Source organism: Nibrella saemangeumensis, from assembly GCF_039541915.1.
In the GTDB taxonomy this organism is placed as follows: Bacteria; Bacteroidota; Bacteroidia; order Cytophagales; family Spirosomataceae; genus Nibrella; species Nibrella saemangeumensis.
Genome location: NZ_BAABHD010000030.1, coordinates 172,417 through 287,759, shown reverse-complemented (window position 1 = coordinate 287,759; position 115,343 = coordinate 172,417). Strand labels below are relative to the sequence as shown.

Genomic DNA, 115,343 nt, shown 5'->3' with positions numbered 1-115,343 from the left:
AATCTTCAATCGTATCCCATTCTGCTTTTGTCTGATAAACTTCTGTAAATCTGTATCCTCTTGACTTTACACCTGCCTGCCAGCCTTTTGTTCTTTCAATTACGTTGGCCTGTTCCAGATAGGGCATATACAAATGATAATCGGAGACAATCCCCTGAAGCTTCTCAGAATGAAGGGGAATAAAGAAATTACCGTCCTGATCGTTGAAATTCCGCTGGTCATAGGTGATTCGATCATAAATTACATCAACCAGCAGCTTCATCTTATCCAGTTTGAAATTTTTGATCTGCGGAGGGTAATCTGTTATCAGTTTTTGGTAATCCAAATTACTTGGTCTTTGCACAGACATCATCATCTTTTCTTTGTGCTTTTTCTTTGCCATAGCGCGTTTATATATTTAGTTGATATAGATTGTATGCTTGAGAATTATCGTTGATGCGCGTACACGTTAGGCCCATGCGCACGTGTCCTTTTTTTGTGGGGTATCATTCGTAGATACTCAGACCAAAACGATCTGGTCAAATAGGGTACTATTCCAATTGCTTTCTGTAGTTCTTCTTTCATTACCTGCTCCACATACGCTTCATTGCCGGAAGTGGTCACAATGGAAGGCCCAACGATAAAAAGGGGTAATGCTGGCTGTTCAGCCGTAATGCGTTGCGCAATACGATTGAAGATGATTTCCGCTTGGATAGCTTTCAGCAAACGGATCAGAAAGGAAAGGTACTTCGCTTCAAAAGTTTCGATTACCTGATACAGCTGTGGGAAGGACTGCTTTAGGATGGCTTTTCCCTCCGCGCATGATGCGCAATGAACATCACCGCTCATAACTGCGTTGACCATTTCCTTAAGTGCAGCCTGATCGTTGGCACTGCTTAACCCTGCTACCTGCGCAACGGAATGCATGTACTGATAAAGCGTTCCACCGCTTACCTGCTGTTGGAAGGTTTGCCACTCTGCAATCATGCTTGGGCTTGCTTTCTTCGCTCCACCATGTGCGCACGTAATTTCCTTTATTAATGCAGATGGCTTTTTGCCAGCGTAGGATTTGAGAACCTGCTGAACAAAGTCACTTTTTGACAGCTGTTCCCATGCTGAGGAAGTACCGGCACTGTCAAGACCCAACGAAAAGCGGAGCAGGCAGGAAGCAAAAAAAGCTGGTGCGCAACTCAGATTGATGCTTTTCAGTTCCTGACCATTCCATGATACAAACTTTCTGAGTTCAGGGGATAAACTGGTTAATACAGTATGGAGGGTAAAGTCGTATTCATCCCATTCAAAAAAGAAGGATTTATGACTTATATGCCGTATCAGGCGTTTTTGGCTGTTGTTCCATATATATATAGCTGACGCTTCCTTTACTGGCTGAACATGACGGAGCTGTTTATTTACAAGGGCAGAAACCCTGTGGAGGGCAGGTTCCCTGTCAATCTCGATTTCATCAAACCATTTAACCAGATTATGGTACTTCTGATAGTCAGCGCTTAAAAACTGATGATAACCCTTGTGCGCAGCCAGTATTTCATCATCGTTGATGACATCAAAGCGAGTCTTGGTTTGATACGTTTTTGTAAAGCGGTAGTGATACGCCTTTTTTCCATCCTTTCCTGTTGGTTTTTCCACCCGCTCCAAAATCTTTTCTTCAATCAGATACTTCAGATAATATTGGTATCTGCCCACTAACTTTTTCATATGTGTGGCTGGAAGTGGTATAAAAGGAAATTGCGTATCGCTGGGTAGCTGGGAAATAGCCAATCTTTGGTAAAGGAAGTCAACCAATATTTGAAATTTGGCGACTGAGTATTTGAAGCTAGGTTGTTTATACCGGCACAACTGTTTGTAATTCAGATTTTTGGGGTATTGTATATACAGGCCTTCTTTCATGTTTTATATGATTAAGTTATAGCTTTTATTTTCTTCTGGTTGGAATGGGGGCTTCCTCAACTTCATGCTTCTTGTAGACCACCTTGTTGCCCATTCTATAAGCTCTTAGTAAGCCAACTTTCGTGTAGGACCATACCGTAGTGATAAAGACTTTCAGCAGGACAGCGACTTCCTGTCTGGTAATGAAGATTGTTTGCTGTTCAGACGCAGGCAGCTCTGATTCAATTGAATCCAACCGTTTATGGATTCCGGCGAAAGCGTCGATAAGTGACTGTACATCCACTGCTGAGGTGCTGGATATTATTAGATTCTGCATAATATAAATAGGGTTTATAATTTAGGTAATTTTACTTATAACTATTTTCTTTAAAAAAATTGGAGGCTAACCCCAACTTCACATGACTATATTGCTCTGAACCAGTTATTGCCGATTCTGCAAACATTTACAAAAATATTTCCGTAAAGATTCCTTTGTACAGGAAGAAAAATGGACAGATTTTTTAGCAAAAATTACTTAATTTTTTTACTTCATAAAATTATACAACTCAAAAAGTAAGTAGTTTATTAGTATTCTAATTATCAGGGGCTTAACAAAAACATGGATTGGGAAAGTCCAACAGGAAAAAATGCAAGGATGTGGAAAAATTTTCAGCATTTTGTTCATCAACCACAGCTTTGCCGTATAAGGAAAGAAAAGTCAGATGCAGGTGAAGTTGTGACCGGGGGCATATAAAGGAATGGTTCACCAGATGAAGATTAGGGTCCCATCTTTGGTTTATTCCTTTTAAATTTTGAAGCTTTTTTCTGGACCGCATAACATCAGCAGACCCACTGTGACTTTTCGGTATGCAGCAGAAATCTCTGGTCAGCAATCCGAAAGAGGGTCGTCGCTAAACTCAACAGGGTATTGGCAATCTGACAGCTAAGATTGTCGAGGTCCTGGCCCTAGCTAACCAAGGCAAAACCGTCGATGAGATCTGCCGGAAGTACGGCATCTCCTCAGCCACCTTCTACAACTGGCAACAGAAATACGGCAACATGGATACCGAGGAGTTGAAAAAGCTCAAAGCCCTGGAAGCTGAGAATACCCGGCTCAAAAAGATGTATCGCACCGGCGAACCGGCTGAACTAAGTCTGGATCAACAAATCCTCAAAGAAGGCTACGAATTGCTAAAAAAGATGTAAGCCCCACTATCCATCGCCAGTTGGTCGAGATGGTGCCACTCACCAGCAGGCTTCTACGTGTCGGGTCTGCCGAGTACTGGGGCAAAGACGCGCTAGTATGTACTATAAGTCCAAGCGTATTAATGAAGATGAGTTAATTGCCGGCGAGTTAAAAGCCTTGGCTAACCAGCACCCTAATTGGGGCTTTCGGCTGATGTTAGGCTACTTGCGACTGAATGGATGTATCTGGAATCACAAGCGAGTGGACCGCATCTACAAAGCCCGAAAGCTAAATTTGCGTGTACCTGTTAAGCGCAAGAGGCTTAATTGCCCTAACTTGAACACCTTAGCCGCTAGCGCCGTCAACGAAGTCTGGTCGCTGGACTTTCTAAGCCATGAACTGGTTGCCGAGAAGAAAACCCGCATTCTTAATGTCATGGATGAACACAGCCGGAAGTGTTTACTGGTGGTCGCGCACGCCAGCTTTTTAGCTAAAAAGCTGGTGCAGTATCTGGAGCAGATGGTGGCGGCTTAGGGCAAGCCCCAATACATTCGCAGTGAAAACGGTCCGGAGTTGATCGGTCAATACTTGACGCGGTTTGCCCAAAAGTATGGCATTGAACTGCGGTATATTCAACCAAGCAAGCCCATGCAAAACGGATTGGTGGAGCGGTTGAATCTAAACGTGTTCCCAACTATAGCTCAGGTCCAGGCGGCCTTGGATGAGTGCGGTGCGGCCCGTGCCGTGGCGGGTATATAACTTCGAACGTCCCCACTCAGCCTTAGACTATCAAACACCGGGGAGTATGTACCGGCAAAGTACTTGCTTCCACCAGGAAGTGATTACAACTTAGGGGAGCAGGACAGTGGAGCTGTTAAGAGCAATCTCTTATTGTAAGGCAAGAGGAGTGTACTTGGATACAGGCCTTATGGTATTAGCTCTTACTCGACAAGAGGCAACTCCGGGCTATTGAGTGTCACCTGAAGTAATCCATTTCGCTCAACTAAGCAGGGTTGGCCTAAGTCGGGATACCATTGATGTACTAAGGCGATATACTGTAACAAGAGTGTCTCAAACTCCTCACAGCCGCCGCTAATCACGGGTTGGGAAGGCTTTTTCATACGTAAGGTAAATACAAGTTACAAAAGTCAGCAAATGTAAATACATCGATTACGAACGCGCAACCACTACGTAGATTTTAATGCATTATTAATTGAATTATCATATTAAAATTAATTAATGTTATTTAAGAGGTATCGTGTAGATCATCAGCGGAAAGTGAACAAACAGCCGCTTAGATTCAGACTGACCAAACGGCTGACTTGGAGGATCTGTCCAGCAGCTTTATCAGAGTAGCCAAGGCAGATACAGCAGTTCCTGAATCGCCGATGAACAGAAGGCAAGTGCATGAATGCCTCCCGCGCTCGCGTACCACATTAATGACTAAAGAAGAGGTCGTCAGTGAAAGGGATTAACTTAGGTCCAGACAACTCGCTCAAATGAGGCTATGTCCCCTTAAACAAGTACTGCGCTGCAGAAGAATTGGAGCACCGAAGCGATAGGTATCAGAGCTCACTTATTTCTGAACTGGTGAGAGGAGTAGCGGACGCTGCCGCGGTATAGCTGAAGCCTGAAAATACTTCAGTATACCATACCGTTGCAATATCAGAGCGAAGTAAATTTATTCTTCTTGATGTTCAGAGACCTCAAATATAGTTCTTAAAGCAGTAGTAGTATCCTTGAGCATTTCAAGTTGACTATATTGATCTAGTCGCGGATCGTTCTGCGTCAACATATCTATTCCGTTTAAAACTGTATCGACTAATGGTACGGATAACATGATACGATCGTTGCTTTCCTCAAGGCGAATATTGGTGAACCTTAATTCAAAATGTGCCTGCACCAATTTTGCTAACGCTTTCAGTGCGATACGCTTCTCTTCGGGTAATGTACGAGGCTGATTGTCGATCACACATAATGCTCCTAATGGTAGCCCTTCAGCATCTACTAACGGCATTCCCGCATAAAAGATTACCTTAGACTCCCCTACAGTAAGTGGATTATCATGAAAGCGCTCGTCGTTTCTAGCATCAGAAACAACAAATAATTCTTCCGGCTGAAGAATGGCATGAGCACAGAATGATAATTCTCTTTCAAATTCTTTCAGCTTACTCCCATGTGTAGATTTATTCCACTGCCGGTTCTCATCAATTAAACTTATCAAAGAAACAGGAGTGCCACATAGCTCAGAAGCAATTTTTGTAACATCATCATATATCTGCTCCGAAATAGTATCCAGTAGCTGGTATTTTTGTAAGGACTTTAATCTTGCCGATTCGTTGCTTGGTTTAGGGGCAGAACGCATATCTAATCGAGGGTAGCGAAAAAAAATGAATTATTTTAAATGCTTAAAATTACGTAAAAGCCTGAAATTGTAAATATTTTCAGGAAATCAATGACCTTAAATAATGTTATCATTAACATATTTAGTTATACAGTTCATACAGAGACATCCTCTTTAATCATTGATAACTCTCCTCATAATCAATTTTACTAGGAGTAGGTAACCTTAAAGTTTTTCTTACAAAATAATTGACAGAGGCAGTTAGTACTCCGAACAAGACAAAAAGTATACAAATATTTTCTTCATTTAGCAATATGCATAGTAGAACAAAAAGTATACAAAAATTTTCAGGAGTAAGCATACAATAGAATTATGTGTTACAAACCAGCTATAAAAGTAGTAAAATATTTGCTAGAGGTTAATGATAAAATTTATTTTGCCACAACTTCGCATTCGGTTTAACACTAGTGCACAGTTAGTCTAAAGCAGCAAGGCTTGCGAACTTTTTACGCACAGGCGGACCGGGTATGCTCATAACCTGTGGTGATCTGTTGCTTATCTGTTGCTTAAGCCATTACACCAGCAGGGTGTCCCACCATTTCCTTTTAACCACAATAACACCCTGCTCTGATATGAACCTGGATTTACTTCTTAAAAGCATGCGCTCTCTGAGGGGAGAAAAGAATGATCATGAGAAATATACAATAAAATGATTTAAAGAAATAATAGAATACGAAAAGGCATATGCTACACTAAATGATTGTCCATATTGTAAAGTTTTCTTATGAGTAGAATTTCCATTCTTATTGTTATTTACATTTATACTTAGATTCGACAAGTTTATAACTATCTGCCATATAGTTTAGCAGCAGTATACATTATCGTATGATCAAGCTCGCAATAATTGGAACAAGAGGAATACCTAATAACTATGGTGGCTTTGAACAAGCTGCGGAATACCTTGCTCTTGGACTTATCCAAAAGGGCTATGAGGTTACAGTCTACAATTCTCACACGCATCCTTATCAGGAGAAGGAATGGAACGGCGTGAAAATTGTGCATGCCCGGGATCCTGAAGGCAAAATGGGTACAGTGGGGCAATTCTTTTATGATTTTAACTGTATCATGGACATCCGAAAAAGGGACTATGATATAATCTTACAACTTGGATATACAAGTAGCTCGGTATGGGGGAACCTGGTTCCTGAAAAATTTATACTAACTACTAATATGGACGGCTTAGAATGGAAACGTACTAAATTCTCTAGGCCGGTTCAGCAGTTCTTGAAGCAAGCAGAGAGGTTGGCGGTAAAGTACAGCAACTATCTTATAGCAGACTCTTTGGGCATTCAGGATTATCTAAAAGACAAGTACAAATCAGATTCCGTTTATATTCCCTATGGCGCTAATCTATTTGAAGATCCGGACCTTAGCGAATTACAACCTTATGGCCTCAAACCTTACGAGTATAATATGCTGATAGCCAGGCTGGAGCCGGAGAATAGCATTGATACCATACTCAAAGGTGTGGTGGCCTCAGCAGTAACTAATCCCTTTCTTGTAGTAGGGAAACACGAAACAAAGTATGGTGCTTACCTAAAAGAGAAGTTTGCAGATTATCCGTATATCAGATTTGTGGGGGGAATTTATAGTTTACGAACGCTCAACAACCTGAGGCACTTCTCTAACCTGTATTTTCATGGCCATACTGTTGGCGGAACTAATCCATCCCTGTTAGAAGCAATGGCCTCCAGCAGCCTTATATGCGCCAATGATAATCCCTTTAATAGGTATATACTTGGCGATGAAGCCCTTTATTTCACCATAGATACTCAAATAGCTCAGCATCTACAACATGTTAATAAGTCAACAGAGCAGTATCATGGTTTTATAGCTAAAAACAGACAAAAGATTGAAGAACTCTATAGATGGGACAGAATTGTTGATCAATATGCTGCCCATTTCGAGGATATATATGCCTCAAAAGTAACGGCTAATTAGCGTCTTCCAGCGTGTAAAGAGCTAGTGATACCGTTTTTAGCGGCCATTGGTTTTCTCTATTCTGTAGTGCCCTATATCAGGAATGCTGCTTTTGATAGAGGTGTGCATTGAATGCTACCTTTCCAAACCTGACTTACATGCATCAATAAGCCAGAGACCTCATCGGTTTTGAAGTAAAGCCGGTAATTTCTACCTTTATTAGGTTTTTCGCTGGTTTTTGATGTCTACTGAAATAAAGTCAGAAAGCTGGGATTGGGAAGTTGACCACCGTACAAAATGGTGGAATTTAGATCTCGCTGAACTCTGGGCCTATCGTAACCTACTATTCCGTCTGGTACGCCGTGATTTCCTGGTGAGTTACCAACAGACCATATTAGGCCCTCTCTGGGTACTCTTACAGCCAATAGTTACACTGCTAGTCTATTTGCTTGTTTTTAGTAAACTCGTTGGGGTTTCTACCGGGTCAATTCCGCCAATCTTGTTTTACTTTTCGGGTATTATCCTGTGGAATTTCTTTAGCGATAGCTTTATCTGGGTTTCCTCCACATTTATTCACAATTCTCAGGTATTCAGTAAAGTTTACTTCCCCCGCCTGGTAGTACCGCTCTCTTTAGTGGCCGGCCAGTTTATCCGGATGCTGATCCAATTAGGCTTATTAGGACTAATGGTTCTTTACTTTAAGCTTTTTCGGCAAGTCCCCGTGCAGATTAATGCAGGACTGGTGTTACTGTCTCTATTTGGTATTACAGGGCTGAGTCTGGCAACAGGTCTGCTGTTTGCGGTATTGACCGCTAAGTACCGGGATCTGGCTAATATTGTCAGCCTGGGTGTACGGATGCTGATGTTTGTTACGCCGGTTCTTTACCCCATTTCGGTTATACCCGAACAGGACCGCTGGATGATCTATACTAATCCGTTAACACCAATGTTCGAAGCCTTTCGCTATGGTTTGTTTGGGGAGGGAGATTTCACCGCTATGCAGCTGGCAGGTAGTATCGGTGGATCAGGTATCTTACTATTGGCGGGTATGCTTCTTTTTAACAACCAGAAGGAGAAGCTAATGGATGTAGTTTAGCGCGTGTGTTATGTCTAACATAGTCATTCAGGTTGAAGAGGTCTCCAAGCTATACCGATTGGGTACTATAGGTACCGGGTCGTTACGCCAGGATGTTCAGGGGTGGTGGAACACAAAAGTCAGAAAGAAAGACTCTCCATTCTTTAAGAGCGGTGGTATGCCGGCTGATGCACCGGATCAATCGTCCATTTGGGCTTTAAAGCAGGTAAGCTTTGATGTGCGTCAGGGCGACGTCTGGGGTATCATTGGGCATAACGGCTCGGGCAAATCAACACTGTTAAAGATTATTTCCCGCATCATCAGGCCTACGCAGGGGGTGGTACGCGGTAAGGGCAAGGTGAGCAGCCTCCTGGAAGTGGGAGCCGGTTTTCACCAGGAACTTACCGGCCGGGAGAATATGTACCTGAGTGGGTACATCCTGGGGATGAGCCGCCGTGAAATCAACCAGCGTTTCGATGAGATCGTGACCTTTTCGGGTATTGAGCCGTTTATCGATACCCCTGTTAAGCGTTATTCATCCGGTATGTACGTCCGGCTGGCCTTTGCCATTGCGGTTCATCTGGATGCAGACATTATGATTGCCGACGAAGTACTGGCCGTTGGCGATGCCGAGTTTCAGAAAAAATGCATGGTTAAGATGCAGGAATTTTCCCATCAGGAAGGCCGAACCATCTTATTTGTCAGCCACGACATACAGGCTGTTAGCCGCTTATGCCATCATGCGTTATGGCTGGATCATGGCGCGGTAAAGGCGATTGGTCCCATTCAGGATGTCGTTAGCCAGTACATAGGCTCCCCGCAGCTGAATTATCATCATCAGGCCTGGACCCGGCCCGATGAGGCTCCCGGTAATGAATCTGTCAGGCTTAAATCCTGCTACCTGATTCCCGACGTGGTTGATCCGGCTGTGCCGATTGATATACGTACGCCTTTAACCTTTACGTTTCAGCTTTGGGCTCTGCAAGGTAGCCTCCGGTTGGTAGTTGGGCTACGCTTGTTTAATTATAATGAAGAGTGTGTCTTAGAGGTGATGTCTCCGCATGGAGATTACCAGCAGGGCATTCTGCAGGGTGAGTTCCATATACCGGGTCATTTTCTGAATAACGCTTCTTATTATATTTCCCTGACGATTTACCAGGAGAATTGGGCACCCCTGTTCTCTCAGCGGGCCTGTGTTTGTTTTACCGTAGAAGATTACCGGGATCAGGCCAAAGTCTTTCCTGAAAAATGGCTGGGAACCGTTCGACCTGACTTTCCTGTAAAATTGGTGCAACTGGCTAAAAACAAGCTAATGATCTAACAATATATTACCAGAATACTTCTCATGTGTCAATTATTTTCCATAAATGTGCATATTTTAATGTAGCGTAAGTCTCTAAAGTGTATTAATTGTATATAAGCAGGATTTTACATAATTGTAACGGAATTCGTCGAAATTTATACTTTTTAATTTTACTGTAGTCTACTCATTCTATATCTTTATACTCCTCCTATAAGAGAATCAATATACTTAACGTCATCAAAGTATTCCAATAAGCTCTTTACCGTATCTACGTAACTTTTTATGGATGTTTCTACTCCCCTCGTCCGGCCGGATTTTACAGTCGAAAGCCGCAGGCTGAAAGTTATCTCCTTAAATATCGCTATTACTTCTTATACTAGTTTCCAGCAAACCGTTATTGGTGCGGCTCACCGGGGCGACTCGGGCGTTGTCTGTTTTGCCAATGCCCATATGACCGTTGAAGCGGCCCGGAATGCTGACTATGCCCGAGCTGTTAATGGCGCTGATTGGGTAGTTGCCGACGGAATGCCTCTGGTCTGGGCGTTGAAAGCATTATATAAACAGCAGCAGGACCGGATTTGTGGCATGAGCTTTTTACCGAATCTCCTCCGGCAGGCAGCTCAGGAAGATGTTCCGGTGTTTTTCTACGGATCTACATCAGATGTACTCGAACGAACTGCCGCTGCCTGCCAACAGCTGTTTCCTGGTTTACGCATCGTCGGCACGTTGTCTCCCCCCTTTCGTGACCTCTCTGCCCAGGAAGAAGATGAAGTTGTAGAACAGATTGTGGGGTCAGGGGCCAGACTCGTACTGGTTGCGCTGGGCTGTCCCAAGCAGGAGAAATGGATGATGCAGGTACGTAATCGCATTCCCGCTATTATGTTAGGCATTGGTGGCGCGTTGCCGGTGTTGGCGGGCGAAGTAAGCCGTGCCCCCGGGTGGATGCAGCGGGCTGGTTTCGAATGGCTTTACCGGCTCGGTCAGGAGCCCAGGCGTTTGTTTAAACGCTATGCTATTGGTAACACGCTCTATATATTATTTTTTCTGCGCCAGGCGGTGACCCGCCGGTAAATTTATCATTTGCGTATAGTTACTATTTACTTGTACTTAATAAAATGAAAAAAGCCCTCATCACCGGCATTACCGGTCAGGATGGTGCCTATCTGGCCGAACTGCTGCTGGAAAAAGGCTATGAGGTTCACGGTATCAAGCGCCGAACTTCTTTATTCAACACCCAACGCATCGATCATCTCTACGAAGATCCCCACGAAGCAAAAGTACGCTTTAAACTGCATTACGGCGATCTGGCCGACTCTACCAACATCATCCGGATTATCCAGGAAGTACAGCCTGATGAAATATACAACCTGGGTGCTATGTCCCATGTACGCGTCAGCTTCGATGAACCGGAATACACGGCCCAGGTCGATGGCATCGGTACACTTCGCATTCTGGAAGCGGTGCGGCTGCTGGGCTTAACCCACAAGACACGCATCTACCAGGCCTCTACCTCTGAGTTGTATGGAGGGGTGCAGGGGCATGCGCAGTCGGAAACGACGCCTTTTTACCCCCGCTCGCCCTATGCAGTGGCCAAACTGTACGGCTATTGGATAACGGTCAACTACCGGGAGGCTTACAATATGTACGCCTGCAACGGTATCCTCTTCAACCATGAGTCTCCGCTGCGGGGCGAAACCTTCGTGACCCGCAAAATCACCCGTGCCGTAGCCCGGATTGGTCTGGGTCTGCAGGATAAAGTTTACTTGGGAAACCTGGACTCGCTGCGCGACTGGGGTCATGCCAAAGACTATGTAGAAGCCATGTGGCTGATACTGCAACAGGAGCAGGCCGAGGATTTTGTAATAGCGACCGGAATAACCACCAGTGTCCGTGACTTTGTTCGGATGGCATTTGCAGAAATTGGTGTTGAGTTGGCGTTTGAGGGCGAAGGTGTAGCGGAGCGCGCTTTTGTAGTAAACGCAATTAATCCTGACTTCCCAATTGAATTTGGCAAAGAGGTGTTATGCATTGATCCTCGTTACTTCCGTCCAACGGAAGTAGATCTCTTGCTGGGCGACCCGACCAAAGCTATGACTAGATTAGGCTGGAAACCGAAGTACGATCTACCGGCTTTGGTCAAAGATATGATGTTAGCCGATATCGATCTGTTTCGCCGAGACCAGTTACTAGCTGAAAGTGGCCATCAGATTCTTAACTATTTTGAATAGCCCAAGCTACCTGTAACGTTTCATGAAAATGAGTGCCAAGATTTCTACTTTAGCACCGATTGTTCTTTTTGCTTACAACAGAGCTAATGAGCTTAAGCAAACTATTGAAGCGCTCCAAGCTAATTATCTTGCAAACGAAAGTGAAATTCATGTGTTCTCAGATGGCCCCCGTAAACTGGACGACATACCAAAAGTTGAAAAGGTCCGAAGGATTATTAATAATATGTCTGGCTTTAAGCAAGTTCATCGGTATTATGCTGAATGTAATCATGGGCTAGCTGAGTCCGTGATTACTGGAGTATCACAAGTATTGTTAAAATATTCAAATGTAATCGTATTAGAAGATGATTTACAAACAAGTCCTAACTTTCTCGACTACATGAACCATAGTTTAAATCAATATGAAAGTAACACTATGGTTTTCTCAATTGCAGGGTACACTTTTCCAATAAAGCGTCCTCATGATTATCCTTTTGATGTATATTTGTTTCCGAGAACAGGGTCGTGGGGCTGGGCTACATGGGCCGATCGTTGGAAGAAAGCTGATTGGGACGTGGTAGATTACAAAATGTTCATGAGCACACCAGAGCATCGCAAAGCTTTTAACCAAGGTGGTGCGGACTTAGCAAGTATGTTGCAAAGACAACAAAATGGTGAAATTAATTCGTGGGCAATTCGCTGGTGCTACAGTCAATATAAATTTGGAGGTTTAACATTGTATCCTACAATATCAAAAGTACAAAATATTGGTTTTTCTGATGAAGCTACTCACACAAAAGTCTTTAATAGATACCAGACAATACTAGATAAAGGACTTGAACGGGAATTTAACTTACCATTAGATCCAATCCTTAAAAATTATTATTTAAAGCAAGTACAGAAGCAGTTTAGTTTTAAAATAAGGTTAATTAACCGCTTAAAAACCTATATAGGTGTACGTTCAAAGAGTAACTATTTTCTAAATACAACGAGATGAGAGTGCTTTTTATCCATAACTACTATCAAAATTCTGGAGGAGAAGATGTGGTTTTTGAGCAAGAAGTAGCTATGTTGCGGGAGTATGGAATTACAGTCGAATGCTTATTATTCAATAATAACGGGTTTGATAAAGGAACTATTATAAATAAATTAAAAATTGGATACACAACAATTTATAATGTACAATCTATAAAAATACTAAAAGATGTATTAGAAAATTTTAAACCTAATATTGTTCATATTCACAATTTATTCTACACAGCATCACCCGCAATCATAAAGACTATAAAGGATTGTGGCATACCGGTAGTAATGACACTTCACAATTACCGGCTAGTATGCTCAAGTGGAATGCTAATGCGTTCAGGTGAAATACCATGTGAGAAATGCACAAACAAAATATTACCATTTGACGGGATCCGAAACAAATGTTTTCGAGAGTCAAGACTTCAGACTGCTCAGTTAACCGCAACAGTAGCTATTCATAAATTAATAGGAACTTGGAAAAGAATAGATAAGTTTATTGTATTAACAAACTTTGCAAGGGAGAAAATTTTAAATTCATCATTACGCTTATTGCCAAGCCAAATAGTTGTAAAGCCAAATGCGGTACCAGATTATGGGTATAATGAACAAAATAGCCGAGAAAATTTTTTTCTGTACGTAGGGAGGTTATCCCAAGAAAAAGGTATAAGAACTTTGATACAAGCAGCAAAAGAATATAATTTTACAATAAAAATAATTGGTGATGGACCTTTAAGGCTAGATGTAGAAAATGCCGTTCTAAATAATAACAATATTAAATATTTAGGTCAACAGCCAAAAGAAGTTGTTGTAAACGAACTTAAAAAGAGTAGTGCAGTGATCGTTCCATCAATATGTTATGAAGGGTTACCAACAATAATATTGGAAGCTTTTTCAACAGGCACTGTAGTTATTCATTCGGATTCTCCAAATTTAAACTTAATTGTAAATGAAAGTGGTTATAAATTTAAGACAAATGACTCTCAATCATTAATTGAAAAAGTTAAAGAAGTTCAAGAAACAGAAAAGAACTTAAATAAATTTAATCTATCAAGGGCTTTGTATATAGAAAACTATACAGAAGAAGCAGTATTGCAAACTCAATTGAAAGTTTACAAGGAGGTAATCAGAAGGAAGTAAATTGAGAATGGCAAGAAAACTTAACTATTAAAAATTAACAGTTGCTTTATTTCCTATTGGCTAGCATTATCAAGAAGTTAAAAAGAAAAGACCATGAAAACACTTGAACAAACCCAAAAGGTTTATAATGAAGATTATTTTAGGTACCAGCGGAAGATAGGAGAATTTGGAGGGTGGGCTAACAAAGATAAATTTCAAAAGTATATAACTTCAACTGATAAAGTTATAGACTTTGGATGTGGAGGAGGATATTTATTAAAGCAACTTAATTGCGGTGCAAAGATAGGAATTGAAGTAAATGAATCGGCACGTCAAGTGGCTAAACTAAACGGAATAAAAATAATTGGGTCTTACGAAGACGTACCAGATGAATGGGCAGATATTATAATTTCAAATCATGTACTTGAGCATACATCACGCCCATTAGATGAATTAATAGCTTTAAGGCAAAAGTTAAAGCCAGGTGGTAAAATAATATTTGTCGTACCCTCAGAAGGAGTATATCATAAATATAAAGCTAAAGACCTAAATCACCATTTGTATACTTGGAGTCCAATGTGTTTAGGTAATTTGTTTGAATCTGCGGGATATAATGTGCTGGAGTCAAAATCTTTATTTCATAGGTGGCCACCAAAGTATAGGTTAATAGCAAAGTTTGGGAAACCGGTTTTTAATACTTTTTGTAAGATTTATGGATATTTAACCGCTTCAAGTCTAGCTCAAAGTAGAGTTGTGGCTATCAAGACATAGTGTCTTGTCCTGCTCCCCTAAGCAGTGACCACTTCCTGATGGAATCTTATACTTTGTGACCTGCCCCCTTAAGCCGTAACCACTTCTTGGTGGAAGCAAGTACTTTGCTAATACATCTGAGTATTTCGGAGTAAACTGGTTCTGATTCACTCTCGGTGAAAAGGTGATATTTTCCCAAGTTCGAGGCATGGACTTGTCTCTGCTTCTGCCTGATCACTTTCAATTCACCGACCAGCACATCGGTGAAAGTACTATCCAGATTGGCCTGATAGCCACTCAGAACGTAGGCTGCTGTCCGGCATGCCAGACTCCCGCTAACCAGGTACACAGCTTCTACCAGCGAACCCTAACTGACTTGCCTATCTGCGGTAAAGCCGTTTCCCTGCGAGTTCATCTGCGAAAGTTCTTCTGTCGCAATAGCAACTGCACCCGTAAGATTTTCGCCCAGACCGCACCGGCCTACTTCTGTCCTTATGATCGTCGGCTAAACCGAGCCGAGCAGCCATTGCAGGCCATTGCCTTGCAAACCGGTGCTCGGCCGGCTGCCCGACTCTGTGCCCTAACGAGTCAGCCAGTTAACTACTCTACCTTATTGAGGATCAGCCATAAAACGGTTGTCCAAACTCAGCACATGCCGAAGCGCGTGGGGGTGGATACTTTTGCCTTTAGAAAAGGGCGACGCTACGGCGCCATTCTAATCGATTTGGATCGGCATCAACCGATCGATGTCTTACCAAACCGGGAAGGCAAGACTCTGGAAGATTGGCTTGGCCTTCATCCGGGCATTGAGTTAATCACACGAGATCGTTCGAGTGTATATGCCAATGCTATTACCACTGCTTGCCCCCAAGCTGTTCAGGTAGCCGACCGCTGGCATTTGTTGGCTAACCTTTCCGAAGTGATGGAACGCTTTCTGGACACCCAGGAGAGAACATCAACCAGTCAATCCTGGCAACTCTGCCAACACTTGATACGCCTAGGCCAGACCTGCCACTGACTGAAAAGCAGCTACCGCCCTCACTGACCTGGCACCATGACTTGTCAAAACTCATGACGACATGCCGAGTAGATCCAGCCTCCAAGCCTTATGGAAGGTATCATAAAGTCAAACAGCTTCAGGCAGAAGGCCATGGCATACGGGCGATTGCCCGGCATCTGGGCATCTCCCGCAATACGGTCAAACGCTATTGGCAGCAGGATAGCTTTATGCCCCGTCCAACGACAAAACGCTCGAACCTGTTCCTCTATGAGGGCTATCTGCACAGTCGATGGCTGGAGGGCCCAACCAATGTGAAAGAACAGTTAACGGAGATCAAAGCCTTTGGCTATAATGGTAGCTATACGATCTTGGCTAATTTTCTATCGACCTGGACTTGCAACAGTATAGTGGAGATTTTTTAGGCAGCCATTGAGGAAGTGTAAAAATAAGACTCCTGTTGACTGGGCGTCCGGTAATTCAGCACCGAATGTTTCCGTCGGCGGTTGTACCAACCCTCGATATACTCAAAGGTGGCCAACCGAGCTGCTGCCCGCGTCGCAAAATAAGTATAGTTTACCATCTCACACTTGAGTGTCTTGAAAAAGCTCTCGGCTACTGCGTTATCCCAGCAGTTTCCTTTGCGGCTCATACTTTGCTCAACCGGTAAGTTTTTTAGTTCATCCTTAAATTCCGTACAGGCGTATTGAATACCTCGGTCTGACCGGGCTGCCGGCGCAGTGAAATATAAGCCGACCGTCTATCGCTCTGTTTGTGAGAGCCATACGCCAAGCTGCCACACTTGTGTCTACCGCTTTGAGACTATCACTTAGGGCCCAACCAACCACTTTTCGGTCGGCCAGATCTAAAATCGCAGTCAGGTAAAGCCAACCCTGACCCGTAGCAATATAAGTAATGTCTGACACCCACTTTTGTCCTGGCTTATCGGCCGTGAACTCTCTGTTCAGTAGGTTTTTAGCTATTGGGTAGTCATGATTTGACTCAGTGGTCTGCACCCGGTACTTTTTATACATGATGCTGCGAATACCTACCTTCCGCATGAGTCTGGCTATGCGGTTACGGGAGGCTTTCACCCCCTGCTCGCGGAGCTCATCCGCAATCCGGGGGCTGCCGTAGCGAGATTTGCTTTTGGTATGCACTCGTCGGATGTGGTTCACCAATTGATTCTGACTCTGCTGTCTGGCCCCTACGGGATTCTTGCGCCAATAGTAATAACCACTGCTGCTTACATTCAGTACCTTACACATCTTCTCAACGGGAAATAGCTTAGCGTTTTCCTTTATAAATCGGAATATTTCCCGTCGCCCCTGGAGAAGATCCTGACTGCCTTTTTTAGTATATCGCGCTCCAGTTGTGCTTCTCGAAGCTCCCGTTGCAACCTTCTGATCTGTTGCTGCTCGTCCGTAAATGAGGTAGTGGCCGGCAGAGTCGGATCATTTTTTTTGTGCCGCTGCCTCCACTTTCTGATTCGCCCCGGATCAATGCCCAATTCGCGAGCGGCCTCTTGAATGGAGTCTTTGGCATACGATAACTCGACAGCCATTTCCTTGAAGGCTTCGTCATATGCACGTCGTTTAACCATGGTCAAATTGAAGTTTGCCCCCAAATCTGCTCAAAAAAAGTCTCCAGTCAAATGTAGCAAGTTCAACCAATCCTCGGTTAGAGCCAGAACCTGTATCGCCACCCGCCCGCAAAGCCAGCAGTTACAGCAGTCGTCGAATCAGTCGATTACTGAACCAAGTACCGGAAAACTGGTCAGCTGACGAACACGCTTTTCTGACTCACTTATTAGAGCAGCACGAATCGATTAGCCAGGTGCATGAATTAAGTGAGCAATTTCGGCAATTGATAAAGCTAAAGTCGGCGGATGGGTTAGCTAGGTGGTATGATGCGGCTGAACAAGTGTCGGCTTAGGCATGGTTTGTGCGGGGTCTTCGGCAGGATTATGCGGCTGTTGAGCAGGCGTTTATACGACCAGGAATAACGGGCAAACAGAAGGTCAGGTGAACCGCTTGTAACCGTGAAATGGCAGATGTACGGACGAGCAGGTTTCGACCTGTTACGCCGACGGGTACTATGCCGAAATTGCACTACTCACCGAAAGTGAATCAGAACCAGCATCTCCGAAATACACAATTTATAATCAGGTAAGGTTTTTTAGGGTTCTCCAAAGATTTGGAGAAAACATACGCAAATGAATTGTAAAAAAATGCTTAAGAGCTATGAAAAGACCAAAATGTTTTAATTCAAATCTAAAAAAGAAAAAGGGATGGCTATAGCCAAGAGGAGAATAAAGAATCTTTAACCTTTCATATAGATTTAGTTTAGGAGAACACCATTTCGGCGATGATGTATTACGCTCACAAAATCCAATGTATTTACGAGTAGTAATAATTTTCACTCCAAGTTTAAGAGCTCTTAGTCCATAATCAATGTCTCCAATAGCGTGTGGGTAAAAGGGATCTAAATTGCCAACTAAATGGAATACTCTTTTACTTATAAGAACACAGTTACCGTTAATAAAAGAACAATTTTGAAAAGAACCATTAGGAACAATATTATCACCAACAGAAGATCTTCCACCATATGAAAATGTTCCATCTACAGCTGAACAAAGCGCACCGCAGACGATCACAAATTGAGATTTAAAGTTCTCGCATTCAAGAAGCTCTTGCATTGCGAATGGCTCTAAAAATGAATCATCATTCAACCATAAAAAAAAATCATAATCTTTTAAGTTACTTGCATAAGACCAAGCTAAATGCATACCTCTATTCCAAAAAAGATTACCATTTCCTTTTATAACTATAACATTTGGAAAAATTAAGTTTACTGCTTCAGTTGTTCCATCGCTGCTAGCATCATCAACTAAATAAACGTCGAAAGAGAACTCTTTGATCAAAATGATTTGCTTAAAGAGCTGTTGAAGACATAAAAGTGTTTTTTCCTTTCTATTATGACAAGTTATTAGAACGGCAATTGCAAAAGGCATAAAATAAAGTATTATAATCGTGATTAATATAAAGGTGCATTGTTACGTACGGATTTGTCGTAATCTATTTTAGGGATAAAGTGATAACGTTTATCAAAAACACCTCTTATCCAAATAGTAATATCATTATCTGACATTGCCCTAAAGCGTACTGAATAGCACATGCCTATCATAATCCAAAGAAAAATATTAGAAAGGTCGAATAAACTGAAATCTTCGACCCACGCATAAGCCCAGCGAAATGTAACACAAAGCCCAATAATTTTAATGATGAAATTATTAGATTTATTAATTGCTAGATAAGAAGAGTGATAAAAAATAAAAAAGTAGAGTACCACGCCAATTACTCCAGTCCAAGTAAAAATATTTAAAATAGAAACTTCATTAGAGAATCGCTCCATCTTGCCAGTTTTTAACTCTTCCAATGCAATAGAACCAAAAGAAGCTGATTCATTCCCACGGGCAGGGGTTCTACCAAACCAATAGTAATCGTTTTTTAGAGCGGAACTTAAAACTTCGATATAAAGAAAAGTACGAGTATCAACTTTAAGGTTTTGTTCTACTTTTTCGCCAACTTCAATAGATGTAGTAGTAAACTCCTCACCTATATACTCGTCTATTTTGAAAACATTAAAGATTCCTGTTATTCCTGTATAAAAAAGGCATATCGGTAAAAGACATAAAAGTAACCGAATAAGTTCAAAAAATTTAACCGATAAAAATAGCCGAAAGTAATACAAAACTGAAAAAATAAATGGAACAATAAATTTGATTATATTACTTCTAGCTGCCAAATCACTTAACAAAACAAACAAACTAAAAGATATAATAAGAATTTTCCATTTGTTTTGAATAACAGGAAAAAATAAAAGCAAAAAGCTAATTGGCACTAAATAACGGCCTATAGCGTCTCCATAAATAAAAAAAGGTAAAAACAAGAAAAAACTTGGTAAAGCGAATTTTACCCAAGTTGCTAAGATAGTTTGAATAATTCTTTCATTACTAGACATATTGACTGCTAAAGGCAGCAAAAGAACCATTCCCATTCCAATAAGGTTTTTCCACTCCCAATAATTTTCAGCAACGAAAAGACCTCTAATAAGGCATATAGAAATCCAAAAAAGGTATAACTTTATTGTGAAGACATTTTTTCTTTTTTTATTTCCAAATATAGGATTCTTTATTTTAATAAAAATAAATAAAATTATTGCGTCCAATATCCACCAAAATGAAGTATTCCCTATAGGATATTTTGACCATTGGTTAATTGAATAAATCGAAATTAGCAATATAAAAAATGATAAAATTCTTAATAAACTCATAGCCTAGAAATTATTAAGGTGTTAAACTTTTAATCCTTTTTGCTGGATTTCCTGCCCAAACCTCATTATCTGGTATATCCTTAGTTACAACTGAGCAAGCACCTACAATAGAATTTTCCCCAATTGTAACACCTTTAAGAATCGTTGAGAACGCACCAATGAAGACATTGTCTTTAATGAAGACAGCGCGATTAGATTTATAATGATGATCAAGCTTTGAATCTTTTCGAATCGTTGGAGAGATTGCATGGAAATCAGTATCGAATATACGAACGCCACCACCAACTTTAACGAAGTTACCTAAAGTTATGTGATGATGGCATATAATAGAAGTTTGGCTAATACCTACATTATTACCAATCTTTAATTTTGCTCCTTTATCAACAAACAAAATGCAACGATTTGAACTACCAATAGGATTATTAATCAAACCATTATTCATTTTGAATCCACTGCCAATTTCACAATGGCCACCTAAAGCGATAGATACGAATGGAAGCCCTTTAGTTTTAAAATCTTGAAATTTAATATTTTGGCCATAGAAAACAATATAACAAAGAAGGTAGTCAATTACGTTTGTAATTCTACGAAAATAATTACGACAAAATTTGAAAAAGTAGACAAATATTATTCTTCGCATTAGATTATGTCGTTTATAAAAGGAGCCTTGCCTTTGCAAATTGCTAGTAAAATTTCTTTTTCTTTTTCTACATCTTCAGCCTTTTTTGTCCACCACTCTGTTTCCAAAAGAGCATTGCGTACTTCTTCTGGAAATCTATATTTAATAACCTTAGCAGGCACTCCACCTACGATTGAATAAGCAGGAACATCTTTGGTAACAACTGCTCCAGCAGCTATAACGGCTCCATGGTTAATCTTTACACCATCCATAACTATAGCCCGTGCACCAATCCACACGTCACTTCCTATAAAGATGTCTTTATATTCATGAAAGTTTATATTTTTTTCAATTACTTCTACCTTTAAAGTGTTCTTTACTTTATAGAAAACAGGAGAAGTAGAAAACAAACTTAAAGGATGTGCACCAAGGCCAATTATCACGTCATTAGAGATGGAGCAATAGTTTCCAATAGTTGTATTTTGGATTAAGGTATTTCTGCTAATATACGAGTAACAACCAACCTTACTATTGTTGATACAAGCTCCTGATAGAATATGAGAATGAATTCCAACTGTTGTTTCTGATGAAAAGCAACAATTAGGATCTATGATGGCAAATGGAAAACGGCGCCTATTTTCATAATCGCGGGCCATATCATTTGCTTTAAATAATATAGCTTTAATGAGTCCTAAAGGTGCATATGTGATCCTTGTTAATAGCTTTTTCATTGTTCTCTTTTATATCTACCAGTAACATGCGCCTTCAACAATATTGGCGTTTTGAGGTTTTTCATTCTCACCAGGGCGAACCCAATGCTCGTTAAACAAATTGACATATGGCCAAACAATAAATTTTTCCCAACGCTTTCCTTTTATTCCAAAAAGAAGTTGAGTTGCACCTGCAAGATGTACCGCTTTTTTTCCCATACGCTTTACGTGAGCCGCTAAAGGAAAGCCATATGCTCCGCATCCAATTATACAGATGTCATAATTTATATTATCAATTTGAAACTTCATCCACTTCAACGCATCAAACCAATCCTCAAATTCTGTACTTTCACCCGCAATACTTTGAACAGCTTTAACAGTGCTTAAGTTAAATTCTGGTAATAATTGATTAGAAAATAGGAACTCTCTCTTTTCGTATTGTAGCTTTATAGTTTCTGAAAAGGGGTGGACTACTAAAACGTTTTTACCTTCTAAAGCCTTTGTCCAAGGGTTAGGTGCAAAAAAAGGCTCAAGATCCTCTAAGACTACCTTCTTTGCATTTATAAGTCTATCTTCTAAATAAACTTCTTGATTTAACCAAGAGCCTAAAATATCAACTTCTTGAAGGTCATCTAGCATTAACTTACAAAATTCCTCAATTTTATTTTTTTGAGCGGGAAAAAAGCCACTCCACTTCTCCATTTGCTTAAGTGTTGAATCCTCCCACCACCATGGCAGTGAATTAGTCTTAACAAAGTCTATCCATTTTTTATTATTTTGCATTACTCCCAAATAATTTACTAGACATAGCATTTCTGTAGCTCCAATCCTACCAATCATACATGGTTCTTTGCTCATCAATCTTTGGAAAATAAGCTCATTTGAATAAAATTTATTTGAGAACATATGCCAATTTCTTCCACTTTTAACGGAATTATGGCTGAATTTAGAATATATCCCCCTTAAGGACTTTAATACTTTTATTGATATTTGGTCCATAAAATTCTATTGCTTGTTAATGCAAAGGCTAAAACTTCCATCCTCTTCTGCCAAAACCCAATCTTTAGTATTCGGATAACCATGCCAAAAGGTTATAGGACAAATTTTAATACTTCTATTCAGCAAAGCAGGTTTATACGAGAAGGAACTCCGGCTCGTTATCAATAGATCTGCATAAATCATATGTAGAAAGGACTGTTGATCATTCATGTTTAAGCAGAGATGGACGTTGCCAAATTCTTTAAAAGAACTAAACTCATCTTCTTTACCTTGTGAAAATAAGTAAACACTTACTAGTTTATCTTTGGGTATTATTTTTAATGCATTGAGTAGTACATTGTGATAATACTTATTGTCCAACCATCTCATGGTAAGATTATCATTTAGGTTTTCTTGACCAATAGCAATATCTCCCCTTCGTATATGAATTGCAATATTAAAGTTATCTTTAGAGTATATTAATTTATCTTGTTTTCTGGCTTCTGAGTTGTAGAACTTCTTTTGTAAATCGAAAATAACTCCATATTGATTATGATAAAATTGATCTTGTTCTGCAATAAACACAACTTTCTGGTCACTATAAGAACTTATAATTTTCTTTATTAATTCAATTTGGCTAAATCTATTCTCATCAAATAATGGGATACGTACCCTCCTATATCCTTGTTGTTTAACTAAGAAATCAACAGAAATTTCATTCTCATAAAAACCAAGAAAAGACTCCCACTTTTGGTTTGGAAAAGGAGTATGGGCAAAATTTAAATTAAAATAACGAGCAAACCAGTAACCTGCAATCCAGTTGGCGAGTTGATGGCCAATTCCTGCGTATTTATTCGGTATACAGGTGAAGTAATTACTTTCAGTACTTAACTTTTGAATTGGATTTGTCTTATAGTGCCAGAAAGATCTATAAAGCAAATGGTCGTAACCTTTTCTTCTAGATATAGTAACTATTCTTTGCCAAGATTTTATCTTTACCTTTTCTAAAGTTTTCTTTGCATTCATACAATGAAGCTCTTTACATGCATATTTCTTACTAAAAAACTTTTTGACTTTTATTTATCATTAAAAGCTCACTTTCTTATCCCATATCTGGTAAAAGAAGTTGAGTTTCACTAAACTTCTCCAACTCTCGGATACAAACGAATTCGCCACCTTAATTTTGTTAAAAGTATGCAAATAATTCCTATGTACCTTGCTCCTTTACTTTTATAAATATTTATTTCATGAGGTGAAAACATTCCTAATAATCCAGGATGTAGATTGTTTAAAAAATAGTATAATGATTCATAATTGTTTTTTCTCAATTCATTTATAAAGTAATGCCGTATCTCATATTTCATAAATATTTTACATGAGATATTCATTGGGCTACTTTTTAACCAATTCTTATATACATAATTAAAACGTTCTATTATATCTGATATAACTTTCTCAGATTCCGTACTTGTTGCTTGTCCTTTCACTCCATGATTATAAATACTCAAAGGTATACCACAATATACTACTGGTGTTTGTAAAGCTAGAGTAAAGAAGAAAGCAAAATCCTCATTTCTTTTCATTCCATTAGGAAAGCCACCTGCTTCTTTAAATTCTTTTTTTTTCACAACTGTTGCACTTGTATGTAAAAAAACATGTGGATTCTGGAAAAAGTCTATTTCTTTAATCATTCCAGTGTACCTTTTAGCAATTCTTACACTTGTTGATCCACCTTTGTGTTTACCATATCCCGCACAGCAAACCATACCTGCTTTAGGATACTCGCAGATTGCCTCTTTCATGATTTTAAGGTATTCTGGCTTCCATTCATCATCTCCATCTAAAAAGGCTATATATTCATATTTTGCCTTTTCAACACCTAAATTTCTTGCCGCGCTTACACCTAAGTTCTTTTGGTTTATAATCTTTATTCTTTGATCTTTTGTATATTTTTTGATTACTTCCACTCCTTCATCAGTCGATCCATCATCTACTATAACTACTTCGTAATTTTCATAAGTTTGTAAGAGCACGCTATCTAAAGTATCTTTAATTGTATGTGCCTTGTTATATAACGGTATTACTATTGTAAACATTTCTTTTTATTTTCAGCTCGTAAAAATTAAAATAATTTTCTTTTCTAAATTTATTTATACGTAGTTTAATAGCCCTTTTATTTTGGGACTTACTTCATATTTTATTCTACTTACAATCTCCAGTATTCTTTCCTTTTCCATTTTCGTAAAACCAATCATCCAAATAATAATTAATGATGAGATTGAACTTGTAAATAGAACTGCTAATAATCTTATGATACCTTCATTCATTAAAAATTTCGGCAGTATCGCTAAAATAAATATTATTCCCAACGCACTTATACAGCGTATTATAATTTCCTTTGCAAATTGATTTAAAGAAATTCCACAATACTTTTTTGTAAAGTATAGGATGTTTAAAGATGCTATAATTGAATAAAATATATAAATTATATATAAGCTATATACTTGGAATCCATATTTATATGAGTAAAAGCTTATTGGTAGAGGTAAAAGCGTTATGATTGCAGCTACGATTTGAAACATTTTTATTTTACCCACTGCAAATATACTAGATACTAATGGCATGAAAAGTTGCTCAATTAAGTTTCTAATTAATAATAATTGGCAAAATATTACTGCATAATTTGGAACAGATTTTAACCAAATTCTTAAAATGTACTCTGTTTCAACTAGGAATGGAACTAACATAAATGATAAAAGAAAAAACGAGATTTTACAACCCATATACGTAGCGTTGTGCAGTAAACTTCTATTTCCAGCACCTTCGCTTTTCATAATTGTAGGATTCAGCGCTTTTAGCATTGTCACTGAAAATACTCCAAGTTGCCCACTTACTTGACTTGCTATTCCTTGTGCTGCATTCACTTTTGGTGAAAAAAATAAGTTCATTACTATTCCTTGGCCATAGTTTGATATAATGCTTGTTGAAGAACCTAAAAAGGACCAACCTGCAAATGCCGCCATTTCTTTGAAAACTGTTAATCTGAAAAACGTTTTTACGTTCAAATTACACTCTGGGTAATTCATATGGCAATAAACCAACTTTACCATCATTATCACAAAAGACATCATTGCCATTAATGTTCCATAAATTATTAATTTATCGTATGTTGATACCATTAAATAAATCGCTATAATTAGTTTTAAAATTGATTCTATTATACCTACTATTGCAAAAACTAACATATTCTCTCTTGCATTTATTATAGCTTCATATGGAACTGATATTATTGTAAATGCTGTATTTAAAATAGATACAAAAAAAATAATTTTAGTAGCATCTACCCTTTCTTCAGGTATTTTAATAAAGTTTGAAAAAATAATGTTACTTATACTTTTTAAAAAGATTATTAGAAAAGCTGCTATTATTAAATGGAGAATTAAACTAACGTTAAAAATTATCTTCAAATCTTCTAATTCTTTTTTTCCTTGTGCAAATGATATAAACCTTTGAGTTGCTACTGCCATTCCAGAGTTTAGAAAAGCTAACATGGCTACAAACCCACCTATAAGGTTATATATTCCATAATCTTCTGTACCTAAGGCTTCTAATATTATCCTTGTTGAGTATAACGATATAAATATAGTTATTGCCATTCTGGCATATAATATACCTGTATTCGTTAAAACCCTTTTCGCTATGCTCATTCTTAATATTTTTTACCAAGCTTTATTATCACCTTTTAACATTTTTTCTAGTGTCCATCTACATACATTTAAATCTAATTTAAATGACTGTCGATTGATATACCAGATATCCAATTTAACTCGATGCTTCATATATAATAATTCTGATGTTTCACCTCTTAGCCCTCTTACTTGTGCTACTCCTGTAATGCCTGGTTTTACTTTGTATCTTTGTTCAAAATCTGGTATTGTTTGCCAGAATTCTTGGTCATGTTGTATAGCATGCGGCCTTGGTCCTACTATACTCATTTCTCCATACAAAACATTTAGAAACTGAGGCATTTCATCTAGATTGGTACGTCTTAGAAAACTTCCGAAGTCTGTCACTCTCACATCGTTTTTCGTCGCTTGTTTAAATTCAGCATTCGGATTGTGCTTCATTGTTCGAAATTTTAAACAATTAAATCTTCGCCTTCTGTGGCCTGTTCTTGGTTGAACATACAATATTGGGCCAGGCGAGTCTAATTTTATTATCAATCCAAAAAGAGGTATCATCCACGTCAAAAGAAATACGGTGATTACGCTTGATACTATTACGTCAAACAACCGCTTACTCCAGATTAATTCATTGGATAATTTAACGTCTTTGAGACTCTCCTTCCGATTAAATTCCTCACGGTACTTTATAATGTAAGATAACATTGCTTAAACTTTTAATATTAGTTTTGCAATACACTTATTTCGATATTTGTCTTTGTAAATTCACCTTTTTTTTAATAAAGATTTTTTTGATCCTACTTCTGGTCCATCATTATAGTAGCCATAATTAGAACTATAATAATATGAGTCTCCACCTCCTACTCCATTAAGAATTACAGTAAGTTTTTGAAATCGTTGTTCCTTATACAAAAGGTCAATCATTTTTAAACAATTTTTTGGAGTATGATCATGGCGAACCATAAAGAGCGTTGCATCTGCATATTTCGCAATCAACTGAGCATCTGTTACCAAACCAATTGGAGGGGAATCAATGATGACATATGCAAACCGCTCCCTCAATTCTGTAATTAATTTTTGTAACCGTGTGTTTGCCAACAGTTCTGCAGGATTTGGTGGTATCGGACCGCTTGTGATTATCCAATAATTATCATAACTACCCACTGGTTGAAGTATTTCATCTAAAGTGGCTTCACCAATTAAATAGTTGCTTATACCTAAATTATTGTGCATCCCCAATGAAGTATGCAATTTAGGTTTCCGTAAGTCCATCTCCAGTATAACTGTAGGCTGGTCTACAAGTGCCAAACTGGCTCCCAGGTTCATTGATAAGAATGACTTACCCTCTCCGGATATGCTTGACGTGAATAATAGTACCTGGCTTGTATCTTCATTACTGCGCAGGAACTGGAGATTGGTTCGTAATGTCCGGATTTGCTCTGCTATAACTGACCGACTGCGTGGCATAACAACCATGGCCTCTTTCGATTTATTCTCTACAATTTCTCCTAAAATTGGTACTTGCGTGACATCCTCCACATCTGAGCGTTGCAGCACTCTATTTTTTATGACATTTCGAAGCGTTAGCAACCCTATTGGAAAAAGTAGGCCGAATAATCCAAAAACGGCAAAAATGTTTCTCCTTACCGGTTTTATTGGCCCTATAGCCCGAGGTATATCAATGACCCGGCTGTCAGATACTGCGGATGCGTATGAAAGAGCGGTTTCCTCCCGCTTTTGTAGGAGATAAGTGTATAAATTGTTTTTGATTGACTGCTGACGGGTTATATCCAGCAGTGCTCTTTCCTTCTTTGGAATCGACCTGATTTGGCCCTCCAGATGGCGGCTGACGGCCGTAAGTTGCTGACGATTACTAGTCAGTACCTGCTTCATGGTTTGGATATTCTCGGATATACTTTTCTTTGTATTACTTATCTGTGTATCAAGAGATAGTAATATTGGGTTATTCTCATGGGTAGTACGGGCAAGCTGGCTCCGCTGTAATTCTAAATCAGTTAGTTTGGTCAATAAACCCAACAGCAGCGGATCACTAACACCTAAGGTAGCCGGAGTTATACCCTGTCCATCTCCCCGGCTATGGATGTATCGCTCAATATCACTGAGGGAGCTAAGCTGAATGTCCACCTCATTTAGTTTCTGGTCGTTTCGTTGAATTGTCTGCAGGAACGCATTGGACTGCTGACCTAAGTCTGAAATTCCTTCTCTGGATTTAAACAGTTCAACATCTTTTTCAACACTGGATAACTCGCCAGAAATTAGGCCTAATCGGTCTTCGATAAATTTTAGTGTGTTGGAGGCTACCCGATTTTTATCTACTACAGCCGCCTGATTGTATTCCTCTATGAGTTGATTCAACACGGCCTGTCCTTTTTCCGGCACTTCATCTTCCAGACTCAAAACTAAAACTGTTGCCGTTTTATTGGCGGGTTCTACATTCAACCGGCCAACATAGCTGTTTACCGCACTCGCTCTGGGCATAACCCAAATTTTAATTGGCTCTATTTTGGCGCTTATTGACTGGCGGGTAAATATCCGTAACTTACCATAAGGCGTTAGAATACTCTGGTTGACGGGATACGTTACATCATTTATTCGGATTGTATTAGTATTTGTAAATGATACTGTAAGCAGTGTAGAATATAGCGATGGCAGCGGCTTCTCTACTAGTAACCGAATTGGAGAGGCATCATAGATTTCCTGATCCCGAAAGCGAGTTGGCTGGTAATAATGTACATCTAACCCTAATCTATTCACCACTTTGTCCATAAGCGAGTAGGTTTTCAGCACTAGCACTTCATTTTCTACCACCTTTTTCGGTGCAAAGTTGTCCAGCTCTTCCATGACGCTCCGGCCGTACATACCTTTCATCTCATCTTTGATCAACAACTCCGCCTGCACTTTGTAAATGGGCGGCTGATACAAGAGGTAGACGTAGGCAGCCGTCAGCGCGGTAACCAGAGACAGCACAAACCATGGCCAATACTTCAGATACCGCATCACAATCGTCCGGACATTGATCGTATCATCCAGATCATAGACCTGATATTGGGTATAAGGGTAGTTGTTAGTAGACATACAGGTAAGCTGAAAAGGTGAACTAGTACAGCAACTATAGTTTAAGTTCTAAAAAACTCTGGTAGTAATGATGGCTATTATGGATAGGCCGCTCAGAACAATGGGAATTAATTGGTTAGTTCGGTCTGCATTTGCAGCCCTGGCTTTAGTAGGCTCCACGTACACGACATCATTGGGATGGAGGTAGAAAAACGGAGACCTGAAAACATCCCGCTGTGTAAGGTCGATCCTAGAAAAAATACGTTTACCATTTTCTTCCCGGATTACCATGACGTTGTCCCGCCGGCCAAAGATGGTAATATCACCGGCAAGACCTAAGGCTTCCGTTAACGTAATCTGCTCATTAGGAATGGAAAATAGCGCAGGCCGGGCTACTTCGCCTAAGACAGAAATTCGGAAACTAAGGTTGCGTACATTGACTGTTGGTTCTTTCAGGAAATTCTTCAATTTCTCTAATATCCGTTCGCTCGCTTCTGCCGTCGAAAAGCCTACTACCGATATTTTACCCATCAACGGTAATGTAATGTTGCCGGAAGGGTCTACTAAATAGCCGGTAGCACTGGGCAAAGGAGCGTTGCCTACACTAGATTGAGAGAGCCGTTCTGCACTGCCAATAGTGGAATAAGGATTAAAAAAGGCAGCAGCCTCAGGGTTCAAACTACTTACTTGCACGGATATAATATCACCTGCCTTTATTTTCGGTATATACGGGGAGGCAATAGCCAATGTATCCGTTGCACCCTGTGTACTCTGGAAGTATAAAAGTTGCTTAGTTGATACACAACTTGAGAGAAAAAAGGTTAACATCCACAATGCAGTACTCATTATGAGAAGCTGCCTTTGTTTTACCAAAGTAAAAATATTCATAAGTACAAGTTACTGATAGTAAACCCAACATTTTATCAAAAAGAAAGCTTGATAAAATATAGTTGACCCTTAATTGAAGTTACGTTGAGGTATTAGAATAATCCAAATAAAGCCTGCTTTATAACAGTAGGCTTTATATGTGTCTGATTATAGGGTAAATATATATATAACAGAGCAGTTTTAAATAAGGAAATTGAAAAATTTGGAGCCGAAGTAGAGTAAAGTTATAGGTTTACTTATAATCAGGTAGTTACTAAAGGTTAAAAAATGGTTAACAACTCATAAGCAACAATTTTGGCTATTTATCGTACTAACAAGATCCGGCCTGCTCTGCTAACTTTCGTTTGCTTATTGAAGAGGCAGTCTTCATACTCAAGTTTATACAGGTAAACTCCGTCTTCCGCAGGACTTCCTTTGTATTGACCATCCCAATTATTATTTAAGTCCTCGGTGATGAAAACAAGACTGCCCCAACGGTCGTAAACTTTAAAATTGGGGGATGACAGCCTTTGATGATGAATGTATAGCACATCGTTTACGCCGTCATTGTTAGGCGTAAATACATCCGGTACTTTAACATCAGCTACGCATTGCTTCAACTTTATATCATCTAAAGCAAAATCATTGCCTCTACCGCCTGCTACATTTGTAAGTAGACGAATGGTGATGCTATTTGATGGAGCAAAGAATGTAGTAGAGAATTGATGCCAAGTTGGAGTTGTTGTTGATATAATCTTGCCAGTATCAAAAGATTTTATTAGAACGCCATCCAATGTTTTTATTTCAATAGTAATTTCTGGTGGGGGCATATAGGGTTGGCTTAGATTTAAGAGCCAAAGTGAAAGCTCATTAAAATTATCAGGGCATAAACCTGTTACTGACTGCTTGTAAAACTCTCCTTTGTGATATCCACCATTAAAGAATAGCATATTGCCTCTTTGATCATTTGGAGTATGATCTTCTGGTAATACATGCCAATTATAACATACCTTGCTTGCTGAGTTAGCTATGCTATATTGCCCATCTAATGGGCAGCCTGAAACAAATGTATAATATGTGTTACCTTTAAAAGGCTCCATATCTCCACTTCCAAAAGTTTCATTAAGTATAACTACCTCTCGATTTTGGCAGAACTGTCCGAAGCAGGGAGGTATGGGCAGGTAAATTGATAAAAAGATTAGAGTGGTAATATACCTGCTCCTACCGAGCTCGGCTGCCTTTACTAGAAATAAATTATTGAACAAATCCATTAATATTCGACAGATGTATTGAACTTATCTATTCTGGTACAACTGATATTGATTACGCAGATACCCATGATGATACTGGCGAAGCAGGGCATCGAGCTGGTTACCTACGCGGTAAAGTAACTGCATATTATTACCCTGGCTATAGGCGTATTCCCAGCGAAACTCTTCGGTCGTACGAATTCGGGCTCTTTGCGTTTGAGCAATTCGGCCAGGTGGAATTGGTACGGCAAAATTAAAACCGGCATTGGTGCCGTCAGACATTTTAGAGACAAACAGCCCAATTTCTACATTGGTAAATTGCCGGATAAAGTCCAGCCGTATTCCGCGGTTTTGATACAAATACTGCCCTCCTGATAACTTGATGGTTATATCGCGCGACATAACCCGATAAGCTACATCCGCCAATAGCAGCAGTTGTTTCATCGGCTCATAATACAGCAGGAAGGTTTTCGGGTAGTAGTAGAAACCTGTGAGGCCGGTTTCCAACCCGAATGACCAGGGCCTGGTTAGATCAGTGTATCGGTACTGCGCATTGACGCCGTACTGATGACTGTAAAAAAGGCCCGCTGAAAGACTGAAATAGTTGCGATTATCTAAGGCCAAAAACTGATTTAAGTAAATGGGAGCAGGTCGAATGCTGCGTGGCTCATTATCTAGGCGGTTAACCAGGGGGAAGGTTACACCCCAGTTTAGCACTAGCCCTCGTCTTAAATAGAGTTGACTTTGTAAAAGTAGGTTGATCTTATGTTGAAAAGGCTGTTCCCGGAAGCCAAAGAATGCCATGTATTCCGGATGAAGGCGAAAATCGAATTTATATTGATTCCATCGGAGTGGATTAGCCCGATAATAAGCCTGTCGTTCGGATTTGGAGAGAATAGTAGTTCGGAATGAGGTTCCTAATTGATAACTGGCGATGGGTACACCCTGGTAAAGGGGTACGTACTCAGTACTGTCATTGGCGGATAAGGCTTGCTTTGCTTCCAGCAAGCCAAACAAAGGATTGCGGTATAGCCGCTGCTCATAGAAAACCTTGTTAGCTAACTGGTCAACAGAGATGTTTTCTAAATTTTTCAGTAGTTGAGCTCGCTGCCTTAGGCTTACTTCCTGCTGAGCTTGGCAGAAAAACCCGTTTAGAAGACTTCCAAGTAGAAGCCAGTAATTAGTTCGCTTCATCAGGAGTTGTAAGGCGTTTCGGCAGTCGCAGTAAAGAGAAAGTATACGAAGTACCAAGCGTAACCTGGTCGCCATTGAGTAAGCCAGCCTGCACAGTCCAGTCTTTAAAGAGGGTAACGTATACCCCAACATTCAGATGCTGAGAGTCCCACTCAGCCATAATACCTCCTTTTCGTTTATAATTTATATTGATACCGCCAAATGGACCGGCCAAGTAGTAGTAGGGTCTATCTCGCTTATTCCGAATTTTATAATCTGAGAAGATGTTAACACTTCCAAAATTTAGATCTTTATCGTCTCTATAGACATAATACGGACTACTGTACCCAGCAGTAATCTCCGCAGTTAAGGTTTCTGTCAATCTAACGTTTTTTGTTGCAGCCAGTGCATAAGTAACCAATGATTGGTCAATTCCAAATGGAGCAGACAGGATTAGGGCTATAGATGGACGTAAGACTTTCTCAGTAAGAAAGCTATACTTAACATCTAGCTGCCGATCACCAATACCTCTATCTTGAAAACGAATAGGGCCATTGGGCCGTAGAAGGTTAAAGTTTATTTCTAGCCTAGGTAATAATGCCAAATTGACAAAGTAAATATTTTCAGAATTACGGGTATTGAATCGGAAGGAGTAGTGGATAGGAACATGAGTAACTCCAACTGAAAATGTGCCATCGTCCAGAACTTTGGCCGAGGGTATGAAAATGAGACCTGGCTTGCCAGAGACGTTTACCTGTGCACGCAAGAAAGAGGGGTAACAAATGAACAGTATGATAATAAAAGCAGAAATAAATCTGTTTATTATACTTCTAGGTAGTCTGTGCATCACACGGTAATTCATATTAGGAATGCAAAGTTAACTATGGACGTTAAATCAACTTTGTCACAAAAAAACTCCAGAGTAATGGTTAATTTATAACCTTACTCTGGAGAAACCATATATAAGCAACAGAGATGCTATAAAATTATACTTAGTTTACTTTTCCCTGATTATGACAGCTTGTAAGATCGGCGTTTCTGAGGTTAGTTAATGAAGTCATTGCCGAATTGTAGTTTGATTGTACACTTGCAATATCGCTATCATATGTCTGTTTTGCTGCATTCCTGTAAGCAGTCCTTCGATCGCTAGTGTTACCCGCAAGACAAGCTACATATTCTTTATCATGCCATGTTGAAGCAGTTGCAACTGTAGGAGTTGCAGAAGACTTTTTATATTGAGCTATTTCAGAATTTTTAACTGTATTATACATTAAAATAAGTGCATTTCGTTCCTCCAGGTTAATCATTGTACTTGTTGAACTAGTAGGATAACTAGTATTATATAGTGTGTTTATAGCACTTACCGCAGCATCATAAGCGGTATAAGCATCCTTGATCAAACCAGTTGATGCATTGGCTGTTCCTCCATCAGTACCAAATTTAGTGCTAGCTACACCTTGACAAGTCGCGATATCAAAAGTTCCAGAAGCAGCTGCTGTACTTGTGTTGTACTTAGTCGTTATAGCGTTTATTTGCGCGTTATAAGAATTAGTTAAGCTTAGTGTTGCACTATTGTATGCGGTATTAACTGCTGCCTTACAATCGTTTTGTACTTGTGGAGATGGATATGACTGGGCTAGCTGCGCTGCTGATGGGGATGCTGCATTTGAAACTGTCGAGGTTGAACTCGCATAGGTAGTAAACTGCTCAGCAGTCAGTTCTTTCCCATTTATAAAATATTTTGGTAATGAGATAGCAGGTAAATACTGCTTCATTGAAGGATGATTAGCAATAGATTGAAGCTTAGCTTTAATGCTTGTGGGTAACTCTCTATTTCTATCTACATACTTAACTAGTTCAGCGGCCTCAGCTTCAGTTACAATAGAATTCATAGCGGCTAATGCTTGTTTAACTGTTGACGGCATTTGCCCGGTTTTAATCATTTCCTGTAAACCGGTAGTAACAGCAACTAATTGAATTGATCTTTGCATGTTTCCTTCTGTAATCTCGACAGAAGGTGTAGACGGTTCAATCTCCGCTAATTTTACCTTTGATACATAATCAAACTTTTTCGCATAGGGCGAGACTCGTTCAGCATCTTGGGTGGTACAGTTATAAAGAATTGTACCAAGTAGCAGGCAGGAGGCCCAAAATTTGTTACTTTCAGTGAGGAATTTCATAAGGTAATGTAGTATAGTAAATGGTCGGTAAGATGCTTGATTAAACGTGAAAAGTATTTGAGTAATAGAATATTTGGGTTGGCTACGAATTAATTCGTTTTAGCCAGTAAGTATCAATTATAATTGCTATTCGTAACGATGAGTGATGCGAAACCTGTAGAACGTACGAGGACTAAAAGTGGAGTTAAGATTAGCATTAACGGAGGAAGTAGATTTCCCTGGCGTTTTTTACTAACTCTTCTTTCAAGTGTACGGTGATTACAAGCATCAGCTTGATTTATTGATAGCAATTATACATGTTACAAGAATTCGTTACTAAAAATCAGTGTATTAAATTTTGCATGTAACGATTATTTTAAAAAAAGTTATATATATTAATTGATAAGTCATATTGTTAAAGCTTAACTTCTGGAATCTCGACTAAAGCAAGTTACAAATTCCGGTTAAGAAAGAGAAGGTGGAGGCTTTACCGTTTCCAGGGCAATTTTCAAGTAGAGCTTAAGAATGCGTAAATGAACCTGGATACTGCTGGAGTTCAGTTGCAGAGCCTCTAACACCTGAGAATGGGTACTCTTATAACTACGGGTAAGGCGCCAGACCTCCCTGGCCGCCCGGATGCCGTAAATGGCCCAGAATAATCTTGCCTGCTGCATCACCTGCTTCTTCTTGTCTTCCGGTACATACTGCTCAATAAATTGCATAACCGTGCGAATATCCCGCAGCGCCTGCCCTGTAAGCAGTTTATCACTGGAGATGGAGCCGAAATGGTTACGATACTCAGCCAATATATCTGGAGTATAGATTACAGGATAATCGCGGGCGATGCGTACCCACATCTCCCAGTCTTCGCCATACGTTACGCCGTAAAAACCACCCAACCGCTCATAAACCGACCGCTTCACCACCATATTTACGTACTGAAGGCGATTCTTATGAGCAATGCGCAACAGCCAGTTATCCAGCAGGCCCTCTTTTTCCATCTCCGTATCCCGGATAGAGGTACGTTTGCCCCGCATGTCAATGTATTGATACCGGCAAAACGCGGCTCCCGCTTCCGGAAACTGGTCAAATAATTCAGTAAACTTGAGATAAAAGCCTTTTAGCACCCGATCGTCGCCATGCAGCAGGTGCACTAGGTGACCGCGAGCGCGGTTAAGGCAGGTTTCAAAATTACGCAGGCTACCTACATTCTCCCGCTGCCGATGGTAGGTTACCCTACCTTTGCCGATCTGCTTTACCAGGGCTTCTACATCCGTATCTGTGCTGGCATCATCAATTACCTCAATCTGCATCCGGTCTGCCCCCAGGTCCTGAGCCAATACGGATTCCAATGTTTCGATCAGGTAATCGGAACAGTTGTAGGCCGGTATCATAACAGACCAGAGTGGCCGGTTAGACTGGTCTTCCAAAGCAGGAATCTCAGGGGGAGAAGTCGGTATTCTACTCATGCTGATAGGCTAATGGGCAAAATTAGGGGTAAATTTCCTGAATTCCGGTTACATGGGATAGGTGAAAAGATTAATTATGAATTAAAATTAGTGGTGTGTTCCATATAATTGGCCTCTTCCGTTAGCGTATAGGCCTTTTGGATCACTTTATACATCCAGGTGCCGGCTTGAAACAGATAGATGACAATGTGTCCGGCAAAAGAGCCTATAATAAGGGAGACAATTGTGCCAAAAACATAAATGGGGTAGTTGAGCCAATTTGTGGCAGACCAGGTCTGGGAAAAGAGCCAGTATAAACAAAGGCCTGTCAGTAAAATTGTAACACAAATTACAGTGGTAAATCTCAAAAACTTCATAGTAAAGTTTTCCAATATGTTTGATATTCAGTTACGGTTTAAGCCAGGCAAATATGAAAGCTACAATAAGTTCTAACTTCCAAGTATAAACTATGTGCCTATCAGTTTACAAATATTTGAAAAATTCTGATACTAAGGTAGTCCTGCTGAGTCTTTTTATTTTTCGGTAGTATACTTAAAATAATTCATCATATATTTATATTTGTTAAAATAACAAAAAAGACGCTATCTGTTTATCAGATAGCGTCTTATATAAAAATGAGGTAAGTTGTTCCGGTGACTATATGCAGTAAGCCGGTTCAATGCAGGTCTTGCTGGGCCCGCTGGGATTTTTTGTGGAGGTCAATACGGTACCAGATCAAGAGCGCCACATGCCCAACTAAACTCCCTACCACAATGACTGCGATCGGGGTGATAACGCTCAATGTTAGTTTACCCCAAAAAACCAGATCCCATTCGTGGTTAAGTATCCAGTCATACGTAAAGTATCCTGCCAGGAGGGTAACCGAGAGAACCAGTAGATATCGTGTTGTATGATTCATAACGTCTTGAAAAAATAACACATTGTGCTAGAATCAGAACGCTTAATTTACGTATATAGTTTATAACCAATATAGTTTATAACCAAAAAGAATCACATTATAAAATACAAAAATTATACCCAACGGGATGGCTATCAAGTGTAACGGATTGCCTTGCTAACCAGCAAGGGCGCGTTTCATAAAGGGTCTCCCCATTTTGTAGTAGTATCATAGACCACCTTGCCAAATCGGTTTTCTTCAACAAACCAACAGGCAAGGCAACCAACTGTTAGCCTACCATGATCCTCCTGCACATTAACATGGCTTATATCGGTAATTTTAATCCACCCAGTATGACTTGTTCTGGTTGTATCATCAGCAGTCTTAACGGCATCAGCATCGATAAAATCTGGTGACTTATAGTTTGGAGCTAATTTATAAGCAACGGGTTCTGTGCCCAAATGATGGTTGAATACAATGACCCATACACTTTTTGAGGAATAATTACGGATTTGTCCATTCACCTTGATCAGCTCTCTCAACTTAGGCAATACATATGAAGGACGACCCAGTGAAGAGACAAGTAGTAAGATTGCTATGGCAATAATGGCGAGTCCTATGTATTTGTTAGCCATAGGTCTTTTGATAAAATTATAATGAAACTACTATGCTATATGCAAGATAACCAAAAATCAGGAGCTCTATAGTGCCACCCCCCACTTCGGGCTATAATCATAGGTAATCATGTTGAACACCCGTTCTTCATCCGGAGAGCAGGTAAAGCAGTTAATTTTCAAGGCATTCTTTGTGTCATAGACATCTGCCCTCGAGATATCCCGGATTCTCACCCAGTCGGAATATCCCTCAATCGGAGTTCCATCAACGGCTCTGACAGCATCTACATCGATGACAGCAGGGGATTGTTGGTTGGGAGCTAACAAATGGGCTTTCAACGATCTCTTCTGTGAAACAACTACCCAAAGCACTTTAGACGAATGGTTACGGATACGCCCATTCATCTTAAATCTCTTCTGCAACGGAGCTATGATAGCTTTTTCGTTTAAATGCTGACAGCTTAAGGATATAAATACTAGGGTTGTAGAAGCTATGAAAACAAAGATCTTGGTTTTTAAAAGCATAATAAATCTCAAATTTTTGCGAAGTAGATCACAAATAATCTTTTCAAAACCTGAAAAGGAGCCTGGTTAAATATAGACACACCAAAATTGCCGATAGATAGGGTTTATGTATAACGTCCTCAAAAGCTGATAAACTTAAAAACTGGTATTCTGCACATTAGTATCGTTTTAGTATTACTCACTGGCTTTGGTGTTAGGAAAACTAGTGAGTAAGAGGCAACCCGTTGTAATCATGACTTAAAAAAAAGTTTACAAAAAAACAGTTTGGAATGGCAATACTCCTAACTTCATCATATATTAGCACCCGAAACAATTGAATTAAGAGTAAAGTTAGAACAACCCGGCCATCTTGCGGCCGGGTTTGTCTTTTGTTTAGCTTGAGGGCACAGATATGTTGTATTCTCACACCATAGCATCTCTCAACTGTTGACCCAGCCACACATTTCTCTTAGGAAATAAATAGCCTTGCATGCAAATCCGTAAGCAAACCAAGAGGCACGTACAACTAGATTTAGTTATAAGTGCCTGATACTAAAGGCGGATCCCGATGGATTCGAACCCCAACCCTCGGCTTATAAGGCTAATATCAGGTTGAGCAATAAAAAACCTTCTAGCGCTTGAGGTTGTCTGTGACGGAAGTGATGATCAGAAAAGCAATTTATTTTTAGTCATGAAAATCGGCTGTGGCTTATTATCGTTTCCACTCATTCATATAAGTTACCCTGACGATTTAGACAAACGGTAAGGGCAGGCTTGATCTGTAAGAACAAGCCAAACCCACTATTTGGCTTTGAGCAGTTGGAAGTCAATTTGGCGAATTTGGATTATAGAGCGGTATAGGTGAGGACAAGATCCGACATATGGGAAATAGGGTCCCATCTTTGGTTTCTTCCTTTTTTGATTTTGATTTCTATAATGAGATTGAAACCTATTTCAGGAGCCTACCCAGATTTATAACTACTTGATCATCCATAACCATTGGCTAGCCGCTGGAGCCGACCAACCAGACGGAAGACCGGACCCCACACTGAGGTACTCCCCACTGTTTAGAAAAAAAATGGGGGATTCAAAATGAAATGACTTCGGATGCAGGGGCTTCAGCAACCTGTTTAGGGCTACCTAGCCTTGCTTCAAAACTAAGAGCAAAATCACCACCCTTGTGTTGAGAAGCCGATCGGAAGGGGTGTAAACATAACCACCCCATGCTAAGATTCAAAGACCGCTTTGGGTGTTAGGCCCCCTAAAGCCGAATGAGTACGCTGCTCGTTGTACCAGTGGATATACCATTCCAGTTGCTGATAGGCTTCCTGACCATCCCGATAGCTTTTCAGGTACACTTCTTCGTATTTCAACGACCGCCAAAACCGCTCCGTAAACACATTGTCGATGGCCCGCCGTTTGCCATCCATTGAGGGAATCTGTGATAAAAATTGTAAAAATGACGGTCTTAAAATAAGTTATTTTTTATATGAGGTAGTTAGTCCCTGTCCGACAATCTGTGCAACAATTGAAAATGTTTTGCAACTTGTTTTGCAACCACAACAAAAAAGCCACTTAACATTTCTGCTAAGTGGCTTATTATCAGAGCTCCCGAAGCTGGGCTCGAACCAGCGACCCTCTGATTAACAGTCAGATGCTCTAACCGACTGAGCTATTCGGGAATCGTGGTGCAAAAGTACGCCCAAATGGTATTCTGCGCAAGCCCTGTGGCTAAAAAATGTTGTTTATTTTTGCTTCCTGCTACTTCCCCGGCACTAAATCCGTGATAGTCAATAGCAACCTCTACCGCGCGGGATTCCCAAACGCGTCGGGCCGGTTGTGCGGTACATTCTGCAGGATGATCTCCTTGATCCGACGGGCGTCTCCCTTGGAAAAGTTTCGGATAACAATTTCCGGACGAGCCCTGGGAATGATCCGGATCGTGGCGAAAAACATCCCGTTGTCAATCTCTACGCCGGAAATGTCGGAGTAGAATACAAAGTTGTCAGTCCCGCCGATCAGCTTGGTCACACGAAAGGTAACACCCTTGTCGTTGAACTCGACCACATCCTGCCGGACCGGGTCTTTCAACATGCTTGATCTGAAAACCTCTGCCATGGTTGTTTCCGTTGTAATGTTTCTGGTCTAAAGCTCAAATAAACATACTTTCAGGCAATCAACGCTTACTTTTATGTACCGAGACGTAAATTAATTTCTTGGTTTCAAAAAACGGCTCGTCAAAATAGTCGGATAATTCGTAGATGCGATAGCGGTCTTTGACCTCGCTCAGTTCCTCGGCCAGGTCTCCGCCTTTCAGGTACAAAACCCCGTTGGGGATGCTATTGTTACCCTCCTTCCGGATTTTGTACCGCACCCAGCCCAGAAAGGGATTTAGCCGCGTAACGGCCCGGCTGACTACAAAATCGTAGGAGGTGTTCATGTGCTCTACCCGTACCTGCTCAGCCTTCACGTTGGTCAGCCCCAGCGCCTGCGATACTTCGTTTACAACTTTGATCTTCTTACCAATACTGTCGACGAGGTGGAAGTCGGCGAGGGGGAACAGAATGGCCAGCGGAATGCCCGGAAACCCGCCACCGGTACCGACGTCCAGAATTTCGGTGCCGGGGCGGAACTCAACCAGCTTCGCAATGCCCAGCGAGTGCAGGATGTGCTTCTCGTACAGGTGTTCAATGTCCTGCCGCGATACCACATTGATCTGCGCGTTCCACTCGCGGTACAGATCTCCCAGGGCGGCAAAGCGATCGTACTGTTCGGCGGTCAGTTTCGGAAAGTATTTTTTGATCAGATCAACACTCATCGCCAGGCAAGTTTTCGGCGTCGGCGGAAAAAGGTGGCAACGCCCATGACTATATAATATAAGGATAACAGCGCATCCATCAGCGAAAGGGTGTACCAGCCAACGGTACGGCTCAGCCGGTAGCTGATCCGCCCGACCACCAGCCAGAAGGCCAGCAACCGGAAGCCGAAGAGACCCAAAGCGACCCAGAGCAGCGTGGTCGGGGTCACAAACGGTACCAGCGCGGTCATGACACCCGCCAGCAGCCAGGTCATCACGTGCGAACCCGTCAGCAGGCCGAGCCGCAGCTTGTGCGCAGGCTTGTACAGCCGGCCTACGCTTAGGTGCCGGCGTTTCTGGTGCCGCCATTCCCGCCAGGTTTCTTTCGGGGCCGACCAGGTAAAGGTGTCTTCGTGGAGGCTGACGGCCGTGTTGCGGGCGTTGGCGGCTTCGTTGATAAACAGGTCGTCGTCGCCCCCCAGAATGCGCATGTGCGAGTAAAATCCCCGGTTGTCGAAGAACACCGACCGGCGGTACATCAGGTTGCGGCCCACGCCCATATACGGACGGCCCGCCAGCGCCAGCGACAGGTACTGCACGGCCGTAAACAGGGTTTCGCTCCGGATCACCCAGTTCAGCAGGCCCGGCTGGTGGTGGTAAGGCGATACCCCCAGCACAATCTCGGTCCCGGCCTTACTCAGGTGAGCGGCCATGCCGGCAATCCAGTGCGGACTGGCCGGCCGGCAGTCGGCGTCGGTCAGCAGCACCACGGGGTGCCGGGCTTTTTTCAGGGCTATTGTCAGGGCGTACTTCTTGGGCGTGACGTGCTCGTGTTCGCGGTCGATCCGGAGGTAGCGGACGTGTTGCAGTTGGGTCGTAACTTCCTCCAGGTAATCCAGGGTGCCGTCGCGGGAGCGGTCGTCCATTACCAGCACCTCAAATTCGGGATAAATCTGCTGGTCGAGCAGGGGGAGGAGTTCTTCCAGGTTTTCGCGTTCGTTCCAAGCGCAGACTATGACTGTAACGCCGGGCACCGCTGTGCCGGGTACCGCCGTACCGGGCATTGTCATACCGGATACCGCGGTGCCGGACATCGTCATGCCTGATGAGGGGCGGCCGGCTGCCGTTATACCGGAGAGGGAACTGCCCGGTACGTCGGTCGTCAGAAGCGGATTCGCTGCGGTAGCGGATAGCATCGGGGTACCGGTCTGGGCTGCCTGGCCGACAGGAAGGTCGGGGGTACGGTGCAGCGCCGTTCGCGAATAAATAAACACAATGTACACAAGCTGTATACTGATTGCTATCAGCCACAGTACCAGCACCACCGTTATCACAAAAGCTCGTAGAGGTTAGATCGTTAGTTATCCGTTTTAAGCCGCAAATATAACCCGAGTTACCGGAAAAACCCGGAGCGCCGTAACTTTGCAACCTATGACGTTTACGATTCACCAGACTGATCCGCAGTCGCAGGCCCGCACGGGTACGCTGACGACCGATCATGGACCTATACAGACGCCTATTTTTATGCCGGTGGGCACGGCCGGTACCGTTAAAGCCGTTCACCAGCGCGAACTGGAACATGACATCAACGCCGAAATCATCCTCGGCAATACCTACCACCTGTACCTGCGGCCCGGTCTCGACATCCTGAGCCAGGCCGGCGGGCTGCACCGCTTCAACGGCTGGCAGCGGCCTATCCTGACCGATAGCGGTGGCTACCAGGTGTATTCGCTGTCGAACACGCGGAAGATTAAAGAGGAGGGCGTGACATTTAAATCGCATATCGACGGCTCCGCCCACATCTTTACACCAGAGGGCGTGATGGACATCCAGCGGACCATCGGGGCCGACATCATCATGGCCTTCGATGAGTGTACGCCCTATCCCTGCGAGTACGACTACGCCCGCCGGTCGATGGACATGACCCACCGCTGGCTGCAGCGCTGCATTACCCGTTTCGACGAGACCCAGGGGCATTACGGGTACCGGCAGGTGCTGTTTCCCATTGTCCAGGGCAGTACGTATACGGATCTGCGACGCCAGTCGGCGGAAGTAGTCGCCAGCCACGGCCGGGAAGGCAACGCCATTGGCGGACTGGCGGTGGGGGAGCCGGCCGAACAGATGTACGAGATGATCGCCATCGTGAACGAGATCCTGCCCGCCGACAAGCCCCGCTACCTGATGGGCGTGGGTACGCCGGCTAACATCCTGGAAGCCATTGCGCTGGGCGTCGATATGTTTGATTGCGTGATGCCGACCCGCAACGCCCGGCACGGCATTCTGTTTACCACCGAAGGGGTCATTAATATAAAGAATGAGAAGTGGCGCAACGACTTCAGTCCCATCGATGCCGCGCTGGGTGGTTACGCCAGTACGCAGTATAGCCGGGCGTACCTGCGGCATCTGATCCGGTCGGAGGAGATTCTGGGGGCTCAGATTGCCAGTCTGCACAACCTGACCTTCTACTTATGGCTAGTTCGGGAGGCCCGGCAACACATCGCGGCCGGTGATTATAATTCATGGAAAAATGACATGACGACCCGCCTGATGAAGCGTTTATAGAATTATAATATGTTCATTGCGCTATCAGAAAGAATTCATAATTTGGGCCAAACATTGGGTCTGGAATCTTGTTTGTAAACTTAATGAAAATACATAGCTTTGCGGCTAACGGCTGAATAAACGGCCCGTATACCGGATTATTTATATCTCTGGTCCTGTTCTTTTCACACTTGATGTTCGATTTATCTGTTTAACAATAACCTGAGACACATGAAAAAAGTATCCCTTCTGGTAAAGGCATTAGGATTGGGTACATTGATTTCGGCAGGGGCATATGCACAATACAACCCTAAGGCATCTTACGAAGGTCCTGCTAAAATGAATACCTGGTCGCTTTCTATCCACGGCGGCCCGACTCAATTCTTCGGTGATCTGCGCGAATACGATTACTATCCGGTGGGTCTCAATAATTTCGACAGTGCCAGTGAGCGGGGTACTTATTTCGGTGGCCTGACGGTAGGCAAACAGTTATCGCACCTCTTTGGCCTGCAACTGGGCGGCAGTTACGGCACGCTGCGCGGGATGAAACGCCGGCAGTATTTCTCCTATTTCCGCTCCGAATACCTTCAGGGGGATCTGACCGGCAGCGTCAACCTGAAAAGCCTGCTCTTCGGGGTCAATAAAATGAAACACTGGAAAGTTGACGTCTATACCGGGGTCGGGCTGATGTCCTTTAAATCCACGGCTTATGAACTGGGCACCGGCCGGGTGCGCCGGTATACCGGTAATACCGGCGACGGGGTGGTTCGCAATGCCTCCAACCGCAACACGCTGGTTATACCTGTCGGCTTGGGTGTTCACTACGAACTGAGCCCCCGCTTTGACCTCGGCCTCGACATCCGCTATAACCGCACCAATACCGAACAACTGGATGCGACCATCGGGGGCGATGCCTCCAGCGTGTTCGATCCGGTGGGGCCACGGGGCAGCCTGACGGCCACTGAGATGAAGCGCGGTAACTCAAACGTCGACGGCTACGGCTACGGAGCGGTCATGCTGACGTATAAACTCGGCAAGCGGGCGATCCGGGTGCAGAAAATAAACGGTAAATACGAATACGATACCACGCTGGGTACCTACCACCTGCGCTGGACCGATCCGAAGTCGCTCATCAAGCCGCCGGTAATCCTGACGCTGGAGCAGATCGACTCGGTCGCCAAAGCCAACCGCCCGAAAGATATTGACCCGCGCCTGCTGACCGATACCGACAACGACGGTGTGTCTGACTACTTCGACCGTCAGCCGAATACGCCCGCCGGCAGCATCGTCTCCGGAGCCGGTGAAGCCATCGACTTCGACAAGTACGTGAGTGCCGCCCTGCCGGGTGTAGCCTGCGCCGAGATCTTTACCAACGTGCAGTTTGACACCGACAAAAACGTCATTAAGCCGGAGTTCTACGACATGCTGAACAAAGTGGTCGAGCTGATGAACAAAACCCAGTGCCGCCTGCAACTGGCCGGCCATGCCGACCGCCGGGCGTCTGACCGCTACAACATCGCGCTGTCGCGTCGCCGGGTTGAGGCTGTCCGGCAGTACCTGGTTCGCGCCGGTCTGAACGACCCCAGTCGCATCGTCGTCGACTACTTCGGCTCCTTCAAGCCGGTGGGCGACACCAGCCGCCCCGGTCTGACCAAGAATCGCCGGGTTGAGTTAAGATTGGTGCCGTAAACGAGATTGAGCCATAATAATCTGGCCCCGCAGCAATGCGGGGCTTTTTTTGTACGTACCGACACAAGGCCAGCCCCTAAGGGCGAAACATCGGTAGCACCAGGGAATTAGCGTGCCAACACCAAGCCCCGGATGGGGCGTAACAACCGCCCTACGGCATGTTACGCCCCATCCGGGGCTTACTTAGGCTTTCTGGGATTATGGCTTCTCTACCGATGTTTCGCCCCTGGCGGGGCTGGTCATCCCTTAAATTCGGGATGACTCCTGTTTTCGGCTATCAGAAAAGAGAACGACGCATCAACGGAAGAAATACGTCAGACCAGCGGAAATCAGCAGCCAGTTATCATTAGTATTAGTTTCGTATTTGTTGCCGTAAATCCAGCCACCGTTATTAGGCGTTCTTTTTCCTAATGGATCTATATAGGTAGAGTTATCGTTATCAATCGTTGCATCAAGCTTATCAGTCCGTACCAAATTAAGTCTGACTCCTCCATGAACACTTATTTGTTCACTCATTGCTTTATGAAACGACAATCCTATTGGAATAACCAGCTCACGGGTATACCGTATATTGGGTGGGCTAGTAATTTTATATCCGTCGGGGGAGTGGTGACTGGTTGAATCACTGGTATAACGTTGAAGTTTGTTTGTTAATATGTCATAAGCCTTAGTATGGAAGTAGATTAATCCCACGCCAGTAGTAAAGTCCAGCACCGAATGGGTTCCTTCAAATTTGAAGAGACGTAATAAGTCAATAGAACCAGCAAGGGCAATTTGCGCAAACTGTGCTTTAGCCTTCGAAATATAAAAGCTACTTTCACGAGCCTGCATAAAGCCCCGGTCAAAGATTATCTGACCCGCAATGACCCTGGTTATTGGAACTTTAATATCCATTCCATAACTCCAGTCCCGAGCCTGTTCATTCAGGTCGCCAAATAGTACGGTGGCGCCACCCCGCACCGTTACACTGGCCGGCACATCTTCTTCTTTTCGCTTTGTGTTGTAGGATGGTTGAGTTCGCTGCGCAAAGCAATCGGTCCAAAGCGTAAATAAGGTGGTACTCATGAAGAGTAACAGGTACAGTTTTTTCATAAGCACTTGCTTCATATTACATATGGTGACGAAAATAGTAAAATATTGTATATAACTGCGTTGCCGGCCTCTAACTTTAATCGTATAGCAAACAAGTAGAGTAGTAATTGCACTTTAATTTCTATTTAGTAGATTTGTAGACTGCTAGTACTGGCAGGTAATCTGTAGTTTGTCCATATACCACTGTGACGACCTTTGTAAAAGATATACAAATTGCCATTATCGGATTAGGCTATGTTGGCCTGCCCCTTGCCCTTGAGTTCGGTAAACAATATCCCACGATCGGTTATGACATCGATACCCACCGGGTGGGTGACCTCCGGCAGGGGCACGACCACACTCGCGAAACGGCTCCGGAAACCTTCCTGGCCAGCAAAAACCTTTGTTTTACGGCCGATCCCGACGAACTGGCGGCCTGCAACGTCTACATTATTACCGTTCCGACGCCCGTCGATAAATACAAGCAGCCGGATCTGTCATTTCTGCGTAATGCCTCCAAAATGGTCGGTAAACTCCTGGCCAAAGGGGATGTGGTCATTTACGAATCTACCGTTTACCCCGGCTGTACCGAAGAAGAATGCGTACCCATTCTGGAGCGCCATAGCGGCCTGACCTTTAATACCGATTTCTACTGCGGCTACTCGCCCGAACGAATAAACCCCGGTGATAAAGAGCGGACGCTGACGAAAATCCTGAAAATTACCTCCGGCTCCACGCCCGAAGCGGCTGATTTTATTAACCGGTTGTACGGCTCCATTATCGAAGCCGGAACCTACCGGGCTCCGTCCATCAAAGTGGCCGAGGCTGCAAAAGCCATCGAAAACGCCCAGCGCGACGTCAACATATCGTTTGTCAACGAATTGGCTCTAATCTTCGACCGCATGGGCATCGATACCATGGACGTGCTGGAAGCGGCCGGCACCAAGTGGAATTTCCTGAACTTTAAGCCCGGCCTGGTGGGTGGGCACTGTATCAGCGTGGACCCTTACTACCTGGCGCATAAGGCGCAAAGCCTGGGTTACCATCCGCAGGTGATCCTGTCGGGACGTCGGGTGAACGACGATATGGCGATGCACGTGGCCAACAAACTGGTCAAAAAAATGTCGTCGCAGGGCATCCATATTCACGGTAGCAACGTATTGATCCTGGGCTTTACGTTCAAGGAAAATTGCCCCGACATCCGGAACACCAAGGTGGCCGACATCTGTACCGAGCTCACAAGCTTCGGCATCAACGTGCAGATCTACGATCCCTGGGCGGTGCCGGCTGAAGTGGAAAAAGAATTTGGTATCCAACTCTGTCAGCAACTGACGGAGGGGAGCTACGACGGCATTATCCTGGCCGTAGCGCATCGGGAGTTCAAAGAGCTTGACATTTCAGCGCTGAAGAAAAGCAGCCAGAGTGTGGTGTATGATCTGAAATCCGTGCTGGATCGGGAGCTGGTGACGTTGCGGATTTGACCCCCCTTGGTCCCCCCTTGAGGGGGGAGAGGGCTGGCGCATGTTTATCACAGCCTTTGAAGGAGGAGTATAGGTAAGGTAACTTTTTGATTATAAAGTTTCTGTAATTAATGTTCAGGCTTCGCCGACCCCTATAGCAGGCGACAGCATCCCCCCTTTAAGGGGGGCAGGGGGTGTTAAAACATAACTTGTACTGAAACAGGCCGGCGTACCCATCACCGGCCGACGAATAGTAAATACCTGAATGAACGTAACCATTTACCAGCTCAGCCTTTGGGCGCTGTTAGGTATGATATTGGCCTCGTGCCAAACCAGCCGTCGAAGCGGTAGCGGCCCGACTGACAATTTTACCTATTTCCAACCGGAATCACCTACGGCCGACAGTGTAGCCACGGCCATTAAAGACCAGTACGTGTTCCGGCTGGCACCGGGCGACATTATCGCCATCAATGTATCTAGCCTGAGCAAGGAGGCCGACGCGCAGTTTAACCCATTTGTGGGTAGCAGTCTGACTGTAGGCAGTACCAGCGGAGAAAATAACCTGCCGATTGGCTATCGGGTGAGCGAAGACGGCACTATTAACTTCCCCAAGCTGGGCCGGATTAAAGTAGTCGACCTGACTACGACCGAATTGGAACGCAGGTTAAGTGAACAACTACTGACTAGCCTGCGCGAGCCTTATGTAACCGTCCGGCTATTAAATTTTAAAGTTTCTGTGCTGGGAGAAGTGGCAAAGCCTTCAGTATTCACAGTGCAGAACGAGCGAATTACCCTAACTGAGGCTCTTAGTTTAGCGGGCGATTTGACCCAGTTTGGACAACGGGAAGATGTGCTGGTCGTACGCGAAATGGCTGGGCAGCGGACGTTTGGCCGGGTAGACCTGCGTAGCCGTACCCTGTTTAGTTCGCCATATTATTATTTGAAGCCGAACGATGTCATATATATAGCCACTAGGAAATCTAAGAAGTTATTGGCAGGCAACTTCTTTCCCTGGTTGCCCACTATAGTCAGTGGTGTGACTCTTTTGGTATTTACGTATGCTAACATTATTCGCCGGTAGATGCCGGTACGAGTATGACAGAACTTCTTAATAAGTCGTCTGACATTAACAAAGATTACTTTCGGTTTCTGCTCCAGAAGTATGTTAGAAACTGGTATTGGTTTCTGCTTTCCGTACTGGTAGCACTGGTGGTTACCTTTTTTGTTGTTACTCCATTAAAGTACAGCTACAACGTCCGGGCCAGTATAGTCATTCTGGATGATGAAAATGCCGCTGAAGCCGGTAATCGAGAGTTTATGCAGCAACTCGACATCTTTTCTTCAGCAAAAATTGTGGAGAATGAAATTGAAATACTGAGATCGTATACGTTAGCTCGTAAAGTGGTTGAAAATTTAGGTCTTGATGTCGATTATACAGTAAAGGATGGTCTCAAAACAAAAGACATTTTTAAGAGATCTCCTGTTAAACTGCTAGTTCACTCTCCTGATCCATCCGCCTATGATGAACCCTTTGAGGTGGAGTTGAGAGAACAAGAGATTGTTATTGACGAGGTTTCTCATCCGTATAATCGCCCGGTGCAAACACCCTTGGGTCGTGTAACCCTTCAACGAAATGATTCTGTACCGATCCATTATAATACACTACAGATTACTCTACGCCCTAAAAATGTGACTGTAAAGTCTTATGTAGACCGACTGCGGGTATCTCAAGCCAGCCGATCATCATCAGTGCTATACCTTAATCTGGAGGATACCGCACCTGATAGGGGGGAAGCATACCTAAACCGACTAATCCATTTTTATGATCTGGTTTCGCTTCAGCAAAAGAACCAAGTCGCTACCAATACACTGCGTTTTGTGGAGGACCGACTGGGAATTATCAGTAATGAACTGCGCGATGTAGAGAGAGAAGTACAGAGCTATAAAGCGAGGGCTGGTATTGTTGATCTTAGTGCTGAGTCTTCTTTATTCCTCGCTAAAGCACAGGAGACAGATAAAGAACTCAGTACAATCAATCTGCAGCTTGGGGCGCTTCAGGAGTTAGACAGATATATAGGTGGCAAAACCAGCCGTAGTAATCTGGCACCGGCTACACTTGGGCTGGCTGATCCTACTCTCAACGTTTTGGTAGGAACAGTATTGGATCTGGAAGTACAGCGCGAAAAATTAGTTAAAACCGTGCCGGAAACAACCCCGGCCGTAGAAGCCTTGGACAACCAGATCCGACTAACCAAAGCAAACCTTGCCGACAACATTAGTGCCCTGCGCAAAATTCTGGTGAATAACCAGCAAAAACTTCAGACAAATAACCGGCAGGTTGAAAGCCTGATTCGGACTGTACCCGAAAAAGAGCGGGTTTTGCTGGAAATATCCCGGCGTCTGGGCATCAAAACTAACCTGTACAATTTTCTGCTGCAGAAGCGAGAGGAAACAGCTTTATCCTACGCGGCTGCGGTTTCCAACATTCGGGTAGTCGACCCGGCCCTTGCCAATCATAATCCCAGTCGGCCAGTCAAGAAAAACTTCTACGCCTTTGCGCTGGTGCTGGGTCTATTGATTCCAGTGGCGGGTTTCTGGCTGGCTGATTTCCTAAATACTAAACTCAGCCGGAAGGCACAGGTCGAAGCTGCTGTTGAAGCTCCAATTGTAGGTGAAATCATTCAGTCTAACACTACCGATCCATTGCAGATTACAGCTACCAGCCGGACTATATTGGCGGAGCAGATTCGTACACTCCGTACCAATTTGCAGTTTTTTGATACTGCTAACGACGGAAGCCGATGTATCCTGATCACCTCCAGCGTCAGTGGAGAAGGTAAATCATTTATATCCTTAAACCTGGGGGCTAGTCTGGCTTTTACAGGAAAGCGAGTGATTCTGCTCGAATTGGATATGCGCAAACCTAAGCTTCATCGCTATCTGAATGGTGATAAAACCTTTGGCCTGTCCAACTATTTGGCCGGCCAGGTAGAGCTAGAGTCAATTGTCCAATCCGTAGTTGATTATCAAGATTTATACTTTTTACCCTGTGGGCCGGTACCTCCTAACCCGTCAGAGCTACTCAGCAGCAGCCGAATGCGGCAGTTATTTGCTGAACTACGACAGCAGTTTGACGTAATCCTGATTGACACACCACCGATAGGGCTGGTAAGCGATGCGCAAATATTGGCCCCTCATGCCGACATTACGCTGTATGTACTTCGATACCTCTACACCAACAAATCATATTTAAGAAACGTAGCGGCTTACTATAAGGAGAAGCGGTTTAAAAATCTGGCTTTACTCGTCAATGGTATTCAGGCGGGCAAAGATTTCGATTATAGCTATGGCTACGGATACGATGGGTATAGCTATGACTATCGAAACGGTTATCACGTTGAAGAAAAAGTAAACGGTAAGGCAGGGCATTGGTATAATCGATTTATCCGGCTAAAAGATAAAGTATAGGAATGGTAACGGAAAATCAATTTGAACCAATAAACCAGGAGGTAGAAGACCTGAAAGATCTGTACCCGGTTGAATACAGAATTGAACCTCCAGCTCGTTTTTCGCTGGGCCTGGAGGAACTCTGGCACTACCGTGAACTATTTTACTTCTTTACCTGGCGTGATATAAAAGTTAAATACAAGCAGGCTGCTTTAGGCTTTTTATGGGCTATTCTGCAGCCGTTAGCACTAGTTGTCGTATTTACGTTGGTATTTGGAAAAGGGCTCAACGTCGAGACAGACGGCATACCCTATCCTGTATTTGCCTATTCAGGACTGTTGTTCTGGAATATATTTGCCAGTGGACTGCAAAGCTCGGCTAATAGTATGGTAACTAATGCCAATATTATCCGAAAGATCTATTTTCCCCGACTTATTATACCTATGTCGGCAATTTTAGTAAGTGTATTCGATTTTGTAATGGCGCTAGTCGTTTACAGTGGTTTGCTTCTCTACTATCATCAATCTGTCAATCTGGCTCGGATAATATTACTGTTGCCGTTCAGCCTGATATTAACAGTAATAGCTACATTCGGTCTGGGTACACTGCTAGCTGCACTAAATGTAAAGTATCGGGATTTTCAGTATACGATTCCGTTTTTGATTCAGTTTCTGATGTTTATTAATCCAGTAGTGTATTCGACATCGATATTTCGTTCAGAAACGGCTCAGTATGTAATTGCACTGAACCCTATGGCAGGTGCCATTAATTTATCCCGGGCCGCTTTCCTGAGTAGCTCAATACGCTGGGATCTGGTAAGCATCAGTGTAGGTTCAGCTATTCTTTTGTTTATGGTGGGAATTTATGTATTCAGGAAGACAGAAGCCTATTTCGCTGATTTAGCTTAGAAAAGTTGGGTAGGTAAGGGAGATTACGAAGGTGTTTAAGGAATGAAGCCAATAATAGAGGTAAGGAATCTTTCTAAAAAGTATAGAGTAGGTGAGCGGGATCGTTATCTGGCCCTCAGAGATGTCTTATCAAATCCCTTCAGAGCAGTATCTAAACGAGTTAAGCAACAATGGGAGGATGCTGAATTCTGGGCGCTTAAGGACATAACTTTTGATATTTATCCAGGGGAAAGTATTGGAATAATCGGTCGCAACGGAGCTGGTAAATCAACACTGCTCAAAATTTTATCGAAAATTACTCCTCCAACAAAGGGATGGATCACGTGCCGGGGGAGGGTGGCGAGTCTGTTAGAAGTAGGAACTGGATTTCATCCTGAGTTAACAGGAAGAGAGAATATATTCCTGAATGGCTCGATTCTCGGTTTACGCAAGTGGGAAATAGAAGATCAATTTGATGCAATAGTTGACTTTAGCGGAGTAGAATACTTTCTTGATACTCCTTTGAAAAGATACTCGAGTGGAATGCAGTTAAGATTAGCGTTTGCAGTAGCCGCGCATCTAGAACCTGAAATTCTTGTAATTGATGAAGTGTTAGCTGTAGGTGATGCAGAATTCCAGAAAAGATGTATGGGAAAAATGGATGAGGTGAGTAAAAGTGGAAGGACAGTATTATTTGTAAGTCATAATACAGGCGCATTGAGGAATTTGTGCGCAAAGTCTATACTACTAGAGAATGGTAAAATAGTTTCACAGGATAATACATCCATTGTAATAGATAAATATTTACAAAATAATTTAGCTAAGGAAGCACTTTATGAGAGCAAAATAACTAAAAGTAGCGATCTTTTTTTTAAAAAAATTACTATATGTGATGAGAATGGCAATAGGAAAGGGATATTCTTACATGATGAACCAATTTACATAAGCTTTAATATTGGTTTTAACGTTTCTCAAGAAAAACATGATTATAATATTTTCCTTTTAGTACTAAGCTCAGACAAGTCGAAGGTTTTTGCTGCTGAATCTGGTGTTATAAGGAAAGAGAATATGATTATTAGAATTGAGAGAGAATTTTTGGTGAGAGGGCGATACACAATAAAAGCGTTTATCCATAAGCCGCAAGTTGTTCAAATTGATATAGTTGATGATGTATGTACTTTTGAAGTAGTAGATAACGGTTCAAAACTCAATGTACATGGAGATTACGATTATGGCAAAGTGTTTGGTAAGTACACTTGGCTTTAGGCAGTGTAATTATTTATGACGTTCAAGATGAAAAGTGAAAAGCCCATAGTTAATAAGGAGTTTTATTATAGTTATCCAAGGCCGGAAATGTTAAGGTACATTGATACTGGTGTGAAAAATATACTGGAGTTTGGATGCGCCGATGGGAGCTTTGCTGCAAAAGTGAAAGAGAAGTTTGATTGCAATTATATAGGTGTTGAACCATTAAGTAAATATGCAAATATCGCAAGGACCCGGTTAAACTATGTTTATGAAATAACGGCAGAAGAGTTTATAAGTAGCAGCGAAGGTATGGAAAATAAATACGATGTGGTTATTTTTAACGATGTCCTGGAGCATCTAATAGATCCGTATACGTTATTAAAAGATTTAAGAATGTTGTTAACTCAAGGGGGTAAAGTTGTGGCGTCCATACCGAATTTTTTAAATTTTCAAAATATATATTCTATTCTCAGAGATAAAGACTTTAAATATTCTGAACATGGCATTTTAGATAAAACACATTTAAGGTTTTTTACCAAAAGAAGTATAGAAAGGCTCTTTAATGAAAGTGGGTATAACATAGAAATTATAGAAGGCATAAATTGTAATATTAAATCAAAGAAATTTAAAGCTCTCAATCTTATTACCAATGGATATCTTGATGAGTTTAAATTTATGCAGTTTGCTATAGTTGCAGTAAAAAAATAGATTATGAATTTTCCAAATGTTACAGTACTTATAGTTACGTATAACTATGGCCAATACATTGGTGATGCAATAGAAAGCGTTTGTAATCAGACATACCCACAGGATAAAGTAGAGATAGTGATCGTAGATGATGGGTCCAGTGACAACACACAGGCCCTAGTTAAAAAATACTTAGAGAAAAAGAGTAACATTAAATATTATTATCAGAATAATGAAGGTAAGGCAAGCGCAACAAAAAAAGGTATAGAGTTAAGTACTGGAGACTATTTGTTCAACCTAGACGCTGATGATTTCTATCACCCAAATTGTATTGAAGACACCATTCAAATATACAATAATTATCCAGATGTAGTACAGGTTAGTCATGTGCCTAACAGGTGGGAAGTAAAAAATAATGTATCCATTCCACAGTTACATAAACACCATTATGTTAATCGTTCAATGATTGGAATCGACCTTTATAGAAAAAGCATGTTCAACGGAGTTACTTTTTGTATGGGATCCTGCTTTTCTTGTAGAATGTCAATTATAAAGAGTTCAATTATCATGGAGGATATAGATATGTACATTGATTACTTTTTATTCTTTTATACATTAACTAGAGGAAGAGTTTATATATTGAATAAGGTTTTAAGTACTTTTAGGAGACATGAAAAGGCGTATTCAGAAGGACATATAAAATATGAGAGTACTGAGATAAGAACATTACGCTACTTAAAATCTGCGAGAGCAGTTTACAGAGAAGTTAAAGTTTTATTTAAGGATGAAACCGACATTGTAAAACGCACATATGTGGATCTTCTTGAGCATGAAATTAGCGGGATAAAGTACACGCGAGCTTCTAGAATTATTCTCTGGATTAAGTATATGAAAAGTATTCTTAATATTTTTTACAAGTATAGTAACCCGACTTTATACCTTATTAGAGGAGTAAAAAAGTCGTTTTACTGTTTTACAAAGTGAAGTTAAGAATGGAGAAGAAGGTATTTATTGCTTGCTCAGGAATTGGGAATATTTATAGAGGGTTTGAGACTTTCTCTCGTGCTCTGTTTGACTCAATAAATAAAGACAATGGAATTTGCTTCATGTTATTTAAAGGTGCTGGGAAAAATGATAAAGCGAAGAGAGAATTCACACTATGGAATTTTAAGAGGAAGGGCCTACTCGCTAAATTAATAGGCAGAATAATCAGAAGAGACCCTTACATGGTGGAACAGTTTACTTTTTTCATAAGCATTATACCAAAAATTTTCAAGTATAAGCCTAAGATTATATTTTTCTCTGATTATTATTTTGGTATATTTCTTTTAAATTTTAGAAGTCTTATACCTAAAGGGTTTAAATATAAGCTTGTTTTTTCCAACGGTTTACCATTAGACCCCCCGTACAAATTTGATTTTGTTCATCAATGTCTGAATACATACAGAGAGAAGGCAATTAGACAAGGAGAGAAAAGAGAAACGCAATTATATGTTCCATATGGGTTTTTTATAGAACCTTCTCTGGAAAAGCCAGCTAAAGCGGATCTAAGACTTGCTCTTGAGCTACCTCTTGATAAAATGATTATAGTTACTGTTGGGGCTGTGAATAGCTACCACAAGAGAATGAATTATGTTATTGAGGAGGTAGCTTCTTTAAATAGGAATGATATATTTTTATTAATTGTAGGTGAGACTGAAAGTGAATCAGATAAAGTAATCACCTATGGTAAAGAAAAGTTAGGCGAAAATTTTAAACATAGTAGAGTTCAGCCTAATGAAATAAGTTTGTTTTATCAAGTTGCAGATTATTTTGTATTAGCCTCTCTAAGAGAGGGCTTTGGTAGAGTGTATATTGAGGCTTTGGCATTTGGCCTCCCAGTTCTAGTTCATGATTATGATGTGACACGTGAATTGTTAGGCATTTACTGTTACAAAACAGATATGAGTAAGATCGGAGGTCTTAGGCTTTTATTTGAAGAGGTTTTACCTATTACTCAAAGTTCGCAGCTCAAGAGTAGTAGAATAATTTACGCATACAAGAACTACTCTTGGGATAGCTTACAACTTGAATATTTGAATTTATTTAATAAAGTAATTGAGGCAAGCTGAAAAGACGATTATGAAGTTGGCGGTACTTGGATATCAAGATGTTGAGGATATTAATCTTTGGTCTGGAATACCGTATCATGCGTTTAATGCCTTTCAGAGAGAGAAGACAATTGACGTTACTAAAGTTTTTCCCTCACAAGAGCCGCTTCTCCCTGGGAATAGTCTTTTTAGGTTTTATTTTAATTTTATACAAAAAGCTCGCCAACCGTATTATTATCATTATAACAAGAGTTATATAGAGTACAAGAACGACCAGATAAATAAGTACATTCGTAGAATTAAGCCTGACTACATTTTAACGTTTTGGCCCTACCAAGTTGCATATTTAGAGACGGTTGTACCTATCATTATTTGGACTGATGCTACTATTGACCTTCTAATCAAAACATGGGGTTACGATCGTATGGCGAATGTTAGTCAAAAAGATGCTTTACAAGCAGAGCATGATGCGCTATCACGAGCAACCTTAGCCGTTTACTCTTCAGATTGGGCAGCGAGTTCAGCTCGCAATATTTACAATGTTGATCCTAATAAGGTAAAGGTCATCGGCTTTGGCGCGAATATTCTTCGATTCCCTGCTTTTTCTAAAGAAGTAAGTAAAAATAAATGTAATCTACTTTTTATTGGATATGACTATATCAGAAAGGGTTTACAGAAAGCTATTGACATTACTGAAGCAGTAAATTCTTTAGGGTTAGAAGCAATACTCACAGTTATTGGCCCTGAACAAAATATTAACAGTAAATACGTAAAATTCTTAGGAAGGCTGAGCAAAGATGATACTGAAGAGTACTCAAGGATAGTTAATGCTTATAATGAGGCAACTTTCTTTTTATTACCTACTTTTTCAGAGCCGTTTGGGATAGTTTTTTGTGAAGCAAGTTATTTTGGAGTACCCTCTTTATCTCATAATGTGGGAGGTGTGTCTAATGTAATTGAAGACGGTGTTAATGGTAAACTTTTCCTATTAGATTCTTCCCCTAATGATTTTGCTACTTATATTAAATCTGTTTTTTCTAATTGGCCTCAATATATGGCTCTCAGAAATAGCACGAGGAGCCACTATGAGACTAACTTAAGTTGGGAGGTGTCAATTAAAAGGTTGTCTAATTTTCTAATTTAGTTTTGTTAATGAAGATTATTTTTATATGTAATAAGTTTCCTCCTGCTATTGATGGTGTTGGAGATTACACATTTCATCTCGCGAACAACTTTTATCAACTCGGACATGATGTGTCTGTCATATGCGCTTACTGTGAACTTGTACAACAGAAGGTAAGTTCTGGCTGCTTTAACTATAATGTTTTCCCAATAGCTAAAAGTTGGAGTCTTTCAGATTTAGCTATAATAAAGCCTGTTATTAATTCGTATAAGCCAGACTGGCTTCTAGTGCAGTATGTGCCGAACTCATTTAGCCGGTTAGCTATACCATTTGAATTCCCTTTGTTGCTTCTTAGGATAAAGAATCAAGATACTAGAATATGTATTACTTTTCATGAGCTATATACACGTATGGTTTATTGGCCGTTTAAGCATTTGATATCGGCTTTAGCTCAACGATGGATTTGTACTAAACTGGCACAGGTGGCAAATTTAATTGTGGTCAGCATAGATATTACCTATAGCTTACTCCAAACTCGTACTGATAAGCCTATTCATCTTATTCCAATAGGTTCAAATATTTTGCCATTCCATATTCCTGATGAACAAATTGTATCAACTCGAAATGAGTTAGCTCCAAATGGTGAATCTATTATCAGTACCTTTGGTAATCGAGATCAAGATACCTTGATTCAGGTGTTTTGTAAGTTAGTTAGGAAGCGTCCTGAAGTCAAACTTCTAATCTGTGGAGTGCTTCGTTTATCTCCTGAAGGTTTATGTTTGTTTGATTCTCTTAAAGACAAAATAATTATTACAGGTCACCTTCCCAATAGGGATGTATACCGCCTTCTTCGAAGTAGCGATGTCTTTTTTTTACCTGATCCTGTAGATTCCTCTGGAGAAGGTGGAACTAGTACAAAGAGTGGTTCCCTTGCTGCTGCATTAGTAGCAGGCCTTCCTGTAGTTGGTACTTCTGGCCATATGAACGATAAGCTGCTTTCTCAAGTAAAAGGTTTATATTTAGGAGATTACACAAACCCCGATGAATTAGCATATTTAATTCTCAAGGCAATGGAAGATAAAACTGGTGGTAAGCTTAATCAAGAGTTTGCTTCTAGTTTTCTCGCTTGGGAATATATAGGAAAATGTTACAATGATCTATTGTCAAAATAACCAATCATATGGATATTACTATAGTGATGACAGCCTATAATACATGGGATTTAGCATATAAGGCTGTTAAGGCCGCTCTGCAGTACAGTTCCGGTAAGTTCCTAAAAGAAATTATAATTGTGGATGATGCATCTGTACCAAATGAAGAGATTATAAGTGCTTTAACCTCTCTCGATAAGGTTAGAGTACATATAAACCCTACCACAGTCGGTTATGTGAAGAATGTAAATATTGGAGTAAATTTAAGTACTACTGAATTAATATTTTTATTAGATTCAGATGCTTATCTCCAAAGTAATTATGAGGAACAGATTGTTGCTGCTTTTTTAAATGACCCTTCATTAGGAGCACTCGGGTTTAAGCTTGTAGACGGGGATGGACAACTTACTGGAAATGTAGAGAGTATTCCTACAGTTTGGAGCTTAATTTTAGGCCAACGTATCAATTCGATAGTTGGTGATAAATTGCATTCTAAGGATTTTGTTATCTATTCTTCATGTACTGTTTTTCGTCGCAAAGCTTTTGACGATGTAGGGGGGTATGATGAAATTTTCGAGTTTATTGAAGGCGATGTTGATTTTTCGATGAAACTAATTCAGAACGGTTGGAAGCAAGCAATTTTGAATTCTGTTGTTGCTATTCATGTTGGTGGAGGAAGCAAGCAAAAAACCTCTAAAAGAGTCATTCTCTACTATAGAGATCGTTATAAACTTTTGATTAAACATAATAAAATAACCGCCCCATTATTATTTAAAACTTTAGTTTGGATTAGAGTTTTTTCCGAAAAAAGCTTTTTGAAGGCTTTTGGATCTATCATTTACCCTGAGCGTGATGTATTGGAAGATAAATTGTATAGCAGGCAGGAATTAGTTAAACTTGTCGAAAGTTGGTAAGTATTCAAAACGATTAATACTTACTTCTTACTTGTCGTCATCTTATAGTTTAAATTTTTAAATAATGTTAAAGCTTTAACCTGTTTTATAGCAATATGCTAGAATCTCTTTTTTATAAAAAAATTGAATATATTAAAAAACCCATTCAAATTTTTAAGCGCTTGTATTGGCCTTTTTTGAAAGATACAACTAACATTAAGTGTCATCTACCGTGGGGACTTTCTTTGCTTGTTGACCCTAACCAAACAATTGGAAAAGCTATTTATACCTTAGGAGTCTACGACTTAATTCTAACTGAAACAATTCATAGAATAATTTCAACAGGAGATAACGTATTTGATGTTGGTGCAAACATAGGGTATATTACTAATCTTATGGCTTATAAATGTGGAGCGAATGGTAAAGTTTATTCTTATGAACCTCATCCATATTTAGTTGATGAGTATCTGTTAAAGAACATTCAGCTACTTAGGGACGCTGGATATTCTAACGTTGAATTCTTTCCATACGCACTCTCTGATGTAGATGGTGAGGGTATTTTGAATATACCAAGCGGTTTTGAAAACAATAATGGCATTGCCACTCTTGAACATAAGGGAGAAGCTGTTAGATGTACTATTCCGGTAATTCTTAGAAAGCTCGATAGTCTTATATCTTTGGATAAAAGCTTTAAATTACTTAAAATTGATGTAGAGGGGCATGAATACTCAGTTTTTAAAGGTGCAAAAACTTTACTAACTAGTGGAGTGATAAAAAATGTTATCTACGAAGAACACCTAGGAATAAATAGTAAAGCGTCCCAGTATTTGAAGTCTTTAGGGTATACTATATATAAATTAAATAGATCTAAATATGGTGTGGCAATTTGTAACCCAGATGATTCTCGACTTGATATTTCTTATGAAGTTGTGAATTATTTAGCTACTAAAGAACCAGAATTTATTCAAGATGCATTTTCTAACAAAGGTTGGAATATATATAAGTAATGTATAATTTGCCTTAAACTTGTTTTATGAAAATTATTTTCTATTCTCCTAATTTTTACCCAATGATTGGCGGTTTAGAGAATGTAGTTAAAGACTTAGCTATAGAACTAAGCCATTTGGGGCATAAAGTCCGAGTGATAACTTCAACTAAGTCTGATCGCAAGGACTATTTTCCCTTTGAAGTTATTAGAGGTACTAGTTTTGTCAGTACAGTTAAGCATATGCTCTGGGCTCAAGTAGTTATTCAGACTAATGTGAGTTTAAAAGGTTTTATTCCTATTCTCTTATCCAGAAAACTTTTTGTTGTAAATCATCAAGGTGAATATAATACCTCAATCAACGGTCAATTAAAAAGGATAGTCGCGCGTAAATTTGCAATTAATGTGAGTTGTAGCTCATATATCGCCCGTAACTACGAAAATTGTGAAGTTATTTTAAATCCATATAACCCCAAAATTTTTTACACGATTAATTCTTATGATCGTCCTAGGGACTTAGTCTTTCTAGGTAGATTAGTATCTGAGAAAGGAGGAGATGTTTTACTACATTCTCTGAAAGTTCTCAAGGATGAACATGCGCTTAGGCCTTCTGTTACTATTGTAGGTGAAGGGCCAGAGGAAGGAAACTTGAAAAATTTGTCCAATGAGCTTGGCCTTAGTTCCCAGATTACATTTACTGGTAATGTTTTAGGTGAAAAATTAGCCCGTTTGCTTAATCAGCATAAAGTAATGGTTGTTCCATCTGCTTATGCTGAGCCATTTGGAATTGTAGCCTTAGAAGGTATCGCATGTGGATGTTTAGTTGTCGGATCAGATGCAGGCGGTTTACCAGAAGCTATAGGACCTTGCGGAGTGACTTTTCCTATGGGAGACGTCTCAGCTCTGTCTCTTCTTTTAGCTAAGTCTTTATATGAGCCATTTTGGCGGGAACATTTTCAGCATAACGCTAATATACACCTGCAAAAACATACTCGTTCAGTAGTTGCAGAAAGGCTCTTGTCAGTTATTAGAAAATTTGATTATGGACGAGATTAATCTAAATAAAGCAAAAGCTTTTAATATTAAATTATTAGCGTATCTATTTTTGTATACTACGTTTAGTGGAGCTGTTCGAAAATGGGTACTTACAGATTCTTTATCAGGTAATATTATATTATTTGGCCAAATAGTTTTGCCGATCGTTTTAGTCAGTTTCTCTAAATCTAAGTCATTAAGTAGCTCTAATTTTACTGTAAGTATTTTTTTTGTTTTAATACTTATATTAATGGCTTTTAATCCTCTCTCTCATACTATTTGGCATGGTTTGATTGGTATTCTTCTGCATGTTGGAGTATTTTTGCCACTTATTTTTTATTTGAATGATCGGGATGCTTTTCCCCTTGAGAAACTTACTAGCATCTTTCTTATTATTGCTGTGATAGAGGGCATTTTAGGAGTAATTCAGTTTATGGCCCCTGCAGATAGCATTATCAATAGATATGCACGAGATATGGAGGTGGTGGCTTTACTTTCAGCGGTAAATAAAGTCAGAATTTCTGGTACTTTTGCTTATCTAGCTGGTCAAACCTCTCTGTTTGCTTTCTTCGGGTTTGTTTTCTGGGGGATGAAACTTCTTAAAGTAAATACTTTGAAGGTCGTATTATTATTAACTATATGTTTAGTTATTACTCCTATGACTGGTTCCCGTGGGTTGGCTGCAATGTTAATAATTCTTGTTTCTTGTAGTATACTCTCTACCACAACAGACTTTCGTAATTCCGTAGCATTTCTATTAGTTTTTGGATTGATATTTATGTTCTACCAATATAACCGTGTTTCATTAGTAGATGAAGCTTATACCGGGTTATATGCTAGAGTTCAAGGACACAGCGCCGATGGTGAGAACATAGCAAGAAGCGTTGGACCTTTAGAGGAAATCGTTAAGTTTAAAGGTCAGTACCCATTTTTGGGAACTGGATTAGGTGGGACTTATCAAGGGTCGATTTCTTTATTTGGAGAGTCTATTTATAATAGAGATTATGGATATTATGAAGAAGAAGCAGAGCGGATTGTTCTTGAAGGTGGCTTTTTGCTGTTCTTTGTGAGGTTGTTTATGTGGTTTTATTTAATGCGACTTACCACTATTCCTTTTGTGTTTAGTTTGATGCTTATTTATCTTAATGTATTTAACTCTAATACTGTCTTTAATTCTGTCTCTGCCTTTTACACGTTCTTAGGAATTATGTATCTTGACCGCTGTTTCTATTTAAGAAAGTTAAATTCTCCTTAGATGAAGATTGTTGTATCACATGAGGGGAAGCAACATGTTAATCAACTACTTATTGCGCTTGAGACGCGAGGTTGGTTAAAAAGTTTTTACACGGGTTTTGCTACCAACATCTTAGCTTCTTCCATACAGAATATTTCTTTTATTCGCCCTCAACTCAGGAAAAAGATTTTTCTTAATATACCATCTCAAAAGATTCGCTCCCAGTATTTATCAACTCTTCTCTCTCGGCTTTATCGAAGTCATTATTTGCACGTACGGTATCTATTCTCTATGTTTGATCGTTGGGTTGCCCGTCGACTAGTAAATGACCTGCGTTTTGATATTCTGATTGGCTACGAAAATTGTAACCTGATATCTTTCCGAACGGCTAAAAAGTTAGGGAAGGTAACAGTTCTAGATCTTGCCCACATCCATCACACAAAGTCCGTTGCCTTACGAAGTATGTATAGCCCGCTTCCCGTTGACCCCCGTGAGATGAGCTATGTAAACTGGCGTAAAGATGCGGCCCTGGCTGTTACCGATTATATTTTTTCGCTTTCTGGTTTCGCTACACATAGCCTGGTTGAGAACGGTATTCAGCCGTATCGAATCTATGAACTTAATTTAGGTGTTAATCTGGAGCTTTTTCGGCCAGCCGTTCCCCGTAAAAGTCGCTTTACTGCTCTTTACGTGGGTACTATTCATTACCTGAAGGGCATTGATAAGCTTCTGGCTGCATGGCAAACGCTAAAGCTTCCCGATGCCGAGCTAATTATTGTCGGACCGGTTGGAGATGCAGGCTCTTTGCTGAAGCAGTATTCTGGTTCGTTCACCTACCTGCCTTTCCTACACCACGATGAACTGGTGAAGTATTACCAACATGCCGATGTATTCGTGTTTCCGTCTTACCTGGATAGCTGGGGGCAGGTGGTATTAGAAGCTATGGCCTGTGGGACACCCGTTATTGTTACGGAGAATACGGGAGCTAAAGATGCCGTTGCCAAAGGCGGTGGCTTTGTTGTACCACCGGGTGACCAACAGGCTCTTCAGGAAAAAATCATGTACCTTTATCAGAATCGGGCAGAAGTAGAACGACTGGGGCTGGAGGCTCGCCGGGTAGCTGAACAGTATACCTGGGAGAATTATTACGCTCAGGTTCAGGGTGCGCTGGAAGATATTGCCCGCCGAGAGAATATTTCTTTATGAGTCCATGCCAACGTTTCCGCTACCTGTAACTTTATTTTACCGCAAGAAATTACCGCACTTTCATAGTATAGAAACACTCTTTTCATCCTTAACCGGGTATCTTTCTCAACACAGAGACCTGGTACAGGTCAGAAGTGAAATTTGTCCACACGATTTATCCAGTCCGTTCAATCTGGTAAAGAACCTGGCATTTGCTTACCGGAACCTCCATCCTAACCAGATAAACCACATCACGGGGGATGTTCACTATCTGGCGTTTGTACTGCCCACCCGCTCCACCATTTTAACCATTCATGATTGTGTGCTACTGGATCGGTATCCCAAATGGCACCCGAAGTATTGGCTGTTTTACTGGTTCTGGTATAAACTGCCCGCTCGGTGTGCTGCCGTGGTGACGACCATTTCAGAAAAATCGAAACTTGAGTTGATTGAACAGGTGGGAATCCGGCCGGAAAAGATTCGGGTCATTCCTAATTTCTATGATCCGGCTTTTGACGATGACGGCGCAGTTAGCTTCAGGCGACGGCGTCAGAAACCAGTCATTCTACACGTAGGCACGAGTGAACACAAAAACCTATTGCGGGTTATTGAGGCCATAAAAGATATGCCCTGCTGTTTGCAGGTAATCGGTCATATGTCTGTTGCTCAGCATCAAAAACTGGAAGAGTACGGTATTGATTACCAAAACTGCTTTAATATTGGTAAATTGGAATTAATTCAGAAGTATCGGGAAGCTGATGTGGTGGTGTTTGCCTCTACTTATGAAGGGTTTGGAATGCCAATTATTGAAGCGCAGGCGCTAGGACGCCCAGTTATTACCAGTAATTTAAGTCCGATGCGGGAAGTGGCCGGTGAGGGCGCCTGCCTGGTCAATCCTTACCACGTTGCCGACATTCGGGAAGCCATTCATCGGGTTCTCAATGATTCAGCTTACGCCCAGGCGCTGGTAGCCGGTGGCCATCGGAACAAAAAACGATTTCTTCTGCAAACTGTCGCACACCAGTATATGTCATTGTACGCATCAATTAATCAGGGGGCTTTGGTTTCCAGTTAGGGAAAGTTTATGTGCGGAATTGCGGCAATAGTCAGTTATAGGCAGGCAATATGTTTGGCAGAGTGTATACGCACGATGACCAACGCGGTGCGGCACCGGGGGCCCGATGCTGAAGGGTATCTGATTGAGCAACAGGTGGCGTTAGGGCACCGACGTTTGTCCATCATTGATACGTCCAGCGTGGCAAATCAGCCATTGTATGATGGCGCAAAGCGGTATGCCCTGATTTTCAACGGCGAAATTTATAACTACCGGGAATTGCGAAGCCAGTTGGAACCGGGCTATGCGTTTCGGACTGAGTCTGACTCCGAAGTAATCCTGGCGGCTTTTATCCGTTGGGGTGAGCGCTGTGTATCACACTTTAACGGCATCTTTGCGTTTGCGATCTACGATACCGTTGACCAGCGGCTATTCCTGGGCCGGGATCGCTTGGGAGTAAAACCCCTGTATTACTACCAGGATGACCAGGTCTTTCTCCTTGCCTCGGAAGTAAGAGCTATTCTGCGGAGCGGCATGGTCCCGAAAAAGTTGTCAATGGCCGGCCTGACCGACTACCTGGCCTACCAATCCGTACACGAACCACATACCATTGTCGACAGAATCTACCAGCTTCCGTCCGGCACCTGCGCCTGGGTAGATACCCGACACCCGACCTTGACATTGCATACCTACTGGACCCTGAAAGCCTTCAGGCCGGCACCCGTCCAGTCACTGGCCGAGGTAGAGCGGCAGGTAGCCGATTTAGTATCAAAAGCGGTAGAGCGGCAGATGATGAGTGATGTACCCATTGGTGCCTTTCTGTCGGGGGGAGTCGACTCCACGGCAATTGTCGGTCTGATGGCGCAGTGTACCGAGCAGCCCATCAACACCGTCAACCTCTCGTTTAAAGAAGACCAGTACGATGAATCGCAGTACGCAGTATTGGCGGCCCGGCGGTTCAACACCCGACACCATACCGTAACCCTGTCGGCTCAGCAGTTGCGGGAAGAATTGCCAATTATCCTGAAGAGCATCGACCGCCCCAGCAGCGATGGGGTTAACACCTACATGGTGTCGAAGTACACGAAGGAAGCGGGGTTGACGGTAGCCCTGTCTGGCCTGGGGGGCGATGAGCTGTTTGCGGGGTATCCTTCGTTCAAATACTTTTATGATTTGTATTCGTCGAGGTTATTGTGGCGAACTCCCCGGCTGGTGCGTCAGTTAGCGGGTAGTTCGGTTGGGCTGCTGTCGGCTAATCGGTACGATAAGTTAAAAACTATTCTGGCGACCAGGAGCCGGTCTATCGGCCATATGTATCCGCCAATCCGGCGGCTGTTTCAGAAGGATGTTATCGAAGCGCTTACCGGCATCGGTGATCAACCTGATTTCGCTGCGACCTACCTATCGGCCGATGATACTGAATTGGGCAGCATGCCGGTACTCAGTCAGTTTTCGGTAGCTGAAATAGCTACCTATACGGAAAGTGTTCTTCTGAAAGACTCTGACCAGATGAGCATGGTCCATGCGCTCGAACTCCGGGTTCCTTTCTTCGACCATGAACTGGTTGACTATGCATTGAGTATTCCCGATGTTTACAAGTATCCGGGTAGTCCGAAACAGTTATTGGTCAACGCCCTCCGGGACATTCTGCCGGAGGCAATCCGTAAACGGCCGAAACAAGGTTTTGAGCTGCCCTGGACGTACTGGATGAAGAACGAGTTGCGGGAGTTTTGCCACGAACGACTGACGTGGCTGGGCCAGACGCCCTACTTCCGGGCGGAGGTAATAGACACGATGTGGGACAAATTTCTGCGGGGTAGTAAACGGGTTATATGGCTACAGATCTGGGCGCTGGTGGTATTGGCCGAATGGATTAAGGAAAATGGCATTGAGTAAACCCAAACTGCTGATTTTTATTGAATACTATCTGCCCGGCTACAAATTTGGAGGCCCTACCCAGTCGGTAGCCAACCTGGTGGCTCTGCTGAAAGACCGGTACGACATCTACGTGGTTACGCGGGATCGGGACTATGGGGATCAGCAGCCGTATACGACCATCCGGCCCGACGAGTGGCTGAACCAGAATGGCTATCAGATAATCTACCTGTCGCCGGCCAGAACGGGCATCCGCGACATTCACCGGATTATACGATCACAATCCTTCGCTTTCATCTATACGAATAGCCTGTTTGCCGGTTTCTCCCGTCAATTGCTGCTGCTTACCGTGTTCCCCCGGCAGCGGATTATTGTAGCGCCTAGGGGCGAACTCCATACCGGGGCACTCCGGCTGAAAGCATACAAAAAGCTGCCGTTTGTGTACCTGGTTAAACTCCTGCCGGCATCGGTTATTGTCTGGCATGCCACCGATGAAGAAGAGGTGAACTCCATCAAACGGGTCTTTCCGCAGGCTACGGTACGATTGGCCGGCGTAAATGTAGCGCCGGTTTCCTCAGCGGGTTCCCGGAAACTACAGGGCAATGACAAGGAGGCCGGACGACTGAAGCTGGTTTTTGTGTCCCGGCTGACTACCAAAAAAAACCTGAAGTTTTTGCTCGAACGGCTCCGGACGGTTACCGAGGGGGTAGTTGAACTGGATATTTACGGGCCAATTGTCGATATTCCTTACTGGCACGAGTGTGAGGACGTAATCAGGGAGCTTCCCGCTCATTGTCTGGTAACGTACAAAGGCACACTTAGTCACGACAGGGTAGCGGACGTGCTGAGCCGGTACGACTTTTTTGTGCTGCCAACTTTAGGAGAAAATTTTGGCCATGCTATCTTTGAAGCCTTGTCGGCCGGTTTGCCGGTACTACTCAGCGACCAGACGCCCTGGCGGAATCTGGAAAGCCGGCAGGCTGGCTGGGATCTGCCTTTACAGGCCCAAAGCTGGACCGAAACGTTAAAAAACTGTATCGCTATGGGTTCTGAGCAATACCTTGCATGGTCGGAGCAGGCGGAGCAGGTAGCTCGTGAGTATGTACGGGAGGAAGCGTTTGAGGAAAAATACCGGGCCTTGTTTTCTTAATGAAGTTATGAGCAGCCGTAAAGAAAAAGTTCTGAAACTTCTCCGCTTTGCAGGAATTTACGGCTGGCAGCGTGCGGTGAACAAAGCCGTGGGCCGAACCCGGCCCCGCTGGCTCCGGAGCCGGTTGTCGCTTTCCGGAAAGCCCGAGGTATCCGTAATCGGCTGCGGTCAGTTTGCCTTTAGCTGTGTCTGCTTTTATTTGCAGAAAGCACGCGGAAACGTCTTCCTGAGTGCCTACGATACCGACCCGCAACAGGCTGAATCACTAGGTCGCTATTACGCTTTCCGGCAGATGGTGCCGTCGGCGGAGGAGGTATTCACACATCCGTCGCTGAAACTGCTCTATGTCATATCCAACCATGCGTCCCACACGTCATATGCTATTGAAGCCCTGCGCCGGGGTATCGATGTATACGTAGAGAAGCCCATTGCCGTTTCCGTTGAGCAATTGGTGCAGCTAACCGCCACCCGGCGAGCGACAACCGCCCGAATTTTTGCCGGATACAACCGCCCCTACGCCAGAGCAGTCCGGTTGCTGGCCGACCGGGTTCGGCAGCAGCCGTCTAACGGAGGCTTTAGCATCAGCTACGTTATCAATGGGCATGTGATTCCACCGGAACACTGGTACCGGCAGCCGGCAGAAGGTACCCGCATCTGCGGTAACCTGGGGCACTGGCTCGATCTGACCCTGCACATCTGGCGCTGGCGGGGCAACTGGCCTGCCTGGATTGATATTCAGGTCAGCTACGCTAACCCGGACGAGCCCGACGACAACCTGGCCATTACACTCACCACCGATTGTAACGACATCGTAACAATCCTGCTGACGTCCCGAACGGAGCCGTTTGAGGGAATTAGTGAATCAATCAATTTCCAGTACAGCGATGTTATCGCCCGAATTGATGACTTCCGAACCATGACTCTCTGGGTAAAGGCCCGTAAGCAAACCTGGCGCTTTTTCCCCAAAGACGTTGGTCACCAACGGGCGGTGCTGCAACCGTATCAGGATACTAACCGGGACTGGCACGAGGTCGAGTTATCGACCCTGCTGATGCTGCACCTGAAAGATATGGTGCTGGCGCGTCGCCGAACCTCCCGGTTTATCATTAACCACGAATGGACCCGCTTTGAAACGGCTGTTGACCAGGCAATGGCCATCCGCCCGGTTCCTTACCTGTAGCGCATGAAGATTTTAAGTATAGTTGGTGCCCGGCCCAATTTTATGAAAGTAGCCCCGCTGCACCGTGCTTTTCAGCGGTATCAACAGATTCAATCCAAAATTGTTCATACCGGTCAGCACCACGATGCGCTGATGAGCGATGTTTTTTTTCAGCAGTTGGAGTTACCCACGCCCGACTATTTTCTGGGTGTTGGTGGAGGGTCGCCCACGCAGCAGATTGCCAACATGATGCTGGCATTTGAGCAAATTATAGATGCGGAACGGCCGGACCTAGTACTTGTAGTTGGGGATGTTAACTCAACGCTGGCCTGTGCCCTGGTAGCTAATAAAAAGCAGGTGCCGGTAGCCCACGTAGAGGCCGGATTGCGGAGTGGCGACCGGCGAATGCCCGAAGAGAACAATCGCATTCTGACCGATGCGATTGCTGACTATCTGTTTGTCTCGGAACCGGCCGGTCTGGAAAACCTAAAGCGGGAGAACGTACCTGACGATAAAGTTTATTTCGTCGGCAACGTCATGATCGACTCGCTGGTGTATTATCGCCAGAAGGCGGCCACCCTTAATGAAGTCGGTCGATTAGGACTGGAGCCAAAGGGCTATGTGATTGTCACGATGCACCGTCCGGCCAATGTAGACAGTGAAGTGGGGCTGTTGAGCATTTTGCAAATTGTAGAAGATACCGCCCGTCACAAAACTGTACTGTTTCCCATTCACCCCCGCACCCGAAACAACCTGAAGAAGTTCGGGCTGACAAGCCGGTTAGAAGCGATTCCAAATGTACGGCTGATGCAGCCGCAGGGCTATCTGGAATTCCTGGACCTGATGGAGCAGGCCGCAATTATGATCACTGATTCAGGTGGTATTCAGGAAGAAACTACATACTTAAAAGTTCCTTGTTTAACTTTTCGCAACAGTACTGAAAGGCCGGTAACGGTGGAGGTCGGTACAAATCAGCTTCTAGCTGATTTAAACCCGGTGACGGTTCATCAAAGAGTGGTCGAGATTCTGGATGGAAAGGCTAAAGCTGGAAAAGTGCCTGATTTGTGGGATGGTAAGACGGCTGAGCGGGTTGCAACTATACTATCCCAATAGTCATAGTAAGAAGTATTTAAATAATTTTACGTTTCGCAAAAATAATTCTCTAAATATTATGCAGTTTTTAATGAGATTAGTTTACCCTCTATTGTTAAGAGATAAGCTAACTTGGAGATTAAAAAGATTTTTTCCGATTCGTCAGGAAAAAAATATTTCTCTCCACTTTAACCCTAATATCAAACTTGATTTAACGAAGAATGATATTGGCCATCAATCGATTATTTATAATGGCTTCTACGAATTACCTTTAACGAAGGCAATTTTAAAACTTTCGCAAAAGGGAGGGACTCTTATCGATGTAGGAGCAAATTATGGTTATTTTTCTGTATTGTGGGTAGGTTCTAATCCATCTAATACAGCTATTGCATTTGAGGCATCGCCATTAAATATAAAACCATTAATTAATAATATAGAAAAAAATGGATTTGCCAATAGAGTAACAATAGAACCATTTGCTTTAGGGGAAAAGATAGGCAATTTAAGCTTTAGTTTGGGAAATAAGTATGGTCAAACTGGTTGGGGTGGTTTCGCTTTTGGCCAATCAGAAGATTCTATTCAAGTAGAAGTTACAACAATAGATAAGTATGTTGATGAAAAAGGATTATCAGAAATATCTGTATTGAAAATAGATGTGGAAGGAGCAGATACGTGGGTTATTAAGGGTGCATCTAAATTGATACAAGAAAGGCGTGTAAAACATATCTTTTACGAAGAGAACATTGTCAGAATGATAGCTCTTGGAATAAAGCCTAACGAAGCTAAGGATTTACTAATCGATAGTGGTTATGTGGTTGATAAAATTTCAGAAGGAGAGTATCACGCTTATCTTAGAGGATGAAGAGTAAATATATAAACTTGGTTACAGAGGAGAATATTAGGCTGTAATAAAGGCTTCTCCCGAAAGAAGGAAGAAATCGGGCCAGTTTGGAATCCCCTCAAAAGCTTCCTGTAGGCAGCTAAACAGCTAAAGACTGTCGGGGGATGTAAGCCGGTAAACGCTCCAGATAGACTCAACCTAGTCGGGTCACTAAAAAGGACTTGACCGCTTCGCTTCTGTGGGCTGAAAGCCCATCCCAAATTACTAGTAAATTCCGCTGTACCGTGCATAGTGAAAACGAAGTCGCCATGAACCTCCTCGTTACTACCTGATAAAACATGAGCCTGTAATTCCTCCGTTGTAAAGCGGGAAAATCCGGTCAGGTTCGCTTTGCCTACAATTGTCTGATTTACTCTCATGATACAGCCTACTAAATTAGAACTAATCTGCTACGAGGCCAAACTTTCAGACTATTTGATGTTCTCTTAGCAACGAGCCGCAGCGTTTAATTTCTATTGACAAATTGAGCCTTACGCGGCAATCTGAAACAACCAACTTTGGCCGATTGGGGGCAGGTACCTAACTTTGGGCGACCCACTCCGCTTTGGCACTGTCCTGCCGGAGCTACGGTAAGCAGACCTTGGTGGCTGATGTCAATGTCGGTGTTGCGGTGTAAGCGAGGGGATACTCTACCTATGACAAAAAAGGCGTTAATCTGCGGGGTGTCTGGTCAGGACGGGGCTTACCTGGCCAAACTGTTACTTTCAAAAGGCTACGAGGTGTACGGGGGCTCACGCGATGCCCAGATGGCTTCGTTTCAGAACCTGGAGCGGCTGGGCATTCGCCGGCAGGTCAAACTGGTCTCCATCAGCATCAATGATTTTCGGAGTGTGCTGCAAACCCTGCTGCGCGTCAGGCCCGATGAGGTGTATAACCTGGCGGGCCAGAGTTCGGTCGGGCTGTCGTTTGAACAGCCCGTCGAGACCCTGGAGAGCATCAGCATGGGTACGCTGAACCTGCTGGAGGCTATCCGCTTCAGTGACCTGCCCATTCGGTTTTACAATGCCGGATCGAGCGAATCGTTCGGCGATACCGGGAAGCTGCGCGCCGATGAGAACACGCCCTTTAAACCGCGCAGTCCCTACGGTGTGGCCAAAGCGACGGCCTACTGGCAGGTCGCCAACTACCGGGAAGCGTATAATCTGTACGCCTGCACGGGGATTCTGTTCAACCACGAGTCGCCCCTGCGGCCGGAGCGGTTTGTGACCCAGAAGATTGTCAGAGCGGCACAGCGGATTGCCGGCGGGAGCAGCGAAAAGCTGGTCCTGGGTAACATCGACATCGCCCGGGACTGGGGCTGGGCACCGGAGTATGTCGAAGCCATGTGGCTCATGCTGCAGCAGCCGGTCCCCGACGATTTTGTGATCTCGACGGGAGAAACCCATAAACTGCGCGATTTTATCCACACGGTTTTTTCGGCCGTTGGGCTGGATTGGGAGCCGTATGTCGAGTGTGATCCCTCTTTTTTTCGCCCCTCTGATATCGCTGAGGGTCACTCGAACCCGGCCAAAGCCCGGCAGGTATTGGGCTGGTCGGCTACCTACAAAATGGCGGATGTCGCCCGGATGATGGTGGGGCAGGAGGGGTGACAGGAAATGACGGCGGGGGTGGGTGTGCGTCTAAAGGAGACACCCCCCTGCCCCCCTTGATAGGGGGGATGGCTTCGCTGGGCCAACTTTATGGGTAGATAGCTAGTGTAGTTGCATTGCAATTCTTAAAGTACATCGCAAACTCCATAGATAGCCTCTCGCTCAAGAGCATTGGAGCAGCGAAGCATCCCCCCTAACAAGGGGGGTAGGGGGTGTAAAAACCATCATCCCATGAAAATCCATTACAACCCCAAACTCAAAGAACTTGCCCGGCAGTTACGGAACAACGCGACCAAATCAGAAATCCGGCTTTGGCAGCACCTGAAGCGCGATCAGCTAATGGGCTACGATTTCCACCGGCAGAAACCCATCGACCAGTTCATCGCTGATTTCTATTGCCACCGCCTGCGACTGGTCATCGAGCTGGACGGTTACAGCCATCAGTTTGCCGAAGTGGCGGAACGGGATATGCGGAAGGAGCAGCGTCTCCAGGAACTCGGCCTGACCGTTCTCCGCTTTACCGATTACGAGGTGCTGCATCGGACGGTTGCGGTGTTGGGGGTAATTGAGAATTTTATTCTGGATTTTGAGGAGGGGAGGGGGAGCGGTTCCACACCCCCCTGCCCCCCTTTTTAGGTGAGTTGTTCCACACCCCCCTACCCCCCTTGATAGGGGGGATGCTTCGCTGTGCCAACTCTATTGCGAACAGCGAATGTTCTTATTTTGCAAGTCCTGTCCTGTATTGCAATGCCCGATGAGACCTTATACTCGTCAAAGGTGGCATAGCGGAGCTATCCCCCCTAACAAGGGGGGCAGGGGGGTGTAGTAAGGGGCGTCAAACCAATCCCGCATTCTTCAGCGGCTGGGCCTTTAGCAGCTCGTAGTCGGAGGAGGTAAACAGGGCAGCCAGGGCCGGCAGGTCCTGGGGGCGGTGCAGATCGCTGCCGAGGAAGTCGACCAGGCCGTGCTTGAGGAGCAGCCGGGCCTGGGCCTGAATGCGGCTGCCGTAGCGGCCCGTCAGCGACATCCAGTTGAGCTGGAAGTGGCAACCGGCTTCGTGCAGGCGGGTGAGGCCCGCGAGGTCGTCGTGGAAATAGCGATACCGCTCGGGGTGGGCCAGCACGGGCGTATAGCCTTTGGTCTGAATCCGGAACACCAGGTCGCTAAACTGAAACGGGGCCGAGGCCCAGCCGGTTTCGATCAGCAGGTACTTCTGCGGGCCAAAGGTGAGCAGGTCGTTGTGGGCCAGCAGTTCCGGAAAAAAATCATCGATCAGGTATTCGGCCGCCACTTCAATCCGGAGCGGAAGGTTATGGGCATTGGCCAGGGTTTGCAGGGTCGCTTGTCCGGCGCGGAGGGTAGCCGACTCATTGGGGTGCCAGTCCCGGCTGACGTGGGGGGTAGTAATGACGGTACGGATGCCCCATTCGGCGAACTGCTGCAGGCATTCGAGCGCCTGTTCGGGGGTGTCGACGCCATCGTCGACACCGGGCAGGAAATGCGAGTGCATATCCGCCTGCCAGAAACAGGGGTTGGCAGGCAGCTCAGCTGTTTCGCCGGTATGTCCGTTAAATGCCTGCTTAAATCGTGACCAGATACTCATTATCGGTATAACAACGGGTCATGCTTTCTCTTGTAACGAAAAGCGGGCAAAGATACGCACAAACTTTGAAGGAAAACGCAACAGGGTCAACCGAAAGGGCGGCCCGGCGCGAAGGTCTGGCTGAACTATCGAAATATGGCGGGTGTTGTTTACTTTAGCCGGGTAGTTACTGGAAACCTTTCGAATGATACTATGGACTTAGCCATCAATACGCAACTGGCCGAGACTGGGCCTGCCGAGTCAAAACCAATCATGCCGCTTTACGGAGGAGCGACCAAAACCATTCGGGAGATGAATGAGGAGGACTTCGCCCGGATTGCCGAAGCGGTTATGGCTAAGGTAAAGGAGCAGGCTTTTAGTCGGGGACTACCTATTGTGTATGAGCGGAATGGGCATGTGATTGAAGAATATGCAGATGGGCGAATAGAAATTGTAGTTTAATGAAACCGGCGTTTTACGTAATCGCCGGCCCGAATGGCGTTGGCAAGTCAACGGCGGCCTATCAGCTTATCCCTTCTGGAGTGGAGCAAATTAACCCTGACGATATAGCCCGGCAGTTACGCGATCAGAGACCTTATCTGCATAAGCATTTTAGCGCTGAGCTTCCCTCAAAAAACACAAATTCCTCTATTGAAAGCGCGGACTCGGTAGATCAGGTCAGGGATATGTATCGGCGGCTGCGGGAGAAATAATGAAACAACTCGTACAAAACCTCAAAAACGGGCAGACCGTTCTGGAAGAGGTACCGGCTCCGCAGGTACGCCGGGGGCAGGTGCTGATCCGGACGCGCCGGAGCCTGGTCTCGCTGGGCACAGAACGGATGCTGGTGGAGTTTGGCCGGGCCAGCCTGGTTGCCAAAGCCCGCCAGCAACCCGATAAGGTAAAGCAGGTGCTGGACAAGATTCGAACCGATGGCCTGATTCCCACCCTGGAAGCTGTTTTCCGGAAACTGGATCAGCCGCTGCCGCTGGGCTACTGCAACGTCGGTGAGGTGCTTGCCGTTGGCGAAGGCATTACTGATCTGGCCATCGGTGACCGGGTAGCCTCCAATGGCCCCCATGCCGAATGGGTGAGCGTGCCGCGCAACCTGGTGGTGCGGATACCGGATGCGGTGAGCGACGACGAAGCTGCGTTTACCGTTATCGGGGCCATTGGCCTGCAGGGCATCCGGCTGCTGAACCCGACGCTGGGGGAAACGGTAGTGGTGGTTGGTCTCGGCCTGATTGGCCTGCTGACCGCCGAGCTGCTCCGGCTGAACGGTTGCCGGGTCATCGGTCTCGACATCGACGAACAGAAGCTGACGCTGGCCCGGCAGAAAGGCATCATCACCCTTAATCCTGCCGATGGTACCGACCCGGTGACGGCAGTATTGTCGCTTACGGGCGGCATTGGAGCGGATGGGGTTATCATTACGGCATCTACGAAGACGGACGAGCTGATTTCGCAGGCCGCCCGTATGAGCCGTAAGCGGGGGCGGATTGTGCTGGTGGGCGTGATTGGCCTGAACCTGAGCCGGGCGGAGTTTTACGAGAAAGAACTGACGTTTCAGGTGTCATGCTCCTACGGGCCCGGTCGCTACGATGAAGTTTACGAACAGCAGGGGCACGACTATCCGCTGCCGTTTGTGCGCTGGACCGAGAACCGAAACTTCCAGACCATCCTGCAACTGCTGTCGACGGGTCAGCTGGACGTAACCCCGCTGATCAGCGAAGTGGTGCCGCTGGACCAGTACCAGACCATTTATGGTCAGATCAGCCGCTCCCGCTCCATTGCGTCGCTGCTGAGCTATCCGGAGCAGGGACCGGTGCAGTCGGCAGTGACGCTGCGAGAGGTACGATACGAGAGTACCCAGGGTGTGGTGGGCGTGATCGGCGCGGGTAATTTTGCCGGAGCCACGCTGCTGCCGGCATTGCAGGCGGGTGGGGCTCAGCTGAAAACCATTGCCAGCGCCGGGGGGCTGAACGGCACCCTGCTGGCCCGGAAGCATACTATCGCCGTCAGCACCACCGACTACCGCGAAATCCTGACCGACCCGGACATTGATCTGGTGGTGATTACGACCCGCCATAACCTGCACGCCCGGCTGACGATAGAGGCCCTGCGGGCAGGCAAGCATGTGTTTGTTGAAAAGCCGCTATGCCTCTTTACCGACGAGCTGCCGCCGATTATAAACGCCTGGCAGGAGAGCGGCAAAACGGTGCTGGTTGGTTTCAACCGGCGGTTTTCGCCCCACGCTCAGAAGATGAAGGCCCTATTGGGTGGTGACCGCTCCGGCGATGTCCCGATGAACATCGTCGCCACCATGAACGCCGGCGCCATACCCGCCAGCTCGTGGGTGCACGACCGGGCCGTGGGCGGTGGGCGCATTCTGGGCGAAGCCTGTCATTATGTCGACCTGATCACCTTCCTGACCGGCAGCCGCGTGGTAGCGGTTTGTCTGAATGCCATGGGCCGGCAACCGTCTGAAACGACTGACTCCGCTTCTCTGCTGCTGCGCTACGAAAACGGGGCTACGGGTGTGATCAACTATTTCGCCAACGGCAGCAAAGCCTACGCCAAAGAGCGGGTAGAGGTATATTCGCAGGAGCGGACGCTGGTGCTCGATAACTTCCGGACATTGAAAGGTTACGGGTTCAAGAACTTCACAACGCTGTCGACGCGCCAGGACAAGGGACATACCGAGCAGTTCCGGCGGCTGGTGGGGCAGATCCGCCAGGGAGGGGAACCGCTCATTCCGTTTGCCGAACTGGTCAACACCACGCAGGCGACGCTGGCCGCCCTGGACAGCCTGCGCGAAGGGCGCTGGGTTGCCGTAAACCTGAATACGGTATATCAGCCCGACCCATCGCCGGTGGGAGACGCATGAGCCGGACCAGTCTGATCTGGCATACCGTACGGCACCTGAAGCCCCGCCAGATACTCTACCAGGTGCTGAACCGGCTCCGACAGAAGCCCCGCCTTCGTCTTCACGCAAAGGTTCCCCCCGGCACACCCCTGACTAATCAACCAGCAACCAATGAACTAGTAGCTAATCAACCACCTACCTGGCAGGGGCAGACGGTTACGTTGCTGAACCAGGCCGTTACGTTTGCGGATGGTATCGACTGGAACTATGCCGCCAATGGTAAGCTGTGGACATACAATCTTAACTACTTCGATTTTCTGAATCAGTCCGGTTTGCCGCCGGAGCAGGGGCTGGCGCTGATCCGCGATTTTATCCGGCAGACCGATACGCTGACAGATGGGCTGGAACCTTACCCAACCTCGCTGCGGATTCTGAACTGGGTGCACTTTCTGTTGCGCCATACTATACAGGATGAAACGATAGACCGGCACCTGTACGCCCAGGTAAAGTTGCTGCGAAGCCGGCTGGAATACCATCTGGGGGCCAATCACCTGCTGGAAAATGGATTTGCTCTCCTCACCAGTGCGGTCTATTTCCGGCAGCGCGTTTGGCTGCGGCAGGCGGCTAGCCTGCTGGTCCGGGAACTGGCGGAACAGATCCTGCCCGATGGCGGCCATTATGAGCGCAGTCCGATGTACCACCAGATTCTGCTCGACCGGTTACTGGATGCGTATCAGCTCCTGAACACTGATACCTGGCATGCTACCCCGGAACTGAGCCTGTTGCTGGCCGGTACGGCGGCCCGGATGCTGGGCTGGCTGGATGCGATTACCTTCGCCAACGGCGATATTCCCTATTTAAATGATGCCGCACCGGGTATCGCTCCCACGACGCAGCAGCTCCGGCACAAAGCCGGTCGGGTTGGGGTACAGCCGGTACCGGTGACGCTTCGGGAGAGCGGGTATCGAAAATTGCGTGCCGGTGCTATGGAACTGGTTGCCAACGTAGGTTCGGTCGGGCCGGCCTACCAGCCCGGCCACGCCCATGCTGATACGTTTTCGTTGGTGCTGTACGTAAATAATCAGCCTATTGTCGTAGATTTGGGAACCTCTACTTATCAGATAGACGAAAGGCGGAGTCTGGAGCGCAGTACGGCCGCGCACAATACCGTGGAGGTGGCCGGGCAGAACTCGTCGGAAGTCTGGGGCGGTTTTCGGGTGGCGCGTCGGGCCAGCGTAACCCGGTTGGTTGAGACCGGCACGTCGCTGTCAGCGCAGCACGATGGCTACCGGCGGCTGGGTCTGCTCCACGAGCGTACCTGGCAGGTAGAACCCGGCAAACTGATCATTACTGACCGGTTGCTGCGTACTGGTCGGGATGGGGTTGAGGCTGCGGGGGTGGCGCGTCTGTACTTCCACCCGGCGGTGGTGGTTACCGCTTACGAAGATTATTTTCAGGCCGGTCCGCTATCCGTTACTTTCGAAGGAGGGAAGATCGGCAAGGGTATAGTGCAGCCGTACGAAATGGCGGATGGCTTTAATCGCCGGCGTCCTGCCCAGTGCCTGCTTGTTTCCTTTCGGGAAACGCTTATTACTACCATTACCGTAACCTGATGAAGATACTGTACTTAACGTTCTACTTTAAACCCGATCTGTGTGCGGGCTCTTTTCGGAATACGCCCCTGGTGGATGAATTGTCGGCGTTGCTAACCAATGATGATCACATTCACGTTGTAACCACCCAACCCAACCGCTACCAGACCTTTCAGATAGAGGCTCCGGCGCATGAGCAGCGGGGCAACGTGACCATCGACCGGGTAGCGATACCACCCCACGCCAGCGGTTTGAACGATCAGGTTCGTTCGTTTTCCACGTATTACCGCCAAACCTTACGGCTGACCCGCAATAACCAGTATGACCTGGTGGTAGCCTCGTCATCGCGTTTGTTTACGGCATTTCTGGGGGCCTGGCTGGCCCGTCGGCAGCAGGTGCCGCTTTTCCTCGACATCCGGGATATTTTCCGGGAAGCCATTCTGGAAATCCTGAAAAAGCCGATGCTTAGTCTGGCGCTGAATCCGTTTCTGTGGCTGGTTGAGCGCTTCACCTTCGGCTACGCCCGCCATATTAATCTGGTATCAGAAGGGTTCCGGGCGTATTTCAACCGATACCCGCAGGCCACCTACAGCTTCTTTACCAACGGCATCGATGACGAATTTCTGGACACCCCGGCCAGCGACCCGGTACGACCGGCTGGACCGCGTACCCTCTTGTACGCCGGTAACATTGGTGAAGGGCAGGGCCTGCACAAAGTCATTCCCCAGGCCGCCCGGCAACTGGGAGCCGATTACCGGTTTCTGGTGGTCGGCGATGGCGGGGCCAAAGCTAAGCTGCTGGATGCCATTGCGCAGGAGCAGGTAAGCAATGTGGAGGTTCGTCAGCCCGTCGACCGTACCGAACTGCGGCAGCTATACCACCAGGCCGACTACCTGTTTCTCCACCTGAACGATTTTAAAGCTCTCGAAAAGGTATTACCCTCGAAGGTGTTTGAATATGCCGCCACCGACAAGCCTATTGTGGCCGGCGTGGGCGGGTATGCTTATCAGTTTCTGAAGAAAAACGTTGGTAACTGCCTGCTGTTTACACCGGGCGACGTAGACAGCCTGGTGGAGCAACTTCGGCGGATGCCGGTGACCCATGTTAGCCGTACTGCTTTTGTCGGGCAGTTCCAGCGCCGAACCATCATGCAGCAGATGGCCCGGCAGATTCTGAAAACGGCCGGGTCGCACCCGCAACCCGCATCGGTTGACACATTAACTACCGTATCCGCATGAGTATCCTGCTGACGGGTGCCTCCGGTTACGTAGGACGGCGGATTCACCGGCTGCTGGCTGCAACTCAGCCGGTCACCGCCCTCGGGCGGCAGCCTATTGGTAATGACCACATCCGGTGTGATCTGGCAATGGGGGTTCCCCAACTGGAGCCGCGCCGGTTCCGCTACGTGGTCCATGCCGCCGGCAAAGCGCATTCGGTACCCCGTACAGCGGAGGAGCGGGCGGAGTATGAGCGCGTGAATGTGCAGGGTACCCAAAATTTACTTACCGCCCTGGAGCAGACTACCTTACCCGATGCGTTTGTCCACATCAGCACGGTGCTGGTCTATGGCCGCTCGGCTGGTGACCACCTGGACGAACAAACCCCCCTGACGGCAACGGACGCCTATGGCCTCAGCAAGATCCGGGCCGAGCAGATTGTGCTGGACTGGGGAGCGCGCACCGGGGTCCGCACCGCTATTCTGCGGCTGCCGCTGGTCGTGGCCGATCACCCGCAGGGTAATCTGGCCGCGCTGATGCAGGCCATCCGGCGAGGGTATTACGTTCGCATCGGCAACGGAGAGGCCCGCCGGAGCATGGTGCTGGCCGACGATGTAGCGGCTATCATTCCCCGCGCAGCCAAAGCCGGGGGCGTCTTTAACCTCACCGACGGGTATCACCCCAGCGTGCGGGAACTGGAAGATGCCATTGCCCGGCAGTATAGCCGGCGCTATCTGCCCACCATGCCGCCGGGAGTAGCCCGGACCGCAGCCGCCGTAGGCGACCGCATAAACGCCCTGGTCGGTCGAAAATTTCCGTTCGATTCCATCACGCTGGCTAAACTGACCGGTTCGCTGACCTTCAGCGACGAACAGGCCCGCCGGCACCTGAACTGGCAACCAAAACCCGTGCTCACCTTCTTTGTATGACCCTGACCGCGTACGTTTTCCTGACGACTCTGTTCTTTGGTATTGAACTGGCCTACCTGCGGCTGGCCAGCCGGCTGGGTATTTTTGACAAACCCAACGAGCGGAGTTCGCATACTGGCGAGCCGGTTAGAGGGGGCGGTATCCTGTTCTGGTTTGCCGCTCTCTGCGCGTTTGTGTACAGCGGACTCGCGTATCCCTTCTTTTTTGCGGGCCTGACGCTGGTCACCCTGCTCAGTTTTCTCGATGATCTGTACACCCTGCCGAACCGGTACCGGCTGCTGGGGCAGTTTCTGGGGGTGTGGCTGATGCTGTGGCAGACGGGCATCTGGCCGGCCGAGGGCTGGGTGTATATACCGGTACTCGTTGTCGGCGTCGGCATCCTGAACGCCTACAACTTCATGGATGGCATCAACGGCATTACGGCGCTTTATAGTTTAATCACCGTTGGCACGCTCTGGTATTTGCAGGGAGAGCAGGGTAACCAGTCGCTGTATGGGTTTACCATGATCGGGCTGCTGGTCTTCACCTGGTTTAACGCCCGGCGGAAAGCGCTTTGTTTTGCCGGCGATGTAGGTAGTATCTCCATGGCCCTGCTGATTCTGTTCCTGTTGTACACGGCCATCATTGCCCGGCAGAACTACCTGCTGATCCTCCTATTGGGCGTTTACGGCGTCGATAGTGTACTGACGATCCTGCACCGGCTGTGGCTGGGGCAGAACATTTTTCAGGCCCATCGGCTGCATCTGTTTCAGTTGCTGGTTCACCGGCTCCGGTGGCCCCATCTGCGGGTATCAGCTCTGTACGCCGGTGTACAGGTACTGATCAATGCGCTGGTTATATGGGCGCTGACAGAGCCGGTGGCCATACAGATCGCCGTCGCTGCCGCTATACTGGGCCTGTTGGCCAGCTTGTATATAGGCGTGAAGCGGAGGCTGATGCGGTGAGCCACAAAAAAGCCCCGCCGGTCGGGCAGGGCTTCTCAGAATGCTATTGCGGGCGTTTAGAGCGATGGACCTTTTACGCTTTTACCAATCGACAGCAGTTCCTGGGGGGAACGGTAGCCAATTACCTTTTTCAGGACGCGGCCGTTACCGTCTATAAAGAATAGGGTCGGATAGGCTTCAAGCGGGTACATCTGGGCGACCGAAGGTCCTTCTCCTTTCTCCATATCCATCTTGACATTGATGAATTGTCTGTTGAAATAATCACCAATTTCTTTTTTGGTGAATACATTTTTCTGCAGCAGTTTACAGGGGCCGCACCAGCTGGCGTAGGCATCCAGGAAGATCACCTTCTTTTCAGCCTTGGCTTTTTTCAGGATAGCCGCCCAGGCGGCATCGGTAAACTGAATACCTTCTTCCTCACTGCGTTTAGGAGATTTGTCATCGCCGGCTGCCACCTGGCCGATACTAACAACGAACCACATCAACACAACCGGCAGCCAAAATTTCTTTTTCATACGTATTGAACGGTTTTGGTTTAGATAACGCCGGAAGGGGATCATTTCGTTTATTGTCCGGCCAGTTTACCGGCTAAATTAAAAAGGATCTGCGTAGCATACAAGAAAACTGAGCTAAAGCAAGGGTTAAGCGGGTGGGTCGGCCGGGGCATTTTTCTCACGGGCGGACGGTCTGTCCGGATGCTTCACCTTTCAGCGCATTTTAATCATTGGCTCCGCTTTTTTAATCTGATCTCAATGTAGCATCCGGTAAGGCACCGTACCTTTGTATTGTTCATTAAGCAATTGCTACTGAATCACAGAGGTTTGGATAAACCTGCCGTAACCAGAACATAGATAGTTTTCATAACGTTGAGTAAATCAGACAGCCCGCCGTCTCTGACAGTGGGTTTGTTTTTATATAGAAATTATCTACTTTGGAGTATAAATTTGTAAAGGTCAAAACACCGTAACGTTTATGGATTTTACGCTGGTATCCATTCAGCTTGGACAGACCGGGTTTTCACTCGTTCGTCTGTCCAACTCTACCTTTGTCCGGTTCTTTTCACTGCTGTCGTTCTCGTATGCGCAGGGTGGCCGGTTCCTGAACCGTTCGCTCCTGGGCTACCACCACAGCGTGGTCGACCGCATCCGGTTCATCAGCATCCTCTTCTTTACTTTCCAACTTGCTGCCCCTGCCGACGATGTTTTCCCGGTTGAAGAGGCAAGCACCTCACAGCCTGATCGGCCGGCGCAGCGTACCGCAGGTCAGGAGAAGCCGGTTGCGGAAGAAATTGCTAAAGTTTGAGGCAGGAAGGGAAGGCTTTTTAGTTTTATCAGATTACCCTTGGCTGGTTTGCCGTTCGGCCGGCGGTCATAACAGTGGGCAATCAAAGAGCGAAAGTAAACAGTAGCCGCCAGGGTACTGTGGTCGATCTTCTTCTGCGGTAGTATATTGTTCCGATGTCTGGCTTTGGCAGGTGAACCCTGACGCTAATGAGAACTCTGCTAATTCTGCATCTGACCACCTGCCTGCTCTGGTCCTGTCAGCCCAAAGGCTATACGTCAACCACCAGACAGCCGACCCTTTCGGTACTCCTACCCGAACAGGCCACCATTCAACGCATTGTTTGTTTTAAATTCAAAGCCGGTACTACCCCACAAGCCATCCAGCAGCACATGCAAGGCTTTGCCAGCTTAAAAGATAGCATTCCTTATATTTTGTCCTATCAGGCGGGTGTTACGGTGCGGGCAGACCTGACCCAGGCACCCGACTACGATGTGATGCATTACTGCACGTATCGAAACGAGGAAGAAATCAAGCTGTACTCAATTCATCCGGTTCATCAGCGGTTCATTAGCCAACATAAACAGATCTGGGAAAAAGTCTTGGTCATCAACTCCCGCGTACGTCCATAACCGGCATAAGAGGTCGTCTTTGTTAGTGAGTTGAGGCAACCGTGTACTTGTTTCAACCAACAACAAAAAGGCACTTAACATTGATGCTAAGTGCCTGATAATGAGGGTGGGTCCTGAGGGATTCGAACCCCCGACCCTCTGCTTGTAAGGCAGATGCTCTGAACCAGCTGAGCTAAGAACATATAGCTAAGTAGCTGATAATCAGGACAGGTGGTTTTGCGCTCTTATCGCTCTTGCCTAATTTCAACGTAGTTGTTTCAACCATGTTTCAACCAAACTGGCAACAACTATGGCCTCTGTCCGTCTGATTCTGTACACACACAAGACACTCCGCAACGGGGAGCATCCTATTCTGCTCTCCTTCATCAAAGACCGTAAACGCAAGACCATCAGTACCGGCCTGAGTTGTAAGGCCGAGCTTTGGGATGATGCCACTAATCTACCCAACCGCCGACACCCGAACCGGAAGGAGCTATCTGGCCTGCTGACCCAGAAGCTCACAGAGGCTCATCGGCAGCTTATAGAATTCGAGGGTAAAGAGAACTACCAGGTGAAGCAGATTACCCGAAAGCAGCCGGAGTCGGAAGCTAAACGTGAAGTTTATGTTCTCACATACCTGAAAGAGGTCAGGGACGAGCTGGTCAGGGGTAATCGAATCGGCAATGCCAACATCTACCGCGACCTGAGGAACCAGCTTATTAGCTTTACCAACGACAAGAACTTTCCTTTTGAATCGGTTGATGTGGCCTTCTGTAATCGCTTTGAAACCTACCTGCGGGCCAAGCAGTGTAGAGAGACATCCATCTCAGTCTACTTCCGGACGCTGCGGGCTGCTTTCAACAAAGCCATATCAGAGGGACTGGTTAAAGTGGATGCCTACCCCTTCAGCCGGAACCGGTCGGAGACTCATAAGTTCTCGGTATCCAGGTTTGACACCTCCACCCAGAAGCGGGCGGTTAGCCGTGAGGACATCAGGAAGATAGAAGAGTATGCAGCAGGTACAAAGCGGGTACAACTGGCTAAGGATGTCTTCCTGTTCAGTTTTTATGTCGGAGGCATCAACTTTGTAGATTTAGCCCAGCTACGCTGGCGGAATATCCTGACCGACGAGAACGGGAATCAGCGTCTTTTATACATCCGACAGAAAACTAAGGGTAAATTTAATATAAAGCTGTTACCTCCAGCTATAGCTATACTGTCTAGTTACGGGAAAGAGTCCGGTCAGGACGATGATTATATATTTCCCATTCTGCACCGAAACCGGCATGTTACCCCAATGCAGATAGAGAACCGATTATGCAAGCTGAACCGACAAATCAATAATGACCTGAAAGAGATTGGCCGTAAGAAGAAAATCAATCTACCGTTAACGACCTATGTCGCCCGCCATTCCTTTGCTACAACCCTTAAGAAGAGCGGTACACCAATCGCGGTTATCAGCCAGTTGATGGGTCACGACAGTGAGCAGACGACGCGTATCTACCTCGATAGCTTCGAGAATGAGGTTTTGGATGATGCGGTCAATGCTCTTTTGTAAGTGGTGCCTTGGTTACCATCGCACTGGTGGAGGCAGCTCCGCTCATTGACTACCATTCTCTGCTCCGGTGACCGTAGTCTGTCCAGTGCGTCAGAATCAGCGGTAATTTCATTTCCGACCAAACTTTACCTTCCGGCTGGTATCAGGTACGACATGCCGATTACACCAATACTGGCTACGACAGAGGGCATCTATGTCCATCAAATGATAGAGATGCTACCGATGCGGATAACCAAAGTACGTTCATCCTAACCAACATCGTACCGCAGGCTCCCAAGCACATTTCGGATAAGTGTGGATGAGGTAGACGAGCGTACATGGTATGACCTGCTGTCGAACGTGCCGGAGAGAGTACAGCAGGTAATTGAAGTTGTGGTTGACAAAACTACAATTTGCTATGGCTGGGCCAATCCAGATGAGGTAAAATGCATATGTGGAAATACATGAACTCGGTACCGTTTCTGATTTCTCCCTTCTATAGGAAATGAACGAGAGTTGATAACCACCGAAGTGTTGTCTGCCGTTCTGGAGTATATAGCCCTCATTACAAATAAAGTGAATAAAACTTCCGTTTTCTTCATTGGCTAGCGAAGTAAAAATAAAAATGAAAAAATTTCCTTAAATTTAGGTCTTAATAGTGATTAAAGACCTTTACAGTATGGATACATCAAGCGAATATACCTTCCCAATTTTTATAAGTTCTACCGATTACAATTTAAAAGATTTGCGTGCTGAATTAGCTAGGTTTTTGACCGAACTCGGATACAAGCCCTTTCTCAGTTCTGCGGAAGGTTTTCCGGACAACTCTCCAAACTTAGAACCTTGGGAATCCTGTATTCCTGTCCTAGATAAGTGTTTTGTAATGGTATTGGTGATTGATGGAAGGTATGGAGCTGGATTAAAGTGGCCTAACTATAGTGAATATTTCTCCGACAAAAGGATTGCGCCAACTCATGGAGAATATATTTATGCACATCGGAATAAAAAGAGAATGTTAGTCTTCATAAGGAAGGCACTTATGCCCCATTACCAATCATATCGTACTGTAATGGAAAGATGCAGTAATAACAAAGAAGAGGCCGAGAAGTTACTTACACCAACTCTCCCTGATTACGTAACTTTTCAAACTTTAGACTTTATAAATGAAGTTAAAACAACAAAACCTATACCGTGGATTAATGAGTTTGAGGATATTACAAGTGTAAAACGTGAGATTCAAAAGAAGATGTTAAATGAGTTAGCCGAACTCTTCTTGGTTAAGAATAAACATTTTGAAACGGTAATTGAATCTTTTAACAAGGTAATGGACTCTTTGTCGCTTGACAAACAAAAGGAAGTTCTTCAAAAAATAAATGCAACTAAGGAGATTACTGAGGCCGTCGGAAAACTAGAGGAATACAAGAGTCAAATAGAAGAAGTAAATACCAAGCTTGAAGAAGCACGGGCGACAGGGAACGAGGATAAAGAAAAATATGAAAAACAAATAAAGGTTCTTAGAAACAAGGTGGCCGAGCTTGAAAAAGAAACTTTAAGTTCATCCAGTAGCCAATTCTTTATAAAAGACGGGCATGTAAAAATTGGCAATCCTAATTACATCGATAATGGCAGCTTAGGTATTAGCGGTTCTGTGTTTGGAGCAAAGGGCGGCGTATATAACACGTCAGGGCTTACAGGAAACTTTATAGTAGGTTCAAAAAAGTGTGACAACTGCGGCAAACTTGAGCATGACCCTTTATCGAGTTCTATTTCTTTTTTCGGCAGCCAATTTAAGACCTGTCCATCATGTAATAGATATTTGTGTAACGACTGTTGGCCTCGGAATAACTCCTTGGGGACTATAACAATTTCAACGCCAGGAGCTTTAGCTAAAATGACAGACAAATGCCCTAAATGTGTAAGGGAGGGAAAATAATCTAATGCTAACAGTGCATTTAAAAGTAGAGCTAACGGATAAACGCTGAACTACAGATTAATTTTCAACTGGTGTACTAAGCATGGTTATCCGGACGATTTCATCAGGTACAGGTTGTCCTGTGGCGGGGGGTATTTTAGTAGTCACACTATTCCGGCGTGGTTACTGGAAGATGATGCGTCCTATACCGATTGGGGGAGTTGCCGATTACTGATTACCCGTAAGACTTACTCTATGGGCTCGCACACGACGTTATGTCTGGAGGTGGAGGAATTCAGTGAAGAATTGGAGGCAAAAACCTAAAAACGTAGTTCTCCAATTTGAGTAGACACACACATGGTTGACCATCAGTCAACTACTTGTACCCTCATTTATGTCTCTCCGAAATAACACCGATGCTACCCTACCGATGGATAACAACCTTTGATGATATTTACTTTTTTTCTGGTTACTTAGAGGTTCTAAGCAATGAGCAATCAGAATGCCCACCCCAGAACCTAACCCGATTCTTAACAACCCTTACGAAGAACCGCAGTTGCACTATGCGACCGATGCCACTGGTAACCTCAACTATGAGGACATCCGAACCGGTCGCCGGATATTTACACCGGACATTCAGGTGATACCCCAAAAGCAGGGTCCACAGAAGCAACTGTTCTCCGTCAATGACTACGAACCACAGTACGGTGAGCAGTTGGTCAATCTGGTGCGGAAGGAGGTCGGCAGGTGGCGAGCCGATGGTTACCCGAACACAACCCGCGTAACCAAAGAGCTGCTTGACTTCTGGTTCAACAATCCCGAGCGGATTGTCACCAAACGACTGTTCTACGCTCAGCGGGAAGCAGTCGAGACGGCTATCTGGCTCAACGAGGTGGCTGACCGGTCCAACGCCGGTACCAATATTCTCAATCGGCTGCGGGGAGCCCAGCAGACCGTTTCTGAACAGGCAGAAAGCCAGTTGCCCCGTGTAGCCTTTAAAATGGCGACGGGTACGGGTAAGACTGTGGTGATGGCGACGCTGATACTTTACCACTATTTTAACCGGCAGGAGTACCGCACCGACCAGCGATTTGCAGACAATTTCCTGTTAGTAGCTCCTGGTATCACCATCCGGGACCGGCTGGGTGTTCTGTACGTCGACACCGTTACGCAGAACCACAACGCGATTAATGACTATTACCGGCTCCGTGGGCTGGTTCCTGCCAAATACGAACCCCATCTGGAGGGACTAAACGCCCGCCTGACCATTGTCAACTACCATCAGTTTGAACCCCGTACTCTGCAAGGGAATAAGCGCAGCCCGATGGATGGTAAGATTGGTGCAGACGGCAAAAAGCAGGAGGCTAAAGAGGATTTCAATCAGGTTTTCAAGCGTATTCTCAGCAAGTTCAAGACCGGTAGCCGCTTGCTGGTCCTGAACGATGAAGCACACCACTGTTACCTGCCCAAGATGAAGGGTATCAAGTCCGAAGACGGAGATACGGAGGAGGAAAATGCCCGTGCTGCGGTCTGGTTTACCGGTTTGCGGGAAATTGCCCAGCGGTATCAGCTCCGGTACGTCTATGACTTGTCCGCTACGCCCTATTACCTCAACGGCTCCGGCTATCCGGCGTACTCGCTCTTCCCCTGGGTAGTGACCGACTTTGGTCTGATAGAAGCCATTGAAAGCGGACTGGTCAAGATACCCTTCCTTCCCGAGCGCGACAACACACAGGAGCTGACCATGCCGATGCTGCGCAATCTCTACGAACATGTGAAGGGAGACCTGCCGAAGAAAGGCCAAACTCGTCAACGGAAGGATGCTAAGGACAGCGGCAAGGAATTGACTGACGAGAAGCCAAACCTGCCCCTATTGGTCACTTCGGCGCTGGACCAGTTTGTAGACCATTATCTGGAGTATGAACAGGGCATTCGAACAATGGGCGAGGCTACGGTCAACCTGTTCAGTGAGCCGCCCGTCTTTATTGTGGTCTGTAACAATACAGGCGTATCCAAGGAGGTGTATAAGCACATTGCCGGATACGAAACCATTGACGCGGCAGGCAAGGTGCTCCCAATTCCCGGTAAATATGACATATTCAGCAACTACCATCCGCAAACTCGTCAGCCGTACCAGAAACCGCCTACCCTGCTCATCGACAGCGATGCTCTGGAGAACAGCAATCAGGTAAACGACGACTTTAAGAAGGTCTTCGCTACCGAAATTGAGAAGTTTAAGCAGGAGTACCGTATCCTACACCCGGACAAGTCGGTGGAGAACATTACCGATGGTGATATTCTGCGGGAAGTAGTGAATACCGTAGGCCGGAAAGGGGCATTAGGGTCGCACATCCGTTGCGTGGTGTCGGTATCCATGCTGACTGAAGGCTGGGATGCCAATACGGTTACCCACATCATGGGACTGCGGGCATTTGGGTCACAACTGCTCTGCGAACAGGTCGCAGGCCGTGCGCTGCGCCGTAAATCGTACCTGCTGCAAGCCTACAACCGCGAGACCGGACAGCCCATTCCCGCCAAAGACGTATACCGGTACAGGGAAGAGAACATCATTTGGAAGTTTCCGCCCGAATACGCCCACATCATCGGCGTACCGTTCAAGATGTTTAAAGGGGGAACAACAACCACTCTGCCCGAACCGACCGAACACAAACACGTCAGGGCTATTCCGGAGCGTCAATCCGCCTACGAAATCACGTTCCCTAATATAATCGGCTACCGGGTGGAAGTGGCAGAAGGTGACATCAAGGCTGATTACTCCGGTGTTGATAATTACCAGCTTGACTTTACCCGCTTCCCGGTTAGGACCATCCTTAGCCATGCGTTCGGTCACCAAGTAGAGGAGCTGGAGGTAAAGGCTCACCGCGATGAGTTGCGGGACAACACCGTTATTTATAACCTGACCAAAGAGCTGATTCGTTACCACTACGCCGACGTTGACGGTAACCGACAGTTCCAGAAGTTCAATAAGCTAAAGTCGGTGGTGGAGGAATGGTACAATACCAGATTGCAGGTTGTAGGAGAAACGGACACGACGCTCAAGCGACTGGTGATGTACGGTAGCTTCGACCACGGAGGAATGAAGCCGGTGGTTGACCACATCAATATGGGCATCTTGGCTCAGCAACAGGGGCGAGAGAAAATCATGCCCATCTTCAACCACTATAATCGGTTTGGTAGTACGGTCTACGTCAACGGCAACACCAGTAAGGAAGTGTACGAGACTGAAAACAGCCATGTCAACTATGTGGTGATGGACTCCGGCTGGGAGGGCATAGCGGCTAAAACGCTGGACGAGTTGTCTCAGGTGACTGCTTACGTGAAGAACGCCTTCCTAGGCTTCCAGATTCCTTATGTTGGACCTAACGGAAAGGACCGACAGTACTTCCCTGATTTTATCGCTAGGTGCATGACAGCGTCGGGAAATACTATTAACCTAATCATCGAAGTAACCGGCATGAATAAGGAGAAAACGGAAAAGAAGTGGTACGTTGAAAACCGCTGGCTCCCGGCCGTCAATTCCGTACGGGAACACTACGAGATAGACGAGTGGCATTTCATTGAGATTGCCAATGACATCCGCACCATCAAGAACCAACTCACCGACCTAATCAATAGCCTGTAAGCCTTTACCCCACCATGATTGAATCAATTAAGTACACTCAGGATAAACGCGCTCACATCCCCAGCAAGGAGGAAGCGGGCATGGAACCTACCAACAAAACCGAAGCCTCTTACATAAAGAATCCGGTTACCCATCGGGGACAAGACCCTGAATTATACTGGCTGGACAAGTACGGCAACGACGACCGAGACGAACTGCTGAAGGTAGACATCCGCAGCCTGTACCGGCACGAACACATCAGTCCCGAACTGCTCATTCAAAACCTGTACAAACTGAAGGAGCAGCCGAACCCACAGCTTGACCTGTTCTCCATGTTCGGCAATGCCCTGCAAATGGATGAGTTGGATAAGGTAGCCGACTATTACCAGTACTCCGACAATTGGAAGAACCGGCTTATTCAAGGTGACAGCCTACTGGTGATGGCCTCATTGCTGGAACGGGAAGGCATGGCCAGTAAAGTACAAACGATTTACTTCGACCCACCGTATGGCATCAAATACGGCTCCAACTGGCAGATTAAGCTTAATAACCGCGACGTGAAAGATGGCTCCGACGAACACCTAACCGGCGAGCCAGAAATGATAAAAGCATTCAGGGATACATGGGAGAAAGGTATTCATTCGTATCTAAGCTACCTCCGCGACAGGCTACTCATAGCCAAAGAATTGCTAACAAAGTCCGGCTCCTGCTTTGTCCAAATATCTGACACCAACGTTCATCTTGTCAGATGTATTATGGACGAGGTATTTGGAAGTGAAAATTTTGTCTCATTAATAACTTTTGTTAAAACGACAAGTAGCACTTCCAAACTTATTTCAAGTGTAAATGACTACATCGTCTGGTATGCAAAAGATATTGATTATTTAAAATATAGGCAATTATACAAATCGAAAGAAGTCATGGGAGAAGGAGCTTCCGCCTATAACAAGGTTGAACTACCGAATGGACAGCGCCGTCTTTTATCTAAGGCCGAGAGGGATGATTTAGCTTTATTGCCGCCTGGGTCAAAACTTTATAGACTTAGTGACATTACAAGCCAAAGCCCAGGTTCAAGATATACAGTGACTTTGAATGGGAAAGATTATTACCCTAAAGGATACTGGAAGACCGAGGAAAAATCAATGATTAATCTAATCAAAGCAAACAGAATAGAACCATCTAGCAATTCCCTAAATTATGTTCGCTATTTAGATGATTTTCCTGCTTATGCAATAAATAATGTCTGGTCAGACGTAGGAGTCAGTGGTGCAGAAGGCAAGTGGTATGTAGTTCAAACTACTAAAAGTGTTATCCAACGCTGTCTATTGATGACAACAGACCCAGGCGACTTGGTCCTTGACCCGACTTGCGGAAGCGGCACCACTGCTTATGCAGCCGAACAATGGGGCCGTCGCTGGATTACGATTGACACCAGCCGGATTGCACTCAACATCGCCAAGACTCGTCTGATGACGGCTACCTTCCCATACTACACGCTGTACGACGAGAAGACCAGCGACATCCGGCAGGGATTCATCTATAAGAAAGTACCGCACATCACCCTGAAGAGCCTTGCCAATGGCGAACCGGCAGAGGAAGAAACGCTGTATGACCAACCGCAGGTAGATAACAAGAAGCTACGCGTCGCCGGACCGTTCACTGTCGAGACCTTACAGAACTTCGAGCCGGTATCCCCGCAGGAACTGGATAGCGATAACCTGAGTCAAAGCGAAGTTGAGGATACCAACACCTTCGAGCAGCGCATCTTCGAACACCTGAAGTCAGCCGGAATCAAGAACGGTATCCGCAACGAGAACGCAGTGTTCAAGCGGGTAGAGCGTCGGGGTAGCGCATTGCTTCACGCTGAGGGCTTTTATAACGACGCTGAAGGCAAAGAACGCAAAGCCTACATCCACATCGGTCCCAAGTTCGGTACGGTCAGCAAGCAGGCTGTGAACGATTCGGTCAAGGAGTGTCGGGCAGCGGGTGATGCCGACTGGCTCATCATACTGGGCTTCTCGTTCGAGTCTGACATCAGCAACCAAAGTGTAACGACCAGCGTGGGCGCATTCGAGGTGACGAAGGTCCGGATGCACGATGACCTGTTGCAGGAGGGATTAACCAAGAAAAATGTCCGGTCTGCCGCATCGTTCGTTACCATCGGTGAAACTGAAATCAACCTCCACCGAAGCGGCAACGAGGTCACCACCGAAATCTGCGGTCTGGACATCTACGACCCTATGAGGGATGAGGTGAAGCCCCGTAACATTGCCGACATCGCATACTGGATGGTGGACGACGACTATGACGGTAGCAACTTCATAGTAAAGCAGGTATTCTTCTGCGGAGGAGACAAGGACGAGTTTGATAAGTTCAAGAAGGGCCTCAACGACCTAACCAAGCAGGGCACTAAGAAGAAAGCCGAGAAGACCCTTAAAATTGAACTGGACCATGATGCGTGGGACCGTCTGTATGGCCACCGGTCTCATCCAATACCATACAAGCCGGGCAAGAAGATTGCGGTGCGGGTCATCAGCCAGTTTGGCGAGGAAATTACTGAGGTACTGACGCTGTAACAGTCAGCTACACCGATTCTGCAAGAAAAAAGCCGTGGGTCACATCACGGCTTTTTTTATAAGTGTCCACAGGTGGTTTACCAATTCTCTATAGGCTTCCGATGCTATTCATATCATCTGGCCTGACTGGTCCTAAGCATCCACGTCCACGTCAGTTACTACTGAGTCGCAGATTGAAACCAACGCGCCGAGTGGACCGACTCAGCACAGAGCTGTATTACCCGTCCATCCTCAACGGTACCCACGGTTACCCACTGAGAGAAAATCCCCTACAACCAGCGATATTTTCCGAGACTGGGTCTCTTTGTCTATCCGCCAGAGATAGTAGCTCCTGAGCAAAGTTCGACCGGTTCATTGGCCAATATGGTAACGAGTATGTAGCCCCGATTACATACCCGAAGTAGAACCTTTCTGAAGCACATTACCTATCCATTTAGCTTGAGCAGCATTCCGGACGAGGGGTTGCCCCCAAAGGTCAGGCATCGGCATCAGCAACAGGTCCACCGCTGCGATGTCAACTTGGTCGGTATGCAGATACCATAGTCACTCCTCCATACCATTCAGCTCTTAATCAGATTCTCAGCTCTCCATCCATGATTCTTCCATTGAGGTTGTTTAAGAGTAGCGGTCACATGAGGCTTATTAGCAGCGACTGAGGAATTGAATGCAGCAAAACGCCCTACAGGACCAGAATTTTACCCAAACGTCTATCTCGTCTTTTTTTGGGAGAAAGCTTCTCCTTGGTCAAACCATACCTACTGATAACCACGAATCCTAAACCAAGCACAGACTGAGCAGACGGATTATCGACCATAAATCCTCTCAAGACTAACCAAGATGGCGAGGTGCTGTCGGACTCCGTTTCTCTCCGTCCGACGCATCGGCGTTGTGTTATATCCGTGAATCTTCTAGTAAACGCGTTGCCTACAACAATAGTGAAGCAGCGCTGAGAAAAGACACAAATGGTCCTGTCAGCCATTACCACAATCCAAATAACCTTCAGAGTGCATAGGCTCACCTATAACAATCTGTACCGAAAATAGTACATTGTTCTGATAATTGTATTTTTCTGTACTAAAATCGGTACAATATTTCCCCATGGAACCTATTTGTAAAATTTTATATTGTATAAATAAACTACTGTATACAATGGTAAAAGTAAGACAACCATACCCAGACAAATTACCAGTCAGGATACCGGATAACCTCGACCTAAACAGATTGATAGCGCAGTCACCACCTGACTTCAAATGCAATGTTGAGTTTCTCAAGTATATCATCCACCAGATATGGGAACGACCTATATGGGACCGGAAGACAGCCAGTCAGGGAAGCAATCCATACGTCAACCTGAATGCAGATATACTTCAGAAAATGAACAGAAAATACAACTTACATATGAAATATCTGGAACATCATCATGTCATTAAAATTAACCCGAGCTATAGAACAGGAGAACATTCCATGTCATACAGATTGACCCAGAGGTACCGACACGGTATACGGGTCGACGAGATAACCGACAGGAAACTGATACGCAAGATAGAGGATAGTAGAAGGGGATACGAGTTATCAGCTAAGCAACAATACCCGTACATAGTGAAATGGCTGGATGGAATCCAGATTGATGTTAAAGCAGCAACCAAGTATATAAAGGAATGGAAGAAACGTAACTTATCACCGAGGGATGGAAGGCCAATATCTGAGAAACGCAGAGAAAAGATAGAACGTAAATATCATGTGTATGAGTACATGATAGAAAGAATAGCAGACAAGCAATGGCCGGTGAAGGTAGACGAAAAGGCAGGACGGTTACATACACCACTAACGAACTGTCTCAAGGCGTTACGGAAGTTCATATCGTACAGAGGAGAGAAAATAACAGCGGTTGACTTATCATGTTCACAACCGTATCTGTCCCTACTACTATTCAGAAAGAATTTCTATATGAACAAAACAGTTAACAACCATCAATTACTAAACGTACAAGAACTGAACAAGGTAAACAGAGAGAATATGGAGGTGAGGAAAGATAGAGTACTTAAGTACTTAGACGAATACATCAGTAGAACCAAGACAAGACGTATCCACAGTAACAACTATATTACCAATACACATACATACCAGTTTATACACCCTATGCCAGGAAAAAGAAGACAACCTTCTGATAAAGAGAAGGTTAATGGAGGGGTATATTTAAAATTTGATACAGAGGATTACGGAGTGTTCCAACGAGAAGTAGAGGGGGGTACACTATATGAGTATATGCAGAACCAACTCACAGATACAACCGATGGGGTAAACAAACCCCTGGACAGGAACAAAGTTAAGAGGGTAGTACTTACGGCCATGTACGCGTCAGATGCTATGACGGGTGATAGACACGAAAGTTACCTCTACGCAAACAAGCAGCGATTCAAAGAGTTATTCCCCTCCGTATATGAGCTGTTCAGAATAATAAAAGAGGAAAAACACAGTACACTGGCCCTTTTACTCCAAAACGTGGAGTCGATAATATTCCTCAAGCGCGTTGCCAAACGCATCGCTAAAGAACATCCTACTATTCCTATTATTACCATCCATGATTCCATCTGTACTACGGTTGGTAATGAACACTTTGTGGAGAAGATAATGATGGAGGAAATAGAAAAAGCCACTGGCGTCAAACCAAACCTGAAGGTGGAAGCGTGGGCATCTGAATGAATTATAGACGAACGGATAATCTTCCGTTTAAGCCCTCCTCTTAGAGCGAAAAGCAAGGCATTCATACAGAGAAGAGAAAGGTCTCAGAAAGCTTAAAAAAGCCCTTCCTGAGCCTTTGTATCGCGTCGACAATAAGGCAGAATTTCTGGAGAATTTCTAGAGAGAAGTAACACGTGTGCATCTGGTCCTGCTTCTCTTTTACTACAAAAGGCAACCTATCTGCTGACTGAACAAACAGATTTATATATTACTGCGTGAACAGAATGTAACATTATCCATGAAAACTTTTTAGTAGTCACATATAAGCATTAATAGAATAAAATTTGGAAAAACCGAAAAGGAATAAAGAGCCCTTATGCCAGAAACCGGAGAAACTTCAGCCTTGCTGGTTACCCAAAGTAGCCGGTTTTCAGAACGTGAGCCAGTCGGTCACCGGGGTCCTTATGAGTACCTGACTTCAGGTCACCTGGTCACCATTAGGTCACCCCATCGGGTCGTGTAGCATGGCGACAACCATTCCTGTCGTAGCCGCCACATGCGGTCAAAGCCCTGAGCTGCTAACCGTCTCTTATAGTGTGGCCATCTTCTGTTGCATATTGATTAACTTGATATTGATTAACTTGTACATGATAGGCCATTTAACTCATGACTGACTTTCACATTACAGACACTTCCCTCGAATCTCAATGGCGGGCAATTATCCTGTTTGGTAAGAACTCCGCTACGTATAAGTTTGCTTTTGCAAAGTCTTTGTTAGAACTGATTGAACAGGAAAGGACCACTGTCAGCTTAAGAGACCTGGCTGAGCCATTTTCCCAGCATATTATAGAACACCTTCGGGCAAACGATAAGCAGGGCAATTCTGGCTCAAGCAGTTTCTTAGATATGTGCAGAGCCTTCATGAACAGTAAGGTACCCAAGGATGAACTATTAGCTGTAACAGAGAAGATTGGATTTGTCAATGTGGTCGATGCCTTTCAGGTTGTAAACAGTGGCATCATACCCAAGCCCTTTTATGAGAAGAACTATGCGCACCGTAAAAAGGAGCTTGTACTTACCGACAATCTGCTGAGTCTTAAGGAGTCATTTCACTTCCAGAACTTCGACCAGGAAACCGAAGCACGCTGGAAGTTGGTGGAGACAGCTTGGAACCTGAACATAAATCCTAACTTGCTTGAGGTACAATATGACGAAGATAAGGGGCTGTTTTTCCTTGAGAGCAATTTCATGCGACGAAAAGATATTACCTCGGTACGTGACTCATTAAACGGCTACCAGAAAGGTAAATGTTTTTATAGCTTTCAGGATATATCGGTAGTGACGAGTTCTGACCGACTGTGCGATGTAGACCACTTCCTGCCACATGCCAATAAGAGACTTCATGAGCAAGCAAACATTAATGGAGTCTGGAATCTAGTCCTAGCCGATAAATCCATAAATCGACAGAAAAGCGCAAGGGTACCGGAAATAAAGTACCTCCACCGGCTTTACAAGCGCAATGAGTTCTTTATTGATAGTAAGCATCCTTTGGGCGAAACCATCATAAACCAGACCGGGAAGACTCCAAAAGAACGCGAAGAATTCCTTAGGAAGCAGTATCGAATTGCAGTAGACAGTTCCATCCATACATGGAAGCCATCCATTGAGTTTCCGGCTACCTTCTAGGCATGAGCGTATTTGATTCAGTACCTGAAAGTTCGGTTTTGTACCGGGACGAGCTGTTTTATATAATAAAGGATAAATATCCTGTATCACCAGGACATGTGATAATCATCTCGGTTAAGTCCCGCATCGATTTCTTTGCCTTGGATGACGAGGAGAAACAGCATATGGCCAAAGTAATTGACCTTGGAAAAGCCCTCATAGAAAAGGAGTACTCCCCTGACGGCTATAATATAGGTATGAATTGTGGCGAAGCGGCTGGTCAAACGGTCATGCACTTTCATTGTCATCTGATACCCAGATACACCGGAGACATGGAAGACCCCAGAGGAGGTATAAGGCACTGTATCACACGCAGGGGGTATTATTCTGCCGATGAATAGCGAAACCGCTTTGTTGTAAGATGTCAACATGCTTCAAACCTAGCAGCTAAATCTGCGTTCAAGAAGCAAAAGCTTTAATCTATGAACCGCCTCCGTTACCTGATACTGCTACTCTTAAGTGTTTCCATTACTCTTACGAATTGTAAAAGAGACTCCCAACCAGAGCCCCAGAATACTACTCCTACCCGTGACGATAATCTGGCTATGGGCAATCCGGATGGAGCTAATACCGGCAGTCCTGACAAATACCTGATTACCCGACCAACCTATACGTTATCGTATAATCTAGATAGGGGAATTGCGAATTGGTGTTCATGGCATCTATCTTCGGCATGGAAGGGTAGTGCATCCCGGTATAGTGGAAACTTCATTCCCGACCAAACACTACCTTCCGGCTGGTACCAGGTGCGACATGCTGACTACACCAATACCGGCTACGACAGGGGACATCTTTGTCCATCGGATGATAGAGATGCTACAGATGCGGAGAACCAATCAACCTTCATTCTAACCAACATCGTACCGCAGGCTCCTAAGCATAACCGGGAGAGTTGGCGATTACTGGAAGAATACAGCCGTAAACTGGTGGAACAAGGGAATGAATTGTATATTATTGCCGGAACATCGGGCAAAGGAGGCGAAGGAGATAACGGGAAGGCTGATGCACTAGCTGGCGGTAAAGTAACGGTGCCTAATGCCCTGTGGAAGGTCATTGTCGTGCTACCGGTCGGAAGTAACGATGTGCAGCGGATAAACGCACAGACAAGAGTTATAGCGGTCTGGATGCCGAATACCAATGCAGTAGGGGAACAACCATGGGTGAATTACCGAATAAGCGTAGATGAGGTAGAGAAGCGTACGGGGTACAACTTATTGTCGAACCTGCCGGAGAGTGTGCAGCAGGTTATTGAAGTAGGAGTAGACAAAATTACTATTTAGAGTACAGTAGTATCCAAATCCATTATTGTATTCTCTAACCAATCGATAAATAGCAGGGATACCTACTTTACTTTTGATATTATTTTTTCGAAAATAGCTAGCGAAGGTATGCGTTGTTGCATTTTTCGCTTTGCTAGATATGTATAAAATTATACTCTGGGGCATTGCAATATTACTATATGTATATGCAGTAGGAGTGACTTACGTGGAAAATGATTTATCGCTAGGACTGGTTTTAGCAGCCCTAAGCTCCCTTATTTCTCCAGAAACAGAAGATAATAAAAAGCTATTTAAAGATATTCCTGTATGGGTGAGATATTTACTTGGAGTAATAATTACAGTAGTTTGCTTTTATTATTTTTGTAAGTATAATCAACCGATAAAAAACATCTTTATTGATACAAGCAAAATCTCTAATCCTGTTACAAAAAAAACTGAATATACAATAATATTGATGGATATTGGCGCAGGTTATCTGCTGCTTTTTTATATATATTTTTTTTCTTTTTTTCTTTATTTTATCGGTATTCTTTTAATTATTGATTGGGGTTATTTAGGTATCTTATTCATTATTCATGTTTTTAAAAAAGGCTTTAATAAAAAAAATATAACTTCATTCAAGTCCCCGTTTAGCAATATTAATTATCATATTTTTATTTACATTTCTGTTTTAATTTTTATTCTTTGGTTTTTCTTTCCAAGCTACAAACAGATACTTTTGCAAATTAAACAATTCGTATTTGGTACTAACGTTGGTATAAGTATCTGCAAGTTTTCAACTTGCATAACGAGGCTTTCTAACGTTTTTATATCGATAGGAGCAGCGCCTTCTCTTGCTAAAATTTGGTCGGCTTTTGTGTCTATAACAAGTATTTGGGCTTCTTTTGAGGGGGCTTCAAATATGTTTAAATTTTTAACGAAAAAGTTAAATACTGAATCAAGTCAAGAAAGTAAAGAAGTTAATAGTTAATAATAAAAATAATCTGTGTACCGGCACTCCTTAAGTAGCCTTCATTTACACTTAAACCTCTGAGTCAGTCCACAAAGACATAACAAAGGTTTTTGATAATATTAATACTATATAGTTAAGGGCGGTAGCTCGTTCCGGTTAATACTGCATCCCTACAGCATACACCCTTTTACACAAGGTTCTTACCGGATACTAAGTCCACAGTGTGTCTTCATCGGCTTCGATGTAGCTTGACTTCAGGAATGGCCTAAGTGCTGTTCTCATTCTTTATAACTGGAGCGATGGTAGCACTACAGAATAAATCGCTTGGGCATCGGCTGGCAAAAACGGCCTTTATAAGCGGCATCGTCGGTATTCCGCTATGGGCACTTTCGTATGTCTGGATTCCCTTCCGGCTAATGGGACAAGAAACAGAAGCGGTCTGGTCATTCGTCGTGATTAGCGAGATTATGGCAGAAGTTGTGGGTATTATAGCTATTGCTGCCGGTCTGATAGCAAAGAGGTCGGTAGAGCCGGGTAGTGTAGCCCTCCATCAAGCCACACGAGGAATCATCCTGGGGGTAGTGGTTTGTATCTGTGTTATCGTCTTCAATGCTATAGGTATTCTCTTCTTCTAATTTTATACACCCGCTTCAGCGTAGTAACAAGTACAGAGAAGGCAGGGTAGGCACTTTTCAGAATAACCTGTAGGATGTATACGACGTTCCGGTTAATACTGCTTGAAGCTGCCCTACCGCTCTTACCAACTCCGCAGTATCCACCCGCATTCCGGCGAAATCAGCTCATTACCGGATGTGGCTATTACCCTTTCCGGCACCCTACACTTGTTTGCTGCTACTTGCTCAGTTTTTCAGACATCTAATGATTATTTCGGTTATTCCCTATAGCTCTTTGTAGCACCATAATATTTAACAGAACGAAGTAAAAACCGGCTGCTGCTTAGTGGCCGTTTTTTTATGCTCCTGGCATCAGTCTATTTCCGGTGCATTACGTTTATAATCCGCCAAATAGCAGGATACCGGGTACTTATTTGCCGATTCGACAACACCCGCTCTTCTGCTCTGTTTACCGGACTAAATCACGAACAAGCAGATTATCGGCTCAACTCTGGAGATTCCCTCTTGTATATACCAGGAGTGAGCTAAACAGGGAGGCAGATTAAGGAAGAAGTTCGTTCCGGTCAATACCTGCTATCAAGTCAAGTACCAGCTCTTAAGATACGCTGATTGCAACCTTCTCCTGTCTGACTACATCACAACGCCATTACCGGTATAAAATAAACAAGCCCTATATCAGAGATACGGGCTGTCTGGTCTACTCAACGTTATGAAAACTATATCTATGCTTGTACGGTGGGGCCGGAAAACCCTTTGTTCAATTAGTCTCGCATATTGAACACTACAAAGGTATAGCCCCTTACTAAACCCTAAATTGAAAGCGGGTTAAAAACGGAGTACAGCAGGTTAAAAGGTGGTGAAAAGCCTCAGACTGTTTACTTGCTGATTATTAGTCCTGCCCCCCTTACCGTTCGCTCAAAAGTATTGTAACCTACCGGTTATATATTCTTATATTCCACTTCTTTACTTAGCCTTACCCGTTGATGATACGCTGTTTTCTGTTTGTCTTATTAGCTTGTTGCCTCATCAGTTTAGCACAAAGTCCTAATCAGGAGCCTATCGGGAATACCGTTGCTTTTACTAATGTTACAGTGGTTGATGTAATCAGTGGGGAGTTGAAACCCGATATGACGGTACTTATCTCTGGTAACCGCATCTCGGCTCTGGATAAGAGTAGAAAAGTACGCATTCCCAAACAGGCACAAGTGATACCGGCAAAAGGGAAATATCTGATTCCCGGTCTCTGGGATATGCATGTGCATGTCGCCGTATCACGGGATTACCGAAGCTATGTCTACTTCCCGCTCCTGCTGGCTAATGGCGTTACCGGCGTTCGGGATATGTGGACCACCCCCGATGACCTTAAACTCATACGAGCCTGGAAGGATAGCGTAGAAACAGGACAAAAGCTTATTCCCCAGATAGCCGTGGGTAGTACAATTGTGGATGGCGTTCCGGTAATGCATCCTAACTCATTGGGAGTTGCTAACCCCGAAGAGGCCAGACAGGCTGTACGTATGCTCCACCAGGCCGGTGCAGGGTTCATTAAAGTTTACGAGCTCCTTTCCCGCGAAAGTTATTTTGCTATTGTCGATGAGGCTAAGAAGTTAGGGATTCCCATTGCCGGCCACATCCCTCAGCTTATAACCGCACGTGAAGCTTCTAATGCTGGTCAACGCACTATAGAGCACCTAGCAGCGCCCACCATTTTTGTTGCCTGCTCTTCGGATGAAGAACGGTTTAAACAGATGAAACCCGAAGACTGGACATGGCCACTTCGTGGTGAATTGCTTCAGTCCTTCAGCGAGCAGAAGTGCCGTGAACTGGCAGCTGTTTTTCTGAAAAACGATACATGGCTTTGTCCGACTAATGGTATTAATCGGGTATACTTCTTAGGAGATGGGCCGGAGTTTAAAAAAGATAATCGACTTCGCCGTTATGCACTAGCCAGTCATGTCGGAAATAGGTGGTTCAAATATCCGGAACGGTTCAAGCCTGAAACTCGCCCGATACGGGAACTGTATGTGCAGAAAGGCTTAGAACTAATCCGAATCATGCACAGTATGGGTGTGCCGCTTTTAGCGGGCACAGACCTGAATAACCCTTTTATCTACGCTGGTTTTAGTTTACATGATGAACTGGAGCTATTCGTAAAAGCCGGATTATCCCCACTGACAGCCTTGCAAACGGCAACCATCAATCCCGCCAAATACCTCGGCAGAGAGAAAGAAATGGGCACTGTGGAGGAGGGTAAGCAGGCCAATCTGGTGCTGCTGGATGCTAATCCGCTCGATAACATCAATAATGTGCGGAAGATAGGGGCTGTGGTCGTCAATGGGCGGTACTTACCGAGGGAAGCTCTGGATAAGCTGCTGGTCGAAGCTGAGTCTATAGCAAAAGATAAATAAAATATGTCTATCTATTCAATCAATCGTAATTAGATATTCTGTACTATCTCTTAACTAACAATCCGTCTAAACCTTTATTCCCAAGTTTCCCATGAGAAAGGTATTTTTAACCGCCGTATTGCTGATTACCGGGTCTGCTATAGCTTTTAGCCAAACCAACGCCAGTGGAAGCAACGCATCCACAAGTAGTGAGGAGCAAGCTGTTTTACAAGTAGAACAGGAATTCTTTAAAGCCCTAAATCAGGGGGATGCAAATGCAATAACATCAATAATAGCAGACGAGTTTATAGGAGTCCTGCAAGGGGCTGGACTATCTAAACCGGCTCTTCTAGCCCGTTTACCGCGTATTTCACAAAACTACTCGTATAGCGGCTCCGATATGAAAGTTAAGACCCTAGGCGAAACCGCAGTGGTTTACGGGCGGTATAGTGTAGGATTAAAAGGAAGTAAAGATGAAATAGTTAATACATTCTACTACCAATTCACCGACACCTTCATCAAACGGCAGAAGCGATGGCAACTGGCCGTTACTCACGCGAGCCGGATTCCTTACTGGCGAGTGCGTCAGCCGGAAGACAAAGAATTACAGCGCCTGACTGCATTGAGTTGTAAACAAGAGTCTTCGCTAAAATCGCAAAACTCCGATACCCCAGCTTACATCCGATTTACCAACACCACCAATCAGCCTGTTACTATTTATTGGCTTGACTGGCAGGGTAAACGCGACCCTTTGGATAGCCAAAAGGCTGTAGTGCAGCCAGGTCAATCAAGCTTTCAGTATTCATATGTGACCCACCCATTCGTCATAGCTGATTCAAAAGGGACTTGCCTGGCAATCTATCAGCCTAGTGCTGAACCCTCACTGGCCGTTATCAAATAAGGTCAAGTTGTTCATATATCCAAAAGCTTCCCTGATGAAGACTCAATCTATTCTTCAGACTTTGCTCGTGGGAATCTTTGCCATTCCAATGCTGGCAATGAGTATCCAAAAACGGAAGCCTGCTTCAACAGAACCCATCTACTTAAACCATTTCTACATGGTTCTGGATTCGGCTACATTCAAGGCGATTGCATCAGACGAGTTTCTCCAGAAACAGTTTGCCGTTCCCGAGCAACGGACAACAGTCCGCAAAGATATAACCTATATGGCATTGTATTTCTACGGGGCTAATACGTATATAGAATTCATGGAGGCATCGCAAGCAAAGCAGATTGGCTTGGGAGCACCCTTTGGGATTGCTTTAGGTGTAGATGAGGCTGGTGGACTGCAAGCTTTGGAAAAGCAGATACCTACGGAAATCGACCTTAACCCAGAGCCACGAACCCGCCTTTTCGATGACAAACAATTAGGATGGTTCTTTATCGCAAGGCCCAAAAACCTTCCCTACATCAATCTTTGGCTCATGGAGTGGCACCCTGAATACTTAACAGCTATAAAGTCAAAAGTAAGCCCGCAAGAGACTACCGTAAGTCGAAAACAGTTCATTGAAAGTTATTCGGGAGTTTTAGGAAAGAACCCGCAGAAGGCTTACCTCCAAGATGTGATAGGGCTTACTATCAGTCTCGATAAAACAAGAGCTGCGAGGCTTGTAGATGTTGTACAGTTACTGGGATACCGCACGAGCACCAAAAGCAATACAACACTGCTGCAAGGCCCGGATTTTACCATGACAGTAGTTGCCGAAGCAGACTCTACAAAGGCCCGTGGCATTCAGCAAATCAACATGCGTACGCGAGCTACTCCCACAAAAACGGTACATCATTTCGGCACGTCTACCCTGCGATTTGAACGAAACAATTTGGCGACATGGTCTTTTTAACTAACGTTCGAGAAGATGTTCTATGAGGTAGTGCATTCCGGTTAATACCTGCAAAGAGGACGTACCTGCCTTGTCCTGAACACTTTTCCGTAGGTTAACTACCCTGCCTACCCTAACAGGACATCACTACATTTCGATTAATGCAGAAGGTGCAGACTAAGACGGTGGCTGCATGGTCCGGTGTGGCTCGCCATCGCTCAGCAATTAACCGGAATGCTGTGAGGCATAAGTGGTACCTAGTTGTAGCGCATCATATTCAGACTAAGAAGAGAGGCAGTTATGATGTTCTTGAAATGCTGTAAAGCTAGGTCAACGGTGGTCAGTTAATGAATGGATTGTCCTTACATCAATAATAATATTTCCAGCCTTCTGATGCAAAAAGCTGTTTTGGCCTGTAAAGCTTGCCGTTCTTTATAACCCATTCAACCCGGCGAATGTCGCTGATGTTTTGGGCAGGGTTGCCGTCTACCAAGATAAAATCTGCCGCTCTGCCAATTCCTATCGTTCCGAATGTGTTTTCTAATCCGCAGTGTTTAGCGGCATTATAGGTGGCAATTTTCAATACTTCCTTAGCCGGAATACCTGCTTTAACATAAAGTTCTAGTTCGTGATGTAAAGCAATTGCGTTTCCTCCGTCTGTCCCAGCATTAAGGGGAATGCCGTTATCGTAAAGAAGCTTTACCATTTTCATCATATTCTGAAAAGTAGAACGGTACAGGTCTTTTTTATCCTCCCTGCTAACGGCTACTTTTATGGAAAGGTCATTACGAAGAGTGGCAGGTAACCAGTTTGCAATGGACTTCATCATCCCGCTGGTATCCCCCTTAAAATCCCTGAATCTACCTGATTGAAGGTTCATCGTTGGGTCAACTGCTACTGCTTTCTCTTTCAGCAGTCGAATAAACGACTGAACCGGCTCACTGCGTAAGTCAAGAGCACCTGCTCGCTCACCTACCGCGCTAAAACGTACAGGCGTCCGCGTATCTAGGGTGTCCTCCAGAAAGTTCAGGAAGAGAAAGTTCATATGGGTGAGTTCATTATACCCTTCTTTTACTGCCTTTTCTGCCTTCATGAAAGCAGGAATATGGCCACCCACACGCATCCCGAGCTTATGAGCTTCGGCACAGATAGGTTTTACCCATTCAGGATTTATGGAACTGTACAACTTTATCTGCTTGTACCCTAACCGGTAGTAATCTTGTACGGCATGTATTGCCTCATTCAACGAAGAGACAATTTTTCCGGCTGGTGCTTGAAAAGGCCCCTTCCTGTCGATTAAGCCGGAAGTATAACTAATGTCAGGTCCTAACAGTTGATTAGCCGCAATCTGCTTTTTATATAAGAGCACTATATTGGCATTACCCATCTCACGAACGTGGGTAACACCGCCCGCTAAGTACCAAAGCCCTCTATCTTTATAGTAATGGGTGTGCATGTCCCATAAACCTGGCATCAGAAACTTTCCTTTGGCATCAATAATAGAGTCTGCTTTCACAGTTCTTTTTTCGGCAGAGGGGAATATGGCCGTTATTTTTCCGTTAATGACCTCAACGGTCATATTCTTTTTTACACTAGCGTTAGCAGACTCAAAGACGGAAGCATGTGTAATCCATAAACGAGAAGGTACAACGGTAGCAAACCGCCGCATTTGCTGAGTATTATAAGCTTGACCTGCTTGTTCCTGTAGCATCACTAAAGTATCTGCTAAGGTTTCAAATCCTTCCTCAATAATAGAAAAAGAGGGAAACACAGTGGCAAAATATCGCAGGTCCTTAGTGAGCCATATATACTGCGGCATGGGTTCGTTAGCGGCATGAATAGCAAACAACTTAAGAGGAAGCTGTTTGCCTTTATAAGATACAGTTTTTAGGTCTGCTTCCTCCAGGCGAATTGAGTCGTTAGCTATGGTTACTCCTTTTTTATCTTTCTGCCGTAACAGCCAGTTAATCTGGAGTTCATAAAGTGCAGGAATCATTCCTGATTGATACCACCCATTATTGAAATTTCTGGTTGTACGACTTCCGTTAATATTCTCAACCGCAGAATCACCAATTACTTCAAAGGTTTCAGAATAAGGATTTTTATTATAGTTAATTCCCGTTGTTAGGGAAGACGTAATCAGTCCGTCTTTACTAGTTTTTACAATTGACCGTACATTCGGTCCCCGGCCACGGTCATTGTAATAGTAGATGTAATGGTAATCATTAGTAGCCTCGTGCCATGATTTTAATTTGCCCTGGATAGCACCACTCATGACTACCGAATAAAATGTAGTATCAGTGGCTTGGCTCCGGCATAAAGTAACAGAAATGATACAAAGGAATACTAAGCTGTAGAGTACTTTCATTTTAAGGTTAAAAATGGCAACGCATAGCCAATATAATGAAATTCAGCGGTTTGTTATTACTCCTCCGGTCAGAAATGGTTGCGATTTAACGAACGGTTATACGGCCTGATACCTATTTTGACCTTTTTTGTGAAAAGTGCCTGCCCTGCCTACCCTGATAGGACGTTACGGCATTCCGGTTAAATTCACACAGGGATAGGTCAACACACTAAAGGTTATCCAGAATAGACACCACAAGGCTACTAGACCGCTATTAATCTGCCGAATTTAACCGGACTCATCAACGAATCTGATGGAATTACCGATAACACCATAACTAGGCCAAAGCTCGTGCAGTCGTCTATTTTGTGCAGTTCTTCAGGTGACGGGTAGAACCCATCAACGTCTACACCCTATGAAGCGATTCCGATACCTCCGCAACTTAGCTCCCTATATTGCCTGCTTACTCGCTCAAGGCTTCCTGCTTAGCCTCATGTCCTTCATCTTCTAATATCAATCCAATCCTTTATGCCGGTCATCACTCGGCAATTCCTGGCCGGTGTAGGTATTAAAGATTAAGCCGTATAAGAAGGTATCAATGTAGCAGCTCTTGCTCCTTCCGGTGAACAAGCTATACACCGCTATAGCTGATGTTTTCCTTCTGTATCCTGGTAGAATGCCGATAGAAATCCTTTACTACGGCACCAGTAGTATATCTGTATATACCAGAACCCATTGGTAAAAATGGCGTCCTTTTCAAAACCCCCTCTGCCCTTCAGCAGAAAAGATTTAAGCCCTTAGTTACCGAAAGTCGCACTTTTTTGAGCCTTCTACGGGCCGTTAGCCCCGAGTGCGCAGGAGCAGCTTAAACCTGCAATTGAGATAGACCCCTTACACTCTTGCTAACGTCTTTCCAGTCAGTCTCCATTCAGCATATCCATTCAAGAATACAGTTATTAGTGAATCAGTGTGCATCAACAATATATTTATAGGCATTTGCAAAGCTAATACATATTTATATTATATTTGTATTGGTTAGAGCCCGCTCCCGAGGTGAATTATCGGAGATTGGTATGCAGATTATCACAGAGTTTACCCGCTCGACCTATCGGGACATTAACCGTAGCCTACTGGCTGGCGTTAACACTCAACAAGCTATTCAACTGATAGATGCTGTATCCGGTCTACCCACACTACCCGGTACAACCTACCGTACTTTCTGGGTAGATGACATTGCCGGATATACAGAACAACTTAAGACCAGCAAACTGATTACATTCAGGGCTTTTACCAGCACCAGCCGTTCTAAAGGAGTAGCAGAGCAGTTTAATGGTAATGTACGACTGACAATTGAGGGTAAGACAGGTCGTGATATTGCTGCGTGGAGTGACAATCTAGCCGAGGAGGAGACGCTTTACCTTCCGGAGTTAACCTGCCGCATAAAGAAAGTGAGAACCATTAAAATCGGCGGTAAGGTCTGGGCTGTTGAGGCTGAATTAGTAGAACTATAAAGGTTGCCGGAGCCTTGAAGCCGGAAATAATATATGCAGACTGAGCAGGATAAAGACCAAATGAAGGTACCATCTGAAGAACTGACCGAGCGGATGCAATCTGCCGGAGAAGGTATCTTTTCAGGAGAGGCTGAAGACATCGAAGAGGAGGAAATAGACCTGCCTGGCCAGTTACTTCCCGGTGGAGGGCTACGACTGTCTAACACGCCTGAAGATATACCCAAACTTATTGCTGAACTCCGCAAAATGCGCGGTATGACTCAGGCGGAACTGGGTCAGGCCATCGGTTATCCGGCTCAGGTCATTGGCAATATAGAGCAGGGTAGCCGTAAGCTGGGACTGAAGACGCTGAAGGATTTGTTCAATGCGCTGGGTGGTGACCTATACATCGAATACCGCCAGAAGTAGTCAAGCCATATAGGTAATCATCTGGTTGAGATGGCTATTCTTACCCTATACTTTTTTCGTAGCACACACCTTGAGAAGTGTACAAAAATTTTTATCTTTATATACGACTACGCTGAGTTAAGCAGATAATAGAAGTGTTCCGGTTGCAGAGTGGTTGTTTCAACTATATTTCAACCAACAACAAAAAGGCACTTAACATTGATGCTAAGTGCCTGATAATGAGGGTGGGTCCTGAGGGATTCGAACCCCCGACCCTCTGCTTGTAAGGCAGATGCTCTGAACCAGCTGAGCTAAGAACCCTTTTTCTGTCCCGCCCGTTGTTGTCGTTTGGGACTGCAAATATAGAGGGCGTAGAGGCCGTTTTGCAAGCGTTTACGCAAAAAAAATCAAAGTTTTTTGTAAGCCGTTGACCCTCAAAGGCCTTTATTCAAAGTTTAAGTAGATCGTTACGGCGTGCGACGTGAGCCGGCGAATGCTACTGTTGGCCGTAGCTGGCGTTTGCTGGAACAGATTCGGAATACCGTGGGCAAATCGTAATTCCGGCGAGAACTTGAAGAACTCGAAAAACTGCTCAAAGCCTATCCCATATTCGATCTGGAAGTCTGTGGTGTTGGTGCTGAGCCGGGTAGCACCCAGCACTTCCCGCCGGCGCACGTTGGTCTCTACACCGAACGTCCCCCCGGCTACCAGATACATCCGGGAGTTATGCCGCCGTTCGGATTTATACTTCAGCAGTAGCGGAAACTCCAGCCAGGTAGACTCGCGGGTCAGTGTCCGGCTGGTGCCGCTCTGCCCGTCAAAAATGATTTCCCGGCCGTAGAGGGATACCGCCGGGGTAAGCCGGACGTCGATGCGGTCGGTAAGGAAGCCGTTCAGGATGAAGCCAACCCGAAAACCGGTACGTTTGGGTGAGTAAATCCGTAACGTTGTGTCGGCATTGACGAAGTTTTCGCTGTATCTGATATTAAAGCGCGTGTTGGGAGCGGCAAAGTAGAAGCCGTAATGAACCGGTTTGTCGTCGTAATCCTGCAGATAAACCCGTTTGATGCGAATATCCTGCGCCTGTACCAGCGAGCAGAGGTTCCAGAAAAACAGTCCGGTCAGGATGACTTTTGACCAAGATAGATTGAGGCAATGCCGAATGTTAACGGTATCCATTTTGTGTTTGTAAACCCCGCCGTTTCAAAAACCCGCAAAAAATCCGGCCCGTCCGGAAAGGCCTGCACCGACTCGGGCAGGTAGGTATAGGCCGATTGATCCTTACTGATCATACGCCCGATAAGCGGCAGAATTGTATTCGAATAAAAAGAATAGAGTCGTTTGAAAATAAATCCCCGGGGTTTCGAAAACTCCAGCACCAGACATACGCCACCGGGACGGGTAACCCGGTACATATCCTGAAGCCCTTTCAGAAGATTTTCGAAGTTCCGTACGCCAAAGGAAACGATGACGGCGTCAAAATCATTGTCCGCAAAGGGCAAACCTTCCGAGTCTCCGGAGCGCATTTCTATTATCCGGTCAACACCCCGCTTCTGCATCTTCTCCCGGCCAATCGACAACATACCTTCCGAAATGTCGACACCCACGATCTTTTCGGGTTTCAGCGCCAGGGCTTCCAGGGCAAAATCACCCGTGCCGGTGGCTACGTCCAGAAGGGTTCGGGGCGCAAAGGGTTTGAGCTGCCGAATGGCTTTTTTACGCCAGTAAATGTCGATACCCCCGCTGAGCAGGTGATTCAGCAGGTCGTATCTGGGCGAAATGTTGTCGAACATTTCGGCAACCTGCTCCCGCTTGCTGGTGCTTTTTTCTTTATACGGAACAATAGCCATGTCTACGAATAGAGGTGCAAAGGTACAATCAAAAACGGGTGTTTAGCACGAAAGTTTGTCTTTCATACCGGAATTCTATAGTTTTCAGCTAGATTCCCAATGTTGCATTCTTTTCAAAGTGTATGACTAACTTTTTCTTTTGGACCCTGCTGCTGACCGCGCTGGTGCCCGGAGACGATGATCGCCTGCTCACGAAAGCCAGACGGCTGCATCAGCGTATGCTGAGCGTTGATACCCACGCCGATGCACCGATTAATATGGTGCGTCCCGGTTTTAACATGGGCGCTGCTCACGATACGTTTACCGATGAGTCCCAGATTGACTTTCCCCGGATGAAGCAGGGTAGCATGGATGCCATGTTCTTTGCCGTGTATACGGCTCAGGGCCCCCGCACACCGAAAGGACACCAGCAGGCGAAAGAAAAAGCCTTCGATATTTATAAAAGTGTCTACCGGGCGCTGCAGCAGTACCCGGATATGGCCGAACTGGCCACAACGCCGGACGATGCCTACCGGCTAAAGAAAGCCGGCAAACGGGCCATCTTTATCGGCATGGAAAACGGTTACCCTATCGGTAAAGACCTGTCGCTGGTGAAGGCCTTCTATGAACTGGGCTGCCGCTACATTACCCTGGCGCACTTTGCCAACAATGAAATCTGTGATTCGGCTACTGATCCCGACGGCCCGCTGCACAATGGCCTGAGTGCCTTTGGCCGGGAGGTGGTGAAGGAAATGAACCGGCTGGGGATCCTGGTCGATGTGTCGCACGTGTCCGATAGTGCCTTTTACGATATTCTGCATCTCTCGCGGGCGCCGGTTATTGCGTCGCACTCCAACGCCAGAGCCTTATGTGATATGCCCCGTAATATGACCGACGACATGATCAAGGCTATAGCAGCCAACGGGGGGGTTGTTCAGGTGAATTTCGTGCCTGAGTACCTGCGGAAACCCTCGGAGATTCACCGGCAGGCCATTGCCAAAATCCGGATGTCTACCGTGGGCAAAGTAATGAACGCGGCCATGGAGCGTCGGATTAATGCCCAGATCGACTCCGTTAATAATCACTTCGCCCGTGAGCAGCCGACCGTCGCCGACGTGGCCCGTCATATCGATTATATTGCCAAACTCGTCGGTGTGGAGTTTGTCGGCATCGGTAGCGATTTCGATGGCGGGGGCGGAGTGCTGGGTCTTGTTGATGTTACCCAGATTGAGAACCTGACGGTTGAACTGCTCAAGCTGAATTACTCCGAAGAGGACATCGAAAAAATCTGGGGTGGCAACATCATGCGGGTGCTGAAGCAGGCCAGGGTTCCGGAAGATCCCTTACAGGCTGATAAGTAACTGGGTGACTTTCCCCGCTTTTTTGTTCGATACGCATACCAAATCCTAACCCTCCTCCCATGAATCGTTCCGAGTTTTTAAAAGCGTCGGCGGTGGCCGGTGCGGCCCTGATTACCGACCCCCTGGCGGCCAGACCGTTTCTTACCCGCATGCCGGCGACTAAGTACCGTACGGCCCTGGTAGGCTCCGGCTGGTGGGGCACTAATATTGTGCGGGCAGCCCTCCAGGCCGGCGAGTCGAAGCTGGTAGCGTTGTGCGACGTAGACCAGCGCCAGTTGGTTAAAGCCGGCGAAGAAGTTGGTAAACTGACCAGCGATAAGCCGAAGCTTTACAAGGATTACCGCGAGATGCTGACGGCCGAGAAACCCGAAATCGTGATTGTAGCCACGCCCGACCATTGGCACCCGCTCATTGCCATTGCGGCTATGCAGCAGGGGGCACATGTGTACGTGGAGAAGCCCATCGGCCACACCATCAACGAAGGAAAAGCGATGGTGCGGGCGGCCCGGCAAACCGGACGCGTTTGTCAGGTAGGTACCCACCGTCGGATTTCGCCCCATAACCGCTCGGGTATGGAGTTTCTGAAGTCGGGCAAAGCGGGTAAAATCGGTATGGTGCGGGCGTTTGTCCACTATGGCGGTGGCCCCGGACAGCCGGTGCCCGAAGAGGCACCCCCGAAAGAACTCGACTGGGATTTCTGGTGTGGTCCGGCCCCGATGCGTGCTTACAACAAGCAGATTCACCCCCGCGGCTTTCGCAATTACCTCGATTACGCCAACGGCACCCTGGGTGACTGGGGTATCCACTGGCTGGACCAGATTCTGTGGTGGACGGAAGAGAAGTACCCGCGCAAGGTATACTCTACCGGCGGCCGGGCCATCAAAAAGGACAGCACCGACGCTCCCGATCACCAGGTAGCTACCTACGAGTTCGAAGATTTTACAGCCGTTTGGGAGCACCGCCAGTTTGCGGGCAATAATGCGGAGAAGACGCACCCGCAGCAGGCCGTGGGCGTGTATTTCTACGGTACGGAAGGGACTTTCCATATGGGTTGGCTCGACGGCTGGACGTTTTACCCCGTAGACCGGAACAAGCCCATCATTCACGAAGACGCCAAGCTGCACAAGCCCGACGACCAGAATATCCCCGAACTCTGGGCCAATTTCCTGGAGGCAATAAAAACGAATAAGTTGCCGGTGAGCGACATCGAAATCGGGCATCGCTCAACCAATATGGCCCTGTTGGGAATGCTTTCCCTGAAGCTGGGTCGTAGTGTGGAATGGGATGGCGAGAAGCAGGTGATTAAAAACGATCCGGAAGCCAACAAACTGCTCAGCCGCGATTACCGGGGGCAGTGGAAATACCCGGTGGTGTAAAACAAAGGGGGAGACAGCGCTGTCTCCCCCTTTGTTTTATAGCGTCAACTCCTGGCTGCCTTCTTTCAAAGCTACCGTTTTCCCTTTCCAGCGGAGCGTACCGGTTGTTTTTGCCGGCAGCACGATATTGGCTTTAAGGCCGCCATTGGCAACCTTCTCGAGCCGCACGGCAATGTCGCCGGCCGGGTGAGGGATCTTTCCTTCCGCCAGCTGCAGGTCACCCAGGTACGGTTCAATCCGTACGGAGCGGAATCCCGGTTCGGCGGGGTTGATGCCACAGATGGTCGACAGAAACTCGTACACCGGTGAGGCACTCCAGGCATGGCAGTCGGAGCGGGTGGGTTCGGGGTTCTCGGCAAAGGTGGTCAGCCCCATCGCCAGCATGTCGAACCAGGGTTTTAGCTGAGGGATCAGCTGATCGCCCAGGCCGGCTTTTTTCATAGCCTGGAACAGGTAATACTTGAAATAGAACGTGGCTTGGGTCAGGCTCGGCTCCGTCATTACTTTTTGCAGCAGGGCTGGCTGCTGGGCCACCGGTATAGCATCGGTCAGCACGGCCAGAATGTTGGCATGCTGACTAAACCGGTTCTTTTCCGGTGTATCGGCAATGAGCCCTCGTCCGGCGTCCCAGCACTGCTTATACACGGCTTTTGTCTGCTGCCGGGCCAGGGTCCGGTAGTGTTCCGCCCGTTCATTCTGCCCATAGTGAGCCAGCAGGTCGGCCGCCCGCTGAAACGTATAGGCCTGCAGCAGGGTCAGGATGCTGGAGCCGCCCTTTCGGGCACCTACCGGCACCCCCCCGGCTACTTCACCCGGCGCTTCCCACTTCGACCAGTCCACAAAATTCCACCACTCCAGGGGGCCGTTCAGGCCAGTTTTCTCCAGCCGTTGTTCATGCCAGTTCAGTACGCCTTCCATGCCGCGCAGCAGGGGCTTGATAAAGGCGTCGTCCTGGCGGTGCATCCAGTAGTCGTGGATCATGTTGACCCAGAACAGCGAAAATGTGGGAATGACCTGGAAATCGGCGCTGGGGTAGCGGCTCTGCGTCAGGCCATCGCTGAATCGGCTGTGGTCGTAGTCCATAATGGCCTTCCGCATCAGGCGGTCGTCGCCGGATACGTACAGCGAGATCATAGCCTGGATGCGGGTATCGCCGGTGTATTGCAGTTGTTCGTAGTACGGGCAGTCGTAATACGTTTCGCCCGCGCATAACTGGGCGGTCCGCCAGCCGACGTTCCAGATGTCAACCAGGCTTTTCTCGTCGCTGGCAAACACGGCTTTCTGCGCGAAGGGGTAGCCGGTAAACTGGCCGGTCAGGTCTTCCAGCACTACCGGCTCGCGGGCGGTTTCGACGGTCAGTTGCAGGTAGCGGTAGGTTCGGAACCAGAGTGGCCTGAACATCCGTTTGTTACCGCCATCGGCGACAAACTGGTCTTCAAAACCAACGAGCCGCCGGCCTTCTACTTCGTTGCGGTTGCCTTTCTGGCCTTTACTGTCGACCAGCGCTTCGGCATAGCCCAGCGTAATGACGGCTCCTTTGCCCCGGCTGACGGTCAGTTCCGGGTACGCATTGGTGAGGTGCCCCTGATCGAGCAGGAAAACCGCGCGCGTTCGGGCCGGTACCGTAACGGGGGCTTTCCCTTTTAGGAAATCGTCGTTCATCTGCCCATATTCGGCCCGGCGCACGGCGCTTAGCCGTTGGGTGGCTTCGGCCATCATGGGTATAGTGCGCGGCACCAGGTTCCAGTTACCGTCGGTGCCCAGCCCGCGTGGCTTAGCCGGAAACCACAGGGTACGGGCTGCTGGCCAACTACTGTCGTTGAAATTCGACTGCTCCCATCCCCATGGATACTGAGCGGCATCGACCCGATCGCCGTCG

101 protein-coding genes, 3 tRNA genes and 1 pseudogene (2 of these 105 only partly in view) are annotated in these 115,343 nt (G+C 45.1%); 65 read left to right on the top strand and 40 right to left on the bottom strand.

The features are described 5' to 3' along the window. The 3 genes in view from ABD949_RS16280 to ABD949_RS16270 are tightly spaced (at most 44 nt apart) and all read right to left on the bottom strand, a layout consistent with a single transcriptional unit that may run on beyond the window. A protein-coding gene (locus ABD949_RS16280; protein ID WP_345244909.1) for a hypothetical protein crosses the window boundary here: on the bottom strand, positions 1 to 382 show its 5' portion. The gene continues 1,265 nt to the left of window position 1, outside the view; the window shows 382 of its 1,647 coding nt (coding positions 1–382); the start codon lies at positions 380 to 382; its stop codon lies off the left edge, out of view. A 44-nt stretch (positions 383 to 426) separates the two neighbouring features. Then, positions 427 to 1,884 (bottom strand): hypothetical protein, encoded by a 1,458-nt coding sequence (locus ABD949_RS16275; protein ID WP_345244908.1) that lies wholly within the window; start codon positions 1,882 to 1,884, stop codon positions 427 to 429. Between the two features lie 25 nt (positions 1,885 to 1,909). Beyond that, positions 1,910 to 2,200, bottom strand: a complete 291-nt coding sequence (locus tag ABD949_RS16270; protein ID WP_345244907.1) for a helix-turn-helix domain-containing protein — start codon at positions 2,198 to 2,200, stop codon at positions 1,910 to 1,912. 590 nt (positions 2,201 to 2,790) lie between these two features. On the opposite strand from ABD949_RS16270, the gene ABD949_RS16265 reads away from it, so the two are divergent. The 3 genes from ABD949_RS16265 to ABD949_RS16255 all read left to right on the top strand — a co-directional run bounded on the left by ABD949_RS16265 (position 2,791) and on the right by ABD949_RS16255 (position 3,808). Further along, positions 2,791 to 3,069, top strand: coding sequence for a transposase (locus tag ABD949_RS16265; protein WP_345244916.1), 279 nt, complete (start codon positions 2,791 to 2,793; stop codon positions 3,067 to 3,069). Positions 3,070 to 3,166: 97 nt separating this feature from the next. Continuing rightward, positions 3,167 to 3,583, top strand: coding sequence for an IS3 family transposase (locus ABD949_RS16260; RefSeq protein ID WP_345244906.1), 417 nt, complete (start codon positions 3,167 to 3,169; stop codon positions 3,581 to 3,583). Positions 3,584 to 3,622: 39 nt separating this feature from the next. Further along, positions 3,623 to 3,808 carry an integrase core domain-containing protein gene (locus ABD949_RS16255; protein ID WP_345244905.1) on the top strand — a complete coding sequence of 62 codons (186 nt, stop codon included), beginning with the start codon at positions 3,623 to 3,625 and terminating at the stop codon, positions 3,806 to 3,808. Between the two features lie 922 nt (positions 3,809 to 4,730). On the opposite strand, the gene ABD949_RS16250 is transcribed toward ABD949_RS16255, so the two are convergent. Further along, complete coding sequence (locus tag ABD949_RS16250) at positions 4,731 to 5,414, bottom strand: GAF domain-containing protein (RefSeq protein WP_345244904.1); 684 nt, start codon at positions 5,412 to 5,414, stop codon at positions 4,731 to 4,733. Between the two features lie 864 nt (positions 5,415 to 6,278). Between ABD949_RS16250 and ABD949_RS16245 the strand changes: the two genes are divergently transcribed. From ABD949_RS16245 to ABD949_RS16200, 10 genes are all read left to right on the top strand, one after another. Continuing rightward, on the top strand, positions 6,279 to 7,394 hold the full coding sequence (locus ABD949_RS16245; RefSeq protein ID WP_345244903.1) for a DUF1972 domain-containing protein: 1,116 nt from the start codon (positions 6,279 to 6,281) through the stop codon (positions 7,392 to 7,394). A gap of 220 nt (positions 7,395 to 7,614) precedes the next feature. Next, on the top strand, positions 7,615 to 8,469 hold the full coding sequence (locus ABD949_RS16240; RefSeq protein ID WP_486348244.1) for an ABC transporter permease: 855 nt from the start codon (positions 7,615 to 7,617) through the stop codon (positions 8,467 to 8,469). Positions 8,470 to 8,479: 10 nt separating this feature from the next. Continuing rightward, positions 8,480 to 9,769, top strand: a complete 1,290-nt coding sequence (locus ABD949_RS16235) for an ABC transporter ATP-binding protein (RefSeq protein WP_345244902.1) — start codon at positions 8,480 to 8,482, stop codon at positions 9,767 to 9,769. A gap of 264 nt (positions 9,770 to 10,033) precedes the next feature. After that, positions 10,034 to 10,822: a WecB/TagA/CpsF family glycosyltransferase gene (locus ABD949_RS16230; RefSeq protein WP_345244901.1), complete on the top strand. Its 789-nt coding sequence runs from the start codon at positions 10,034 to 10,036 to the stop codon at positions 10,820 to 10,822. Between the two features lie 44 nt (positions 10,823 to 10,866). Continuing rightward, the gene (gene gmd / locus ABD949_RS16225; RefSeq protein ID WP_345244900.1) at positions 10,867 to 11,979 is read left to right on the top strand and encodes a GDP-mannose 4,6-dehydratase; all 1,113 of its coding nucleotides are present in this window, start codon (positions 10,867 to 10,869) and stop codon (positions 11,977 to 11,979) included. 28 nt (positions 11,980 to 12,007) lie between these two features. Then, entirely contained in the window at positions 12,008 to 12,955 is a 948-nt protein-coding gene (locus ABD949_RS16220; RefSeq protein ID WP_345244899.1) for a glycosyltransferase, read from the top strand. After that, a complete protein-coding gene (locus ABD949_RS16215) occupies positions 12,952 to 14,121 on the top strand; it encodes a glycosyltransferase family 4 protein (protein WP_345244898.1) in 1,170 nt (389 codons plus the stop codon). The genes ABD949_RS16220 and ABD949_RS16215 overlap by 4 nt, the downstream gene beginning before the upstream one ends. Before the next feature lie 93 nt (positions 14,122 to 14,214). After that, positions 14,215 to 14,871, top strand: coding sequence for a class I SAM-dependent methyltransferase (locus tag ABD949_RS16210; protein WP_345244897.1), 657 nt, complete (start codon positions 14,215 to 14,217; stop codon positions 14,869 to 14,871). A gap of 187 nt (positions 14,872 to 15,058) precedes the next feature. After that, positions 15,059 to 15,868 carry an ISL3 family transposase gene (locus ABD949_RS16205; RefSeq protein WP_345244896.1) on the top strand — a complete coding sequence of 270 codons (810 nt, stop codon included), beginning with the start codon at positions 15,059 to 15,061 and terminating at the stop codon, positions 15,866 to 15,868. Between the two features lie 53 nt (positions 15,869 to 15,921). Further along, a complete protein-coding gene (locus ABD949_RS16200) occupies positions 15,922 to 16,272 on the top strand; it encodes a helix-turn-helix domain-containing protein (RefSeq protein ID WP_345244895.1) in 351 nt (116 codons plus the stop codon). Here ABD949_RS16200 and ABD949_RS30815 read toward each other — a convergent pair. From ABD949_RS30815 to ABD949_RS16075, 26 genes and pseudogenes are all read right to left on the bottom strand, one after another. After that, complete coding sequence (locus ABD949_RS30815; protein ID WP_425576761.1) at positions 16,269 to 16,499, bottom strand: integrase core domain-containing protein; 231 nt, start codon at positions 16,497 to 16,499, stop codon at positions 16,269 to 16,271. The two genes, ABD949_RS16200 and ABD949_RS30815, sit on opposite strands and share 4 nt — an antisense overlap. 34 nt (positions 16,500 to 16,533) lie before the next feature. Continuing rightward, entirely contained in the window at positions 16,534 to 17,151 is a 618-nt protein-coding gene (locus ABD949_RS16195) for an IS3 family transposase (RefSeq protein ID WP_345244914.1), read from the bottom strand. Further along, entirely contained in the window at positions 17,148 to 17,450 is a 303-nt protein-coding gene (locus tag ABD949_RS16190; RefSeq protein ID WP_345244894.1) for a transposase, read from the bottom strand. The genes ABD949_RS16195 and ABD949_RS16190 overlap by 4 nt, the downstream gene beginning before the upstream one ends. Before the next feature lie 561 nt (positions 17,451 to 18,011). Beyond that, entirely contained in the window at positions 18,012 to 18,860 is an 849-nt protein-coding gene (locus tag ABD949_RS16185; protein WP_345244893.1) for a glycosyltransferase family 2 protein, read from the bottom strand. 23 nt (positions 18,861 to 18,883) lie between these two features. Next, complete coding sequence (locus tag ABD949_RS16180; RefSeq protein ID WP_345244892.1) at positions 18,884 to 20,182, bottom strand: hypothetical protein; 1,299 nt, start codon at positions 20,180 to 20,182, stop codon at positions 18,884 to 18,886. A gap of 13 nt (positions 20,183 to 20,195) precedes the next feature. Continuing rightward, on the bottom strand, positions 20,196 to 20,822 hold the full coding sequence (locus ABD949_RS16175; RefSeq protein WP_345244891.1) for an acyltransferase: 627 nt from the start codon (positions 20,820 to 20,822) through the stop codon (positions 20,196 to 20,198). A 130-nt stretch (positions 20,823 to 20,952) separates the two neighbouring features. Then, positions 20,953 to 21,121: pseudogene (locus ABD949_RS30810) on the bottom strand (DapH/DapD/GlmU-related protein); the annotation flags it as partial. A 426-nt stretch (positions 21,122 to 21,547) separates the two neighbouring features. Then, a complete protein-coding gene (locus ABD949_RS16165) occupies positions 21,548 to 22,510 on the bottom strand; it encodes a hypothetical protein (RefSeq protein WP_345244889.1) in 963 nt (320 codons plus the stop codon). Between the two features lie 6 nt (positions 22,511 to 22,516). Beyond that, on the bottom strand, positions 22,517 to 23,515 hold the full coding sequence (locus ABD949_RS16160) for a hypothetical protein (RefSeq protein ID WP_345244888.1): 999 nt from the start codon (positions 23,513 to 23,515) through the stop codon (positions 22,517 to 22,519). A 110-nt stretch (positions 23,516 to 23,625) separates the two neighbouring features. Further along, on the bottom strand, positions 23,626 to 24,585 hold the full coding sequence (locus ABD949_RS16155) for a glycosyltransferase family 2 protein (protein ID WP_345244887.1): 960 nt from the start codon (positions 24,583 to 24,585) through the stop codon (positions 23,626 to 23,628). A 54-nt stretch (positions 24,586 to 24,639) separates the two neighbouring features. Then, positions 24,640 to 26,196 carry a lipopolysaccharide biosynthesis protein gene (locus ABD949_RS16150; RefSeq protein WP_345244886.1) on the bottom strand — a complete coding sequence of 519 codons (1,557 nt, stop codon included), beginning with the start codon at positions 26,194 to 26,196 and terminating at the stop codon, positions 24,640 to 24,642. Positions 26,197 to 26,208: 12 nt separating this feature from the next. Further along, complete coding sequence (locus ABD949_RS16145; protein ID WP_345244885.1) at positions 26,209 to 26,877, bottom strand: sugar transferase; 669 nt, start codon at positions 26,875 to 26,877, stop codon at positions 26,209 to 26,211. Positions 26,878 to 26,937: 60 nt separating this feature from the next. Further along, positions 26,938 to 29,268, bottom strand: a complete 2,331-nt coding sequence (locus ABD949_RS16140; protein WP_345244884.1) for a GumC family protein — start codon at positions 29,266 to 29,268, stop codon at positions 26,938 to 26,940. 48 nt (positions 29,269 to 29,316) lie between these two features. Beyond that, on the bottom strand, positions 29,317 to 30,135 hold the full coding sequence (locus ABD949_RS16135) for a polysaccharide biosynthesis/export family protein (protein WP_345244883.1): 819 nt from the start codon (positions 30,133 to 30,135) through the stop codon (positions 29,317 to 29,319). A gap of 302 nt (positions 30,136 to 30,437) precedes the next feature. Continuing rightward, positions 30,438 to 31,214, bottom strand: coding sequence for a T9SS type B sorting domain-containing protein (locus ABD949_RS16130; protein ID WP_345244882.1), 777 nt, complete (start codon positions 31,212 to 31,214; stop codon positions 30,438 to 30,440). A 195-nt stretch (positions 31,215 to 31,409) separates the two neighbouring features. After that, positions 31,410 to 32,558, bottom strand: a complete 1,149-nt coding sequence (locus tag ABD949_RS16125) for a YjbH domain-containing protein (RefSeq protein ID WP_345244881.1) — start codon at positions 32,556 to 32,558, stop codon at positions 31,410 to 31,412. After that, positions 32,545 to 33,303 carry a YjbH domain-containing protein gene (locus ABD949_RS16120; protein WP_345244880.1) on the bottom strand — a complete coding sequence of 253 codons (759 nt, stop codon included), beginning with the start codon at positions 33,301 to 33,303 and terminating at the stop codon, positions 32,545 to 32,547. The genes ABD949_RS16125 and ABD949_RS16120 overlap by 14 nt, the downstream gene beginning before the upstream one ends. Positions 33,304 to 33,529: 226 nt before the next feature. Continuing rightward, entirely contained in the window at positions 33,530 to 34,717 is a 1,188-nt protein-coding gene (locus tag ABD949_RS16115) for a hypothetical protein (RefSeq protein WP_345244879.1), read from the bottom strand. Between the two features lie 443 nt (positions 34,718 to 35,160). After that, positions 35,161 to 36,165, bottom strand: a complete 1,005-nt coding sequence (locus tag ABD949_RS16110; RefSeq protein ID WP_345244878.1) for a glycosyltransferase family 2 protein — start codon at positions 36,163 to 36,165, stop codon at positions 35,161 to 35,163. Between the two features lie 1,074 nt (positions 36,166 to 37,239). Continuing rightward, positions 37,240 to 37,677, bottom strand: coding sequence for a hypothetical protein (locus ABD949_RS16105; protein WP_345244877.1), 438 nt, complete (start codon positions 37,675 to 37,677; stop codon positions 37,240 to 37,242). Positions 37,678 to 37,743: 66 nt separating this feature from the next. Next, positions 37,744 to 38,181, bottom strand: a complete 438-nt coding sequence (locus ABD949_RS16100) for a hypothetical protein (protein WP_345244876.1) — start codon at positions 38,179 to 38,181, stop codon at positions 37,744 to 37,746. A gap of 1,205 nt (positions 38,182 to 39,386) precedes the next feature. Continuing rightward, the gene (locus tag ABD949_RS16095; protein ID WP_345244875.1) at positions 39,387 to 39,590 is read right to left on the bottom strand and encodes an integrase core domain-containing protein; all 204 of its coding nucleotides are present in this window, start codon (positions 39,588 to 39,590) and stop codon (positions 39,387 to 39,389) included. Positions 39,591 to 39,768: 178 nt separating this feature from the next. Continuing rightward, positions 39,769 to 39,842: transfer RNA gene (locus ABD949_RS16090), tRNA-Asn, on the bottom strand. A 121-nt stretch (positions 39,843 to 39,963) separates the two neighbouring features. Then, positions 39,964 to 40,278 (bottom strand): hypothetical protein, encoded by a 315-nt coding sequence (locus ABD949_RS16085; protein ID WP_345244874.1) that lies wholly within the window; start codon positions 40,276 to 40,278, stop codon positions 39,964 to 39,966. A 58-nt stretch (positions 40,279 to 40,336) separates the two neighbouring features. Further along, entirely contained in the window at positions 40,337 to 40,978 is a 642-nt protein-coding gene (gene rsmG, locus ABD949_RS16080; protein ID WP_345244873.1) for a 16S rRNA (guanine(527)-N(7))-methyltransferase RsmG, read from the bottom strand. Beyond that, complete coding sequence (locus tag ABD949_RS16075) at positions 40,975 to 42,291, bottom strand: glycosyltransferase (protein ID WP_345244872.1); 1,317 nt, start codon at positions 42,289 to 42,291, stop codon at positions 40,975 to 40,977. The genes rsmG and ABD949_RS16075 overlap by 4 nt, the downstream gene beginning before the upstream one ends. 97 nt (positions 42,292 to 42,388) lie before the next feature. Between ABD949_RS16075 and tgt the strand changes: the two genes are divergently transcribed. Further along, positions 42,389 to 43,519 carry a tRNA guanosine(34) transglycosylase Tgt gene (gene tgt, locus ABD949_RS16070; protein WP_345244871.1) on the top strand — a complete coding sequence of 377 codons (1,131 nt, stop codon included), beginning with the start codon at positions 42,389 to 42,391 and terminating at the stop codon, positions 43,517 to 43,519. Positions 43,520 to 43,729: 210 nt separating this feature from the next. Next, positions 43,730 to 45,187: an OmpA family protein gene (locus ABD949_RS16065; protein WP_345244870.1), complete on the top strand. Its 1,458-nt coding sequence runs from the start codon at positions 43,730 to 43,732 to the stop codon at positions 45,185 to 45,187. Positions 45,188 to 45,484: 297 nt separating this feature from the next. On the opposite strand, the gene ABD949_RS16060 is transcribed toward ABD949_RS16065, so the two are convergent. Then, positions 45,485 to 46,294 carry a hypothetical protein gene (locus ABD949_RS16060; protein ID WP_345244869.1) on the bottom strand — a complete coding sequence of 270 codons (810 nt, stop codon included), beginning with the start codon at positions 46,292 to 46,294 and terminating at the stop codon, positions 45,485 to 45,487. Positions 46,295 to 46,464: 170 nt separating this feature from the next. Between ABD949_RS16060 and ABD949_RS16055 the strand changes: the two genes are divergently transcribed. The 23 genes from ABD949_RS16055 to ABD949_RS15945 all read left to right on the top strand — a co-directional run bounded on the left by ABD949_RS16055 (position 46,465) and on the right by ABD949_RS15945 (position 73,139). Beyond that, complete coding sequence (locus ABD949_RS16055) at positions 46,465 to 47,739, top strand: nucleotide sugar dehydrogenase (protein ID WP_345244868.1); 1,275 nt, start codon at positions 46,465 to 46,467, stop codon at positions 47,737 to 47,739. Positions 47,740 to 47,983: 244 nt separating this feature from the next. Further along, positions 47,984 to 48,799 (top strand): polysaccharide biosynthesis/export family protein, encoded by an 816-nt coding sequence (locus ABD949_RS16050; protein ID WP_345244867.1) that lies wholly within the window; start codon positions 47,984 to 47,986, stop codon positions 48,797 to 48,799. Between the two features lie 128 nt (positions 48,800 to 48,927). Then, positions 48,928 to 51,186, top strand: a complete 2,259-nt coding sequence (locus ABD949_RS16045) for a polysaccharide biosynthesis tyrosine autokinase (protein ID WP_345244866.1) — start codon at positions 48,928 to 48,930, stop codon at positions 51,184 to 51,186. A 2-nt stretch (positions 51,187 to 51,188) separates the two neighbouring features. Continuing rightward, positions 51,189 to 52,073: an ABC transporter permease gene (locus ABD949_RS16040; protein WP_345244865.1), complete on the top strand. Its 885-nt coding sequence runs from the start codon at positions 51,189 to 51,191 to the stop codon at positions 52,071 to 52,073. Between the two features lie 42 nt (positions 52,074 to 52,115). Further along, the gene (locus ABD949_RS16035) at positions 52,116 to 53,318 is read left to right on the top strand and encodes an ABC transporter ATP-binding protein (RefSeq protein ID WP_345244864.1); all 1,203 of its coding nucleotides are present in this window, start codon (positions 52,116 to 52,118) and stop codon (positions 53,316 to 53,318) included. Positions 53,319 to 53,345: 27 nt separating this feature from the next. Next, positions 53,346 to 54,008 carry a class I SAM-dependent methyltransferase gene (locus ABD949_RS16030; protein ID WP_345244863.1) on the top strand — a complete coding sequence of 221 codons (663 nt, stop codon included), beginning with the start codon at positions 53,346 to 53,348 and terminating at the stop codon, positions 54,006 to 54,008. Between the two features lie 3 nt (positions 54,009 to 54,011). Continuing rightward, positions 54,012 to 54,971: a glycosyltransferase family 2 protein gene (locus ABD949_RS16025; protein WP_345244862.1), complete on the top strand. Its 960-nt coding sequence runs from the start codon at positions 54,012 to 54,014 to the stop codon at positions 54,969 to 54,971. Between the two features lie 8 nt (positions 54,972 to 54,979). After that, entirely contained in the window at positions 54,980 to 56,098 is a 1,119-nt protein-coding gene (locus ABD949_RS16020) for a glycosyltransferase (protein WP_345244861.1), read from the top strand. Between the two features lie 10 nt (positions 56,099 to 56,108). Continuing rightward, complete coding sequence (locus ABD949_RS16015) at positions 56,109 to 57,221, top strand: glycosyltransferase family 4 protein (RefSeq protein ID WP_345244860.1); 1,113 nt, start codon at positions 56,109 to 56,111, stop codon at positions 57,219 to 57,221. 8 nt (positions 57,222 to 57,229) lie between these two features. Continuing rightward, entirely contained in the window at positions 57,230 to 58,372 is a 1,143-nt protein-coding gene (locus ABD949_RS16010) for a glycosyltransferase family 4 protein (RefSeq protein ID WP_345244859.1), read from the top strand. Positions 58,373 to 58,380: 8 nt separating this feature from the next. Next, positions 58,381 to 59,265, top strand: coding sequence for a glycosyltransferase family 2 protein (locus ABD949_RS16005; RefSeq protein ID WP_345244858.1), 885 nt, complete (start codon positions 58,381 to 58,383; stop codon positions 59,263 to 59,265). Between the two features lie 95 nt (positions 59,266 to 59,360). After that, a complete protein-coding gene (locus tag ABD949_RS16000; protein WP_345244857.1) occupies positions 59,361 to 60,251 on the top strand; it encodes an FkbM family methyltransferase in 891 nt (296 codons plus the stop codon). Positions 60,252 to 60,277: 26 nt separating this feature from the next. Beyond that, positions 60,278 to 61,285, top strand: a complete 1,008-nt coding sequence (locus tag ABD949_RS15995; RefSeq protein WP_345244856.1) for a glycosyltransferase family 4 protein — start codon at positions 60,278 to 60,280, stop codon at positions 61,283 to 61,285. Further along, positions 61,272 to 62,519: a hypothetical protein gene (locus ABD949_RS15990; protein WP_345244855.1), complete on the top strand. Its 1,248-nt coding sequence runs from the start codon at positions 61,272 to 61,274 to the stop codon at positions 62,517 to 62,519. The genes ABD949_RS15995 and ABD949_RS15990 overlap by 14 nt, the downstream gene beginning before the upstream one ends. A 441-nt stretch (positions 62,520 to 62,960) precedes the next feature. Further along, a complete protein-coding gene (locus ABD949_RS15985; RefSeq protein WP_345244854.1) occupies positions 62,961 to 63,704 on the top strand; it encodes a glycosyltransferase family 4 protein in 744 nt (247 codons plus the stop codon). Between the two features lie 4 nt (positions 63,705 to 63,708). Next, a complete protein-coding gene (locus ABD949_RS15980) occupies positions 63,709 to 64,758 on the top strand; it encodes a glycosyltransferase family 4 protein (RefSeq protein WP_345244853.1) in 1,050 nt (349 codons plus the stop codon). Between the two features lie 9 nt (positions 64,759 to 64,767). Beyond that, the gene (gene asnB / locus ABD949_RS15975) at positions 64,768 to 66,633 is read left to right on the top strand and encodes an asparagine synthase (glutamine-hydrolyzing) (RefSeq protein ID WP_345244852.1); all 1,866 of its coding nucleotides are present in this window, start codon (positions 64,768 to 64,770) and stop codon (positions 66,631 to 66,633) included. Further along, the gene (locus ABD949_RS15970; protein ID WP_345244851.1) at positions 66,620 to 67,762 is read left to right on the top strand and encodes a glycosyltransferase; all 1,143 of its coding nucleotides are present in this window, start codon (positions 66,620 to 66,622) and stop codon (positions 67,760 to 67,762) included. Before asnB ends, ABD949_RS15970 begins: the two co-directional genes overlap by 14 nt. Before the next feature lie 7 nt (positions 67,763 to 67,769). After that, a complete protein-coding gene (locus ABD949_RS15965; RefSeq protein ID WP_345244850.1) occupies positions 67,770 to 68,942 on the top strand; it encodes a Gfo/Idh/MocA family protein in 1,173 nt (390 codons plus the stop codon). Positions 68,943 to 68,945: 3 nt separating this feature from the next. After that, positions 68,946 to 70,034, top strand: coding sequence for a non-hydrolyzing UDP-N-acetylglucosamine 2-epimerase (gene wecB, locus ABD949_RS15960; RefSeq protein WP_345244849.1), 1,089 nt, complete (start codon positions 68,946 to 68,948; stop codon positions 70,032 to 70,034). Positions 70,035 to 70,092: 58 nt separating this feature from the next. Next, positions 70,093 to 70,875, top strand: coding sequence for an FkbM family methyltransferase (locus ABD949_RS15955; protein ID WP_345244848.1), 783 nt, complete (start codon positions 70,093 to 70,095; stop codon positions 70,873 to 70,875). Between the two features lie 674 nt (positions 70,876 to 71,549). Next, positions 71,550 to 72,503, top strand: coding sequence for a GDP-mannose 4,6-dehydratase (locus ABD949_RS15950; protein WP_345244847.1), 954 nt, complete (start codon positions 71,550 to 71,552; stop codon positions 72,501 to 72,503). A 231-nt stretch (positions 72,504 to 72,734) separates the two neighbouring features. Continuing rightward, entirely contained in the window at positions 72,735 to 73,139 is a 405-nt protein-coding gene (locus ABD949_RS15945) for an endonuclease domain-containing protein (protein WP_345244846.1), read from the top strand. A gap of 199 nt (positions 73,140 to 73,338) precedes the next feature. Here the strand turns inward: ABD949_RS15945 and ABD949_RS15940 are convergent, their stop codons facing one another. After that, positions 73,339 to 74,106 carry a tyrosine-protein phosphatase gene (locus tag ABD949_RS15940; protein WP_345244845.1) on the bottom strand — a complete coding sequence of 256 codons (768 nt, stop codon included), beginning with the start codon at positions 74,104 to 74,106 and terminating at the stop codon, positions 73,339 to 73,341. Between the two features lie 192 nt (positions 74,107 to 74,298). On the opposite strand from ABD949_RS15940, the gene ABD949_RS15935 reads away from it, so the two are divergent. The 7 genes from ABD949_RS15935 to ABD949_RS15905 are packed head-to-tail and all read left to right on the top strand — an operon-like array spanning position 74,299 to position 81,633. Next, complete coding sequence (locus tag ABD949_RS15935; protein WP_345244844.1) at positions 74,299 to 74,547, top strand: hypothetical protein; 249 nt, start codon at positions 74,299 to 74,301, stop codon at positions 74,545 to 74,547. After that, positions 74,547 to 74,798: a hypothetical protein gene (locus ABD949_RS15930; protein ID WP_345244843.1), complete on the top strand. Its 252-nt coding sequence runs from the start codon at positions 74,547 to 74,549 to the stop codon at positions 74,796 to 74,798. The genes ABD949_RS15935 and ABD949_RS15930 overlap by 1 nt, the downstream gene beginning before the upstream one ends. Next, the gene (locus ABD949_RS15925) at positions 74,798 to 76,972 is read left to right on the top strand and encodes a bi-domain-containing oxidoreductase (protein WP_345244842.1); all 2,175 of its coding nucleotides are present in this window, start codon (positions 74,798 to 74,800) and stop codon (positions 76,970 to 76,972) included. Before ABD949_RS15930 ends, ABD949_RS15925 begins: the two co-directional genes overlap by 1 nt. Then, entirely contained in the window at positions 76,969 to 78,564 is a 1,596-nt protein-coding gene (locus ABD949_RS15920; RefSeq protein ID WP_345244841.1) for a heparinase II/III domain-containing protein, read from the top strand. The genes ABD949_RS15925 and ABD949_RS15920 overlap by 4 nt, the downstream gene beginning before the upstream one ends. After that, positions 78,564 to 79,781 (top strand): glycosyltransferase family 4 protein, encoded by a 1,218-nt coding sequence (locus ABD949_RS15915; RefSeq protein WP_345244840.1) that lies wholly within the window; start codon positions 78,564 to 78,566, stop codon positions 79,779 to 79,781. Before ABD949_RS15920 ends, ABD949_RS15915 begins: the two co-directional genes overlap by 1 nt. Further along, positions 79,778 to 80,689 (top strand): NAD-dependent epimerase/dehydratase family protein, encoded by a 912-nt coding sequence (locus ABD949_RS15910; RefSeq protein ID WP_345244839.1) that lies wholly within the window; start codon positions 79,778 to 79,780, stop codon positions 80,687 to 80,689. The genes ABD949_RS15915 and ABD949_RS15910 overlap by 4 nt, the downstream gene beginning before the upstream one ends. After that, positions 80,686 to 81,633, top strand: a complete 948-nt coding sequence (locus ABD949_RS15905) for an MraY family glycosyltransferase (RefSeq protein ID WP_345244838.1) — start codon at positions 80,686 to 80,688, stop codon at positions 81,631 to 81,633. The genes ABD949_RS15910 and ABD949_RS15905 overlap by 4 nt, the downstream gene beginning before the upstream one ends. Before the next feature lie 56 nt (positions 81,634 to 81,689). Here ABD949_RS15905 and ABD949_RS15900 read toward each other — a convergent pair whose 3' ends face one another. Beyond that, positions 81,690 to 82,148: a thioredoxin family protein gene (locus tag ABD949_RS15900; protein ID WP_345244837.1), complete on the bottom strand. Its 459-nt coding sequence runs from the start codon at positions 82,146 to 82,148 to the stop codon at positions 81,690 to 81,692. A gap of 457 nt (positions 82,149 to 82,605) precedes the next feature. Between ABD949_RS15900 and ABD949_RS15895 the strand changes: the two genes are divergently transcribed. Then, positions 82,606 to 82,935, top strand: a complete 330-nt coding sequence (locus ABD949_RS15895) for a hypothetical protein (protein ID WP_345244836.1) — start codon at positions 82,606 to 82,608, stop codon at positions 82,933 to 82,935. Between the two features lie 188 nt (positions 82,936 to 83,123). Then, positions 83,124 to 83,546: a Dabb family protein gene (locus ABD949_RS15890; protein WP_345244835.1), complete on the top strand. Its 423-nt coding sequence runs from the start codon at positions 83,124 to 83,126 to the stop codon at positions 83,544 to 83,546. A gap of 107 nt (positions 83,547 to 83,653) precedes the next feature. Here the strand turns inward: ABD949_RS15890 and ABD949_RS15885 are convergent. Beyond that, positions 83,654 to 83,726: transfer RNA gene (locus ABD949_RS15885), tRNA-Val, on the bottom strand. A gap of 109 nt (positions 83,727 to 83,835) precedes the next feature. Here ABD949_RS15885 and ABD949_RS15880 point away from each other — a divergent pair. The 6 genes from ABD949_RS15880 to ABD949_RS15855 all read left to right on the top strand — a co-directional run bounded on the left by ABD949_RS15880 (position 83,836) and on the right by ABD949_RS15855 (position 95,875). Further along, positions 83,836 to 85,083 (top strand): site-specific integrase, encoded by a 1,248-nt coding sequence (locus ABD949_RS15880; protein ID WP_345244834.1) that lies wholly within the window; start codon positions 83,836 to 83,838, stop codon positions 85,081 to 85,083. A gap of 95 nt (positions 85,084 to 85,178) precedes the next feature. After that, positions 85,179 to 85,385 carry a DNA/RNA non-specific endonuclease gene (locus ABD949_RS15875; RefSeq protein ID WP_345244913.1) on the top strand — a complete coding sequence of 69 codons (207 nt, stop codon included), beginning with the start codon at positions 85,179 to 85,181 and terminating at the stop codon, positions 85,383 to 85,385. A 356-nt stretch (positions 85,386 to 85,741) separates the two neighbouring features. Next, on the top strand, positions 85,742 to 86,995 hold the full coding sequence (locus ABD949_RS15870; RefSeq protein WP_345244833.1) for a DUF4062 domain-containing protein: 1,254 nt from the start codon (positions 85,742 to 85,744) through the stop codon (positions 86,993 to 86,995). A gap of 481 nt (positions 86,996 to 87,476) precedes the next feature. After that, on the top strand, positions 87,477 to 90,617 hold the full coding sequence (locus tag ABD949_RS15865) for a BPTD_3080 family restriction endonuclease (RefSeq protein ID WP_345244832.1): 3,141 nt from the start codon (positions 87,477 to 87,479) through the stop codon (positions 90,615 to 90,617). Between the two features lie 14 nt (positions 90,618 to 90,631). Beyond that, complete coding sequence (locus ABD949_RS15860) at positions 90,632 to 93,172, top strand: site-specific DNA-methyltransferase (protein WP_345244831.1); 2,541 nt, start codon at positions 90,632 to 90,634, stop codon at positions 93,170 to 93,172. Between the two features lie 1,149 nt (positions 93,173 to 94,321). Continuing rightward, positions 94,322 to 95,875 carry a hypothetical protein gene (locus tag ABD949_RS15855; RefSeq protein ID WP_345244830.1) on the top strand — a complete coding sequence of 518 codons (1,554 nt, stop codon included), beginning with the start codon at positions 94,322 to 94,324 and terminating at the stop codon, positions 95,873 to 95,875. Positions 95,876 to 96,337: 462 nt separating this feature from the next. On the opposite strand, the gene ABD949_RS15850 is transcribed toward ABD949_RS15855, so the two are convergent. Beyond that, positions 96,338 to 96,472: a DUF4113 domain-containing protein gene (locus ABD949_RS15850; protein WP_345244912.1), complete on the bottom strand. Its 135-nt coding sequence runs from the start codon at positions 96,470 to 96,472 to the stop codon at positions 96,338 to 96,340. 48 nt (positions 96,473 to 96,520) lie between these two features. On the opposite strand from ABD949_RS15850, the gene ABD949_RS15845 reads away from it, so the two are divergent. The 8 genes from ABD949_RS15845 to ABD949_RS15810 all read left to right on the top strand — a co-directional run bounded on the left by ABD949_RS15845 (position 96,521) and on the right by ABD949_RS15810 (position 104,674). Then, on the top strand, positions 96,521 to 97,540 hold the full coding sequence (locus ABD949_RS15845) for an HNH endonuclease domain-containing protein (protein WP_345244829.1): 1,020 nt from the start codon (positions 96,521 to 96,523) through the stop codon (positions 97,538 to 97,540). Positions 97,541 to 97,542: 2 nt separating this feature from the next. Next, positions 97,543 to 97,920, top strand: coding sequence for an HIT family protein (locus ABD949_RS15840; RefSeq protein ID WP_345244828.1), 378 nt, complete (start codon positions 97,543 to 97,545; stop codon positions 97,918 to 97,920). 81 nt (positions 97,921 to 98,001) lie between these two features. Beyond that, positions 98,002 to 98,859 (top strand): DNA/RNA non-specific endonuclease, encoded by an 858-nt coding sequence (locus ABD949_RS15835; protein WP_345244827.1) that lies wholly within the window; start codon positions 98,002 to 98,004, stop codon positions 98,857 to 98,859. 139 nt (positions 98,860 to 98,998) lie between these two features. After that, complete coding sequence (locus tag ABD949_RS15830; RefSeq protein WP_345244826.1) at positions 98,999 to 99,829, top strand: hypothetical protein; 831 nt, start codon at positions 98,999 to 99,001, stop codon at positions 99,827 to 99,829. A 281-nt stretch (positions 99,830 to 100,110) separates the two neighbouring features. Continuing rightward, positions 100,111 to 100,446 (top strand): hypothetical protein, encoded by a 336-nt coding sequence (locus ABD949_RS15825; RefSeq protein ID WP_345244825.1) that lies wholly within the window; start codon positions 100,111 to 100,113, stop codon positions 100,444 to 100,446. 1,127 nt (positions 100,447 to 101,573) lie between these two features. Then, the gene (locus ABD949_RS15820) at positions 101,574 to 102,854 is read left to right on the top strand and encodes an amidohydrolase family protein (protein WP_345244824.1); all 1,281 of its coding nucleotides are present in this window, start codon (positions 101,574 to 101,576) and stop codon (positions 102,852 to 102,854) included. A 91-nt stretch (positions 102,855 to 102,945) separates the two neighbouring features. Beyond that, positions 102,946 to 103,734: a DUF4440 domain-containing protein gene (locus ABD949_RS15815; RefSeq protein ID WP_345244823.1), complete on the top strand. Its 789-nt coding sequence runs from the start codon at positions 102,946 to 102,948 to the stop codon at positions 103,732 to 103,734. A 34-nt stretch (positions 103,735 to 103,768) separates the two neighbouring features. After that, the gene (locus ABD949_RS15810) at positions 103,769 to 104,674 is read left to right on the top strand and encodes a DUF5829 family protein (RefSeq protein ID WP_345244822.1); all 906 of its coding nucleotides are present in this window, start codon (positions 103,769 to 103,771) and stop codon (positions 104,672 to 104,674) included. A 346-nt stretch (positions 104,675 to 105,020) separates the two neighbouring features. On the opposite strand, the gene ABD949_RS15805 is transcribed toward ABD949_RS15810, so the two are convergent. Next, complete coding sequence (locus ABD949_RS15805; protein WP_345244821.1) at positions 105,021 to 107,021, bottom strand: amidohydrolase family protein; 2,001 nt, start codon at positions 107,019 to 107,021, stop codon at positions 105,021 to 105,023. Between the two features lie 1,052 nt (positions 107,022 to 108,073). On the opposite strand from ABD949_RS15805, the gene ABD949_RS15800 reads away from it, so the two are divergent. After that, positions 108,074 to 108,511 carry an ADP-ribosyltransferase gene (locus ABD949_RS15800; protein WP_345244820.1) on the top strand — a complete coding sequence of 146 codons (438 nt, stop codon included), beginning with the start codon at positions 108,074 to 108,076 and terminating at the stop codon, positions 108,509 to 108,511. A gap of 60 nt (positions 108,512 to 108,571) precedes the next feature. Next, positions 108,572 to 108,919 (top strand): helix-turn-helix domain-containing protein, encoded by a 348-nt coding sequence (locus tag ABD949_RS15795; RefSeq protein WP_345244819.1) that lies wholly within the window; start codon positions 108,572 to 108,574, stop codon positions 108,917 to 108,919. Between the two features lie 225 nt (positions 108,920 to 109,144). On the opposite strand, the gene ABD949_RS15790 is transcribed toward ABD949_RS15795, so the two are convergent. The 3 genes from ABD949_RS15790 to ubiE form a co-directional block, all read right to left on the bottom strand. Next, positions 109,145 to 109,219, bottom strand: a tRNA-Val gene (locus ABD949_RS15790). 123 nt (positions 109,220 to 109,342) lie between these two features. Then, positions 109,343 to 110,077 (bottom strand): type IX secretion/gliding motility protein PorT/SprT, encoded by a 735-nt coding sequence (gene porT, locus ABD949_RS15785; protein ID WP_345244818.1) that lies wholly within the window; start codon positions 110,075 to 110,077, stop codon positions 109,343 to 109,345. Further along, a complete protein-coding gene (gene ubiE, locus ABD949_RS15780; protein WP_345244817.1) occupies positions 110,020 to 110,748 on the bottom strand; it encodes a bifunctional demethylmenaquinone methyltransferase/2-methoxy-6-polyprenyl-1,4-benzoquinol methylase UbiE in 729 nt (242 codons plus the stop codon). Before ubiE ends, porT begins: the two co-directional genes overlap by 58 nt. 122 nt (positions 110,749 to 110,870) lie before the next feature. Here ubiE and ABD949_RS15775 point away from each other — a divergent pair, with 122 nt between their 5' ends. Continuing rightward, positions 110,871 to 112,088, top strand: coding sequence for a dipeptidase (locus ABD949_RS15775; RefSeq protein ID WP_345244816.1), 1,218 nt, complete (start codon positions 110,871 to 110,873; stop codon positions 112,086 to 112,088). 59 nt (positions 112,089 to 112,147) lie between these two features. After that, positions 112,148 to 113,464, top strand: coding sequence for a Gfo/Idh/MocA family protein (locus ABD949_RS15770; RefSeq protein WP_345244815.1), 1,317 nt, complete (start codon positions 112,148 to 112,150; stop codon positions 113,462 to 113,464). A gap of 36 nt (positions 113,465 to 113,500) precedes the next feature. Here the strand turns inward: ABD949_RS15770 and ABD949_RS15765 are convergent, their stop codons facing one another. Further along, positions 113,501 to 115,343 carry the 3' portion of a family 78 glycoside hydrolase catalytic domain gene (locus tag ABD949_RS15765; protein ID WP_345244814.1) on the bottom strand. It continues 539 nt past the right edge of the window, so 1,843 of the gene's 2,382 nt are visible here — the last part of the coding sequence; its start codon lies off the right edge, out of view; it ends in the stop codon at positions 113,501 to 113,503.

Excerpts from the sequence above, each read along its gene's own strand:
- ABD949_RS16275 (WP_345244908.1), bottom strand. The coding sequence starts at position 1,884 with ATGAAAGAAGGCCTGTATATACAATACCCCAAAAATCTGAATTACAAA.
- ABD949_RS16270 (WP_345244907.1), bottom strand. The coding sequence starts at position 2,200 with ATGCAGAATCTAATAATATCCAGCACCTCAGCAGTGGATGTACAGTCA.
- ABD949_RS16260 (WP_345244906.1), top strand. The coding sequence starts at position 3,167 with ATGTACTATAAGTCCAAGCGTATTAATGAAGATGAGTTAATTGCCGGC.
- ABD949_RS16250 (WP_345244904.1), bottom strand. The coding sequence starts at position 5,414 with ATGCGTTCTGCCCCTAAACCAAGCAACGAATCGGCAAGATTAAAGTCC.
- ABD949_RS16245 (WP_345244903.1), top strand. The coding sequence starts at position 6,279 with ATGATCAAGCTCGCAATAATTGGAACAAGAGGAATACCTAATAACTAT.
- ABD949_RS16240 (WP_486348244.1), top strand. The coding sequence starts at position 7,615 with ATGTCTACTGAAATAAAGTCAGAAAGCTGGGATTGGGAAGTTGACCAC.
- ABD949_RS16235 (WP_345244902.1), top strand. The coding sequence starts at position 8,480 with ATGTCTAACATAGTCATTCAGGTTGAAGAGGTCTCCAAGCTATACCGA.
- ABD949_RS16230 (WP_345244901.1), top strand. The coding sequence starts at position 10,034 with ATGGATGTTTCTACTCCCCTCGTCCGGCCGGATTTTACAGTCGAAAGC.
- gmd (WP_345244900.1), top strand. The coding sequence starts at position 10,867 with ATGAAAAAAGCCCTCATCACCGGCATTACCGGTCAGGATGGTGCCTAT.
- ABD949_RS16220 (WP_345244899.1), top strand. The coding sequence starts at position 12,008 with ATGAGTGCCAAGATTTCTACTTTAGCACCGATTGTTCTTTTTGCTTAC.
- ABD949_RS16215 (WP_345244898.1), top strand. The coding sequence starts at position 12,952 with ATGAGAGTGCTTTTTATCCATAACTACTATCAAAATTCTGGAGGAGAA.
- ABD949_RS16210 (WP_345244897.1), top strand. The coding sequence starts at position 14,215 with ATGAAAACACTTGAACAAACCCAAAAGGTTTATAATGAAGATTATTTT.
- ABD949_RS16205 (WP_345244896.1), top strand. The coding sequence starts at position 15,059 with ATGGACTTGTCTCTGCTTCTGCCTGATCACTTTCAATTCACCGACCAG.
- ABD949_RS16200 (WP_345244895.1), top strand. The coding sequence starts at position 15,922 with ATGACGACATGCCGAGTAGATCCAGCCTCCAAGCCTTATGGAAGGTAT.
- ABD949_RS30815 (WP_425576761.1), bottom strand. The coding sequence starts at position 16,499 with ATGAGCCGCAAAGGAAACTGCTGGGATAACGCAGTAGCCGAGAGCTTT.
- ABD949_RS16190 (WP_345244894.1), bottom strand. The coding sequence starts at position 17,450 with ATGGTTAAACGACGTGCATATGACGAAGCCTTCAAGGAAATGGCTGTC.
- ABD949_RS16185 (WP_345244893.1), bottom strand. The coding sequence starts at position 18,860 with ATGCCTTTTGCAATTGCCGTTCTAATAACTTGTCATAATAGAAAGGAA.
- ABD949_RS16180 (WP_345244892.1), bottom strand. The coding sequence starts at position 20,182 with ATGAGTTTATTAAGAATTTTATCATTTTTTATATTGCTAATTTCGATT.
- ABD949_RS16175 (WP_345244891.1), bottom strand. The coding sequence starts at position 20,822 with ATGCGAAGAATAATATTTGTCTACTTTTTCAAATTTTGTCGTAATTAT.
- ABD949_RS16165 (WP_345244889.1), bottom strand. The coding sequence starts at position 22,510 with ATGGACCAAATATCAATAAAAGTATTAAAGTCCTTAAGGGGGATATAT.
- ABD949_RS16160 (WP_345244888.1), bottom strand. The coding sequence starts at position 23,515 with ATGAATGCAAAGAAAACTTTAGAAAAGGTAAAGATAAAATCTTGGCAA.
- ABD949_RS16155 (WP_345244887.1), bottom strand. The coding sequence starts at position 24,585 with ATGTTTACAATAGTAATACCGTTATATAACAAGGCACATACAATTAAA.
- ABD949_RS16150 (WP_345244886.1), bottom strand. The coding sequence starts at position 26,196 with ATGAGCATAGCGAAAAGGGTTTTAACGAATACAGGTATATTATATGCC.
- ABD949_RS16145 (WP_345244885.1), bottom strand. The coding sequence starts at position 26,877 with ATGTTATCTTACATTATAAAGTACCGTGAGGAATTTAATCGGAAGGAG.
- ABD949_RS16140 (WP_345244884.1), bottom strand. The coding sequence starts at position 29,268 with ATGTCTACTAACAACTACCCTTATACCCAATATCAGGTCTATGATCTG.
- ABD949_RS16135 (WP_345244883.1), bottom strand. The coding sequence starts at position 30,135 with ATGAATATTTTTACTTTGGTAAAACAAAGGCAGCTTCTCATAATGAGT.
- ABD949_RS16130 (WP_345244882.1), bottom strand. The coding sequence starts at position 31,214 with ATGGAGCCTTTTAAAGGTAACACATATTATACATTTGTTTCAGGCTGC.
- ABD949_RS16125 (WP_345244881.1), bottom strand. The coding sequence starts at position 32,558 with ATGAAGCGAACTAATTACTGGCTTCTACTTGGAAGTCTTCTAAACGGG.
- ABD949_RS16115 (WP_345244879.1), bottom strand. The coding sequence starts at position 34,717 with ATGAAATTCCTCACTGAAAGTAACAAATTTTGGGCCTCCTGCCTGCTA.
- ABD949_RS16110 (WP_345244878.1), bottom strand. The coding sequence starts at position 36,165 with ATGAGTAGAATACCGACTTCTCCCCCTGAGATTCCTGCTTTGGAAGAC.
- ABD949_RS16105 (WP_345244877.1), bottom strand. The coding sequence starts at position 37,677 with ATGGCTAACAAATACATAGGACTCGCCATTATTGCCATAGCAATCTTA.
- ABD949_RS16100 (WP_345244876.1), bottom strand. The coding sequence starts at position 38,181 with ATGCTTTTAAAAACCAAGATCTTTGTTTTCATAGCTTCTACAACCCTA.
- ABD949_RS16095 (WP_345244875.1), bottom strand. The coding sequence starts at position 39,590 with ATGGATGGCAAACGGCGGGCCATCGACAATGTGTTTACGGAGCGGTTT.
- ABD949_RS16085 (WP_345244874.1), bottom strand. The coding sequence starts at position 40,278 with ATGGCAGAGGTTTTCAGATCAAGCATGTTGAAAGACCCGGTCCGGCAG.
- rsmG (WP_345244873.1), bottom strand. The coding sequence starts at position 40,978 with ATGAGTGTTGATCTGATCAAAAAATACTTTCCGAAACTGACCGCCGAA.
- tgt (WP_345244871.1), top strand. The coding sequence starts at position 42,389 with ATGACGTTTACGATTCACCAGACTGATCCGCAGTCGCAGGCCCGCACG.
- ABD949_RS16065 (WP_345244870.1), top strand. The coding sequence starts at position 43,730 with ATGAAAAAAGTATCCCTTCTGGTAAAGGCATTAGGATTGGGTACATTG.
- ABD949_RS16060 (WP_345244869.1), bottom strand. The coding sequence starts at position 46,294 with ATGAAGCAAGTGCTTATGAAAAAACTGTACCTGTTACTCTTCATGAGT.
- ABD949_RS16050 (WP_345244867.1), top strand. The coding sequence starts at position 47,984 with ATGAACGTAACCATTTACCAGCTCAGCCTTTGGGCGCTGTTAGGTATG.
- ABD949_RS16040 (WP_345244865.1), top strand. The coding sequence starts at position 51,189 with ATGGTAACGGAAAATCAATTTGAACCAATAAACCAGGAGGTAGAAGAC.
- ABD949_RS16035 (WP_345244864.1), top strand. The coding sequence starts at position 52,116 with ATGAAGCCAATAATAGAGGTAAGGAATCTTTCTAAAAAGTATAGAGTA.
- ABD949_RS16030 (WP_345244863.1), top strand. The coding sequence starts at position 53,346 with ATGAAAAGTGAAAAGCCCATAGTTAATAAGGAGTTTTATTATAGTTAT.
- ABD949_RS16025 (WP_345244862.1), top strand. The coding sequence starts at position 54,012 with ATGAATTTTCCAAATGTTACAGTACTTATAGTTACGTATAACTATGGC.
- ABD949_RS16020 (WP_345244861.1), top strand. The coding sequence starts at position 54,980 with ATGGAGAAGAAGGTATTTATTGCTTGCTCAGGAATTGGGAATATTTAT.
- ABD949_RS16015 (WP_345244860.1), top strand. The coding sequence starts at position 56,109 with ATGAAGTTGGCGGTACTTGGATATCAAGATGTTGAGGATATTAATCTT.
- ABD949_RS16010 (WP_345244859.1), top strand. The coding sequence starts at position 57,230 with ATGAAGATTATTTTTATATGTAATAAGTTTCCTCCTGCTATTGATGGT.
- ABD949_RS16005 (WP_345244858.1), top strand. The coding sequence starts at position 58,381 with ATGGATATTACTATAGTGATGACAGCCTATAATACATGGGATTTAGCA.
- ABD949_RS16000 (WP_345244857.1), top strand. The coding sequence starts at position 59,361 with ATGCTAGAATCTCTTTTTTATAAAAAAATTGAATATATTAAAAAACCC.
- ABD949_RS15995 (WP_345244856.1), top strand. The coding sequence starts at position 60,278 with ATGAAAATTATTTTCTATTCTCCTAATTTTTACCCAATGATTGGCGGT.
- ABD949_RS15990 (WP_345244855.1), top strand. The coding sequence starts at position 61,272 with ATGGACGAGATTAATCTAAATAAAGCAAAAGCTTTTAATATTAAATTA.
- ABD949_RS15985 (WP_345244854.1), top strand. The coding sequence starts at position 62,961 with ATGTATAGCCCGCTTCCCGTTGACCCCCGTGAGATGAGCTATGTAAAC.
- ABD949_RS15980 (WP_345244853.1), top strand. The coding sequence starts at position 63,709 with ATGCCAACGTTTCCGCTACCTGTAACTTTATTTTACCGCAAGAAATTA.
- asnB (WP_345244852.1), top strand. The coding sequence starts at position 64,768 with ATGTGCGGAATTGCGGCAATAGTCAGTTATAGGCAGGCAATATGTTTG.
- ABD949_RS15970 (WP_345244851.1), top strand. The coding sequence starts at position 66,620 with ATGGCATTGAGTAAACCCAAACTGCTGATTTTTATTGAATACTATCTG.
- ABD949_RS15965 (WP_345244850.1), top strand. The coding sequence starts at position 67,770 with ATGAGCAGCCGTAAAGAAAAAGTTCTGAAACTTCTCCGCTTTGCAGGA.
- wecB (WP_345244849.1), top strand. The coding sequence starts at position 68,946 with ATGAAGATTTTAAGTATAGTTGGTGCCCGGCCCAATTTTATGAAAGTA.
- ABD949_RS15955 (WP_345244848.1), top strand. The coding sequence starts at position 70,093 with ATGCAGTTTTTAATGAGATTAGTTTACCCTCTATTGTTAAGAGATAAG.
- ABD949_RS15950 (WP_345244847.1), top strand. The coding sequence starts at position 71,550 with ATGACAAAAAAGGCGTTAATCTGCGGGGTGTCTGGTCAGGACGGGGCT.
- ABD949_RS15945 (WP_345244846.1), top strand. The coding sequence starts at position 72,735 with ATGAAAATCCATTACAACCCCAAACTCAAAGAACTTGCCCGGCAGTTA.
- ABD949_RS15940 (WP_345244845.1), bottom strand. The coding sequence starts at position 74,106 with ATGAGTATCTGGTCACGATTTAAGCAGGCATTTAACGGACATACCGGC.
- ABD949_RS15935 (WP_345244844.1), top strand. The coding sequence starts at position 74,299 with ATGGACTTAGCCATCAATACGCAACTGGCCGAGACTGGGCCTGCCGAG.
- ABD949_RS15930 (WP_345244843.1), top strand. The coding sequence starts at position 74,547 with ATGAAACCGGCGTTTTACGTAATCGCCGGCCCGAATGGCGTTGGCAAG.
- ABD949_RS15925 (WP_345244842.1), top strand. The coding sequence starts at position 74,798 with ATGAAACAACTCGTACAAAACCTCAAAAACGGGCAGACCGTTCTGGAA.
- ABD949_RS15920 (WP_345244841.1), top strand. The coding sequence starts at position 76,969 with ATGAGCCGGACCAGTCTGATCTGGCATACCGTACGGCACCTGAAGCCC.
- ABD949_RS15915 (WP_345244840.1), top strand. The coding sequence starts at position 78,564 with ATGAAGATACTGTACTTAACGTTCTACTTTAAACCCGATCTGTGTGCG.
- ABD949_RS15910 (WP_345244839.1), top strand. The coding sequence starts at position 79,778 with ATGAGTATCCTGCTGACGGGTGCCTCCGGTTACGTAGGACGGCGGATT.
- ABD949_RS15905 (WP_345244838.1), top strand. The coding sequence starts at position 80,686 with ATGACCCTGACCGCGTACGTTTTCCTGACGACTCTGTTCTTTGGTATT.
- ABD949_RS15900 (WP_345244837.1), bottom strand. The coding sequence starts at position 82,148 with ATGAAAAAGAAATTTTGGCTGCCGGTTGTGTTGATGTGGTTCGTTGTT.
- ABD949_RS15895 (WP_345244836.1), top strand. The coding sequence starts at position 82,606 with ATGGATTTTACGCTGGTATCCATTCAGCTTGGACAGACCGGGTTTTCA.
- ABD949_RS15890 (WP_345244835.1), top strand. The coding sequence starts at position 83,124 with ATGAGAACTCTGCTAATTCTGCATCTGACCACCTGCCTGCTCTGGTCC.
- ABD949_RS15880 (WP_345244834.1), top strand. The coding sequence starts at position 83,836 with ATGGCCTCTGTCCGTCTGATTCTGTACACACACAAGACACTCCGCAAC.
- ABD949_RS15870 (WP_345244833.1), top strand. The coding sequence starts at position 85,742 with ATGGATACATCAAGCGAATATACCTTCCCAATTTTTATAAGTTCTACC.
- ABD949_RS15865 (WP_345244832.1), top strand. The coding sequence starts at position 87,477 with ATGCCCACCCCAGAACCTAACCCGATTCTTAACAACCCTTACGAAGAA.
- ABD949_RS15860 (WP_345244831.1), top strand. The coding sequence starts at position 90,632 with ATGATTGAATCAATTAAGTACACTCAGGATAAACGCGCTCACATCCCC.
- ABD949_RS15855 (WP_345244830.1), top strand. The coding sequence starts at position 94,322 with ATGGTAAAAGTAAGACAACCATACCCAGACAAATTACCAGTCAGGATA.
- ABD949_RS15845 (WP_345244829.1), top strand. The coding sequence starts at position 96,521 with ATGACTGACTTTCACATTACAGACACTTCCCTCGAATCTCAATGGCGG.
- ABD949_RS15840 (WP_345244828.1), top strand. The coding sequence starts at position 97,543 with ATGAGCGTATTTGATTCAGTACCTGAAAGTTCGGTTTTGTACCGGGAC.
- ABD949_RS15835 (WP_345244827.1), top strand. The coding sequence starts at position 98,002 with ATGAACCGCCTCCGTTACCTGATACTGCTACTCTTAAGTGTTTCCATT.
- ABD949_RS15830 (WP_345244826.1), top strand. The coding sequence starts at position 98,999 with ATGTATAAAATTATACTCTGGGGCATTGCAATATTACTATATGTATAT.
- ABD949_RS15825 (WP_345244825.1), top strand. The coding sequence starts at position 100,111 with ATGGTAGCACTACAGAATAAATCGCTTGGGCATCGGCTGGCAAAAACG.
- ABD949_RS15820 (WP_345244824.1), top strand. The coding sequence starts at position 101,574 with ATGACGGTACTTATCTCTGGTAACCGCATCTCGGCTCTGGATAAGAGT.
- ABD949_RS15815 (WP_345244823.1), top strand. The coding sequence starts at position 102,946 with ATGAGAAAGGTATTTTTAACCGCCGTATTGCTGATTACCGGGTCTGCT.
- ABD949_RS15810 (WP_345244822.1), top strand. The coding sequence starts at position 103,769 with ATGAAGACTCAATCTATTCTTCAGACTTTGCTCGTGGGAATCTTTGCC.
- ABD949_RS15805 (WP_345244821.1), bottom strand. The coding sequence starts at position 107,021 with ATGAAAGTACTCTACAGCTTAGTATTCCTTTGTATCATTTCTGTTACT.
- ABD949_RS15800 (WP_345244820.1), top strand. The coding sequence starts at position 108,074 with ATGCAGATTATCACAGAGTTTACCCGCTCGACCTATCGGGACATTAAC.
- ABD949_RS15795 (WP_345244819.1), top strand. The coding sequence starts at position 108,572 with ATGAAGGTACCATCTGAAGAACTGACCGAGCGGATGCAATCTGCCGGA.
- porT (WP_345244818.1), bottom strand. The coding sequence starts at position 110,077 with ATGGATACCGTTAACATTCGGCATTGCCTCAATCTATCTTGGTCAAAA.
- ubiE (WP_345244817.1), bottom strand. The coding sequence starts at position 110,748 with ATGGCTATTGTTCCGTATAAAGAAAAAAGCACCAGCAAGCGGGAGCAG.
- ABD949_RS15775 (WP_345244816.1), top strand. The coding sequence starts at position 110,871 with ATGACTAACTTTTTCTTTTGGACCCTGCTGCTGACCGCGCTGGTGCCC.
- ABD949_RS15770 (WP_345244815.1), top strand. The coding sequence starts at position 112,148 with ATGAATCGTTCCGAGTTTTTAAAAGCGTCGGCGGTGGCCGGTGCGGCC.